This is a genomic window from Pseudomonas quercus (genome assembly GCF_012033695.1).
In the GTDB taxonomy this organism is placed as follows: domain Bacteria; phylum Pseudomonadota; class Gammaproteobacteria; order Pseudomonadales; family Pseudomonadaceae; genus Aquipseudomonas; species Aquipseudomonas quercus.
The window spans coordinates 1-112035 of the sequence record NZ_JAAVJI010000003.1 but is presented as its reverse complement, the minus strand read 5'-3'; the positions used below and the strand labels follow the sequence as shown (position 1 = coordinate 112035).

Genomic DNA, 112035 nt, shown 5'->3' with positions numbered 1-112035 from the left:
TTCCAGGTGCAGCTCGCGGGTTTCCCGGCTGGCACGGTGCTCTTCGCTTCTCTGCTTCAAGGCAGGCCAGTTTTCGTCGGCTGCCAACCGACAGTGGGCCAGCAGCACTGGGCCGTCGAACCGGCACAGGTTCAGTTCAAGCTGGTCGCGCAGCCAAGTGGCAGCGGTGGCTCGGCAACGTACCTGGCCTGCTTCTACCGCCATTTCCAGCCCCTGGGAGTAGCTATAGCCGCCAATGGGCAGTTGTGGGCTGGCCAGGCGCAGCAGCGCCCACGCTTTGGTCATCGAACGGCGCCGAACTGGTGCAGGCGCGGGGCATAGTTGAAGCCTTCCTCACCTTGATGGGAGTGGTGGTGGCCGCCCCCATAGGCGCCGTGCTCGGGCTGGAAGGGTGCTTCCAGGGGCTGCACCGTCGCACCCAACTGCTCAAGCATGCCCCGAAGTACATGGTCATCCAGTAACCGTAGCCAGCCATCGCCGATTTGCAGCGCCACATGGCGGTTGCCTAGGTGATAGGCCGCTCGGGTCAATTCCAAAGCGTTGGCACAGGTGACGTGCAACAGCGATTCAGGCCGGGCACATACCCGAACGATGCGGCCGTCTTGGGCTTCCAGGTAGTCGCCGTCACGTAAAGGAGGCTGCCCCCGCTCAAGGAATAGCCCCACGTCTTCCCCGCCCTGTGCAAAGCAGCGCAAGCGGCTCTTGCTACGAGCTTCATAGGTAAGGTGCACCTCGGCATTCCAGGTAGGCTGCGCTGATAGACGGCGATGTATCACAAGCATGGGTCAGTTTCCGGCAAGGACCGATACAAGCGTAGAGCAAGCGCCTTGCCAAACTAGGTAGACGAATGAAGCCGTAGCAAAACCGGGGAAGTGCGGGTCGGATTGGGGCAGGGCGAGGTTAAATGTGGTGCGCCAGGCTATTTTTTTGCACCGTTTCGGTGCTTGATGGGGCGGGTGGCACAGGCCTGCAGGCCAGTCTCCAAACTCGGGGCGCGTAAAAGCCGTAAAAGGCCCTAGGCGGTGGCGCAAAGGCTGCGGTCTGCGCCATCTTGGGCAATGCTGTAGGTGTGCTGAATACTCAGGGCTGCTGTTGGCTTGGCTTGAGTTGCCACGGCTTGGTCAGTAACCGGCAGGGCGAAGGCACTTACGGTAACCAGAGACAAGGCTGCAGCGAGGAAGAGGTGTTTCATGGCAGGCGATTCCAAAAAATGTGGGGCAGGTTTCAGGCTGCCTATGCTACGCCGCGCCTGCCATTGCGGAAGTCGATCCTGAGCATGGTCACCATCGACCGGAACGATGGCTTCCGGCCCTTTTTGCCAGTCTCGCTTAACCTTGCCAAAAGGCAGGTATGCGCCATGGCACGGCAAGCCAGGCACGTTCCCCCGAACCAGCGCCGCCTCGCTGTAGTCACAAGCCTGACCATTCATTAGCGCGCTCATGAGAGAACAGGGTCGCTGTAAAGGAGATACCCATGTCCCGCCCCCTTCGTATCATTGCCTGGACCGTCGCCACGCTTGTGGTGCTGGTCCTCGCCCTTGTGGTGTTTATCGCGACGTTCAACTGGAATCGGGTAAAGCCCACGCTCAATGAGAAGGTGTCTGCCGCCTTGCATCGCCCGTTCGCCATCAACGGCAACCTAGCTGTGGAATGGGGGCGAGAGCCGGACGAAGGCGGCCTGAAAGCCTGGGTCCCTTGGCCACATTTCATTGCCGAGGACATCAGCCTGGGTAACCCAGACTGGTCCAGCACGCCGCAGATGGCCGGCCTCAAGCGCATTGAGTTTCGGTTGTCGCCCTTGCCGCTGCTGGCCCAGCACATTGTTATCCCTCGTATCAACTTGACCGAGCCTACCGCTGATCTTCAGCGCTTGAAGGATGGCCGCGCCAACTGGACCTTCGACATGGGGCCGAAGGATGAGTCGACAGAGCCCTCCAGCTGGGTATTGGACATTGGCGCTATCGGCTTCGACAAAGGCAAGGTCACCCTGGACGACGCTACCTTGAACACTCAGGTGGAGGTGCTGATCGACCCATTGGGCAAGCCCATCCCCTTCAAGGCTTTGGCAGGCCAGACAGACGCTGCCAAAGCGTTAGAGAAAGAGGGCAACAGCGCCCAGGACTATGCCTTCGGTTTCAAGGCCTCTGGCAAGTACAAAGGCCTGCCTGTGAAAGGTGATGGCAAGATCGGTGGGTTGCTGGCGCTGCAGGACACCCGCCAGCCGTTCCCTGTACAAGTGGACGTCACCGCTGGCGACACCTATGCCGCTGCAGTCGGCACCCTGACCGACCCCCGCAACTTGGGAGCCTTGGACCTTCATCTGAAGCTGTCAGGCACCAGCCTGGGCAACCTGTTCCCGCTGACGGGTGTGAACCTGCCTGATTCACCCGCCTACAGCACCGATGGCCACCTGATCGCTCGCCTGCATGAGGCCAGTGGCGCCACGTTCCGCTACGAGGGCTTCAATGGGCGTATCGGTGACAGCGACATTCACGGTGACCTGGGCTTTGCGGCGACCCAGCCACGGCCGAAACTGACTGGCAAGCTGGTGTCCAACCAATTGCTGTTCGCGGACCTGGCACCCTTGATCGGTGCCGACTCCAACGCCGAGCAGAAGGCCCGAGGTGGGGCAAGCAAGCAGCCTGACGGTAAGGTGCTGCCAGTCGAAGAGTTCAAGACTGACCGGTGGCGTGCCATGGATGCCGACGTGGAGTTTTCTGGCAAGCGCATCGTGAAAAGCGAGAGCCTGCCTATTACGGACCTGTACACCCATGTAGTGCTGGACGATGGCAAGCTGAGCCTGGAGCCCTTGCGCTTTGGAGTGGCAGGCGGCCAGTTGAATGCCCAGGTGGGCCTCAATGGCCGCTCCACGCCACTGCAGGGCCAGGCAAAGCTAAGCGCTCGCGGGTTCAAGCTCAAGCAGCTGTTCCCAACCTTCGAACCCATGCGCACCAGCTTCGGTGAGCTTAACGGCGATGCACAGTTCTCAGGCACCGGGAACTCGGTCGCCGCCTTGCTAGGTACATCCAATGGTGGCGTAAAGATGTTGATCAACGATGGCGCCGTGAGCCGGGACCTGATGGAAATCGCAGGCCTGAACGTCGGCAACTATGTGATGGGCAAAATCTTTGGCGACAAGGAAGTGAAGATCAATTGTGCGGCAGCGGACGTGGGGATCAAAGACGGCTTGGCCAGCACCAACCTCTTTGTATTCGATACCGAAAATGCGGTGATTTACATCGATGGTGATGCCAACTTCAAGACTGAACGTATGGACTTCAAGGTAACGCCCGAGTCCAAAGGCTTCCGCCTGTTCTCACTGCGCTCCCCCTTGTACGTTCGTGGCACGTTCGCCAAGCCCAGTGCCGGTGTGCAAACCGTGCCCCTGCTGCTGCGCGGCGCGGGCATGGTGGCATTGGGTGCGGTTGTAGCCCCGGCGGCTGGCCTGTTGGCCCTGGTAGTGCCCAGTGGCGACAAGGCGCCCAACGAATGCCGCCCACTGCTGGAGCAGATGCAGCAGGGCAAGGTGCCAAAAACGGTGAGGTGAGGCAGATGTAATTGATTTGCTAATGCACTGCCTACTTGACTTGGTTCAGGTAGGCAGATGCCGACGCGCTGTCATATCCACGCCTACTGCTTTCATGACCGCTAATAGGGTTTTGAGCGTTGGGTTACCTTTTTCGCTAAAGGACCGATAGAGCATTTCACGGGATAACCCTGACTCTCTGGCCAATTCCGTCATACCTTTGGCCCTGGCCACTACCCCTAGTGCTTTAGCGATATGCCCTGCATCGCCTGTCTCGAAAGCATCAGCCATAAATACCGCTATGCTCTCGGGGTCCGTTAAAGCAGACGCTGGATCATATTCATAGAGCTGTCCATTCATTGCTGTTCACTCCATTTGCTTGCAAGTGCTTTAGCCATCTCGATATCACGTGCCTGGGTACGCTTATCCCCTGCGCATAACAGGACGACTAGCGTTTCACCGCGTTGCTGGAAGTAAACGCGGTATCCGGGGCCATAGTGAATACGAAGTTCACTGATGCCTTCACCTACGGGTGCAACATCTCCCATCAAGCCGTTCGCTACTCTAAAAATGCGCGCTGCTATGGCTGCTTTGGCGCGCTGGTCCTTGAGTTTTTGTTCCCATGCCCGAAATGTAGCTGTCTGCCTGATCGTTTTCACGTGCACTGTAGCTTATAAGTCACATTTAGGTGAAAAAATAAGGCGCTTGGTCAAGCTTGTAAACGGCAGTTCGTAACGTGGTTTTTCAGGCAGGGTAGCAGCGTTCATAAAAAAACCAGGCATCGCCTGGTTTATTGTCCTGGCTGCTGAAAAGAATCAGCTCAGGTCGGCCAAGATGTCGGCCATGTCGTCGGCGTGCTCTTCTTCCTGGGCCAGGATGTCTTCGAAGATGCGGCGAGTGGTGGGGTCTTTCTCACCGATGTATTGCACGATCTCACGGTAGGAATCGATGGCGATACGTTCGGCTACAAGGTCTTCGTAGACCATTTCCTTGAGGTTGTTGCCCGCTTTGTACTCGGCGTGGGACATGGCCGAAATCTTGTCGGGGTCGAACTCCGGCTCGCCACCCAATTGCACGATACGCTCGGCCAAGCGGTCGGCGTGCTCGGCTTCCTGCTGTGCATGCTCGGCAAACTCTTCAGCGGCTACGCTGGCCTTGAGGCCGGTTGCCATGAAGTAGTGACGCTTGTAGCGAAGGGTGCAGACCAGTTCGGTGGCCAGTGATTCGTTCAAAAGGCGAATGATCTCTTCGCGGTCTGCGGTATAGCCTTCGGTCACGGCGCCATTGTCGACGTTCTGGCGGGCACGTTCTCGCAGGGTGTTCTTGTCTGTCAATTGCAGGTTCAGCATGGTGGTTCTCCAGGCTAGTGTTCACGGAAACCGGCCTGCTCTGTTCAGGGCGCTCTAGGCGCGTGGCAGGCTCGGTCTAGATGTGAGTGGCCGCTGCGCTGAAGGTTTCACCCAAGCGTGAGGCGGCCGGGCCTCACTTGGCCATTTCGTTTTGCTTGCGCTGTTCGCAGGTCATGAAGCCCTTGGTGTCTACCAGGCCCGCACTGTTGAAGCTCACGTAGTAAGGCTGCTGGTGGCCTTCGCGGTTCAGGACGTAGTTGTTGCAGGTCCCGTTGCTGGAGCCTGCAGTGCCTGGTACTACCGTGGAAGCCGGGCCGCCAATGGTATTCACTTGTTGCATGGTCATGCCTTTCTCTACCTGCTTGACCAAGGGTTCATTGCGGTAGGTCACAAAGTCCACAGGGTTCTCGGGTGTGGTCTGGCAACCAGCAAGCATGGCGAGGGTGGAAGCGGCGATCAGGGTTTGCCGAAACATGGGTATCGCTCCTTGAAAAGCCGGAATGGCTATGGGATTTGGAGCTTTGCTTGTGCGCAAGAGTTCGAACTTTCCATGCAGTGGCTAGCCGTTGCACTGCCGCCCGGCTTAAGGCTGGTTAAGCGTCACGTTCACTGGCAGACTGCCCATCCTTTCCGGGTGGTTTGTTCGAGGCCGTATGCCCACGTTTTCGTCACGTCATGTACTGATCGCCAGCTGGGTGCTAGTGATTGGCGGGCTATTGTTGGTGCTGCCGCTGCGCCTGTTGCCTAGCCTGCTGGCGGGCCTTCTGGTCTTCGAACTGGTCAACATGCTTACGCCCCAGTTGCAACGGTTGACCGCTGGGCCTCGGGCACGCTGGCTGGCGGTGGCCTTGCTGGGCACGCTGGTGGTGTGTGGGCTGGCGCTGATCTTCTTCGGCGCGTTCAGCCTGGTGCTTCACGAAGTGGAAAACCCCGGGGCGTCGCTGGACAAGTTCATGAGGGTGGTAGACCGGGCAAGGGGCCAGCTGCCGCCCGCGATCGACGCGTACCTGCCCGCCAGTGCTGCCGAATTTCGTGTGGCGATCGGGGCGTGGATGGGCAAGCACCTCAGCGACCTTCAGCTGATAGGCAAGGACGCTGTGCATACCTTTGTCACCTTGCTGATTGGCATGGTGCTGGGCGCGATCATTGCACTTCAGCGGGCGCCGGAGCATGCCGAGCGCCAGCCATTGGCCGCGGCCCTGTACCACCGGCTGAGTTTGCTGGTGCAGGCGTTCCGCAACATCGTATTTGCACAACTCAAGATTTCGCTACTCAACACCGCCTTTACCGCTACTTTCCTGGCCGTGGTGCTGCCGTTGATCGGTATCAAGCTGCCGCTGACCAAAACCCTGATCGTGCTCACGTTCCTGCTGGGGTTGCTGCCAGTGATCGGTAACCTGATCTCCAATACCTTGATCACCATCGTAGGGTTGTCGATCTCGGTCTGGGTCGCAGTGGGCGCGCTGGCCTACCTGATCTTGATCCACAAGGTGGAGTATTTCCTTAACGCCCGCATTGTAGGTGGGCAAATCCGTGCCAAGTCCTGGGAGCTGCTGCTGGCGATGTTGATTTTCGAGGCAGCGTTTGGCCTGCCCGGCGTGGTGGCCGGGCCGATCTACTACGCGTACCTCAAGAGCGAGCTGCGCGAGGCGGGGTTGGTATAGGGCGACAATCTACCTGCACCTGTTTTTTCCCGGGCTATGCCCGGTCCCACAGAGGCCACGATGCGCAGACGTCAGCCGTAGCGGCGCCAGGCCTCAATGGCCAAGCCACTGCCAATGCTGCCGAAGCGGTTGCCTTCCACGTGGCGAGCGTTGGGGAGCATGGCCGCAACGCTGTTACGCAAGGCAGGGATACCGCTGGAGCCACCAGTGAAGAATACGGTGTCCACCTGCGCTTCGGTGATGCCTGCACGCGCCAAGGTTTCACGCACGCTGTTGCGCACGCGGCCTAACAGGCCTTCGATGGCGCCTTCGAACAGCGTACGGGTCAAGTCAACACTTAGCCCCGGTTCGATGCGGTCCAGTGCCAGCAGCCGGTTAGGCGCCTCGGTGAGCTGGATCTTGGTCTCTTCCACTTCCATGGCCAACCAATGCCCAGCGCGCTGTTCGATCAGCCGGAACAGGCGGTCGATGCCAAGGGTGTCCTCAATGTCGTAACGCATGTTGCCCAAGGAAATCTGGGACTTCTGCGAATACACGGCGTTGATGGTGTGCCAGGTGGCCAGGTTCAAGTGGAAACTGGTGGGCATCAGGGCTTGGCTTTTCATGCGGCTGCCATACCCGAACAGGGGCATTACACCTTGAATGCTCAGTTGCTTGTCGAAGTCCGTGCCGCCCACATGTACACCGCCCGTCGCCAGGATATCGCTTTGGCGTTCGGTCAGGGCACGGCGTTCCGGCGCCAGGCGTACCAGGGAAAAGTCCGAGGTACCACCGCCGATGTCGACGATCAGTACCAGTTCTTCACGGTCGATGCCGGACTCGTAGTCGAAGGCGGCCGCGATAGGCTCGTACTGGAAGGACACATCCTTGAAGCCCACCTTACGCGCAACGGCGGCAAGGGTGTCTTCGGCGTCCTGATCGGCGCTGGCATCGTCGTCCACAAAGAACACCGGGCGGCCCAGCACGACCTGGTCGAATGCGCGATCACCGGCCTGCTCGGCCCGTTGCTTGAGCTGGGTAATGAACAGGCCTAATAGGTCCTTGAAGGGCATGGCGCTGCCCAGCACGCTGGTGTCGTGCTTGATCAGCTTGGAACCCAGCAAGCTTTTGAGCGACCGCATCAGCCGGCCCTCGTAACCGTCCAGGTATTCCTTCAGCGCCAGGCGCCCGTAGACTGGGCGGCGTTCCTCGGCGTTGAAGAACACCACTGACGGCAGCGTGATCTTGCCGTCTTCAAGGGCAAGCAAGGTCTCTTGGCCTGGGCGATACCAGCCCACCGTGGAGTTGGAGGTGCCAAAGTCGATGCCGCAGGCGCGAGCGAAGGAATCGGAGGTCATGGGTCGGCCTTGGAAAAAAACGGCCGCGCAGTGTATGCCAGCGTTCAACGAAATCGAAGGGCAGGCGTCGGTTATTTTAACGGGCTCGTGCCTTGAAAGCTGGCTATTGGCCCCAACCTAGAAGCCATTACCCGCGCGAACCTTTGCCACAGGCAACGTCTGATTGAAGACGCCCCCGCGCTTTCCTCTTTTCAGGTGGTACCCACAAATGGATTTCAAAGACTACTACAAGGTACTTGGCGTAGAGCCCAGCGCAGACGAGAAGACCATTAAAGCCGCTTACCGCAAGCTTGCTCGCAAATACCACCCGGACGTGAGCAAGGAGCCCAATGCCGAAGCGCATTTCAAAGAGGCCAACGAAGCCTACGATGCGCTGAGCAGCCCGGAAAAACGCGCCGAATACGACGAGCTTCGCAAGTACGGTGTGCACGGCCGCCCCTTCCAGGCGCCGCCTGGGTATGGCGGTGGCAATTTCGGTGGCGAACAGGCTGAGTTTTCCGACTTCTTCAGCTCCATCTTCGGCAACCAGAGCCGGGCGGGCAACCCGTTTGGCAACGCCCGGGGGCAGTCGCGCAATGCCAGCCGGCGGGGCAAGGACGTGGAGCTGGACCTGGCGCTGTTTCTAGAGGAAACCCTGGCAGGTGAGTCCAAGCAGGTTAGCTTCCGGGTGCCACAATACAATGCAGCCGGGCACCCTACTGGCAGTGTTACCAAAACACTGAACGTCAAAATTCCAGGTGGTGTTGCCGACGGCGAGCGCGTACGCCTCAAAGGCCAAGGTGGCCCTGGCCATGCGGGCGGTGAGGCAGGTGACCTGTACATCACCATTCGCTATGCACCGCACCCACGCTTCACGGCCGAAGGCACGGACCTGGTGGTTGAAGTACCTGTCGCCCCCTGGGAGCTGGCCTTGGGGGCCAAGGTACCGGTGCCTACGTTGACGGGGCGTATCAACCTGACCGTGCGCCCGGACAGTCAGAACGGCCAACGCCTGCGCGTGAAGGACAACGGCCTGCCCATCAAGGGCGGCGGCCGTGGTGACCTGTTCGTGCAGTTGAAGGCCGTGATGCCACCTGCTAACGACAGCACCAAGGCGCTGTGGGAGCAACTGGCCAGTAAGTCAGGGTTCGATCCTCGGGGTGTTTAGCTGCGAGCCATAAGCTGCAAGCTACAAGCTACAAGCTACAAGCTATAGGGCGCTCGATCTAAGCTTGAGGCTTGAGGCTTGAGGCTTGCCGCTATCAAAACAGAAAATACCGTTGCGCCATGGGCAGCACGTCCGCGGGCTCGCACCACAGCAGCACCCCGTCAGCCTTCACTTGGTAGGTTTGCGGGTCCACGTCGATGTGGGGCTGGTAGCTGTTGTGGATCAGGTCAGCTTTAGTCACGTTACGGCAACCTTTGACCACGGCGATGGTTTTCTTCAGCCCCAGCCGCTCTGGCACGCCAGCGGCCTGCGCGGCCTGGCTGATAAAGGTCAGGCTGGTCGCGTGGCGGGCGCCGGCATAGCTGCCGAACATGGGCCGGTAATGCACGGGTTGGGGGGTGGGAATCGACGCGTTGGCATCGCCCATCAAGCTGGCAGCAATGGCGCCCCCTTTGAGGATCAGGGTCGGTTTAACGCCGAAGAACGCCGGGCGCCACAGCACCAGGTCTGCGAACTTGCCTACTTCAACCGAGCCCACTTCATGGCTAATGCCGTGGGTGATGGCCGGGTTGATGGTGTATTTGGCGATATAGCGGCGGGCCCGGAAGTTGTCATTGCGCTCGCTGTCTTCTGGTAAAGGCCCTCGCTGCCTGCGCATTTTGTCGGCGGTCTGCCAGGTGCGGGTGATCACTTCGCCCACCCGGCCCATGGCCTGGCTGTCGGAGCTGATCATCGAGAAGGCGCCCAAGTCGTGGAGGATGTCTTCGGCAGCGATGGTTTCACGGCGGATACGGCTTTCGGCGAAGGCCACATCTTCGGCGATGCTAGGGTCCAGGTGATGGCACACCATCAGCATGTCCAGGTGTTCATCAATGGTGTTGCGTGTGAACGGCCGTGTCGGGTTGGTCGAACTGGGCAACACATTAGGCAGCCCACAGGCCTTGATGATGTCCGGCGCATGGCCGCCGCCCGCGCCCTCGGTGTGGTAGGTGTGAATGGTGCGGCCCTTGAATGCGCCCAAGGTGGTTTCCACAAAGCCTGACTCGTTCAGGGTGTCCGTATGGATCGCCACCTGGATGTCGTACTGGTCGGCCACGTTCAAGCAGTTGTCGATGGCTGCCGGGGTAGTGCCCCAGTCCTCATGCAGCTTCAGGCCGATGGCCCCCGCTTCCACCTGCTCGATCAAGGGGCCGGGCAGGCTGGCATTGCCTTTGCCAGTGAAGCCGATGTTCATTGGGAAAGCGTCGGCCGCCTGGAGCATCCGCGCCATGTGCCATGGGCCGGGTGTGCAGGTAGTGGCATTGGTCCCGGTGGCCGGGCCAGTGCCGCCACCGATCATGGTGGTCACGCCGCTCATGAGCGCTTCTTCGATCTGCTGCGGGCAGATGAAATGAATGTGGGTATCGATGCCGCCCGCCGTGAGGATCATGCCTTCGCCGGCGATCACTTCGGTACTGGCCCCCAGGGCAATGGTCACATCCGGTTGGATGTCCGGGTTGCCGGCCTTGCCGATGGCAGCGATGCGGCCGTTCTTCAAGCCCACGTCAGCCTTCACGATGCCCCAGTGGTCCAGGATCAGTGCATTGGTGATGACAGTGTCCACCACCTCGGCGGCCAGTAGCTGGCCCTGGCCCATGCCGTCTCGGATGACCTTGCCGCCACCAAACTTCACCTCTTCACCGTAGTGGGTGAAGTCTTTCTCCACCTCGATCCACAGCTCAGTGTCTGCCAACCGGACACGGTCGCCCACGGTGGGGCCAAACATGTCGGCGTAGGCGTGTTTGCTTATTCGCATCCTCGTTCCTCGGAATTGAGCTTCAAGCCATAAGCTTCAAGCGGCAAGAAAGTGTGCGGCGTTGTTTGCCGCGTGAAGCCTGCTGCGCAGGGGCGTTCAAAGATCGCCCATCACGCGCCCCGCAAAGCCATACACGCGTCGTAGCCCGGCCAGCTCCACCAGTTCTACCTCCCGGGACTGGCCCGGCTCGAAGCGCACGGCGGTGCCGGCCGGGATGTTCAGGCGCATGCCGCGGGAAGCGGGGCGATCAAAGGCCAGGGCGTCGTTGGTTTCGAAAAAATGGAAGTGCGAGCCCACTTGAATAGGGCGGTCGCCCCGGTTGGCGACCGTCAGGCTCAAGGTACGGCGGCCCACATTGAGTTCGATTTCACCCGCGTCGATGCGGTATTCACCTGGAATCATGAGCGGGGTCCTTGCAAGATCTTGTAATAGAGCGAGGTAGGCCGGTACTGCCCCTCGGGCGAGCACGCGTAGTCGGGAATCTGCCCCGCACGTTCGTATCCCAGCCCCTGGTACAGGTCTTCGGCGGTAGAGCCCGTTTCCGTATCCAGGTACAGCAACCCGCGCTGTGCCTGGCGGGCAGCGGTTTCCAACTCGGCCATCAGTTGCCGGGCCAGGCCGTGACGGCGGCTGTGGGTGTGCACCAGCAATTTCTGCACTTCGGCGCGGTTACGGCCGTTGGGCTTCTGGCACAGGTCCAGTTGTACGCTGGCCACCACCTGTTCGTGCTTGACCACCACCCAAAGCAGGCGCGTGCCCCGTCGAATATCGTTGTGCACCGCCTCGAAATAATCCCGCGCCGCGGCGGCGTCGATCGTGTTCAAGAAACCGATGGAAGCACCACCGGCGACAGCGTCCAGCAGCAGCTCGATCAGCCCCTGGCGGTAATGGGCGAAGCTTTCCTCTGTCACACGGCGCAGCTGGGCAGCATTCATGGTTCACTCCAAAGGAGAGGGCGGGGCAGCGTTCTGGTCAAGGGTCAGTTGCATGAACGTCAGGTCCAGCCAGCGGCCGAATTTCACGCCCACCTGGGGCATCTGCCCGGTGATGACGAACCCGTGCCTTTCATGCAACCGAATGGAAGAGGTATTGCCGCTTTCGATGGCGGCGACCACCACGTGCTTGTTGCAGCCACGGGCGCGGCCCACCAGGTGCTCAAGCAGCCTGGCACCTAACCCTAGGCCACGCTGCCCATCCTTGACGTACACGGAGTTTTCAACGCTGTGGCGGAAGCCATCGAAGGGGCGCCAGTCGCCGAAGGAGGCATACCCTAGTACCTGGCTGCTGGCATCCACCGCCACCAGGATCGGGTAGCCCTGTTGCTGGCGCAGGTCGAACCAGGCTTGCCGGTTTGCCAGGTCTACCAGGCTGTCGTTCCAGATGGCGGTGGTGTTGGCCACGGCGTCGTTGTAGATGCTTAGAATGCCTGGCAGGTCGGCCGGCACAGCGTCGCGAATCTCGATGTTCATGGGTGCCTTCTCACACAATGGGCTGGTGTACGGTGACCAGCTTGGTGCCGTCGGGGAAGGTGGCTTCCACCTGAATTTCCGGAATCATTTCGGCGATGCCTTCCATGACCTGCTCGCGGGTGAGCAGGGTGGTGCCAAAGTGCATCAGTTCGGCCACGGTTTGCCCGTCCCGGGCACCCTCTAGCAGCGCGGCGGAAATATACGCCATGGCTTCGGGGTAATTGAGCTTTACGCCGCGGGCCAGGCGCCGCTCGGCGACGAGGCCGGCAGTGAAGATCAACAGCTTGTCTTTCTCGCGAGGGGTAAGGTCCATAAGCTTCCGTCAACCTGTGTTCAAGTGGCCCAGATGCGCGGTGCCAGCGCTTCTCGGCCTAGTAAATGGGGGCGCAACAGCCGCCATAGGCGGATCAGCCAGTCCCGTGCATGCAGGGCTTCACTGGCCAGGCAGCGGGCAATCACCAAACCAGGCAACTGCGTCAGGTCACCCTGGCCTTGGCAGGGCAGTTCGCGGCAGGCTTGCATCAGGTCATCGCTGGCCAGGCCCGTAATGATCAAGGTGGCGAACACGGGCTGGCCACGCAAGCCAATGGGTGATGTTAGCAAGCGATCGTTGCCGGTGAGCCGCTGGCGCTCATGCCAGATCAGTTTGCCATCGCGGAAGATGTCCAGGGCGGCTTGAAAATAGCCGCACGTGAAGGCCTCGCCACTGGCCGGTCGACCCAAGGCAACCACGTCCCAGTAGCACAGGCGAGCGTCGGCTTCGAGGGTAATACGGGTGTCCAGCCGAGCCTGGGCGCCGCTGAACACGAGGGTTTCCTGGGGCAGCCACTCCAACGTAGCGCCTGCGCCAACCTGCAGGTTCAGGTGCTGTGTAGCAGGGCTGTCTGCCCGGTACCATTTGGCTGCGCCGGGGCTGGTCAGCTGAGCCCAAGCGTTTTCGCCCGCGTGAGCCGCCACAGCCAGGCGATCACCCCCGGCAATGCCGGCTGGCGGGTGAATAATGATGTGCTGGCACACCTCGGGCCCTTCCGGGTACAGGTGCTTTTGCACCCTCAGCGGGCCGATATGACGTCGGCGTACCGGGCGGGTGGTGCCGTCGACACGGGCGTAGGCCAGGTCCAGTTCGGCGTTCCAGTGGGGCACGAAGGCCGCAGGGTTCATGGGCAGGTTCATAACGTCAGATGGTTACCAGGCCGCGAACACCTTCAGCTTCCATGTCGGCCCCGCGCCCTTGGCGAATGATTTCGCCACGGGCCATCACCATGTAATGGTCGGCCAGCTCGGCCGCGAAATCATAGAATTGCTCCACCAGCACTATGGCCATGTCGCCTTGTGCCGCGAGTGTTCGGATGACCGCACCGATCTCCTTGATCACCGACGGCTGAATGCCCTCGGTGGGCTCGTCAAGGATCAGCAGCCTCGGCCGGCTGGCCAGGGCGCGGCCAATAGCCAGCTGCTGTTGCTGGCCACCCGACAGGTCGCCACCACGGCGGTGCTTCATCTCCAGCAGCACTGGGAACAATTCGTAGATAAAGCCAGGCACTTCCCGGGCCTCGCGCGCGGGAAAGCGAGACAGGCCCATCAGCAGGTTTTCTTCAACGGTAAGGCGCGGGAAAATTTCCCGGCCTTGTGGCACATAGGCAATGCCGGCTTGCACCCGCTGGTGCGGCTTGAGGCTGATGATAGGCTTGCCTTCCCAGCGTACCTGCCCTTCCTTGGCAGGCAGCAGGCCCATGAGGCAGCGCAACAGTGTGGTTTTACCCACGCCATTGCGGCCCAGCAGGCACGTCACTTCACCCACCTTCGCTTCGAAGGACAGGCCGCGCAGGATATGGCTGCCGCCGTAGTACTGATGAAGCGTTTCGACTTGAAGCATGGGTATTTCCTTGTGCTTGCCCTCTGTAGGCGCGTGCGTAGCGCGCGAACGTATTCGCGCGCTACGCACGCGCCTACAGAGGAAAATCAACGGCCTAGATACACCTCAATGACACGCTCATGGGCTTGTACGCTTTCAAGCGAGCCCTCCGCCAATACGCTGCCCTGGTGCAGTACCGTCACATGGTCGGCGATCGAGCCCACAAAGCCCATGTCGTGCTCTACCACCATCAGCGAGCGCTGGCCCGCCAGGGTCTTGAACAGTTCGGCGGTGAATTCGGTTTCCGCATCGGTCATGCCGGCAACGGGTTCGTCCAGCAACAGTAGCTGGGGATCCTGCATCAGCAACATGCCGATTTCCAGAAACTGCTTCTGCCCGTGCGACAGCAGGCCGGCCGGGCGCGTGGCCGAGGCCGTCAGGCGGATAGTGCCCAGGGTGTCGTCGATATGGTCACGCTGCTCGCCCGTGAGCTTGGCACGCAGGCTGGCCCATACGGACTTGTCCGCCTTCTGTGCCAGCTCCAGGTTTTCGAACACGGTCAGTGCTTCGAATACCGTGGGTTTCTGGAATTTGCGGCCAATACCGGCCTGGGCGATCTGCACTTCGCTCATCTGGGTCAGGTCCAGGGTTTCACCAAACCAGGCCTTGCCGGCTGTGGGCCGGGTTTTGCCGGTAATCACGTCCATCAACGTGGTTTTGCCGGCCCCGTTGGGCCCAATGATGCAGCGCAGTTCGCCTACCCCGATATACAGGTTGAGGTTGTTCAATGCCTTGAAGCCATCGAAGCTCACGCTGATGTCTTCCAAGGTAAGGATGGTGCCGTGCCGTGTGTCCAGGCCGCCCTGGCTGACGCCGCCGAGCCCAATGGCCTCGCGGCTGGTGCCCGCATCCTGGTTAGGGTCCAGGGCGGGTTCGAGCATGAACTGGGGAGTAGGGGTGATTCTCATGGCTCACCTCGTTTGTTCAGCAGGCCGATCACGCCCTTAGGTAGGTAGAGCGTCACGACAATGAACAGCGCGCCCAGGAAGAACAGCCAGTACTCCGGGAAAGCCACGGTAAACCAGCTTTTCATGCCATTCACCACGCCGGCCCCTAACAAAGGGCCGATTAGCGTACCGCGCCCGCCCAGCGCCACCCACACCGCTGCTTCGATAGAGTTGGTAGGCGACATTTCGCTGGGGTTGATGATGCCCACCTGTGGCACGTACAGCGCGCCTGCCAGGCCGCACAGTACGGCGCTCAATACCCACACGAACAGCTTGAAGCCACGCGGGTCGTAGCCGCAGAACATCAGACGGTTTTCCGCATCGCGCAGCGCTGTAAGAATGCGCCCGAACTTGCTGCGGGCCAGCCGCCAGCCCAGGAACAGGCTGGCCAGCAGCAGGGCCACGGTCAACAGGAACAGCACCGCTCGAGTGCCTTGGGCGGTGACCGAAAACCCTAGCAGCGTGCGGAAGTTGGTGAAGCCGTTGTTGCCTCCAAAGCCGGTTTCGTTGCGGAAGAACAGCAGCATGCCGGCGAAGGTGAGGGCTTGGGTCATGATGGAGAAGTACACGCCCTTGATCCGCGAGCGGAAGGCGAAGAAGCCAAACACCAGTGCCAGCAGTCCGGGCGCCAGCACCACCAGGCACAGGGCCCAGAGGAAGTGTTGCGTGCCGGCCCAGTACCAGGGCAACTCGGTCCAGGACAGAAAGGTCATGAAGGCGGGCAGGCCGTCACCGGCGGCTTCTCGCATCAGGTACATGCCCATGGCGTAGCCACCCAGGGCGAAGAACAGCCCGTGCCCCAAGGACAGCAGCCCGGCATAGCCCCATACCAGGTCCAGGGCCAGCGCCACGATGGCGTAGCAGAGGATCTTGCCCACCAAGGTGAGGGTGTAGGCCGATACCTGCAGGCTGTTGTTTTCAGGCAGCAGAGACAGCAATGGCAGGGCCAGCAATACCACCATCACCACAGCGCCAACCGCCAGGGAAAAACGGGGGCCGGTCTTTTGTACGGCAGAAACCATCAGGGGTTGATTCATCAGTCGATCACCCGCCCTTTGAGTGCGAACAGCCCTTGCGGGCGTTTCTGGATAAACAGAATGATCAGCGCCAGGATCAGGATCTTGCCCAGCACAGCGCCGATCTGTGGCTCAAGAAACTTGTTGGCGATACCCAGGCCGAACGCTGCGCAAATGCTGCCTGCCAGCTGGCCCACGCCACCCAGCACCACCACCAGGAAGGAATCGATGATGTAGCTCTGGCCCAGGTCCGGGCCGACGTTGCCAACCTGGCTCAAGGCAACCCCGCCCAGCCCTGCAATGCCCGAGCCCAGGCCAAACGCCAGCATGTCCACACGCCCGGTAGGTACGCCACAGCAAGCGGCCATGTTGCGGTTCTGGGTCACGGCACGCACGTTCAGGCCCAGCCGCTTCTTGTTCAGCAGCAGCCAGGTGAGGCCTACCACGAACAGGGAGAAGGCAATAATCACTAGGCGGTTGTAAGGCAGCACCAGGTTAGGCAGCACTTGAAGGCCGCCCGACAGCCAGGCGGGGTTGGCCACTTCCACGTTCTGCGCGCCAAAGGTCACCCGGATCAGCTGGATCAGGATCAGGCTGATGCCCCAGGTAGCCAGCAAGGTCTCAAGGGGGCGGCCGTACAGGTGGCGAATCACTGTGCGTTCCAAGGCCATGCCGATCACAGCGGTCACAAAAAAGGCCACGGGCAGGGCAACCAGTGGGTACCAGGCCAGCGCACCGGGGGCATAGGTTTGAAACAGCATTTGCACGGCGTAAGTGGTGTAGGCGCCTAGCATCAGCATTTCGCCGTGGGCCATGTTGATCACGCCGAGCAAGCCGAAGGTGATGGCCAGCCCAAGGGCCGCCAGCAACAGGATCGACCCCAGCGACAGGCCACTGAAGGCCTGGCCCAGGAGTTCGCCGATCAGCAGTTGGCGGTTTACCTGTACCAGGCTGGTCTGGGCGGCGGTGCGCACGGCGGCGTCTGGCTCGGAGCCGGGCTCAAGCAGCCCTTGGAGGCGGGTGCGGGCCACCGGGTCACCCGTATCCCCCAACAGGCGGGCGGCACGCAGGCGAACGTCTGCCGAAGGGTCTGTCAGTTGCAGGTTGGCCAGTGCCAGGCCAAGGGCCGTTTTTACGCCGCTAGCCTGTTCTGCCTGCAGTTGGCGTTCCAGCAACGGTATCTGCGCGGGCAGGGCGCTGCGCTGGAGCTGCTGGGCCGCCGTCAGGCGCAAGTCGTCGTCATTGGACAGCAACTGATGGCTGGCCAGGGCGTTGTTGGTCAGACCTCGTAAGCGGTTGTTCAGCCGCAGCTTTCGCGGTTCGTCAGCCGAGGCGGGGGTGTCGACACCTACCATTGTGCCGTTGGTGTCGATAAACGCATGCTTTTCGCTGTCGGCGGCCAACCGGCCTTCCTGCAGCGCCTGTAGCAACGGCAGTCGCTCAGGCACGGGCTGTGCGGCCCAGCTTTCCAGCAGTTTCACCTGGCCTGCGGCATCCGCAGACACGAAATCGCCCGCATCGCTGGCATGGGCAACCATGGGCAGCAACAACGAGAGCAGCAACAGCAAACGGTCTATACGCATCAAGGTTACCTGGCGCCTGGGCGGCGCCTGCCCGAAGGCAGGGCCGGGGAATGAAGGCAGTGGATCAGTTGCTCTTCACGGGGTGGTCAGGCTTTTGGTCGTTGCCAGGAATGAACGGGCTCCAAGGCTGGGCGCGGATGGGCTCCTTGGTCTGCCACACTACGTTGAACTGGCCGTTGTCTTCGATCTCGCCGATCATCACGGGCTTGTGCAGGTGGTGGTTGGTCTTGTCCATGGTCAGGGTGAAACCGGAGGGGGCCTTGAACGTTTGGCCAGCCATGGCCTCGCGCACCTTGTCCACGTCCGTGGACTTGGCTTTTTCCGCAGCCTGCGCCCACATGTGGATACCCACATAGGTGGCTTCCATCGGGTCGTTGGTGACCACTGTGTCGGCATTAGGCAGGTTGTGCGCCTTGGCGTAGGCTTTCCAGGCGGCTACGAATTTCTTGTTCTCGGGGTTCTCGACTGACTCGAAGTAGTTCCAGGCCGCCAGGTTGCCCACCAGGGGTTTGGTGTCGATCCCGCGCAGTTCTTCTTCGCCCACAGAGAAGGCCACTACCGGAACGTCGGTGGCTTCCAGTCCCTGATTGGCCAGCTCTTTGTAGAACGGCACATTGGAGTCGCCGTTGACGGTGGAGATAACCGCCGTTTTACCCCCGGCAGAGAACTTCTTGATGTTGGCCACAATGGTCTGGTAGTCGCTGTGGCCGAACGGGGTGTACACCTCTTCAATGTCTTTGTCCGCCACCCCTTTGGAGTGCAGGAAGGCCCGCAGGATCTTGTTGGTGGTGCGCGGATATACATAGTCAGTGCCCAGCAGGAAGAAGCGCTTGGCGCCGCCCCCGTCTTCGCTCATCAGGTATTCCACTGCCGGGATGGCCTGCTGGTTGGGCGCCGCGCCGGTGTAGAACACGTTCGGGCTCATTTCCTCGCCTTCGTACTGCACGGGGTAGAACAGCAAGCCGTTGAGTTCTTCAAACACAGGCAATACGGATTTGCGCGATACGGAGGTCCAGCAGCCGAACACCACGGCGACCTTGTCCTGGGTCAGCAATTGCCGGCCTTTTTCCGCGAACAGCGGCCAGTTGGACGCCGGGTCTACGACCACGGGTTCAAGCTGCTTGCCGTTGACGCCGCCCGCCTTGTTGATCTCGTCGATGGTCATCAAGGCCATGTCCTTGAGCGAGGTCTCGGAAATCGCCATGGTGCCCGAGAGCGAATGCAGAATGCCGACCTTGATGGTTTCCGCGGCCTGGACGGTCCAGGTCATCCCCATGGCAGCGATCGAAGCCGAGAGGGTAAAAGCCTTTAGCAAACTGCGGCGCTTCATGTGCAATCTCCAGTGCTGTGATTTTTCTGGTGTGGGCAGACGGCATGCTCCTGAACGGACCAGTGCAAGGGGTGTGCCGAAGCGCGCAACGGCTTGGGCGTGCTGAAGTTGACGGGGCGGTCAGGGGGAGAAGTGCGCCATGGAGGGGCTTGGGACGGGAGGTGGTGCGAGGTTGTGCGCTGTTGTGGTGCTTGCTGCGCAGCAGCACTTGAGTTGAAACGCCTCGTCGGCTTCGCCAACTCCTACAAAAGCCGCGACTGGCGCTGGTTATGTAGGAGCCTGCGAAGCGGGCGAATGGATACAACAACTATTTTTGCAAGCGCTCAGCTACCTTCGGCCTGCGCACCCACCTCAACACGCCATATTCGAGCACCGCGACTGCCACCAGCGACGCCCCTACCAGTGGGAAGGCCACGCCAATACATACCATCACGGCCACGGCAGTTTTCCACAGGGGCAGGCCGTGACGCAGCGGCGGTACGCCCAGGCCCTTGGCCGGGCGGCGCTTCCACCAGATGACCAGGCCGCTGATCGACCCTAGTAGCACCATCAGGCACACCACCAGCACGATCAACTGGTTGGCCAGGCCGAACATCTTGCCCTCGTGCAGCATCACCGACAGCTCGGTGGCCCGTGCCAGCAGCCCGTACTGGGCGTAACGCACGTCAACCAGCACTTTGCCAGTGTACTGGTCGATGTGGAGGGTGGCGTCGTTGCGGGGGTCGTCGGCGAACACTGCTACGGTGTACACGCCGGTGCCTGTCTTGGGCAGTGTGATGCTGTAGCCCGGGTGCACACCAGCGCGCTCAGCGGTTTCCACCACGGCCTGCAAGCTGGCCTGGGGGGCTGCAGGCCCGCTGTTCGCACTCCCGTGGCCCATGTGTTCGGCATGATCACCGCCACTCATGGGCATGGGGGTGTTTTCCATGGCCCAGGGCAGGGTTTGCCGGGCAGCGTTGTTAAGGGTGCGAGCGCTCACATCCGACAGGGGAATTTCACTGAACATGCCCGTCGGAAAGCGATTCCACAGTTCGGCGTACTGTTTGCCCCAGATCCCGGTCCAGGTCATGCCGGTGAGCAGCATGAACAACAACCCTACTGAACCCCAGAAGCCCACTACGGCATGCAGGTCACGCCAGAATACTCGGCCGCGGCTGCGCAAGCGTGGCCAGAACACCCCGGCCGCGCCCTTGCCACGCGGCCACCACAGGTACAGGCCTGACACTACCAGCACAATCCCCCAGCCGGCGGCCAGTTCTACAACGGCATCGCCGACCTTGCCGATCATCAGTTCGCCATGAAGTGCGCGGGCGATGGCCTGGAGGTTGTACAGGCCATGCTGGGTACCCAACACTTGCCCGGTGTAAGGGTTCATAAACAGGTTGAGGGCATTACCGCCCGCCTGCACCACGAACTGGGCACTGGCGGTAGCGCTTGCCGGGGGCAGGTACTGGTTCACCTGCGCATCGGGGTAGGTCTCTCGCACGCGTGCCAGCAAGGTATCAGCCGGCAGCCTCTGGCCCATGGCCTCGACGTGTAGTAGCTCGGGGTACATGAGCGGGTCCAGCTGCGGTTTGAACAGATAGACGATACCCGTCACCGCAAGCAGGATCATGACCGGGGCGACCAGCAGGCCTGCATAGAAGTGCCAACGCCATGCCAGGTTATAAAATGAAGTGCGCATCGTCCGTCCTAGAAACTAAGGTCAAGTTGCGTCCAGAGCGTGCGCCCTGGCTCGTCGATGGCGCTCAGGGCGTCGCCTGGGTAGCCGAAGCCGGCATTGCCGGCCAGGTTGAGGTGTTCGGCATAGGTTTTAGCAAATAGGTTATCTACCCCTGCACTGACCTTGAGGTGAGGGCTTAGGCGAACTGCGCCATTCAAGGAAAACACCCCAAAGCCTGGCGTGCTGCGGTAATCCTTGCCGACCACATTGCCCCTGCCGGGATCGGTCCGGTGCTGAGCGCTCACCAGCCGCCACAAGGCGCCTGCACGCCATTGGTTCTGCTGGTAGCTAAGGCCCAGGCGTGTATCCAAGGGTGGCATTTGCGCCAGGGCAGTGCCGTCGCTGCGATTCTTCCCCCAGGCATAGGCCAGGGTAGCGTCGGCCTTCCAGTGTTCGTTGAAATGCCAGGCCCCACCCAGCTCGCCGCCAGCAATGTGCGCACTGATATTGCGCGCGGTGGACTGCCCACCGTTGTAGTCGAACAGAATGTAGTCCTTCACCTGCCCGGCATAGGCCGACACCCAGGCTTCCACATGCTCGGCCCTGTAATGCAGGCCGGTATCGAGCTGGGTGGTTTTTTCCGGGCGTATGCCCGTAAAGGCATTGGCGCTGCCTGCCGGCCCCTGGGCGGGTGAGTACAACTCCCAGTAATCCGGAAAGCGCTGGGCATGGCCAAGGCCTGCATAGGCCGTAAGCGGTACCTGTTGGAGGTCATGCTCGAAGCGGATGAACCCGCTAGGTAGCGTTTCATTACGCTCGTGGCCTGCGGTAGGGTTAGTGCGCCTAGCCATGCCTGAGCCAAGCGTGGCGCGGTAGTCGCGGGCCGTGGCATGGTCCAGCCGTGCACCGCCTAGCCACCGGCTCTGGTCTGTCACTGCCCAGGTCAGCTCGGCGAACGTACCGAAGGTGTTCATCACCGCATCCCTTTCGCGGGGGATGGCTTTGTAGGCGCCTTCGCCGGGGGCTGCGCGCTTGCGATGCTCACTGGTCTGCCCGTCCAACCCGGCCACCAGGTCCAGGGTTTGCCACGCCCAGGTGCCCTTGATCCGGCCGCCCAGGGTACGACGGTCCACGTTGCTGGCGCGGGGGCCGGGCATCATGCCGCTGGTAGGCGGCGTACGCAGGCTGTAATTGTCCATCACATGGTCGGCATAGTTGTAATAGAACTGCGCCTCCAGGCCTTCGAAGACATCGCCCAGCCCATGTCGCTCAAGGCGCAAGCCCAGGCTTTCTCGCTTGAAGCTGGCTCCGTCCATGCCGCGGCCGGCATAGCGCGCTTCACCATCACCGTGGCCTGCAGACAGTTCTACCAGGGTGTCCGGGTCGGGTGTCCAGCCCAAGGCCATATCCCCGTTCCACTTGCGCCAGCGTGATGGCACGGTATCGCCATTGCCCGCTTGGTAGTCATCGGCCTGGGCGTCGTTGGCGATGAAGCGGGCATAGCCTTCGCGCGTACCTGCTGCCGTATCCACACGGCGTTCGAAACGCCCATTGGAGCCAGCCAGCACACTGGCGTCGAGCCGCGCGCCTGGGGTCGCGAAGGCTTCCGGGTCCCGCTCGAAACGTACGGTCCCGGCAGAAGCACCTGGCCCCCATTGCACGGTTTGCGGCCCTTTGATCACCACAAGGCGGTCGTAGCTTTGCGGGGAGATGTAAGCAGTGGGTGCGTCCATGCGGCCGGGGCAGGCGCCGATGATCTGCCCACCGTTGGCCAGGATATTCAGCCGTGAGCCAAACATGCCCCGCAGTACAGGGTCCCCGTTGCTGCCGCCGTTGCGGATAGCGCTGAAGCCGGGAATGGTCTTGAGGTAATCGGCGCCATCCGTGGCGGGCAAGGGCTGCCGAGGGGCTTTGGGGTCGGCGACAATCGTTAGTGGCGAGGCAGGGGCCACTGCCGTGACCACCGTTGGGGGCAATTCGACACTCTCTTTGCGGCCGGTTCTGGGTTCTTCCGCAGCAAAGGCCGTGGGGCTGACAAGGGCGCCAATCAGCAGGGCGGCCGAGCGAGGGGCGGAGCGTGACGCTAATGAAAAGGCAGACATGGGGTTCCCACACAATGAGCGTTCAGGCACGCGCCGTGGCGATCCCTTTAAAGGGGGCGGGCAGGCTGGCGCGTGATGGAAAGGTCAGGCGTGCAGGGGGAAGGGGGGCGCGCGGGTGCGTGCGCCTGGAAAGACAGGCTGTACACCGTGCCCTTGGCGGGCCTGTACCAGCAGGCGGGCGGTGGCCGGCGGCGCAGTGTCAGCCCTGACTTGCAAGGTTTGTGGCAGTGCAGGGCAATGGAAGAACAGACTGCAGTAACCGCAGCGCTCCCAGAGAGGGTGAAGTTGATTGTTCTTACCGTGGCTGGGCTGGGGCTGACAATGTTCGCCGGGCATATCCATGGCCATGCCAGCATGCTGGGGCATCGCCTGGCCGCCGCTGTGGTTCATGGGCATGGCCTGAGCGATCAGCGGGCCGATAAACATCATCAGCACTGCAAAGAGGCTGATCCAGGCACCTGCTCGGCTACCAGGGCGAACGGTCATCAGCCGCCTTGCAGGGGCACGCCATTGCCCTCAGGTGGGTTGGCCAGTACGGGCACCTGTATTTCAAGGTCACCTGCCTTTTCAAAGTGCAGCACCAGCGGGAAGCTGGCGCCGCTGACCAGCTGGCTTCGGTCGGCCAGGCCCAGCAGCATCACATGACCACCCATGGGGGCCAGGCGAACCTGGCCTGCGGCGGGGATGATCAGGCCGTCTACCTGCTGCATTTTCATCATGCCGTCGGCGCCGATGTGTTCATGCAGTTGCGCTTCGGCTGCCACAGGGCTGTCGAGCCCCAGCAACCGGTCGTCGCCCATACCCGTGTTGCGAACAGTGAAGTAGGCCGCCACGGTGGGTGCGTTGGGGGGTAGTGCCTGGGACCAGGGGGCGATCACGTCCAGGTTGCCGATGTGGTAATCCTTGGCACTGGCCATGCTGCCCAACAAGGCAACGGCCAGTACGCAGCACCACGTAAGCGAGCGGCAGACAGACGGCATAGGCGCATTCCAGGGCAGGAAGAAAACTGGGCGGTATTTAGCCAGAAGCCGCCTGGGAAGTAAAAAGCTGGCGTGTTACCGAGGGTGAATTTGGGATGTGCTGAGGAACCTGTGTGCAGGTGATCGTCCATCAGCCTCGGTGGGCTTGCATATATTGACGCAGTAACTGATTGATCCTGGTCTGGTAGCCAGTGCCTTGCCCTTTGAACCATTCGAGTACATCAGCATCAAGCCGAATGGTCACCGCCCGCTTTACTGGAAGACGCAATTCAGCACGCCGAAAAAAATCGTCTCCGAGTTCTGGAGTATCGCTGATATCGATCTCATGATCACCAAGCTTTGTTACGCGCTCCCAATCAGTTTTCGATGCGTTCGACATAACGTTGAGCCTCCTGTTTTGTTGCTTTTCGCGCAGAGATGATACGTATGACATCCCCACTACGTTCTGTATACACAACTACACCAATCAAAATTTTGATCCAGCCAATGCTGATCCACCGCTCCTCTCCATAGTCCGCTCGGTCGTCGCGCATGGCCAGCATTGGGTGATTGAAAACCTCTGGTATATCGTTGAAATCAATCCCGTGCTTGCGAATATTGATTTGATTTTTGGCTTCATCCCACTCAAAACGCACGAGGCTATCCGTATTTACTTTTGTACATACACAATAGTGTATCTAGGCAAGCCTAGGAGAGTGCCGGGAAAGCTTTACCAAAGAATTCATCAGCCCCTCGCGGCTCATGACATCAAGCCATGTAACGCCTCAATCATCTCCTCAACCCGCTCGAATGCCCGATCAACCGCTGGCAGCACTGGCCGCGCCAGCATCACCACGGGTATGCCGCGTTCGCGGGCAACCTGCAGCTTGGGTTCGGTGGCGCCGCTGCCGCTGTTCTTGCTGATCAGCACGTCAAATCGCCCTTGGGCGAAGAGGGCGCGCTCCTGCTCAAGCTGGAACGGGCCACGTGCACCTATTACGGTGCAATGGTCATTGCCGGGGTGGTCGTCCAGGCAGCGCAGTGTCCAGTACTGATGGGCCGGAATATCGCTCAGGTGGGCCAAGGGTTCACGGCCGAGGGTGAAGAAGGGCCGCTCGAACGCGCTGATAGCCTGGCTCAGCGAGGCCCAGCCTGTCACATTGCGCCAGTCGTCACCGGGCTGGGGGTGCCAGCCGGGGCGGCGCAAGGCCCAGCAAGGAATGCCGGCATGCCCTGCGGCCTGGACAGCGTTGTGGCTCATCTGCGCCGCATAAGGGTGTGTAGCGTCCACCAGCAGCGTGACGCCTTCGGCGCGAATGTAGTCGGCCAGCCCCTCGGCGCCGCCATAGCCGCCCACTTTCACTGTGCAGCGAAGGTCTGTGGGAATGCGGCCGATGCCCGCCAGGCTATAGATATGCTCCGGCCCCAGTTCGCGGGCGATGCGCAGGCTCTCAGTGACTCCACCCAATAACAGTATCCGCATTACCAAGGGCCTCCCGCCCGGCCGACCACGCCGCCCTGACGGTCGATGGCAATCACTTCCACGTCCACGGACGCTGGCACCACGCTACGGGCGAAGGCCAAGGCGTGCCGGCACACTTCATCGCCCAAGGCCACCTGCGCGGCTGTGGCCAGGGCTAGCGCTTGCTGGCTGGTGTTGGCCCCATGAATCTCTGCCAGCAGGGCCTCCTGCGCGCCCAGCGCCGCGGCCCACCGGGCCAGTTGTGGCAGGTCGATGGACGAATGCCGGCTGTGCAGGTCCATGTGCCCGGCAGCCAGCTTGCTGATTTTGCCAAAGCCGCCACACAGGCTCAGGCGGGTCACAGGGACTTTGCGCAGGTGCTTGAGCACAGCGCCCACGAAATCGCCCATCTCGATCAGGGCGATGTCTGGCATGCCATATAACCGCCGGATAGTGTCCTCGCTGGCGTTGCCGGTGCAGGCAGCGATGTGGTCGTAACCGTTGGTATGGGCCACATCGATGCCTTGATGAATGGACGCGATATAGGCCGCGCAGGAAAACGGCCGTACGATTCCGCTGGTGCCCAGAATTGACAAGCCACCCAGGATGCCCAACCGAGGGTTCATGGTTTTCAAGGCCAGTGCTGCGCCGTCACGCACCCCCAGTGTCACTTCAAACCCGCCTCGATAGCCCTGCACAGCCGCCAGGTGCCCCAGGTGTTCGGTCATCATTTTGCGGGGCACGGGGTTGATGGCGGGTTCGCCTACCCCCAGCACCAGGCCGGGGCGGGTCACAGTGCCTACGCCTTCGCCCGCCTTGAACAGCACGCCCGGCACGTCTGTCAGCCTGACCTGGGCCTGCACAAGCGCACCGTGGGTCACGTCCGGGTCATCGCCTGCGTCCTTGAGTGTGCCGGCCTCTGCCTCGCCTGGTAGCAGGCCCCGGCAGAATTCCAGGCGCAAGGTCACTTCACGCCCTTTTGGCAACGTGACTTGCACCGCATCCATGGCGCTGCCTTCCAACAGGAGCGTAGCGGCCGCCAGGCTGGTGGCGGTGGCGCAGGTGCCGGTGGTCAAGCCACTGCGCAGCGGCGCGGGATGCTCGGCGGTTTCGTTACGCATGGTCGGGCTTTTTCAGGTCAAGCAGGGTGATGGGCAGCGCCTGGCGCCAGGTTTGGAAATTGCCCAATGGCTGTGCCTGCGCCACCTGTATCCGCACCAGCTCACCACCGTGCAAAGCCTGCCAGTTGAACAGCGCCATTTCGCTTTCCAGCGTGACCGCATTGGCTACCAACCTGCCACCGGACTTGAGCGCGGCCCAGCAGGTGGCCAGTACCCCTTCAACGGTTACGCCACCGCCAATGAAGATGGCATCTGGTGAGGGTAGCTCCTCCAGAGCCTGGGGTGCACGGCCGTTGACCACCTGCAGGTCGGGCACACCCAGGGTAGCGGCATTATGGCCAATCACCTTGTGGCGGCCTGTGTCCGCTTCTACGGCAATGGCCCTGCAGCCAGGATGGGCGCGCATCCATTCAATGCCGATGGAGCCGCAGCCAGCGCCTACGTCCCAGAGCAATTGCCCAGGGCGTGGCGCCAGGCGCCCCAGGGTAACTGCCCGTACGTCGCGCTTGGTCAGCTGGCCGTCATGCATGAAGGCCGAATCGGGGAGGCCGGGCACACACGGCAGGGGAGCGATACCTTCATCAGCGAGCAGTTCCACCCCCACAACGTTGAGGTCCCGGAAGGTCGCTTCCTGCCACGCTTGCGCTGTGGCGGCATGGCAGGCTTCCTCGGGGCCACCCAGGTGTTCCAGCACATGTACCCGGCTGTGGCGGAACCCTGCGGTACACAGCAGGTTGGCAACCAAGGCGGGCGTGCCGCCATCGCGGCTGAGCACCAGCAGCCGTTCGCCCGTGTGCAAATAGCGGTTGAGCACGGAGACAGGCCGGTTGACCAGGGAGGCCACTTGGGTATCGGCCAGTGGCCAGCCCAACCGCGCGGCGGCCAGTGATACCGACGAAGGTGAGGGGATCACGTGGCATTCGGTAACGGGCAACTGACGTGTCAGGCTGGCGCCTACCCCGTTGAACATGGGGTCGCCGCTGGCCAGTACACAGGTTGGGCGCCCACGGCGCTCCAGCACCGGTGCCAGGGAAAAGGGCAAAGGCCAGGCCAGCCGCTCGGCCCGCAGGCAGGGCGCAAGCAGGTTGAGCTGGCGGGGTGCCCCGATGATCAGGCTGGCCTCCAGCAGGGCGCGCCGGGCCTGTTTTCCAAGGCCTGGATAGCCATCTTCGCCGATCCCGACAATGGTCAGCCAAGGCAACATGAAACATCCTCATGGGTAATCCGACAGGCTGGATTTTCATGCTGTCGGTCAAAGCAGGCATAATACCGCGCACTTCTGCTCAGAAGTGCCTTTCGACGATTGCCGGGTGATCTTTTGAACAAGCCATTGCCGGCCCCCTTGCCTGCTGCACTGCCCAGAACATCGGCTTGCCCGGGGTTGCTGCGTATCGTTGCCGCACGTGATGGCGGGCTATGCCGCATCAAGCTGCCAGGCGGCGTCATCACCGCCGCTGGCGCAGAGGCCGTGGCCGATGCTGCGCGGCAGTTTGGCAACGGTTCGGTGGAGCTCACCAACCGCGCCAACGTGCAGTTGCGGGGCATTACACCGGCCAATCAAGACCGGCTGATAGCTCTGGTGATGGCGGCAGGCCTGGGCCCCGCGTCTGCCGGGGCCGATGATGTACGCAACCTGATGCTCAGCCCCATGGCCGGGCTTGACCCTTCGGCGGCACTGGACACTCGGCCCTTGGCCGCCGAGCTGCTGCAGGCCTTGGAGCAGCGGCCCCATTACCACCAGTTGTCCCCCAAGTTCGCCCTTCAGCTGGACGGGGGCGAAGCCCTGGCCGAACTGCAGCATGCCCACGACCTGTGGCTGTCGCCGCTCTGGTTGCACGAGGAACTGCACCTGGCGCTTGGGCTGGCCAGCGCGATCGGCAATTCCCTGCCTGTGGCCGCCGTACCTTTCAGACAGGGTGTGGCCCTAGGGCTGGCCGTACTGGACCGTTTTCTGGCCTTGGCCGGCCCTGCACCGGGCCGAATGCGAGAGGTGTTGGAGCACTACCCAGCCTCGGCACTGCTGGAAGGCTTGGACGTGTACCAAGGTCCGTTCGGCGCGTTGCCACCCCGTGTTGTACCTCCAGCGCTAGGGCTGCATCTTCAGAAACAGGCCGGGCAGGTGTCGGTGGGGGTATCGCCGGCACTGGGCCGCCTTCCTGCCGACGCACTGAGCGCTTTGGCACGGTTGTGCTGTGAGGTTGCCCAAGGTGAACTGCGCCTTACCCCATGGCAGGGCGTGATAATACCGGGCGTTGCCAAGGCTCAGGCCCAAGCTGTACAAGCCCAGGCGCAGGCAATGGGCCTGTTGGTGGACCACCGGCAACCTCTGGCCGGGCTAGTGGCCTGCACGGGGTCAGCCGGGTGCCAGCGCGGGTTGGCAGATACCAAGGCCGATGCCCGTCAATTGGCGACTCTGCTCGGCCGTGCTGTGCCAGTACACCTCACCGGCTGCACCCGGTCATGCGCCTACCCCTCGGTGGCACCCATGACACTGCTGGCGGTGTCGCCCGGCCGATACGACCTCTTCTCCCGCGACCCACACTTGCCTGGCTTTGGCCGGCCGCTGGGTCAGGACCTTACTGTGCAAGACGCAGCGATGCATATCGCTGCCTGCTCACGGAGCACCTTTGATGATTGATTACATTCGCGATGGCCAGGCGATCTATCGCAACTCCTTTGCCATCATTCGGGCCGAGGCGGACTTGAGCCATATCCCGGCCGACCTGGAAAAGCTTGCTGTGCGGGTGATCCATGCCTGTGGCATGGTCGATGTGGTACAGGACCTCCAGTTCTCCCCTGGTGCCGGTACGGCCGGTCGCCAGGCGATTGCGGCAGGTGCGCCGATCCTGTGCGACGCACACATGGTGGCCGAGGGCGTGACCCGTGCCCGGCTGCCGGCCAATAACCCGGTAATCTGTACGCTTAAGGACGAACGTGTACCCGGCATGGCCAAGGAGCTGGGCAATACCCGCTCGGCGGTCGCGCTGGAGCTCTGGCGCCCCCTGCTCGAAGGTAGCGTCGTCGTGATCGGCAACGCACCCACCGCATTGTTTCACTTGCTGGACATGATCGACGCGGGCGCGCCCCGCCCCGCGCTGATACTGGGCTTCCCGGTAGGCTTCGTGGGCGCGGCTGAATCCAAGGCCATGCTGGCAGCCGATAGCCGGGGCATTCCTTTTGTAGTGGTCAATGGCCGGCGTGGCGGCAGTGCCATGGCGGCAGCGGCGGTCAATGCGCTTGCCACGGAGGTGGAATGATGCCGCCGGGTCGCCTGTTCGGCCTGGGCGTCGGCCCAGGGGACCCCGAGTTGATCACTGTGAAAGCCCTGCGCCTGTTGCGTGAGGCGCCGGTGGTGGCGTACTTCGTTGCCAAGGGCAAAAAGGGCAATGCCTTCGGCATTATCGAAAGCCACCTGCAGCCCGCGCAAACCCTGTTGCCGCTGGTCTACCCGGTCACTACCGAAGCACTGCCAGCGCCTTTGTCCTACGAGCGGGTGATTTCGGACTTCTACGATCAGGCCAGTGTTGACGTAGCAGCCCACCTGGAAGCCGGGCGAGATGTGGCGGTGATCTGCGAAGGCGACCCCATGTTCTATGGGTCTTATATGTACCTGCACGATCGCCTGGCTGAACGCTATACCGCCGAAGTCATTCCAGGCGTGTGTTCCATGCTAGGTGGCGCGGCAGTGCTGGGTGCGCCGCTGGTGTACCGTAACCAGAGCCTGTCTGTGCTATCGGGCGTGTTGCCAGCTGAAGAGCTCAAGCGGCGGCTGGCGGATGCCGAGGCGGCCGTCATCATGAAGCTAGGCCGCAACCTGCCTAAGGTACGCCAGGTACTTGTGGAACTGGGGCTGGGAGACCGTGCCTTGTACGTGGAAAGGGCCACCATGGCCAACCAGAGGGTTGTGCCACTGGCGGAGGTAGACCCCACGTCGTCGCCTTATTTCTCGCTGGTGATCGTGCCTGGCGAACGGTGGCAGGGATGAGTAGCACGCAGCGCATCGCCATCATCGTGCTTGGGGCCTCGGCTCTGCCTGTGGCCCGGCGTATTCAGGCGGCCCTTCCACAAGCCCGTGTATTTGGCCTGGAAGGGCGTGCAGATGCCGCCGACGTAACCTATACGGCGTTTGGTGATACCGTGCGCGCGTTGTACCGCGAGGGGACGGGCCTCGTGGCCTTGTGCGCCGCTGGGATCGTGATTCGGGCGCTGGCTAGCGTTCTGGAAGAAAAGGGCAGCGAGCCGCCCGTGCTGGCTGTGGCCGAAGACGGCAGTGCGGTGGTGCCATTGCTGGGTGGCCTGGGTGGGGTGAACCGGCTGGCAAAGGACATAGCCCAAGCGCTGGGGGTTGCCCCGGCGATTACGACCAGTGGTGAGCTACGCTTCGGCACCTGCCTGCTCAACCCACCTGAAGGGTATGTGCTGGCTGACCTTGAGCAAGGCAAGCATTTCGTTTCGGACGTGCTGGCAGGCCAGCCCGTGCGGGTCGAAGGGGCCGCGCCTTGGCTATCAGAGGCCTCTCTTGTCGAGCAGCCAGGCGCGAGGCTCGCTATCCGCATCAGCCCTTGGCTGGCACAAAGCGCTGATGCGTTGTTGATCCATCCCAAGTGTGTTGCGGCCCTGGTGCAAACGGCCGATGGGGACATTGCCGGGCAGGTGGCCAACGCATTAAGTGAAGCAGGCCTGGCGCCTGCTGCGCTGGCGTGCCTGTTGGCCCCGCCTACCCTGATGGGCAAGGCCGCTCTTGAAAGCGGGGCCCACGTGTTGAATGCAGGCCTTCGCTTCATTCGGGCAGGGCAGTGCGCCGAGGGCGTGCTCGGTGAGCTGCCAGGCGCAAGCCAGGTAGCACACGGCAACATTACCTTGGTCATTGGTACAGAACCCTTGCAGATAGACTCGCTGGGGCAGCGTCGAGGTCGCCTGGCGGTGGTAGGGCTTGGCCCCGGCGCTCGGGCATTCATGGTGCCAGCGGTGCAGGCCGAGCTGGCGGGCGCACAGGATATTCTGGGCTATGAAACCTATGTGAACATGGCCGGGCCGTTCCGCCCTGAACAGGTATTGCACTGTACGGACAACCGCGAAGAGCTGCAGCGGGCGCGGCATGCCTTGGAACTGGCTGCCACGGGGCGTTCAGTAGTGGTGGTATCGTCTGGCGACCCTGGGGTATTTGCCATGGCGTCCGCTGTGCTCGAAGCCCTGGAGGCGGCGCCTGAACCGGCGCTGCAGGCTGTAGAGCTGGTTATTCTGCCCGGTGTGTCGGCGTCACTGGCCACGGCAGCACTGGCTGGAGCGCCCTTGGGCCATGACTTCTGCATGATTTCCCTATCAGACAACCTCAAGCCCTGGTCGGTTATCGAGGCGCGGCTCGACCTGGCCGGCCAGGCGGACCTGGCCATGGCGTTCTATAACCCGATTTCCCGTTCGCGCCCTTGGCAGCTAGGGCAGGCACTGGAGGTGGTTCGCCGGCACCGGGGGCCTGCTACGCCTGTAGTACTGGGCCGGGATGTGGCACGGCCGGCCCAGCGGTTAACCGTGGTCACCTTGGGCGAGCTGACACCGGAGATGGTCGATATGCGCACCATGGTGCTGGTGGGGTCGTCTACAACACGTGTGATACCGCGGGCAGAGGGCCCGCCCTGGGTGTATACACCACGGTGGTACCCTAAGGCGCCCTGAGCAGGAAATGGTTCTGTCCTGACCTGGTTCAATCCCGGCGCTAAGTTGCGTGCCGACACCTCACAAGCGGTGCTCACCACTTTTCAGGGATTGAACCACCATGACTACTTCGCAGGACATCACGCTCGAACAAGCCGCCGTTGTGGGTAATAGCCTTCTTGGCTTCGGTAAAGGCCTGTCGGCCGACGAGCGCCAAGCCGTGCGCAATACCTTTCAGTTGGCCACATTGGTAGCCGACAAGTCTTTCGACCAGCAAACCCAGGCCGAGGCCTGGTTCCGCAAGCTGGTGAACGTAATGGTGAATACCAACTGGGTAAACCTTACCTCCCAGTACGGCCAGCGCATGGACACGACCCATTCGTTAAAGGTGGCCAACGTGCTTATCGGCGTGGTTCAGGCCGCCGTGGCCACAGTGATTTCCGGCACACCTGTCGGCGCGGTGCTTACTGCCATGGCCGGTGACCTTGTCGAAAAGCTGCCCAAGACCGGCGAGGCGTTCAACCTGTTCAACCGCAAATCGCACACTGATAACGGCGTGCGCGCAGGTATCGCCACGTGTGCCAAGTCGCCCGAGGGCGAGATCATCCTGGCGCTGGGGGTTGTGAACTTAGCTAAAGCCAAGCATGACGTGGACGTCTTCTTCTTCGATTGGAGCAGTGATGACGCCACCATCACCAGCTCTTCTGTTGTCTTGAGCGCTACGCCTGCCGAGATGGCCAAACGTAGTGAAATGGTGGAGCTTGCCCTTGGGAAGAGAGCGCAAGAAAACATCCAGGTTTACCTGGACCTTCTAAATAGCTAATTCCTCAACGGGGCCGGCGATGGTCGGCCCCTCTTGGACGTTCCTATAATGATCAACGATATTTCAGTGGCGGGTTCCGGCCTGCTGTCTTTTGCTGCGGACATTTCCGAGCGTGAGCGATCCACGGTGATCTACGCCATTCGTCATGCCCAGCAGGCTGCCAGCGACCTCTATGAGCAACAGTCCAGTGCAGACTGGTTTGAGTTTTTCTGTAGGCAATTGCGTTTTCTGGGTTGGGATGCAGCACCACCCAGCGAGCCGTTCAAACCCAACAGAGGGCGCCAGCGTGTGCTGGAAGCGGCGGTAGAAAAGATGCGTGAGCGCGACCCTCACTTCCATTCATTGGCCGTGGCTGGTGTGCAGGCGCTGCAAGCGGATGAACCAGGGCTGCTACTGTTCGAGCGCTATGCACGGCGTCACCACTATGGGATGTTTCAGCTGCTGCCGTGTGCCCGTAGCCGGCTTGCCAGTGGAGTGGGGGTTGTTGACCTGCTGGTGTATCACGAGGAATTGGACATGCGTGATACCAGCCCATGCTGCCTTATCAAAGACACGCCGCCACCTGCGATCACTGCCCGTTTGCAACTGGTGCGCGTGGACACGCGTGCGCTGGAGGCCACTTGGCTGCCGAAGATAAAGGCGCGCTTTGCCAAACCTTGGGAGGACGGGACGTATATGCGGTTGCTGGCTGCCTCTTAGCCAACCTAGCCCCGTTCGACCTCGCTAGCATTGCTGTCGCGGTGAGCCACCCAATGGTCGATCAGCTCTCGCAATTGGGACATCTCCACCGGCTTGGCCATATGGCCGTCCATGCCTGCTACCCGAGCGCGCTCCTTGTGCTCGCTGAGAATGTGCGCCGTCAGCGCGACGACAGGCGTACGTTCGCGGCGGGTACCCAGCTCCCAGGCACGCAATTGCTGGGTGGCACTGAAGCCATCCAGGATGGGCATTTCGCAATCCATCAATACCAGGTCGTAGCGCCGGGCCTTCATGGCTTGCAAGGCTTCTTCGCCATTGCTGGCGGTATCTGGCTGGAGGTTGAGCTTGCCGAGCATGCCGCGTATCACTTTGGTTGAAATGCTGTTGTCCTCGGCCACCAGAATGCGGAAGTCTGCAGGTACGCCAGGCTCTTCGAAGGCTTGCCGGGCAGGTGCTGCCGACAGGTGCGCGTCGGCCAGGGTGCGATGGGACAGTTCGTCAGCCAAGGTGGTACGCAAGGTGTAGCCAGCCACGGGTTTGGCGAGTATGCGCTTTACACCGGCATTGCGTGCAATCACCTTGCTGGGCGCATTGCTGATCCCTGTCAGCATGATGATCAGAATGTCGTGATTCAGGCTGGGGTCTTCCTTGATTTTGGTAGCCAATTGCATACCGGTCATGCCTGGCATGTTCTGATCCAGCAGCACGACGTCGAAATAGTCCCGCAAGTGCGCTTTGGTGCGCAGCAATGCCAGGGCTTCCTTGCCAGAGGAGGCGGCGCTCACATTCAGACCCCAGGCAGTGCACTGCTGTACCAGTACCTTGCGGCACGTGTCATTGTCATCCACTACCAGAACGCGTGCGTCCTTGAGGCTGCTGTCCAGGTCAGGGTGAGGCTGCTCCATGCGCTGCGCGTCCAGCGGCAGGGTAAGCCAGAAGGTGCTGCCCTGATGAGCACCGCTTTTGATACCGAATTCTCCGTTCATCAACCCGATCAACTGCCGTGCGATAAGCAGGCCAAGGTGGCTGCTTCCCGGCTTGTTGGTAGTCAGAAGGTCCTGGCTGCGCAGTTCGGCATGAAGCAGCGCATCACGTTCCTCAGGCGGGAGGGGGTCACCACTGTCTTGTACGGCGATACGCAAGCGGGGCGCGCCTCCCCGCTGGTCCAAGGCAGCGGCTACCAGTACTTCACCGCCAGTGGTCTTTTTCAGCGCGTTATCCAGCATGGCCAGCAGCGCTTGGCGCAGGCGCATGGGATCGCCGCTGATAACGCGTGGCACTTGTGGCTGAGTGAAGCTGATGAGCTCTACATTTTGCTGCTCGGCCCGCCCGCGATAGATGCTGAGGCACTCTTCCATCAGCGCGTTGAGGTCGAATTGCACGTCGTCCAGTTCGATCTGGCCCGACTCGATCTTGGAAATGTCGAGAATGTCATTGATCAGGGTGAGCAGCTCATTGCCGGCCCCATGAATGGTCTGTACGTAATCACGTTGCTTGACCGACAGCGGCGTTCCCAGCAGCAGCTCTGTCATGCCCAGCACACCATTCATGGGTGTACGTATCTCATGGCTCAACTTGGCCAGAAACTCTGCCTTGGCATTGGTTTCGGCGGTGGAAGCCGCCAACGCCCTGCTGGCGCTGTAGCGGTCTTCATTGATACGCCGCAGGCGTGTGGTCAACGCCAGGTTCAACATGCCGCCGCTACACACGGCACACGCGAGCATGGCAAAGATCAGCCACTGTACGGGGGTGCGGGTGAGCACAAGCATGGCCGGCAATACCACCAGGAATCCGATACTGCACAAGGCCATGGCCAGTGTGAACAACCGCGCAGGTGGATAACCGCGATACCAATGGCGGGCGGCTACCACCAGCATGCACAGGCATGTGGCCGCCACCGCAGCGTATGCGGTGAAGTTGAGCGGCAAGTTGGCAAGGAACATCAAAAGCACGCCGGCCAGGGCAATCAAGCCCATAAGCCCTGTAACCAGGCGGTTGAGCCGTGGGGAGGGGCGGGCAGCGAAGAAGCGCAGGGTGTACATGAGGGCGCATTCGGCACCCAGCAACATGGCGAAATAGGCAGCCGGCGTACGCGCGGTATTCCAGGGTGCAATCCAAGGATGGCCCAGGTTGACCAGAATCAAGGCGCTGGCCAGCACCAACGCCTGGCAGGCGCCTAACCACAGGCTGCTGGCGGAACGATTGAGGGCATAGCGTGCCAGGTTATGCAGAATCAACATGGCCATGCAGCCCAGCAGCACGCCGAACAACAGCGTTTGGTTCTGGTGGGCAGCCGCCTGGATGGCAGGCTCTAGTATTATGCCTGGGCGCACCTGGTGCTCGGTCATCAGCCGCAGGTAGACGTCTACAGGTGCCTGGTTGATTGGCAAGGGCAACAGCAGGTCGCCACTCTTGGGTAGCGGTGCTTCCCCCACGGTGTCGTAACCATTGCGGCTGTGTTGCAGCAACTGATCATTGGCAAAGGTGTACAGGTCGAACCGTGAAAGGTCGGGCGCGAACAGGCGGATGATCTGCTCGTGGGAAGACGGAGGCAGGCGGTAGTGAAGCCAGAGGGCACTACGAGGGGGCGCGGCATCGATCTGGCGCAGGTCTATGGGCGCAAACTGGCTTTGATAGCGCTCTGAGCGTATGTCGCTGATCTGAAGCGCGGCCTGGTCATCGACAAAGATGGCCCAGCCAGTGCCCTGCTCGGCATAGGCGGGCGTCAGGCTGGAAACCAGCAGCCCAACGATGAAAAGCAAGGCAATCCTGAGCCGATGCACGGGCAATTCCCTGTCCTGGATAAGCGTGTACTGAGTATAACCGTGCCTGAGCCAGACCGGTTCGCGGGCTACCAGAATGCATGAAAGCGCTCCGCAAGACAGGCTGCAGAGCGCTTTTCGTGGCTATTTGGACCGGTCAGCCTTCCCCGCGTTCACGGGCAATGGCGCGATAGCCGATATCTGTGCGGTAGAAGCTGCCCTTCCAGCTGACGTTGGACGCCAAGGCATAGGCGTGTTGCTGCGCCTCGCCTACCGTGGTGCCCAGCGCCGTGGCACAGAGCACGCGACCGCCGGCGGTCACGACTTCGCCGTTTGCAAGTGCGGTGCCGGCATGGAATACCTTGCCCGGCAATTGCGAGGCGGCGGCCAGGCCCTCTATGACGTCGCCCTTGGCATAGTCCCCAGGGTAACCGCCAGCAGCCAGTACAATGCCCAGGCTAGGGCGAGGGTCCCACTGCGCTTCGATCTTGTTCAACGCCTTGGCCAACGCAGCTTCCACCAGTAACACCAGGCTTGATTGGAGGCGGAGCATGATCGGTTGCGTTTCGGGGTCACCGAAGCGGCAATTGAATTCAATGACCTTGGGGTTGCCCGCTGTGTCGATCATCAAACCGGCATACAGGAAGCCTGTATAGGTATTGCCCTCGGCCGCCATGCCTTTGACCGTGGGCCAGATAACCTGGTCCATGACCCGTTGATGCACGTCATCCGTTACTACGGGGGCAGGCGAATAGGCACCCATGCCACCGGTGTTCGGGCCAGTATCGGCATTACCTACACGCTTATGGTCCTGGCTGGTCGCCATTGGCAGCACGTTGTTGCCGTCCACCATCACGATGAAACTGGCTTCCTCGCCGTCCAGGAACTCCTCGATCACGACTCGGGCGCCTGCCTCTCCAAAGGCATTGCCGGCCAGCATGTCGCGTACGGCCGCTTCGGCTTCCTCCAGCGTCATGGCAACGATCACACCTTTGCCCGCCGCTAGGCCATCAGCCTTGATCACGATCGGGGCACCTTGCTGGCGAAGGTAGGCCAGGGCAGGTTCGACTTCGGTGAAATTCTGGTAATTGGCGGTAGGGATGTTATGCCGGGCCAGGAAATCCTTGGTGAAGGCCTTGGAGCCTTCCAGTTGCGCAGCGCCGGCAGTGGGGCCGAAGCAGTCCAGGCCACGCTGGCGGAACAGGTCTACTACACCGGCCACCAAGGGCGCTTCAGGGCCGACGATGGTCAGTTGTACATTCTTTTCAGCAAAGTCTGCCAGTTGCTCAAGGGCCAATACATCAATGGCCACGTTCTCGCACTTGGCCTCGGTCGCAGTACCGGCGTTGCCCGGTGCCACGAATACCTTCTGGATGCGGGGGTCCTGCGCTACTTTCCACGCCAGCGCGTGCTCACGCCCGCCGCTGCCGATGATCAATACGTTCATGTCATAACCTCAAGTCAAGCCTGCGCTTGCGGTGATTGTTTTGTGGGAGCTGGCGCAGCCTGCGAACCAGGTTGAAGCTGTTCGCAAGCTGCGCCAGCTCCCACAAAAAGTGGCGTCAGCGCGGCCGTTTCAATGTCTAAAATGGCGCATGCCGGTAAACACCATGGCAATCCCTGCCTCATCTGCGGCGGCAATCACTTCGGCATCGCGCATGGAACCCCCTGGCTGAATCACGGCACGGATGCCTGCCTTAGCCGCGTTGTCGATGCCGTCGCGGAACGGGAAGAAGGCGTCGGACGCCATCACTGCACCTTCCACTGGCAGGCCGGCATGTTCGGCCTTGATGGCGGCGATACGTGCGGAATTGACGCGGCTCATCTGGCCGGCACCTACCCCGATGGTCTGCCGGTTACGGGCGTACACGATAGCGTTGGACTTGACGTATTTGGCCACTTTCCACGCGAAGATCAGGTCATGGATTTCCTGTTCGGTAGGTGCGCGCTGGGTCACCACTTTCAGGTCCTCGGCCTTGATCATGCCGATATCACGGCTTTGCACCAACAGGCCGCCGGTCACCCGCTTGAAGTCCCAGGCCGCTGCCCGTGCCTCCGGCCATTGGCCACAGGCGAGCAGGCGTACATTGGCTTTGGCAGCCACCACTGCACGGGCTTCGGCGCTCACGCTCGGGGCAATGATGACTTCGACGAACTGGCGCTCAACGATGGCCTGGGCCGTCGCCGCATCCAGCTCTCGGTTGAAGGCGATGATACCGCCGAATGCCGACTCGCTATCGGTGGCATATGCCAGCTCGTACGCCTGGCGAATTCCACCTTCGGCATCCGGGCACACGGCCACGCCACAGGGGTTGGCATGCTTGACGATCACACAGGCCGGCTTTACGAAGCTTTTCACGCATTCCAGCGCAGCGTCTGTGTCAGCCACATTGTTGTAGGACAGTTCCTTGCCCTGCAGCTGCACAGCGGTTGCGATGCCGGCTTCGGCAGGTTTGGCCTCTACGTAGAAAGCCGCCTTCTGGTGCGGGTTTTCGCCGTAGCGCATGCCCTGAGCCTTGATGAACTGGCTGCTGAACGTGCGTGGGAACTCGTCACGGCCCTCGGTGGACAAGGTGCTGGCCTGTTGATCGACCGAACCGAAGTAGTTGGCGATCATGCCGTCATAGGCCGAGGTATGCTCGAACGCCTTGAGCATAAGGTCAAAACGCTGAGCGTAGGTCAGGCCGCCCGCTTTGAGGCTATCGATCACCCCTTCGTAGTCGCTGGCATTGACGACGATGGCAACGTCTTTGTGGTTCTTCGCAGCAGAACGGACCATGGTCGGGCCGCCGATGTCGATGTTTTCGACCGCTGTGGCCAAGTCGCAGCCTGGCTTGGCGACCGTGGCTTCGAAGGGGTAGAGGTTGACCGCGACCAGGTCGATGGGGCCAATGGCGTGTTCGGCCATGACGGCGTCATCCACCCCCCGACGCCCCAGGATCCCGCCATGAATCTTGGGGTGAAGGGTTTTTACCCGCCCATCCATCATTTCCGGGAAACCGGTGTAGTCGGCTACCTCTACAGCAGCCACGCCGTTGTCACGCAGCAGCTTGAAGGTGCCGCCTGTAGAAAGGATTTCCACGCCGAGCGCTTCGAGCTCACGGGCAAACGCCAGGATGCCGGTTTTGTCGGACACGCTGATCAAGGCACGGCGTATCGGCAGGCGGGTGGTCTGGTCGGTCATTTCGATTTCCATTCAGAGCGATTAGCAAAAAAGGCGAGCTGCATGCAGTCGCCTTTTCGGAATGTCGTACAGCTCAGAGCAGATCGTACTGCTTGAGCTTCTTTCGCAGGGTTCCTCGATTCAGGCCCAACATCTCGCTGGCCTTGGTCTGGTTGCCCTTGACGTAGTTCATGACGGTTTCGAGCAGAGGAGCTTCGACTTCGGAGAGCACCAGGTTGTAGACGTCGGTGACAGAAGCGCCTTCAAGGTGTGCGAAATAATTGTGCAGCGCCTTTTCCACATTTCCGCGAAGTGTCTGCCCTTCTTCGGACGGCGTGTTGAGGTGCTGCTTCAAGTTGACGTTATCGCTCACAGGCGTTGTTCCACTCACTAAAGTCTCGGTCATCATCGTCATGCGGCCACCCCTTCTCCATCCTTTGCTTCAAGGTTCATGTCGTGTTCGCGGAAAAACTCGCGAACCCTGGCGCACTGTGCTGTTGTCTCTTCCAAACCATTGAAGCCTGCACGAAATTCGCGGCCGCCTGGCAACGTTGCCAAGTACCAGCCCACATGCTTGCGGGCAATGCGCACGCCCATCACATCCCCGTAGAACGCATGCAACGCGGCCAGGTGGTCCAGCAGGATGCGTTCCACTTCTTCCAACCCAGGCGCCGGCAGGTAGTCACCGGTACGCAGGTAGTGCTCGATTTCCCGAAAGATCCACGGCCGCCCTTGAGCCGCCCTGCCGATCAGCAGGCCGTCGGCACCCGTGTATCGCAGTACCTCGGCGGCTTTAGCCGGGGAGGTGATATCGCCGTTGGCAAAGACAGGCATGGAAACGGCCTGCTTGATCAGGGCGATGGTGTCGTACTCGGCGCTGCCCTTGTACAGGTCAGCACGGGTACGGCCATGCACTGCAAGCGCGCTGATGCCCGATTGCTCGGCGATTTTGGCCACTGCCAGGCCATTACGGTTATCGTGGTCCCACCCGGTGCGTATCTTGAGCGTAACGGGCACATCCACAGCCCCCACCACGGCCTCGAGAATCTCTGCCACCAGGGCTTCATCCCGCAGCAGAGCAGAGCCAGCTGCCTTGTTGCATACCTTTTTCGCCGGGCAACCCATGTTGATGTCGATGATCTGTGCACCCGCCTCGACGTTCGCCTTTGCGGCGGCGGCCAGCATCTGTGCATCGCCACCGGCGATCTGCACGGAACGCGGTTCCGGGTCGCCCTCGTGAATCCTGCGCAAGCGGGATTTCCGGCTGTTCCACAGAGACATATCTGCAGTGATCATTTCTGATACCACAAGCCCCGCGCCTAAACGCCGGCACAACTGGCGAAAGGGTTGGTCGGTGACACCTGCCATAGGGGCGAGTATCAAGCCATTGCTGAGGGTGTAGGGGCCGATGCGTACCGCCGACATAGGTGTTTTACCCGTGGTGAGGCCGGATTCGTACGAAGCCTGGAGTTCGAAAAAGGGAACGCATGATACCCGCTCTGAATGACTGGATAAAGGTCAAACTGGATAAAATCTGAACAGTGGCAGGCTTATAGCCAACCGGTTGGACAGGTGGCTCATTCAGGTGAGTGGAAGGACAAACTGTAGTTAACCGCTCGCTTGCCGGGGTCGAGAATATCGAGCGCGATATGAATGGGGATCTGAGGTGGCATTTCGCCTTGCCCGGCCAAGTCTCCGCTCAGGTACTCCGAAGGCTTGAAACGGCGGCTGGCGATCATTTTGTTATTGATGTCAGCAAAGCGCAGTTCCAGCAGCGGGAAGGGTTGGCCGAACGGCGCCCGGTTATAAATGATCGCATCGACTACCAGCGCACCAGCGAACGTGGGGTGGCTGCGCACTACCAGGTTGCTGCTGCGAATCAGATGGATATCCACACGTGAAGGCACGGTACAGCCAAGCGTTGGGCACAGGGATACAAACCAGGGGCGGTAGCTGTCCTGCCGCGCCAACTCATCGAAATGGAAGGCCACGTACTGGCCTATAAGCGCCAGTGCAGCCACCAGGCTCAAGCCTGCCCACAGCCACCGCTTGCCTGGGGAGCGCTGTGGTGTTTCCCATTGAAGCTGCAACGGCTCCTTGTGCAGGTCTGGCAGGTATTCGTCATGAAGCTCGGGTTCGTTACGGGAATCGGATTCCGGGGTGCGATGTAGCACTACGGCAGGTTCGGCCTTGGGCGTACGGCGCCGATCGGTGGGCGTTAGCTCGTCGCCCGCGGCAGGTTCGCTGTGGTCGCCCAAGCGGGGTTCTTCGCGGGTGTTATCTGCCAGCGTTACCGCTGTATCGTCGAGGCTGGAATGCTGGTGATCACCGAAAGGCTCGTCTGGCCAGTCCTCGGCCTGGTCCCGCTGTGCGCTTAGAATCGAAGAGGGCGCCGCCTGCTTTTGCGAAGGTGCTGGCCGGCGTTCCAGCCTGGCCAGTTCATGGTCCAGGTCCAGTTGCTCCAGGTCTGCGCCCTCGGCCTGCCACTGTGCCGGAGGCCGTGGCAGGTGTGGTACCTGCTCGGTGCCCTCTGCGGGGCTGGCTGACGCAGACGCCAGCACGGGCTGGCCAGTGCTTTGTTCAAGCAGTTGCCGGGCAGCGTTGAACACCTGTTTACATGCGCCGCAGCGCACAGCACCTCGAGCCACGCTCAACTGATTGTGGCTAACCTTGAAGCTGGTACGGCAATGCGGGCATTGGGTGACGAAGCTTTCGCTCATGCGCGGGTCCGGCTCTGGCAGGAAATGTTGATGGAGGGGCCGTGGGTAACGCCCTAGGCGCGACGGCGGCCGCTGATGCGAACCCAGCCATCGCGTTCGGCAATGGGGTCCAGCTCAAAGGCTTCGGCGTAGGCGGCTGCTACCTCCGTGCCCTGTTCGGCCAGAATGCCTGACAGCGCCAGCAGCCCACCCGGCCGTACATGGGACGCCAGGGTTGGCGCCAAAGACACCAAAGGGCCCGCCAGTATGTTCGCTACCAGCACGTCGGCCTGCAGCGCCGGCATGTTCTCGGGTAAGTGCAGGTCCAGCTGGTGATCAGCGATCCCGTTGCGGCCAGCATTGTCGCGAGAGGCTTCCAGAGCCTGCACATCAATGTCTGTACCCACGGCTTTCTCGGCGCCTAGCAGCAGTGCTGCGATGGCGAGAATGCCCGAGCCGCAGCCGAAGTCCAGCACCTGAGTGCCTGTCAGGGTCTGGCCATCCAGCCACTCCAGGCACAAAGCCGTGGTGGGGTGGGTGCCCGTGCCGAAGGCTAGGCCGGGGTCTAGCCGCAGGTTTACAGCGCCAGGCTCCGGGGCGTCGTGCCAGCTTGGGACAATCCATAGCCGTTGGCCGAAACGCATGGGATGGAAGTTGTCCATCCAGCTGCGCTCCCAGTCCTGGTCTTCAATCACTTCAGCGTGGTGTTCAGGCAACTCGGCGCTGGTAAGCAGGCGCAGGTGGGCAAATACCGCGTCGGGCGATGTGTCGGCTTCGAACAATGCCAGAAGATGGGTGTGGCTCCACAGGGGCGTGGTGTTGAGGTCCGGCTCGAAAATCGGCTGGTCTTCGGCATCCATGAAGGTGACCGAGACCGCGCCAATGTCCAGTAGCGCGTCCTCATAGGTTTCGGCCTGTTCTGGACCAATGGCCAGGCGAACTTGAAGCCAGGGCATGTTGTATTCCTTTGCGCGTGCCCGCCAAAGCGGGCCAGGTAAAGGGCGGCAGTGTACTGCACACGGCTGGCTTGGGGTATGGCCGCTTGCCAGTGAAGGCTTACACGCCGCCAATAAAAACCCCGGCACGATGGCCGGGGTTCGAAGGGCGTTGACGGCTACAGAGGCGCGGTGATGCTTAACGCGCTTTTTCTTCAGCCAGCTTGTGCTCAAGGTAGTGAATATTCACACCCCCTTTGCAGAAGCCCTCGTCACGCACCAGGTCGCGATGCAGCGGAATGTTGGTCTTGATGCCGTCTACCACGATTTCGTCCAAGGCATTGCGCATGCGCGCCATGGCCTCGTCCCGGTCCTTGCCGTAGGTAATCAGCTTGCCGATCAGCGAGTCGTAGTTCGGCGGTACGGCATAGCCGCTGTACAAGTGCGAATCAACGCGTACACCGTTGCCACCCGGGGCGTGGAAGTGCTTGACCGTACCTGGGCTCGGGATGAAGGTGCGTGGGTCTTCAGCGTTGATGCGGCACTCCAGCGAATGGCCCCGGATCACGACGTCGTCCTGCGTAAAGGAAAGCTTGTTGCCAGCAGCAATGCTGAGCATCTCCTTCACGATATCGATACCGGTGACCATTTCGGAAACCGGATGCTCGACCTGAACGCGGGTGTTCATTTCGATGAAGTAGAAGCGACCGTCTTCGTAGAGGAACTCGAAGGTGCCGGCGCCTCGGTAGCCGATCTCGATGCAGGCCTTGACGCAGCGAGCCAGCACTTCCTGGCGAGCAGCTTCATCGATGCCGGGTGCTGGCGCTTCTTCCAGGACCTTCTGGTGACGGCGCTGCAGCGAGCAATCGCGATCACCCAGGTGAACAGCCTGGCCTTGCCCATCGGACAATACCTGCACTTCCACATGGCGTGGGTTGGTGAGGAATTTCTCCAGGTACACCATGGGGTTGCCAAAGGCCGTGCCCGCTTCGTTACGGGTGAGCTTGGCCGAAGCGATCAGGTCCTCTTCCTTGTGCACCACGCGCATGCCGCGACCGCCGCCGCCGCCTGCTGCCTTGATAATCACCGGGTAGCCCACTTCGCGGCCGATGCGCAGCGCTTCTTCTTCGTCTTCGGGCAGTGGGCCGTCCGAGCCCGGCACCGTAGGAACGCCTGTACGCTTCATGGCGTCCTTGGCCGACACCTTGTCGCCCATCAGGCGGATGGTATCGGCCTTGGGCCCGATGAAGGCGAAGCCAGACTTCTCTACCTGCTCGGCAAAGTCGGCGTTTTCTGCCAGAAAGCCATAGCCGGGGTGGATGGCCGTGGCGCCAGTGACCTCTGCAGCGGCGATGATGGCCGGGATATGCAGGTAGGATTTTCCGGCAGGTGCCGGGCCAATGCACACAGACTCGTCTGCCAGGCCCAAATGCATCAGCTCACGGTCGGCGGTCGAATAAACCGCGACGGTCTTGACGCCCAGTTCCTTGCAGGCACGCAAGATACGAAGGGCGATCTCGCCGCGGTTGGCGATCAGTACTTTTTCCAACATCGGAGGCACTCCGCGGTTCAAACGATGGTGAACAGCGGCTGGTCGAACTCAACCGGCTGCCCGTCTTCCACCAAAATGGACTCGATGACGCCACTGGTTTCGGCTTCGATGTGATTCATCATTTTCATGGCTTCGACGATACACAGAGTATCGCCCTTCTTCACGGTCTGGCCGACTTCTGCAAAGTTTGGAGACGCAGGGGAGGGCTTGCGATAGAACGTGCCAACCATCGGTGAGCGTGCAACGGTGCCATTGAGTTTTGGTGCGGCTGCGGTTTCTGCAGCAGCAGCCGCCACTGGAGCGGCTGCCGGGGCAGGTGCAGCGGCAGGGGCCATTTGCTGTGGTGCATAGAACTGCTGGGCAGGCGCCTTGCTGTGACGGCTGATCCGTACAGACTCTTCGCCTTCCTTGATTTCCAGCTCATCAATGCCGGACTCTTCCAGCAGCTCGATCAGTTTCTTGACTTTACGAATATCCATGAACTCAACTCCCGCATGGGTCAGGGGTTTAAGGCAAAAGGGTTCAGATGATCCTGAATGGCCTGGCAGCCCGGTCGGTCGACATCGGCACTGTTGGCCACATGCTAGTAGCCTGCACATAGCAGCCTGCCGGCGAATACGTATGTCCTAGATCGCGCATCGACAAATGGCGCGTCAGAGTGTGGGATGCCCCTTGGGGCCGCCACGTCACTTCTGAATGCAATGCCAGCGGAACCGATGCCGCACTGGGCACTGGAAAGCGGGACGGCATGACCATCATCGATTGACCCTTTTGAAGGTTCTTGTAATAGCGTGAGGGGGCGACTATGCCCAATCGATGCGCGCCTGTCCAGTTTGCCGCAGCTACAGGCACGTTTGCCGAGAATGCCGACATTTATGTGACTGGTATGCCGGCATTGGTCATTGGGGAGGGAAAGCAGCCTATTGCGGCACCTTGGCCAGGAAACCTGCAAGGTTTATTTCACCAACGATTCGCGATTCTCGAACTTCGCCGCCATTGGGGGCAAAGAACTGGATAACAGGTGGGCCGAACAGCCCATACTGGTCGAGCAGCGCACGTTGTGCGGCGGTATTGCGGGTGATGTCGAAACGTACCTTGCGATACCCCCCGAGCTTGGCAAGGGCCGCAGGCTGATTAAGCACCTCGTGTTCGATCACTTTGCAACTGATGCACCAGTCTGCGTACCAGTCTACGACGACAGGGCGGCCCTGTGCAGCAGCATCTGCCAGGGCCTGCTCAAGGGCAGGCACTTCAGTGATGGACTGCCAGGCCTGTGTGTCAGGTGCAGCCAGGGGGGGAGCGTTGCCCGCAGCCAGAGGGCGCAGGGGGTCGTTGCTTCCGCTGAGGGCACCGACCCAACAGGCGATGCCATAGCACAGGCACAACAGGCCGGCTAACTGACGTAGCCGCGGCAATATCTGCTTCAGCGGCGAAAGGTCCAGTGCGCCGAGGAAAAGCCCCGTGCCAGCCGCCAGCAGGCCCACGAGCAACAAGGTGATAGGGCCTGGTAGCACGCGGCTTAGCAATGCAATGGCCAGCCCCAGCAGCAATACCCCTATAGCGTTTTTAACCGTCACCAGCCACGGCCCGCTTTTGGGAAGCCAGGCGGCCCCGCCCGTGCCAATCACCACCAGTGGCGTGCCCATGCCAAAGCCTAAGGCCAGCAATTTCAACCCCCCACCCACGGCGTCACCGCTGGCGCTTATATAGAGTAGGGCACCGGCCAAGGGCGCAGACACGCAGGGCGATACCAATAGGCTGGACAGTACGCCCAACGCGGCGGCACCCAGCAACGAGCCTCCCTGGGTACGGCTGGCCTTGTGGTCGAGCCAGTCGTTGAGCCGGCGGGGAAGCTTGAGTTCGAATGCACCGAACATGGCCAGGGCGAACACCCCGAAGAAGCAGGCGAAGGGCACCAGCACCCAGGCCGACTGCAGCCGTGCCTGGAGGTTGAGGCTGGCCCCGAACACGCCCATCAGTGCGCCGAGCACCGCAAAGCAGGCGGCCATGGGCAGCGTGTAAGCCAGCGACAGGCTCAGGCCGCGTAGCCCACCTACTTGGCCGCGCAATACTACGCCTGAAAGAATCGGCAACATGGGCAGTACACAGGGGGTGAACGTCAGCCCTAGCCCTGCCAGGAAGAACACGGCCAGCTCGCGCCATGTCCAAGGCGCTGCAGATGGCTGGGTAGCCACTGCCGCATCGCTTGCAAGCGGAGGGGTTACGGCTGCAGCACCATCAAGCGCGGGTATGGCCAGGCGCTCGGTTTCCGGTGGATAGCACAGGCCCTTGTCGGCGCAGCCCTGATAGGTGACCACCAGCGTGAACGCTGCACCGGCTTCCGCGGGGCGGGGCACGTCTACGTCCAGGATATTGCGGTACACCTCCACGTCACCGAAATACTCGTCGTGCTTGGGCTCTCCTGCGGGCAATTGCGGTTGGCCCAAGGGAATACCGGCAGGCTCGGTGGTGATCTGCAACCGATGGCGGTACAGGTAATAACCCTCGGCGGCCACGAAACGCAGCCGCAGAGAATGGGCGGGAGCGTCTGCACGGCTGAGCTGAAACGCCTGGCGAACCGGAAGGAATGGTTCGCCGCCTACCGACGGTGCGCCGAGCACGGCACTGGGCCGGTCGCCCAGCAGGTCGGCGGTGGCGGGGAGGGCTAACAGCAGCAAGAAGGCAAACAACAACTGGCGCATGGCGGGCTCGATAGGGCGAATCGGCTGGCATGATAACCAGACCTGGTGCGCTAGCCGAACACAGTGTGTTACGAAATCAGAAAACACCAGGTTCCGGCGCTGTTGAAATTCGATTGCGCCCTTGGTGTTTGGCGCGGTACAGCGCTGCATCGGCTTGGGACGCGAGCGAATGACCGCTCATGCCTGGCCGCATCATGGCAACCCCGCCGCTAAAGGTACAACTGACCCCTTTGGGTTGGGCGGGGAACTGGAGTGCAGAGAAGCGTTGCAGGATGTCCTCCAGCACCTTGAGGGCGCAGCCCAATGTGGTGTTTGGCATCACCACGGCAAACTCTTCGCCCCCGTAGCGCCCGATAAGGTCGGTTGCGCGCAACCGGTGCTTGAGAAACAGCGACAGGCTTTTTATCACCCGGTCACCCAAGGCATGGCCATGGCTGTCATTGAGTCGCTTGAAGTGATCAATGTCGAGCATGGCGAACACCAGTGGCTGACAGTCGCGCTGCGCCCTGTCGCAGGCGTCGTCGAGTTCACGGAGAATATAAGTATGGTTGTACAGGCCTGTGAGGCTGTCACGGACCATTCTGGCATGCAGGCTGCGCGCGCGGGCTGCACGGTTGCGCACTACCGTTACCAGTTGGCGTGAGCTGATAGGTTTGGTGAGGAAGTCATCGCCTGCCTCGCTCATGGCATCCAGCTGTTTGTCCGTATCCCCTTCCGCAGACAGGTAAACGATGGGAACGCTTACATAGCGGTCATTATGACGAATAGCTTGAGCAAGCTCGGTGCCTGTGCAATCGGGCATGTACATGTCCAGAATGATCAGGTCTGGCTGAAAGTCGGCCAGTGCCGCCATGGTCTCAAGTGGGTCGTTGAGGCTGCGCGTTACCATGCCTACGTTGTTCAACAAGCGTTCGGTATGCCTGGCCTGCGCTGATGAATCATCGATTACCAAAACGCGAAAAGGCTGCCAAGGGCCTTCGTTGAGCAGGGGTTCGAGCGCTTCGAGCGTATTCCAGGCTTCCAGTGGCCCGCTGATAAAGGCACGCCCGCCGGCTTTCACAGCCTCCAGGCGAACCCGCGTGTCGGGTTCTGCAAGGCTATGGAACACCAGTGCAATGGATTCGCCCCCTAGCTGTCGCAGGCGTGCACCGAGCAGCAAGCCCTTGCCAGTGCCTGAAAAGTCAATGTCCAGCACCACTGCCACAGGCGGGTACTCGCGAACGCAGGAGAGCAGTGCAGCCGCGCTGTCCAGGGATTGTGCCTCACAGCCAAAGATGTCCAGCTGGCGAGCCAGGTGCAGGCTGGCCTCGGGGTCATTCAGCAGCAGTGCCACAGGCCGCCTGGGGGCTGGAAGGCGGGCGGTATCTACTACGCTGTCAGAGGCGCGCAAAGCGCTGGCCGCCACGCGGCGCATGAGGTCATTCACACGGTGCAGCGATGGGCTGTCCAGGCGATTCTTGCTCAAGGTAACGCCAGCAAGCGCAGCCTGGGCCTCATGGGCCAGCGCCAGGTGCGCGCGGTCTTCGTAGCGTTCGGCAAAGCGTTGCCACCGCAACACGGCATCTTCAAGTTGCAGCTGTGCATCGGGCGTCCAACGCTGGTATTGCAAACGCTGCCACAGTTGCAGAACGTCACGGGACTGGTGTGTCACGCGCTGCGCAAAATGCACCCGCATAGGATGCTCGCTGGCGTTATCGGTAGAGCTCATGGGCGAACATCGGAGAAGTGGTGGCCGTATGCTAGCACTTCCGGGGGGTGTGATGTCTTGGTTGTCAAAAAACTCCCGCCGTTGCGTTGCCAAGCCTGCGGGTGTCCACTGCCGGCCAGGTGCCTTATAGTGGACCGGCAGGGGCGATGTGCTGCTGCCTGGCCACGCGCCGCTGGCACCATAGCGAGCACGTGCGGTCGAACCGTTGACTCGAAAGCCTGAAGGACAGCCTGATGCTCGATTGGAAGAAACGCACCGATACCCCTGAATCGCCTGCCGCAGCGCAATCCGGGCATCGTACCGAACGGGCTGGGCGAGGCTACTGGAAGAGCCTGCTGCTCAGCCGCGCCTTGATCGCTGTAGTGGCGATCTACCTGCTGGTCACGATAGTGCTGGGGGTTTACTGGAGCCGTGAGCCGGACCTGTTCCCGGTCCAGCAGGATGCCCAGGCCGCTATCCAGCGCGAAGGCCGGCAAATGGTCGTAGGTTTCACCACAGTCGAAACGCTCAAGGAAGTGGCCAGTACGCTTCTGAACAAGCCGGGTGGCTACCTCTCCAATGACCGCCTGCCCCCAGGCGTATGGCTGGACAACATGCCCAGCTGGGAATATGGCGTGCTGGTACAGGTACGTGACCTGAGCCGTGCCCTGCGCAAGGACTTCGCCCGTTCACAGTCGCAATCTACCGAAGACGGGGACCTGGCCCGTGCCGAGCCACGCTTCAACTTTGATAACAAGAGCTGGGTGCTGCCTTCGAGCGAATCCGAGTTCACCGAGGGGCTCAAGTCCCTTACCAACTATCAGCGCCGCCTTACGGACCAGAACCCTAACGCTTTCTTCTATGCTCGTGCTGATAACCTCAACAACTGGTTAGGCGATGTGTCCACTCGCCTGGGCTCGCTGTCCCAGCGGCTGTCGGCCAGCGTAGGCCGTGTCAAGCTGGATACCACTGTAAAGGTGGAAAACTTTGCACCCGGCAGTGCACCGCAGCTGGAAGAGCAGTTTGTAGAAACGCCTTGGCTGCAAATCGATAACGTGTTCTACGAGGCCCGTGGCGAGGCCTGGGCGCTGTCCCACCTCTTGCGCGCCATCGAAGTGGACTTTGCCGACGTACTGGCCAAGAAAAACGCTACGGTGAGCGTGCGGCAGATCATCCGCGAACTGGAAGCTTCGCAGGCGCCTCTCTGGAGCCCGGTCATTCTCAACGGCAGTGGCTTTGGCATCTTTGCCAACCATTCGCTGGTTATGGCCAACTACATCTCGCGTGCGAACGCCGCGGTACTGGACCTGCGTCAGTTGCTGTCTCAAGGGTGAAGCAGGGTATGCCATGCACGGCAGCTGAAGCGGCTCATCGCGCCGCTTCCGACCGTGAAATCATTGCCTGGGTAGATGAGCAGGACCGCCTGCAAGGCGGGCTGCCCCGGGCAGAACTGCGCACACGCGGGCTGATCGGGCGGGGCACATTCGTTGTGCTATTCGATGGCCAAGGCAGGCTGTGTGCCCAACAACGCACCCTGAGCAAAGCGGTGTACCCAGGCTATTGGGACGCGGCGGCTGGCGGCATGGTGCAGGTGGATGAGAGCTACGCGCTGTCTGCCGAGCGAGAGCTGGCCGAGGAGTTGGGTGTTACCGGCGTGCCGCTTCAGGATCATGGCCGGTTTCTATTCGACGCGCCCGGCAACCGGTTGTGGTGCGGGGTGTTTTCTGCCGTATGGGATGGCCCGCTAACCCTGCAAGCCGAAGAAATCAGCCAGGTGTGCTTTGTTCACCCCGATGAACTGAGGCGCCGCGCCTTGGATGAGCCCTGGTGCCCGGACTCGCTTGAGGCACTGCGGCGCTATTTTCCACAATTTGCGGCGTTATGAGCCACGCAGGCCAAACCGTCATGCCACGTGGCTACGCTGGCGCATGAATTTGTGCAAATTATATGCGCCAGCCCTTAGCAGGCGGGACGTTTGCCGGTAAACTGCGCGACCTTTTCGCCGTCGCCTGGGGATTGCAATGGCCAAGAAAGCTTCCTCCTTCGCCTCGCTAGGCGGCCTCGTCTACTCCACCGATAGCGGCCGACATTGCCCAGCATGCGGCCAGCCTGTAGGCGGGTGCACCTGTAGCAGCACCGTGCTGCCCGAGGGTGATGGCATTGCGCGGGTACGCCGCGAAAGCAAGGGGCGTGGGGGCAAGACCGTTACTACCGTAACAGGTGTGCCACTGCCCCTTGAGGAACTGAAGGTATTGGCCACCAACCTCAAGCGCCGTTGCGGCACAGGCGGGGCTCTGAAGGACGGCGTTATCGAAATACAGGGCGATCACGTAGACGTGCTACTGGCCGAACTGATTCGCTTGGGCTTCAAGGCAAAGAAGTCCGGCGGCTAAAGCGCTTCTTTCTAAACTCGGCATGCTGGATGGGGTCTACCCGCCACGTACTGCTATCACCTTCTTCTCACCCTTGCGGTAGGCCAGATGCTTGCCGGAACGGACCTATTACAGGGGACCTCGATGTCCGTAAGACGCACTCGCAAAGACGATGGCAGCCAATGGACCGTTGCGGACAGCCGCAGTGTTTACGGGATCAGGCATTGGGGCGCAGGCTATTTCGCAATCAACGAAGCAGGCCGTGTTGAGGTGCGCCCTAACGGGCCTGACAGCCCGGCTATCGACCTTTTCGAACAAGTGCAGCAGTTGCGCAAAAGCGGCCTTTCGCTGCCCCTGCTGGTGCGCTTTCCAGACATCCTGCAGCACCGCGTTCGCCAGTTGACAGGAGCGTTCGACGCCAACATCGAGCGCCTTGAGTACCAGAGCCGCTACACCGCGTTGTACCCGATCAAGGTAAACCAGCAGGAGGCGGTGGTTGAAAACATCATTGCCACCAAAGACGTGTCCATTGGCCTGGAGGCAGGTTCCAAGCCGGAGCTGATGGCCGTACTGGCCTTGGCCCCCAAGGGCGGCACTATCGTATGCAACGGCTACAAGGACCGCGAGTTCATTCGCTTGGCACTGATTGGTCAGAAGCTTGGCCACAACGTGTTCATCGTGATCGAAAAAGAGTCCGAAGTGCAGTTGGTCATCGATGAAGCGGCTGACCTGAAGGTAAAGCCGCAGATCGGCCTGCGCGTTCGGCTATCTTCGCTGGCGTCCAGCAAATGGGCAGACACCGGTGGTGAGAAATCCAAGTTCGGCCTGTCGGCGGCGCAGCTCATTTCGGTGGTAGAACGGTTCCGCGAGGCCGAGCTGGAGCAGGGCATCCGCCTGCTGCACTTCCACATGGGGTCCCAGATCGCCAACCTGGCGGACTACCAGCACGGTTTCAAGGAAGCGATCCGTTACTACGGCGAACTGCGCAACCTGGGCCTGCCGGTCGATCACATTGATGTGGGCGGTGGCCTGGGGGTGGACTACGACGGCACCCACTCGCGCAATGCCAGCTCCATCAACTACGACATGGACGATTACGCTGGCGTGGTGGTGGGCATGCTCAAGGAGTTCTGCAATGCGCAGAACCTGCCTCACCCGCACATTTTCTCGGAAAGCGGCCGGTCCCTGACGGCCCACCATGCCATGCTGGTGGTGCAGGTGACGGACGTGGAACGTCACAACGATGAGATGCCCGAGCTGCCGGACTACGACAGCCTGCCCGAAACCGTGCAGTGGCTGGCGGACCTGCTAGGCCCGACCGACCCGGAAATGGTTACGGAAATCTACTGGCGTGCCACTCACTACATCGGTGATATCGCGGCCCAGTATGCCGATGGCAAGGTTACCCTGGCTCAGAAGGCTTTGGCCGAACAGTGCTACTTCGCGGTCTGCCGCAAGCTGCACAACCTGCTCAAGGCTCGGCAACGCAGCCATCGGGCCATCCTGGACGAACTCAACGACAAGCTGGCAGACAAGTACATCTGTAACTTCTCGGTATTCCAGAGCCTGCCTGACACCTGGGCCATTGGCCAGGTGCTGCCGATTCTGCCCCTGCATCGCCTGGATGAAGAGCCGGTGCGCCGCGCCGTATTGCAAGACCTGACCTGCGACTCTGACGGCAAGATCAAGCAGTACGTGGATGAGCAGAGCATCGAGACCAGCCTGCCGGTGCACCCGGTGGCCAAAGGCGAAGACTACATGCTGGGTGTATTCCTGGTAGGCGCCTATCAGGAAATCCTCGGTGACATGCACAACCTGTTTGGCGACACCGATTCGGTGAACATCTACCAGACCGCCAGTGGCGGCGTGTACCACGCCGGTATCGAGACCCACGATACCATCGAGGACATGCTGCGTTACGTGCACTTGTCTCCCGAGGAACTGATGACGCACTACCGGGATAAAGTGGCCAGCGCGAAGATCAGCCCGCGCGAGCGCACTGCCTTCCTGGATGCCTTGCGCCTGGGCCTCACGCGTTCCTCCTACCTCGCCTCCTGACCTACCCAGCGCTGCTGGCGCGCAAGGACCAGGGCAATCCCTCCCAAGGTGATTGCCCTGAGCGCCATAAATACCAGAAAGCTTAACCACAACCCTTGGTTGCCCCACCCTTGGGTCAACCAGGCGACGGGTGCGGCCAGTGCAACACTGGCCAGCATGCCGTCGCGCATTTCCCGTGCGCGCGTGGCGCCTATGAACAAGCCATCCAGCAGGTAGCTCCATACCGCGATCAGTGGCAGCACCGCCAAGTACGGCAAAAACGCAGTAGCCGCTGCGCGGACGGCCGGAATATCGGTTTGCAAACCAATGAACAGGTCGCCGTACAGGCCAAACAATGCCGCAAACACAAGGCTGGCCACCAACGACCAACCCGCCGCGACTACCAGCGCACGCCGCAGTGCCAGCCGATCGCGTGCACCAATGGCATGGCCGCATAGCGCCTCTACGGCATGGGCCAGCCCATCCAGCGCCTGGGCAGTGAGCATCAGGCCGTTGAGCAGCAATGCGTTGGCGGCCACAGTGGCGTCGCCCAACCGGGCACCTTGGAGTGTAATCAGGAAAAACACAGCCTGAAGTGCCAGGCTGCGGATGAAAATGTCTCGATTAAGGCTTAGCAGGGGGCGCCAGTGTGACCACTGTCGCAACCTTGCCCAAGGGACTGTTCCGGCGTACGCGCGCAGTGCAGGCACCGCCAGTACCAACCCCAGCCCTAATGCTGCCCACTCGGAGATTACCGAAGCCCGGGCCGACCCGATGACGCCCCAGCCCAGCCCAAGCACGAACCAAAGGTTGAGCACAATATTCAAGCCGTTCGTGATCAACAGCATGGCCAGAGGCGCGCGGGCATTCTGGGTGCCGAGAAACCAGCCTACCAAGGCAAAGCTCCCCAGGGTCGCTGGCAAGCCCAGCAAGCGGGTATGGAAGAACACAAGCACATTGCTTTCAAGTTCGGCCGAGGGAGCCATCCAGCCGAGCGCCAAGCGGCTGAAGGGGATGGCTAGCAGCCCCAGCATCAACGAGAACGCCGCCGCTAGAATCAGCCCTTGTGCCAGCACCTGGCGCAGGCCACTACCATCGCCGCGCCCGGCGGCTTGGGCGGCAAACCCTGTGGTGCTCATTCGTAGAAAGCCAAACGCCCAGGCCAAGAGGCTGAACAGGCCCGCTCCCACGGCTACGGCACCGAGCTGGTGTGCATGGGGCAGGTGGCCAATCACAGTGGTGTCCACCAGCGCGACCAGGGGCACCGACACATTGGAGAGGATCATGGGTGCCGCCAGCGCCCATACCCGACGATGGGTAGGGCGGTGCAGCCAATCGTGGAGGAGGAACGTCATGGGCGGTAAGCGCTTGAATGTCTACAAAGCGCCACCTTAGCCAAAGGCTTAATGAATAATCCAGCTCAACAGCCACAAGCCCAGAATGCCCCAGATGATACCCATCACGATCGACGCTCGCATGAAAGCACGAACGGCTGAATACAGTAGCAACAGGCCGATGATCAATGCAGCGATACTGATCAGTGACGTATCCATACCCAGTGTGCGAGACAGCCCTTCCACAAAATTGCCCCCGGCATGGGTCAAGCCGCCAAAGAGCCATTCAAGGCCGTCGACGATAAAGCGGATGACCGCACCGATCGCTTGGCCAAGCCATTCGAAAAAACCGTCTACCTGCATAGTGTGCTTCCAGTGGCCGGCGTCCGCCGGGTTCGTGGCGTTGGTCAGCGTAGCGGCCCGGTGGTTCCGTGGCCCCTGCTATTCCTCGGTGGCAGCCTGCTTCCACGGTTGCTAGGGCCAACAGCTAGCGTACCCAGGTAAGCGCGGCCAGGAACCCCATCAGCAGAAAGGGTACCAAAGGAGGCGCCAGCGAAGCGTCCGGGGCCAGGTTGGCCAGGCGTGCTCGCAGCTTGCGGTCCAGCTGCGCCCACACGCGCTTGCCCAGCATCAGCCACAGCACGGCTACGATCAGCGCAGCCACGAGCGTGCCTAGCCAGTGAACGCGATCGGTGGCCAGAGCCAAAGTGCCCAACAGTTTTACTTCGGCCTCTGTAAGCCGGCCATACCAGTAGGCCGGCAATGTGAGCAGCAGGCTGGAGGCCAATGCGAACGCACCTTCGCTGGCACTGGCGCCCAGCCAGGTGTGGCCTGTGGAAAACAGATACCACAAGGCGAAACAGCCACCGCCTAGGGTCAGGCTGTTGGAAATATGCCGCTGGCGCAGGTCCTGTTCGGCACAAAAGGTGAACCAGATCAGTAATACGAGGCCTTGCATCGTCACACGTCCTTAAAGCGCCACTGTCTTGCTGGAAGCCTTTCCAGCACCCCGGTTTGCTTATCAAGAGTGCAGCTTCGAAGTCACGCGGCGTCAAGGTGGCTTTAGCAACGGCCCAGGGAGCTACCGTGGCGGATACTGGTCCAGCAAGCGTTTTACTGCTTCACGCAGGGCCTGCGACCGCTGCTCTGGGCTGGCATTGTCGTCAGTGAGCAGGCGTTCCTGGCTGGCCCGCCACACCAGTTTGCCGTCACGCCCATCGAGCAGATCCAGCTGCAGTGTCGCGACGCGGTAGTCCACGCTACGGGTTTCATTCCAGCCTGCCCCCATCCACGGGCCACCCCAGCCCGGCCCCCAAGGGCCCCCGTAATGGGTGGTGATCTGTTCCTGACGGTTATCCACGATCAACCAGGCCTGTACCTTCACATCTGGCTTTGTACCTTGTGCGGGTCGCAGGCCACGTTGGTCCAGCTGTTCAGCCACAGCCTGGCGCAGGCGCTGCTCGGTGAGGTCGCTGCGAATGCGGGGGTCGTCCGGGCGGTATTGCAGGGCAGGCTCCTGCCACGCCCAACTGCGGTAAGCAGCAAAATCTCGGCTGGCATCGTAATCGCGGTTGGCTTGGTTGGCCTGACAGCCCACCAAGGCCAACGCCAGGGTACAGATGGACAAAAGCGGGATACGCATGTGGACCTCCAGGGATCAACGAGGGGGGTATGTCGCCAAGGCGCGGGTTATGGCGGTGCGCAAAGCATCGACGCGCTGGCCTTGGCTGCCCTGGGCCTGAGTGTCGGCGCTGGCAGACCACACTTCCTGCCCCGTACGCCCATCGAACAGGTGCAGGCGCACCACGGTGACCTGAACCTCGTAGGTGCGTACTACCGGAGGTGGAGCGTAATAGCCATACGGCCCGTAGGGCCGATAGCCCGGCCCGTAACTCGCTCCATAGCCGTAATCGTCTTGCACCTGCTGAAGCCGCCGTTCCTGGCGCACCTCAACGGTTACGCGTACATCTGGCGCGCTGGTACGCGCCGGGCGCAGGCCACGCTGATCAAGCCCGGCGCTCACCGCCTCTGCGATTTCTTCGGAGGCCGCCCAGGGGCTACCTGCCGGTAGTTGGTTGTTGGTCCATGCCCAACTCTGGTAGCGGGCGTAATCCCGTGGCGCGGCCGGGTAGGCGCTGGTATCCAGGGGCAATGCCGCTGTGGCAGGCGCGGGTGGCATGGGCAGCGAGCTGGCCACGTAAGGGTTGGGTGCCTGGCAGGCCGCCAACCCTAGACAGCAGCACAACATGGCAAGACGGCGTTGCATGGTTCTCTCCTGGGCGATGGCCGCTCTCAGCGGGGCCGGCATACCCAATGAAGGTAGCGTCCCAACCCTGCATAGGCAGGGTGGCGGCGGTATTCCAGCTCCATGGCCACCAGCGCTTCAACGCTGGCTTTGGCTTGGAAGTCCACAGGCATGTAGTCGTGAAACACCCGCACCCCACTTCGGCTTTCGACCTGCCAGGCTGGGGCGAGTTGCGCGTCGATGTGGCGTGGGTCCAAGGGGGTTTGCGGCGTAAGGCTTTGTTTTTCACCGGCCAGAAGGTCTTGCCGGAGCTTGCGGAAGTGGCCTTTGAGCAGGTTACGGTACACCAGCGCATCGCGGTTGTAGAACGCCAGCGACAGCCAGCCTTGGGGGGCAACCCACTGGGTCAGGGCCGGGAAGATGGCCTCAGGCTCGGCCAGCCATTCCAGCACGGCGTGGCACACCACCAGGTCGTAAGGCGCCTGAGCCAGGTGGGCCAATTCCTGCCAGGGGGCTTGAATGAACGTGCCTTGAAGGCCTGCTTCGGCAAAGCGTTCACGTGCCGCTTCCAACATGGGAGCTGCCGGCTCCGCGAGCGTAACGTCGTGCCCTTGCGAGGCCAGCCAAGCGCCCATGTGCCCAAGGCCAGCGCCGATGTCCAGCACGCGCAGCGGCCGCGCGGGCAAGGCTTCAGCCAGGTCTGCCTGCAAGACGGCTAGGCGGATGGCACCCTTGGCGCCGCCGTAGATCTTATTGGCAAAACGGGTGGCAAGGGCGTCGAAATGGCGGTCTTTCATTGTGCAAACCGCTGTTCGCTGTGGGCCAGCTTGGCCCGCACCACCGTGTCCATGTCCAGCCCCAGCTCACTGCACAGTAGTAATAGATAGAGCACCACATCGCCTATTTCCTGCCCCACGTGGGCCAGTTGCTCGGGTGCCAGTTCACGGGACTGTGCTTCGGTGAGCCACTGGAAGATTTCCACCAGCTCGGCCATTTCCACACTGGCGGCCATGGCCAGGTTCTTGGGGCTGTGAAAGCCTTTCCATTGGTTGTTATCGCGAATGCGGTGCAGGCGCTCGGTCAGTTCTTGCAGGTTCATGAGGCTCTCCTAGAGGCGCATAGCTTCAGCGCCCCAAGGGTGATAATCAAGCCTGTAACAGCGCAACGCCTGATGAAAGTACCAGCAGCAACGCCAGGCTGCGGTTCATCCAGCGCAGGTGCGCCGGCGTGCTCAGCCAGCGCGCTGCCCCGCGGCCAAGCAGGGCCCAGGCGCCGAGGCAGGGTAAGGCGACCAGAAAGAAGGCCATGCACAATGGGGTGAGCGGTTGCCCATCGGCCGTGAACACTCCAATTACAGCGAGCGCCATCAACCAGGACTTGGGGTTTACCCATTGCAGCAATAGCGCGCCGACCAACCCTAGCTCGCGTGGGGGCTCGCTGGCCGCAGCATCAAGGGGGGCCACCGGCGATGTAAAGAGCTTCCAGGCCAGCCAGAGCATCCAGCACAAACCCAGGGCGGTCATGGCCGTGCGCGCATAGGGCAGCGCCAGCAGGGCAGTGCCTGCGCCCGTGCCAGCGATCCATACCAGCAACGCGGCACCCGCACCGGCGCCCAGGATGATAGGAACACAAGCGCGCCAGCCTCGGCGCGCACTGGTACTCAGCACGATCAGATTAGTAGGGCCAGGGGTGATGGATGCAACGAACGCGAACAGGATGAATGCCAGCATGGGGCTTCCCTCGATAGGACAGTGAGGGCAGTGTGTGCAGGCAAGCGGGCAGCGTCTTGAAGGCTTGTGCGGCTATCGGCCGGTATGGCGTTGATAGCTGCCAGGGCTAATGCCATAGGCTCTGCGAAACCAGCGGCCAAGATGGCTTTGGTCGGCAAACCCCAGCCGGCTGGCCACCATCGCTGGCGAAAAGCCGGCCGCCAACAGCTGGCGGGCGCGGCTAAGGCGAAGCTGGATGAGCCAGGCATGAGGCGCTAAACCATAGGCCGCCTTGAATGCGCGGGTCAGGCGAAAGCGGTCTGTGCCGCAGGCCAAGGCCAGGGCCTCCAGGCTGATGTCCTGCTCATGGTAGGCCACGAGGTAGTCCCGGGCGCGGTGGGCGATGGCAGGCGCCCGTGGATCGGTAAGGCGCTGGTGCCAGTGCAGGTGCTTGGCCAGGCGCTCCAGCAGTGTATCGAGTGCGATGTCGCGTACCAGGCGAATGTCGTGTTGGTGCAGGGCATTGAAGGCTAGCAGTATGGCCTGTGCCAAGGCGGGGTCTTCGCTGAGTACCGTTCCGATTCCCGGTAGGCCGGTACCTGGTCGGTCGCCATACAGCCCATCAAAGGCCTGGTCCAGCCATGTGGGGTGCAGGTACAGCATGCGGTAGGTGAAACCGTCCGGGCTGGGCGCATCGCCATCGTGGATGTCGCCGGGCTCCAGCATAAAGACCGTGCCCGGCGTGCTGTCGTGACGGGCCTTACGGCTATTGAAACGCTGCACGCCCTGTTCAGTGAAGCCGATCAGGTAAGTATCGTGCCAATGAGGGTCGTACGCATGCGCATGCCCCTGAAAGTGGGCATGCAGCGTTTCGATACCGGTGTCCCGGTCCTGGGCGAGATTGATCCAGTTACTCATGTCAGCAGGTACAATGGCGGCCGGTGCTCAGTTATCCACACAGGGTAGCGGCTGGCTAGAAGGTTTGTGCATCGTTGGGCAGTCGCTACGCAGCAGGCTATATACGAAAAGTCCTGGCACTTGGTGATGCTGCGTTGAAAACAGCTTCGGAATGCTCATTTACAACCAGTAAACTCCGCTTCCTCAGCTGTTTTCGCCTTGCCTGACCTTCGTGTCAGAACATTTCGTACACAGCCTAACAAACGGATGAACGACATGGCTCGGCAATTCAATGTGAAAGATTTTGGCGCGCAGGGCAACGGCAGTGCCAGCGACACGGCGGCTATCCAGGCGGCTATCGATGCGGCCGCCCGCACGGGTGGTGGTGAGGTGTACCTGCCGGCAGGGACCTACAAGGTCAGTGGCGGAGCGCACCCGGCCGATGGCGCCTTGATGATCAAGAGCAATGTGTTCATCAAGGGCGACGGTATGGGCGAGACCGTGATCAAGCTGGCCAGCGGTTCCCACCAGGCGGTCACCGGCATCATTCGCTCAGCCAGTGGCGAGGCGACTCATGACTTCGGTGTGAGCAGCCTGACCATCGACGGCAACCGTGCCCATACCACCGGCAAGGTCGATGGCTGGTACAACGGTTTTCTACCCGGCGAACCCGGGCAGAACACGCGGGTGACGCTTAGCGAAGTGGAAGTTCAGAACTGCTCCGGCTATGGCTTCGACCCCCACGAACGCACGGCTAACATGCTGATCGAGAACAGCGTGGCCCACGGAAACGGCCTGGACGGCTTTGTGGCCGACTACCTGATTGACAGCGTATTTCGTAACAACCTGGCGTACGGCAATGATCGCCACGGTTTCAACGTTGTGACCTCTACCCGCGACTTGGCGCTGTTGAACAACGTAGCTCATCACAATGGGGGCGCTGGGGTGATGGTACAGCGTGGCCACGAGAACATTCCCTCGCCAAACCACATCACCGTCAGCGGGGGCGAAAGCTATGCCAATGGTGCTGAAGGTGTCATGGTCCGGCTCGCGTCCGGGGTGGATATTTCGGGCATGGACATTCACCACAACGGTGGTTCAGGCGTTCGCCTTCATGGCGGCACCAATGTGGCCGTGCGCGACAACCTGATTCATGAGAACGCCCAGCATGGGCCAGCGCCGGAAGTGCAGCTTCAGCCCTACGATGATCACCATGGCAGCTCCGGCCGGATGCACCTGGCGGACCACAATATCATCGCAGGCAATGTGATAGCTGGTGGCGGCAACAGTACCTATGGCGTGGGCGAGCGGCATGGCGCTCAGGGCCATAACTCGGTCTACGACAACACCTTCACCCACCTGGGGCTGGGCACCACGTTGTTGCAGGGCAGCGGTGATCACGTGGGCCATAATTCGCTGCTTGCCATGCTCAGTGGCAGCGCAGGCCATGATCGCCTTCAAGGCACAGGCGATGCGAACGTGTTGGATGGCAAGGCGGGTGCAGACACCCTGCTAGGGGGGGCTGGCAATGACCTGCTATGGGGCGGGCTTGGCCGCGACCACCTGGCTGGGGGCAGCCAGGACGATACCTTGATAGGTGGCCAGGGGGCAGATGTGCTGGCAGGTGGCGCGGGCAATGACGTGTTCCGCTTCACAACACTGCAAGACAGCTACAGAACGGCCACGGTAAGCCATGCCGACCGCCTTCAGGATTTCAATGCCGGCCAGGATCGCATCGACCTCTCAAGCCTGGGGTTCACTGGGCTGGGTGATGGGCATGGTACTACCCTTAAGGTCACCACCAATGCCGAACACACCCGCACCTACGTGAAACAACTGGATCAGGACCTGCTAGGCCACCGGTTCGAGCTGACCCTGGACGGAAACCTGGGTGGCCAGCTCACTGACAAAGCGTTCGTGTTCGCAGACCCTCAACCGGCCCTGGAGCTGCTTGGCACCCTCGCAGGCCACGCGGATGCGACGCTTGCCTGAAGGCTCAGGGTGCTGCCAGTGCCGCGTCCAACCGTGCCGCGCGCTGGTTGTAGGTTTCGGCCATGACCGAGCATACGATCAGCTGCAGCGGGTGATAAATCATGATGGGCAGCAGGATAAGCCCGAGCGCGGGGTGCTGGCCGAAAATCAACGCCGCCATGGGCGCGCCGGCGGCCAGGGATTTTTTGCTGGCGCAGAACACACCAGCCACCTGGTCCGCATGATTGAAGCCCGCCCAGCGTGTGACGCGTGTGGTCATCAACAGCACGGTGGCCAGCAGCAGGGCACTGCCCGCAAACGCCGCCAGGATCACGCTGCCGCTTTGTTGCTGCCACATGCCCGACAACATGGAGTTGCAAAAGGCCGAATACACCAGCAGCAAGATTACGCATTTATCCAGGATATTGGTGTAGCGCTTGTTGCGCGCAATAAAGCCGCGTATCCAGCGGCGAGCAATCTGGCCCAGCACCAGGGGCGCCAGCAGCATCAGGCTTAGGTCGAGCAGGGTAGGCCCCAGGTCGATCCCGCCTTGGCCCGTGCCTACTACCAGGCTGACCAGCCAGGGCGTGATAAAAATACCCAACACGCTGGACAGGCTGGCATTGAGAATGGCGCCTGGTACATTGCCCTTGGCGCTTCCGGTAAGGGCCACCGAGGAGGAAATGGTGGAAGGCAGGGCGCACAGGTAGAGAAAGCCCAGCATCAGCATCGGCGGCAGGCTTTGAGCGCCAAGGTGGCTGGCAGCTAGCCACAACAGTGGGAATACCACGAAGGTAAAGCCCTGCACCATCACGTGCAGTTTCCAGTTGCGCAGCCCCCGGCCAATCTGCTCACCGGACAGGTTGGCACCGTGTAGAAAGAACACCAGGAACACCCCGATGTTGATCACTTTGTCCAAATGGAGGGCACCCCCACGGCCGCCATAGCTGGGGAGTAGCCAGGCCAGCAACGTGGCCAGCACCATGCCGCACAGGAACCAGTCGGTAACGAGTTTTTTCAAGTGTTTGAGCACAGACATAAAAGACCATTGGTAAGTGACGGGGCTACCTGAGCAAGGTAACGTGAATACCTTTAGCCGTCTTGCGACAAAAAGCCAGCCGATGACGCCAAATGGACACCTTCAGCCTGCCCGTGCCATTCCCGCCCTTGAGCAATTGCCCAGGCCGCTATTTGCCAGGGCCGAGCGATTAGGCGCCGGGGCCTGGACACCTCGCCATTGCCACCCGTGGGTGCAGTTTTCCTATGCCATCAGCGGCGTGCTGGCCGTGCATACCGAGCATGGCAGCTATTTTGCGCCGCCGCAGTGGGGGGTTTGGATACCGGCAGGGGTAGAGCATTGGGTCAATAATGCCGACCAGGCAGAAATGCGCAGCTTGTATGTGGATGAGTCGGTGGCAGGCCCACCCGCAGCCCGTTGCCGGGTGGTAGAGGTCACGCCTTTGACACGGGAGCTGATCAAGTCCTTTTCGAGCCTGGCTGCTGACTATCCCCTAGGTAACACGCCGGAAGCCCGGCTCAGCGCCGTGCTGGTCGATCAATTGCAAGGGTTGAGCGAGGTGGCCTTTTCGGTGCCCTTGCCCCGCCATGCCAGTTTGCTGAAGTTGTGCGAGGCGTTTATTGCCCAGCCCGATGCCGCTGACGCCATGGCTACATGGGCACTTGCGCTGAGGGTGTCTGAGAAAACCCTGGCCCGTTTGTTCCAGCGCGAAACAGGCCTTACGTTCCGTAGCTGGCGCCAGCGTGTGCGGCTGTTGGCGTCGCTGGGTGCACTTGAGGCCGGTAGCAGTGTCACACAAGCAGCACTGGCCTGCGGCTATGAGTCCACTTCTGCCTTTATCGCAGCCTTCAAAGCCTTGTTCGGCGCCACGCCAGGCGAGGTGTTCCGAGGGAATTCGCTGACGGCGGGTTGGTCTTCGGTTCAATAGTTGCCAAACTGGCGAGGCGTTTGCATTCGTAACGCCGCTGGGAGAGCATCCTGCGCCTGGATGCATATTTTGCCTCACACCCTTTGCTGTTCGGTTAAAAAGGACCCATGAGCAACCGATGAAGACGCCAAAACGCCTTGAACCCTTGATCGAAGACGGCCTTGTCGATGAGGTATTGCGCCCACTGATGAGCGGCAAGGAAGCAGCGGTGTACGTTGTGCGCTGCGGTACGGCCCTGCGCTGTGCCAAGGTCTACAAGGAAGCAAACAAGCGTAGCTTCCGCCAGGCAGCCGAGTACCAGGAGGGCCGGAAAACCCGTAACAGCCGCCAGGCCCGCGCCATGGCAAAAGGCAGCCGCTATGGGCGCAAGGAAACTGAAGAAGCGTGGCAGAACGCTGAAGTGGCTGCGTTGTTTCGCTTGGCAGGTGCCGGCGTGCGGGTACCCAAGCCCTACGACTTCCTGGATGGCGTGCTACTGATGGAAATGGTGGCCGACGAATACGGTGAAGCCGCGCCGCGGCTCAATGACGTGGAGCTGGATGCCGATCAGGCGCGTGAGTACCATGCCTTCCTCATCAAACAGATTGTGCTGATGCTGTGCACCGGGCTGGTTCACGGTGACCTGTCCGAGTTCAACGTGCTGCTCGGCCCTCAAGGCCCAGTGATCATCGACCTGCCTCAGGCGGTGGACGCGGCGGCCAACAACCATGCGTTCAACATGCTTGAACGGGACGTGAACAACATGGCCCAGTATTTTGGCCGCTTCGCGCCGGAACTGAAGGCCACTCGCTACGCCAAGGAAATGTGGGCCCTGTACAAGGCGGGGACGCTGCTGCCTGAAACGCCCTTGACCGGCACGTTTGCAGAAGAGGAAGTGAGCGCAGACGTGAATGCTGTGATGCGCGAAATCGAGACGGCCAAGCGTGATGAAGCACGTCGCCAGGCTGCCCGCGCTGAGGTGGATGCACCCGCCAGCGATGTGAAAGAAGAACCCACGCCGCCTTGGATGCGATAGGTGCTCATTCAACCCTGTGGCGTGGTCAACTGGTCGATGATCGCGCATTCGGGTGAACCATTGCCTTGGCATTGGCTGACCAGCGCTTGAAGGTTTTCACGTAGGCCAAGCAATGCCTGAATGCGTGCTTCAAGGGCGAGAATATGGCGCTTGGCAACGGCCTGCACATCAGCGCTGGCGCGGGCAGGGTCATGCTTGAGTGCAAGCAGTTGGCCTACCTCTTCAAGGCTGAAACCCAGGTCCCGGGCGTGCTTGATGAACGCCAGGCTTTCCAGTGCCTCGGGCCCATACAGGCGGTACCCACTGTGTGTTCTTACCGCCGCAGGCAGCAAACCGATGCTTTCGTAATGGCGAATCATCTTGGCGCTCAGCCCGCTGCGAGCAGCGGCTTGGCCAATGTTCAACGGTTGCATGTCAGGCCTCCTTACAGGTCGAGGGTGACCAAGTGGTTAGCAACAGGGCATTGGCCATTACGCTTACACTGGACAGCGCCATGGCTGCACCGGCAAACATGGGGTTGAGCAGGCCAAACGCCGCAAGGGGAATGCCTACCAGGTTGTAGGCAAATGCCCAGAACAGGTTCTGGTGGATCTTGCGCTGTATTCTGGCGGCGATATCCAGAGTGGCGGGCACCAGCGAGAGGTCTGGCCGAACCAGCACGACCGCTCCAGCCTGGGCCGCCACATCGGTTTCGCCACCGATTGCAATGCCGATGGCCGCAGCGGCCAGTGCAGGCGCATCGTTGATACCATCGCCTACCATCACCACAGGCCCTTCGGCGCTTAATTTAGCGATGTGCTGGGCTTTATCAGCAGGTAACAGCTCGGCCTGGACCTGGGAAATCCCAACGGCCTGGGCTATATGCGCCGCGCTGCCGGCATTGTCCCCAGTGAGCATATGGCAATTGATACCCTGAGCACTCAACATGCGAATCACGCCGCTGGCATTGGCACGGGGTTTATCTACAAAGCCAAGTACGCCAAGCACGCGCAGGTGAGGCGCTTGCTCGAGTAGCCAGGAAACGCTCATGCCGCTGGTTTTCCACTGCGCGGCCATGTGCTGAAGGTCGGGTGCGCTGAGGCCGGCGTCCTCAATAACGCGTTGGCTTCCCAGTACGTAGCGACAGTTGTCGACCACACCCGAAATGCCGCGCCCTGGCAGGACGGTGATTGAGGCGGCCTGCAGCCGTTCGACACGCTGCTCGGTACAGGCGCGTTGCACCGCTTGTGACAGGGGATGTGAACTGCCTTGAGCCAAAGCACCGGCCAGGGCTAGCAGAGGCTGCACCGTAGGGGCCACTGCGTGGGTAGTGGCCAGTTCAACCCTGCCTTGGGTGAGGGTCCCGGTTTTATCGAACACCACGTGACGAACCTTGCTAGCGGCTTCGATGATACCGATGTCTTTGATCAGCACGCCCTGCCGGGCGGCTGCTCCTGTCCCGGCCAGGATGGCAGCAGGTGTGGCTAGCCCTAAGGCACAGGGGCAAGCGATCACCAGCACGCTGACAGCAGTGACTAGAGCGTGCTCTAGCGAGCTCCCTGCCAAGTACCAGCCCAGGCCTGTGATCAGAGCCAGCAAGAGAATCACCGGTACAAACACTTGGCTGACACGGTCCACAACCCGTTGCACTGGGGCTTTGGCCCCCTGTGCCGTGTCTACCAGGCGAATGATGCCTTCGAGGAGCGTTTCAGCACCCAGGGCTGTCACTTCAACGACCAACAGCCCTTCACCATTCAGAGCGCCGCCGTTGATGCTGTCGCCCACACATTTGGCGACCGGGAACGCTTCGCCCGTGAGCAGGGATTCGTCCACATGGCTAGCGCCCTCTACTACGCGGCCGTCTGTGGCAATACGTGCGCCAGGCAATACCTGTACCCGATCACCCAGGCGCACGCTGGCCAGTGGCACCTCTACTGGCACACCGTGTTCGAGCCGCATAACGGTGGAGGGCCGTAACGCTTCCAAGGCACGGATAGCCCCTGCGGCAGTGTGCTTGGCTCGCGCTTCCAGGCTTTTGCCCAGCAGTACCAAGGTAATCACCATGGCGGACGTTTCGAAGTACAGGTGGGGAAGCTCGCCTGGGGCAGAACGGACCCACAGAAACAGGCTCAAACCGTAAGCGGCCGTGGTGCCCAAGGCTACCAGCAAGTCCATGTTGGCCGAGTGAGCGCGTACCGCACCCCAGGCAGCCCGGTAGAAGCGCGCTCCTGCAAGCACCTGTACGGGCGTTGCCAAGGCCCATTGTGCCCAGGCGGGCAAGGCCATATGTATGCCAAGCGGCATCAAGGCCATGGGCAGCAACAGGGGCATGGATAACACAAAGGCAAAGGCCAACCACGCCTTTTGCCGCCTGCGTTCGTGCTGTCGAATGCGTTCGTCTGTAGCTGAATCCCGGGCCAGACGGGCCTGATACCCCGCACGTTGGACAGCACCGACCAGCGTGGCCGCTGCCAGGGTGGGCTGGGCGCTGACTGTTGCGCGCTCGTTGGCCAGGTTAACGTGTGCAGTGAGCACGCCAGGCACATTGGCAAGCGCACGCTCTACGCGGCCAACGCAACTGGCACAGCTCATGCCGTCTATAACGAATTCAAAGGTTGAGGGTTGGCCCATCGATCATGCCTCCTTCGAGAAGCATGAAGCCTCAACCTTGACCCGCTGGCAAGGTCAAGGGGCGTATTCGAGCGGCGCTGCCTTGAGGTACAGACCATTCGGGCCAGCGGCGATACGGTATTTGCGTATGTCGCCAGCCTGTAGCGTAAGTGTGGTGGACCGCTGTTCGCCCACAATACCTGGGCTGCACCCCGGTGCCTGCCCCGGCAATACCTGCAGGCGCACCACCAGCGGCCCGGGCGGCAGGTTATAGGACAGGGTTTGCTCAGGGAACAGCCGGCCTACCAGCTGGTCCTGCATATACAAGCCTATTTCACAGGAAGTGCCGACTTCGAGGCGTTCGCGTGAAACAATCAAGACGCCGTAGCCTTGGGGGTTATCTGCCATCGCAGGTGCCAGCGGCACGCCTCCAAGCAGGGCAAGCAAAACGGTGAGCATCCGGCGCATGGCAGCGGCTCCTGGGCAAGAACGACAGTTCAAGCTTGGCCGAGCCAACGGCGGATTACCAGCCCGGCAGGAAGGGCAAAAACTTGACCTTGCCCATGCAGGAAGGTTAAGCCTGCGATTTTCAATGACAGGAGGCACCAATGCATCACTTCAACGTACAAGGTATGACGTGCCAACACTGCATAAACGCCGTCAATGACGCCGTTCACGAGTGGGATGCCAATGCCCAGGTGCAGGTAGACCTGGCAGCAGGGCAGGTCAGCATCGCCAGCGACTTGCCTGTGGAGTGGCTGCTGAGGGCTATTCAGAACAGCGGGTATGCGGCACAGCCGGCGGGCGAGACAGGCTAGCCTCTCCAGTTTTTAGGAATATCGCGCCAGGGGCGCGTTACACTAGCGCGCTACCCTGGCAGCCGACCCTCCCATGAACCTTCGAATCATTCTGATCCTTGGTGCGCTCAGCGCATTCGGCCCTTTGGCCATTGACTTCTATCTCCCCGGCTTTCCAGCCATGGCAACGGCGTTTGGAACGGATGAAACCCGTATCCAGAGCACCTTGGCCGCCTATTTCCTGGGCTTATCATTTGGTCAGCTGCTTTATGGCCCCGTGGCAGACAGGTTCGGGCGGCGTATTCCCTTGTTGTTTGGTGTGGTGGTGTTCACGCTGGCTTCGTTAGGGTGTGCCTTTGCGCCCACACTGGAAGCCTTGATTGGGCTACGGTTCGCTCAGGCGCTGGGCGGGTGTGCGGGCATGGTGCTTTCACGGGCGATCGTCACGGACAAGTGCGACACTGTTGGCGCGGCAAAAGTATTCTCCCAGTTGATGCTTGTAATGGGGCTAGCGCCCATTTTGGCCCCTGTACTGGGTGGCTTTCTGGTCAATACGGCAGGTTGGCAGTCGATTTTCCTGGTATTGACGGTGTTCAGTGGCTGCTGCGCAGTGGCGGTGTACCTGGGGCTGCCCGAGAGCATTCCAGTGGATCGGCCTCGTTTACCCCTAAGCGGCGCCTTGGGCCAATATGCCCGCCTGCTCGCCGATCGCCCGTTCGTAGGTTATGCGTTGACGGGCGGCATCGCCATGGCCGGAATGTTTGCCTATATCGCAGGGTCACCGTTTGTGGTGATCAAGCTCTATGGCGTACCTGCAGAGCATTTTGGCTGGGTTTTCGGTACGAACGCGGCCGGTTTTATCTTGGTCGCCCAAGTGAATGCCCGCTTGCTAGGCCGCCTTGGCCCGCAGGCGCTCTTGCGCCGTGGCGTGTGGGTGTACCTGGCCGCTGGCCTCACGTTGTTAGCCATTACTGCCACACGGCCTGATCATTTATGGCCGCTGCTCATCCCGCTGTTCGTATGCATTGCCAGCCTCGGCACCATTATTCCAAATGCGTCAGCCTGCGCCATGTCGGGGCAAGGCCCGCGTGCAGGTAGTGCTTCAGCCATGCTCGGCTTCCTTCAGTTCGTTATTGCGGCCATCTCTTCCAGCCTGGTAGGCGCGCTGGCCAACGGCACTGCTTTGCCCATGGCGCTTGTGATTGCAGGCTGCGGAGCGCTGGCCCTGGCGGCCAGCGCGGTAACGGCCAAGTATGTGGCTAAGCGTGCCGCACTTTCCAGCTAATCCTGACAAGATTGTTTACTGCCGTTATCGCGACTGGCGGTGTAGGCTTTTTTACTGCAGTGCGTCAGCCGTTTCCAAAGCCGAAACACTCACGCCTGTTCTGCCCCCTGCTAATGCTTGGCGGTTCCACTGGCGCGGCACGTGAGCGCCAATCTACGCCAACGCTGTGTGGCACAAGCGCTGCGGATGTGACCTGCTGGCGCTTCCCATGGCCAATTTTCCCCCGGAAGCCCGTGCTTATAATGCGCTGGATCCGCTGGTGCTTGTACGGCTGCCAGCCTTCATACAGGGAGTGAATGAACATGGACTACATACCTCGCATCAGCCGAATCGCCACCTTGCTGGCAGACCCGAAGCGAAGCGCGATGCTATGGGCCCTGATAGACGGCGCTACCCGGGGGGCTGACGAATTGGCTAATCTCGCAGGGCTTACGCCGTCTTCAGCCAGCGCGCACCTGTCTCAGTTGTCTGCTGCAGGTTTGCTCAAGCGAGAGGCACGGGGGCGAAAACGGTTTTTCCGGCTAGCCGCACCTGAAGTGGGTATGGCAGTGGAGGCGTTGGCCTCGGTACCTGCAGTGCGAAGTGAGCCTGAGCCCCCGTCTGGGCCTCTGCTTGCAAGAAACGCCGGTGCAGTGCGCAAAGCGTGTATCTGCAAAGACCACTTAGGCGGGGAGCTGGCCAATGAACTGTATGAGCAGTTCACTGAACTGGGTTGGGTGGATACCCACCCGGGCGGCGCCAGCCTCAGCTCCCAGGGCGTGCTTGCCCTGGCGGCTCAAGGGATTTACGTACAGGCGTTCGCCCAACGCGGGTGCCTGTCCGTTGTCACGTGCTGTGATTGGTGTACTGGGCGGCCCCATTTGAGTGGCGTGCTGGGCGCCAGCCTGCTGCAGTTGTTTCTGCAAAAAGGCTGGGTACGACGGCTGGATAACAGCCATGCCTTACGTGTTACTCGCCCAGGGCACCTGGCATTGGCCCAGTGGTGCCAGCCCAGTGCCAGCGCTCGGCAAGCACCGGCTGCCCCGGAATAGGTTATTTGACCAGGCGTGCATCCAGGCTGTTTTGGGCCAGGCGGCGAGCCTGATCCTGGGTCATGCCCAAGTGCGTGTACAGGGCATGGAAGTTTTCCGTGACATAGCCACCGAAGTAGGCGGGGTCGTCCGAGTTGACCGTGACTTTTACGCCACGCTCAAGCATGTCAAGGATCGTGTGCTGGGCCATGTCGCCAAATACGCATAACTTGGTATTGGACAGCGGGCACACAGTGAGCGGGATCTGCTCATCGATGATGCGCTGCATCAGGCGTTCATCTTCAATGGCACGCACGCCATGGTCGATGCGCTGAATGTGCAGCAGGTCCAGTGCTTCCCAGATGTACTCGGGCGGGCCTTCTTCTCCGGCGTGGGCCACAGTCAGGAAGCCTTCGGCCCGAGCACGGTCAAAAACACGCTTGAACTTGCTGGGCGGGTGACCTTTTTCGGAGCTGTCCAGCCCTACGGCTACGAACGTGTCACGGAAGGGCAGGGCTTGGTCCAGCGTGCGTTCGGCTTCTTCTTCGCTCAGGTGGCGAAGGAAGCTGAGGATCAACCCGCTGCTCACACCCAGTTTGGCCTGGCCGTCCTTGAGTGCTGCATTGATGCCATTGAGCACCACGTCAAATGGAATGCCGCGGTCAGTGTGGGTTTGCGGGTCGAAAAAGGGCTCGGTATGTATCACGTTCTGCGCCTTGCAACGCTCCAAGTACGCCCATGTAAGGTCGTAGAAATCCTGTTCGGTGCGCAGTACATCGGCACCCCGGTAATACAGGTCCAGGAACTCTTGAAGGTTGTTGAACGCGTAGGCTGAGCGTAAGGCGTCCACATCCGCCCAAGGCAACGCGATGCGGTTGCGTTCGGCCAGTGAGAACAGCAGCTCAGGCTCTAGCGAGCCCTCCAGGTGCATGTGCAGTTCAGCCTTTGGCAGGGCGTTGAGCCAATCGTACATAGGGGTATCTCTGAAAGTCATTGCCCGGCATTTTACGCACGTATGGCGCTGTACGCACGGGCGTGAATGTCGCGGCGAAACCATCGCGACCTGTAGGGGGTCAGTACTACAACTTTTACTTACCGTTGTTCAAAGGACTGCCATGTTCAAGCAGATCGCTGAAGAGAAATTTTTGTTGCTTGCGCTAGTGGCAGCAATTATCGCGTACCCCCTGGAACCTGCCATGGTGCACAACGGCCAGGTTACTGCCCTGGTCAGCGCTGGGCTGCTGGTGGCGGCAATCATTTGTGCTTCTTTACGTGTAGCACACCACGCTGAAATGCTGGCGGAAAAAGTGGGGGACCCCTACGGGACCATGATCCTTACCCTGGCAGCAGTGCTGGTAGAGGTCGTGATTCTGGCCATCATGATGAGTAACAACCCTTCTCCCACGTTGGTGCGCGATACCATCTATTCCGCCGTGATTTTCTAGACATACAGGCTTTTGGTGTCAAAGCCCATAAGGCTTTGACTGCCCTTGCCCTTGCCCTTGCCCTTGCCCTTGCTTAGCTGTTGCTTTTGATTCCAAAGCCCACAAGGCTTTGGTGCTCCTGCTCCTGCTCCTGCTCCTGCTCCTGCTCCTGCTCCTGCTGGGAAAGCTTAAGTATTTCTCTTGACTGGGAGTGCTTCTGGCTCGATCTTGCTGATTCACCCAATCTAAGCCATACCCCGGACGCCCGAAGGATTTGAAGTGATCAATGGCGGTCGACTCCGTAGATCACCTTCTGGGGCTAGCTTCAATCCTCGGTATCAGTTGGCCGGGCCAGCAAAGCTTTGGCGAACTTTTTCATCCGCGCCTTGAAGCCTGTTTTGTTCGAAAGGTCTGCATGAACGTTGGGTAACCTGTCTTTAAGCTTTGTTACATAGGAGGCGTAGGTATCCTTGTGATCCTGGGAAGTCGACCAATCCGCGAGCTGCTCCCACCGACGATCCAAGAAGTCTGAGACTCGGGATGTAGACTCTGGGTTGCGATGGATGAACAAAAGTATTTGAAGTAAGCGGTCTTCTTCAACTGCGTTTCGAGGGGTGATACTTGGAAGGAGAAAGTTGAGTTCAGACAAAATGAAAATGCAGGACTCAACAGGAGCTGCAGCATCATAAACGCAGGCCCGGAGCTCAGTTCCGATGACAAAAAGAGTATCCTTGTCGAAAAGCTCTAGCACGTTCTTGATGTTATCCAATACCGGAGCGGGCGGGGCTATAAAAGGTGATTTTTTTGTCAAGGTAGATATGTAAGTGGAAAATGCAGGGTGAGCATTTTTTTCACCTTTGAAATCCAGCTTGCCTTCCACCATGCGATCCAGTGCATTTGCTACCCTAGGGTTCGGGCTGTTAAAAATATCGAGCCAGCCGCTTGCATCAACATCGGAGCCAAAGTCTCTATCCAGGATTCGAGCTCTGAGCGGTAGCAGTTTGTCATCTGATCCGGTAAAGATTACGTCTAAGAAGTCTGGGTCTATCTTGTCTAGCGTCGGTAGATGTTCAGCGATTTGAGTGAATGAGAGAATCCATATTAGAAATTCGCTTTCCGCTAGGTCTGCTTCCTCTAAAGTTTCGCGCAGCTCCGTGTATTGTTGGAATAGGTGATGTACAAATATCGTGGCTACATGCCGCTCTTTAATTACATGGGCAAGGAGCGGAGTTACGATCGCTTTTGACTCAGGTTGGAGGGCCAGAGAGAAAAGATTACCACTAGTAAGCAAAGGCCCAACTAGAGAATTTAGAAACTCGGACTCTTGACTAAACACAGATTCGATTTCTGGTATTTCAGCAAGCTCTGTACCCATTTCTTGCCGCATATATGCGACTGCCATCGCGATTTTTATGCGGTTCGATTTTGTAGTGGGTAGATGGCTTTTGATAAGCGCGGGCACGGTACTTGCGTATTTTTCAAAAAATGCCAGACCTAGCCAAGATCTCTCTTCTGTAGGATTTGTGTTTATTGCAGTTGTGATTGCGGTCGCTAGCTCATCGCCCAGATGATACTCACGCTTCGCGTTGGACATCCTAATACTTCCGAAGTATTGGTATAGGCAGTGCACCCACTCCTCTTGCGGTAGCGGGGTCATGTCGAATGCAACCGTATCATTCGAGACAAGCTGTCTCACAGCATCTATGCGTCCTTTCTGGCTAAGCGTGATGCGGTTCACGTCGACTACGAAGAGATCAGGATCCGGAACTAAGGTATGAAAGAGAATCTCTGAGCTATCCATCGCGATCTCTGGGAATGGCTCATCCAATGCGTGGAGATAGCTGTCATACATGTTCACCGTTTTTAGATAGGTGTCCGTGGCGTCTGGCTCATATGCTTGCCTATTCATCTGCAAAAATGCTTCTCGCGCAGCTTTAAGCTCTCCTTCGAATATGGTTTTACTAAGCCCTAAGCTAATCAGCTCTTTTATCGCTTCAAAAAAACCGGTTTCTGGAACGTGACTCGTCAGTAATTGATTTTCTGTAAATTTCTTATTGATATGAGGGATTAATATAGCAATGTCGCAATTCTCCGAGGTTGCGGCCTCGTGAAGTGTTAGGAAAAGATTGTTAGGTGATACTTCTCCTTCGAGCTCTCTCAGGAACGAATCAGTGAATCCAAAATACCCTGCTAGTGAAGCTAGTTTTTTTCCGTCTTGGGATTCAATGGCAGTAGCCAAGGGTTGATCTATCAACTCTGCTATGGCGATATCTGGAGATGTTTGGAAGTGTATCTGAAGGACTTGAATGGGCCAGCCCTGATTCATGTCCTCGCCCAACAATGTTTGAAGAGTACGTTTTGTCCTTGCTAAGTCTGCGCTGTTCTTTTCACTCTGTATTTTCTGGTCGGGGTTCTTACTAGGAGCGGTATCTTCGGCTGAAGGGGCAGTGGGGTCTTTTAGCAGAGATTCAATAGAGTTATTATTGTATTTGCAAATTGCGATGTAAGCTGCGATGCAGACCACGCTAGGTTTTCCGGCAGTAACTAACATTGTCGTCGCGATGTCATTGATAAATCTTTTTTGTAGTCGAGGGGTAACCAAGCCTGCTGCCATGGGGCTGTGGCGTTGCAAGATAACGCTACAGGTATCTGCGTCGCTCTGGCTTCCAAGGCCGAAAGTTTCTGCCCAAAGTGCCCTGAATGCGTCTTTCCACCCAGAGGTGATGATTGGTGGGGTACGAAATACCACGGGAAACTTCTTCGCGATAAAGTCCTTTGAGTCGTAGCTTTGCTCAGAGTCTCCGTTAAGATACTGTGAAACCTTTGTTGAGCAGAAAGGAACAATTACGCTTAAATTCTCGGTTCCCGTTACTGATGTGAAAATTTCAAGATCACTCCAGACCGAACGTAGGACGTCCCGAGGTAACCGGTCGAGGTTGTCGATGACAATTATGAAGTGATGATCTTTGACAGCGTGAAGGTGGTTCCTCAGTGCCCTTTTCAAGTCTAAAGGGCTGACTTCTTTGCTGATCTCGATCGTTTCAGTGATCTGATCATCCGAGCTGCCCTTCAAAAGGCTGCTGATATTCCACCGTTTCTTACCGACTTGCTCCTTTCCATTGAAAAAGTAAGCAAGCGTCAGGATGATTAGCGGTGCAAGACTTGTACCTAGATAAAATAGATGTTGCCACCAAGGTAATTCCAAGCTCCCCCGAAGCTGAGGCAGGTAGTCCCGAATAAAGGTAGGGCTCAGCACGCCACTTGCGATAAGCAATACAGCCCATACACTTATGTGACTTCTCGTGTCCTTCGTATAGCTGAAGTGTCGCCCTAGGGCAATGTCTCGGGTTTTGAGGGCCTCGGGGATCGCAGCTTTGTCTCCAGTCTTTGTGAGAAGAGAGGTAATCTGATCGGTAAATAGCTCGATAAAATTGCTCTTTATAGAGCCCTGGTAATTTTGCTCGCAATCAAATATCCACAGCACGGACTTCGAACCTTTGTCCTTGATCTTTCGTTCGAGCATCTGAAGTATGGAACTTTTTCCCGAGCCAAACTCACCATCAAGACCAATTACACGGTGGTTTTTTCCGCTACTAATGTAGTCATGGATGGCTTGTGCGACTCTATCGTGGCTCTCGCCCTTGAAGGCATCACGTTCAGACGGGTTTTCGCTTTGAAAATTTAAGATGTTCATCAGTCCTTTGCACCTTCCCAGGCCTTACGACGTGGCCGATAGGTGAGAGAATACTGGTTTTGATGGCCAAGTGCCTGATTGCTTTCTGAGAAATTGAGTCCAGCGTTTCAGTGGCTGATTTTTCGAAGGAATGCCTGAGACCGACGGTGTCCATCGAGTGACAAGTCCCCGAACGGTGCCTCTCTTTGGTGGTCTAGAGTGCAGCTGTGCTGCACGCTGACCAGGCCATCGTTGGAGAGGGGGATTCGCCGCGATGGGCAACCAGCTCTCTAATTCTCGAACGACGCTAAGGAACTTTGTAATGGCCGGTAGTAGCTTTTTTGCACTCTTGGACGACATCGCTACGTTGCTGGATGACATTTCGCTCATGAGCAAAGTGGCGGCCAAGAAGTCGGCAAGCGTTCTCAGTGATGACTTGGCGGTGAACGCGGAGCAAGTCACTGGGATGAAAGCTGACCGTGAGCTTCCCGTGGTGTGGGCAGTATTCAAAGGTTCGCTTAAAAACAAAGCGATCCTCGTGCCATGCGCGTTGATACTCAACGCCCTATTGCCTGCCGCTGTTGGGTGGCTACTGATGGCGGGGGGAGCGTACCTATGCTACGAAGGGTTTGAGGCTATCAAGGACAAGCTGAGCCGCACTGATGTTGCGGACAAAGGAGCTCCCAAGAAGGTTAAGCCCAAATCGCCTGACGAGCTCGCGGCCTATGAGAAACGGAAAATTTCTGGCGCTGTCCGCACCGATTTTATCTTGAGCGCAGAGATTATCGTGATAACACTAAATATTGTGGCTGAGGCTCCAATGTTCCAACAGATCGCCACGCTTGTACTCATCGCCGTGATCATGACCGTTGGCGTGTATGGGTTGGTCGCAGGCATCGTGCGAATGGATGATGCGGGTTTAATTCTTGTTGATTCTTCCTCCACAGGCACGTGGGGCACCTTCGTTCGTGCACTAGGCCGAGGACTCCTCGCAGCAGCACCGCTACTGATGAAAACCTTGTCATGGGTGGGCACGATAGCCATGTTCTTGGTAGGAGGTGCTTTTGTCGCAGACGGGGTCGAGCCTCTAAAACATTATGTCGAGGCGCTAGTCAGTGGCAGTGGGTTTTGGGAGTCCGCTGCCACTTTGGGGCTTCACTGTGCGATAGGGGTCGTTGTCGGAATGGCTGCCGCTTTGGTAGTAAATGGTGTGACCACACTCCGAGGTAAGCTGGCCAAGTAAGGGATGCGACTTACACCTTACATAATGCCGCCGGCCTCTGGAGCCTAGAGAGCCTGCTCTTCTTCTACCTCAGCCTGGAAAACCTCAATCAGCTTCTGATTGTAATCGTCGAGATAGCTCTGCAGTCCTTCCCGATCAACGAGCCTCACACCTGCTGAGGTGGCGAGCTCTTTGGCCGACTTGGTGTAGTACGAATTGGTGACCACCATCGCTTCGTCGCAACCATAGAAGGCCTTTGCCGAGATCGCCTGCTGCACTGCAGCGTTCCCCACAGATCCCGTGTAGTTCTTCGCCTGGATGACCATGTTTTTACCGAACCGACTCACAAACAGATCAGCACCTTGGTCGGCGGTCTTCTTGGTTTCTTTTACGTCGAAACCAATGGTTTGGAAGATCTCGACCAGGAACGCCTCGAACTGAAAACCGTCCATCGCGTCCACGAGGTACATGGTGATAAACCGATTCGGATTGAAGTGCTCAAGCTGGCTACCGAGACGTTCAACCAATATGTCGAAGTAGATGGCCTCGCACAGGCTGAGCCCGCTGCGAAATGCTGGCAGGGTCATCAGTGCAGCGCCTGCCGACGCGTTCGCCTGGGGATTGAATTGCATGCCTGGATAGGAAATATCGTTCTCCCACAGGTAGTAGTAGAAGAGGGCCAGGTCTGAGCGAAATGTCGTTCCTGCCTCGTCGATCCACGACCGGAGGGTTTCATTGAGGTCGGCCCTGATGTGTCGGCTGAGCTCTCTTGAGAAGCCTGCATAAGTCGAGTTGAATGCGGTTGTCAGCAGCAGCTTATCCAGCAGCGATGGCAAGCCCTCAAGCTCATCAAAGCCTTTACGGATCAGCACTTCTCGAAACAGCTCACGCTCTGTGTACGCACCATCCATCCTCGGGCCAGGCACGCCGACATCTGTAGCTCCAGACGTGGCTTCTCGGGTCGTATGGATAAAGTTTGTGAAGTACGGTTGCTTGAGCTGCGCGTATTTCCTCAGCACGTTGTTGAGCAGGTCATTCAGCTGAGCCTGCTCCTTTTTCTTGCCCAAAAAGTCCTTGATGAGTCCTTTGGACTGGTACTGGAAGTCGGGGTAGAAGGATGGGTCAAGAGGCGTCAGATGCTGAGCTCGCAGTTCTGACGAGGGGGACAACTGGGAGCTGTTGCACCACGGGCAGGCGGTTTCAAATGTGGTTCTGTTGCATCCGTTGCATTGATAAATCATGGGAGTCCGTTCTGAGCAGAGTGCGATATGAAAACGAAGGGAAGGGCAGTCCTGATGAGCTATCGCCAGCCCGTGAACAGCCCGATGCCTAGATCGTGCGATGCTGAAAGATAGCTCAGTGCTATGCCGGCGTCCACGCTGCCTTTTCGCGATGCTCACTCATCGAGAAACCCCTTCTCGACGAATCTTTGATGGTGCATCTCGCAAATCGCGATGGCCGATTTGTATGATTCCAGTTGATCAGCCCCATTGTCGTGCGGGTAGTCTTCAGGACGCATTTCCCTGAGCTGCAGAAGCTCATCCCGGTTGGCTTCGGCCTGGCGAACCCATCTAGCTTGGATGGTCTCAGCAAGCTCTTCAAAGCCATCGGACGTTCGACCATGTTCCCAGAACCACTGCTTCATATCCTGGTACATCTGAAAGTGTCGGCTGTCGAATCCCCCTCGATGGTTATCAATTTCGAACGAGTACCTAGAAGCATCGTATTGATGGAGGATGAACTGTTGGAGCAGATAGGCGGTGCCGTACTTGCCTTCGAGTAGGGTCTCGCGATGGGTAACGTACGGTGACTCGGTCATTTCGTCGTCCTGTCTGAAGTCAAAGAACTCAGTCTAGCTAGCCTCCGGCCAAACACATCAACAAGCGATTCACTCGGTCACGAAGTAGCATCGCGCGGCATTTTGACGTGTCGCATCAAGCAAGGCCTAGGCGCACGCTCCTACCGGGACAGTCAAAAAACTTGCCGTACGGTTCATGATTTCAAGCGGCTTCTGCAACTGCGCGCCGGCTTGGGCGCCAAAGTTGTTACGGGTATCGCGGGCCGCCCCGGCGAAGGCACAGCCGAGAGGGCACGATCCTCGGTCTACCGCTTGAGGACGGAATTGCGGCTCCACATCAGATTGCTATTAGCATAACTTCGGGTGCGAGTCGGTGAGATAGGTGCTCGATCCTTCCACGCGCGGATTGCGCCCGGTGCCCTGATTGTCCGAGCCCGCAGAGTGAGGTATTCAGGAGGGCTCAAGAGCGCTCTCAACCTTCAGTTGCAGTGTTAAAACTGCCCCAGTGCGGAAGCGCGGCTTGGCTTCCATTGTCCTAGGGGACGGATCAAAACTGCAAAGGCAACCTCCCTTGGGTGTGCCAGACGCCCCGAAGCTCATCAACGCTGATGTATAGCCTTGTCAACGACAACCCAGCATTTAGCACCGTTATAGTCATCGCCGCCTTCTGCGATAAATACGTTACCCGCTTCGTCAATCGCGTGCACGCCTGGTCGCTCATGTCCTGCGTCCCGCAGGGAGTCCTTCCAAGCGTACGCCTCGCCATCCCAAAACAGTACAACGCCGCCCAGGCATTCTTTGTGACGCTCTTTCCATTGGGTGGCGATCGTAAGTAGCTCCTCAAACGATGGATTCATAAGCTGCATTTTCTCCGTTGCTGACTCCGGCTGCACAACTCTAGTAGCTAAAGTCCTCCAGCGGCCTGGCATATCAGAGTCTGCCGATGGAGGTCGATTCCTCCAGATGTAGAGTAGCTATCTGACGGAGCTTGGCATCGCTTGTAAATTCCAGGCACATCCAGCAGTGCTTTTGCAGGAAGGTTCAGAGCGCTATCTCCTCCAGCTGTGGTGCGACATGGGTTCTCCAATGTGCGAGTAGTGGCAGGCAAGCAAGGTAGTACATCAACCAGCATGCGTAGATACTCGAATGATGGTAGCAGTTGCCAGAGGCCAACTTTCCATGCGCCAGTTCGTGGCGCAGGCATGGCCCGCCCTTGAAATTGAAGAGGAGATCAATGGTGTAGATCAGATCCACACCAAAAACCGACTCCAGCTCATCGCGTCGATTCTTCAACAGCCCACTGATCGACCTGTCTTCTTGCAGCATCTCTTCATCGAGTTTCGACGTATCGAAACCTGAGTCGCTAAGCACGTGGCGCAGAGAGTTTTCCAGCTGAGGGAATAGCAGGTGACACGCAGACATCATGTCGCCTTGGAGAAAGCGCGCGAGCCCCAAGGCATAGATGTGTTCAAAACCTGGGCAAACAAAATGGCTGGCCGTGGTGATCACCATCAGATGGCGATCGTCGACAGCGAAATTTGTCAGCAATGTCTGAGCAGCAGGTTTAATTCGGCTTTCGACTGCCATTTGGTAGTGGATATCCAGAGGGATCAGGCTTTCATGCGCATACCACTCGGGCGGAGGCGTCTCGTTTAGGTTAACGACAGGCGCTTGGTTGACCACGCGACCTAAGACATCCGTGTATATACGCCCACTGAACAGGTCGGACAGGAACGAATCGCTGCGATCTTTGATGATGTCTGTATGCAACGCCATTTTCTGCGGCACACTGCAAACATGGGCAAGCCTGTAAAAGAAGTTTGGAAGCGTCAGGTTGCGGAAGATATCGATGGTTCCCTGGCGCTCTTCGCTCAGATCCATGGGTGTTAGAAATGATGAAAACTCATGAGCGGCCTGTGCTTGCTGCTCCAGCAGATCGGCCTTCAGGGTTTCCAGCTCTTTTTGCATTCCCGGGATTGACCGAAGCTCCCGGATGGCATCCCGCGTCCAGCTCGCTTTGGCCAGGAAGCTGTTCACTCCTTCTCCCATTTTAAGGGTCTGTCCTATCGACTTGAGCTTGCAGCGTTTGAAGCCCTCTTGATCTTTGGACAGCTGGTGGGCCTGCGCGGCTAGATCCCATAGCACTTTGACCGCCATCGCATAGTCATTTGCTTCTGAGTTGTTTGCCGACCTCTCCGCGTCCTGTGCCACCCGCGTCCATTCAATAAGGCTGAAGGCCTGCCCTAGGCGAGCAAGTCGATCGAACGACGAGTAGCATTGCAGCTCATCCGCTTGGGCGTACAAGCGCTTCCATAAGGCCACAGCAATTTCAGGTGGAGTTCTCCGCTTTCCGGTGCTGGAGATAATATGAAAAACGCGGTGGAGCAGATCTACGATTTTGGAAGACAAGCCGGAGGGCGGCTCGTAGCTGAACGAGAGCTTATCGTCGAGATAAAACTCGATTGCCTGGCAATACGCCTCGATGGATAAGCTGGCGCATTTGTGGAGGCTCTTGTGGTTGTACCACGCTATATCAGCAACCCGCGCTCGTATGAGTGGATGATCGATATTCTCCGCAATAGCGGCGAGCACGTGGCTTTGCTCACCGGCGATGTCTGCGGGAACAGGAGTGCGCATTCCGTCCCTGGTCAACCTCGGCCCGAAAGCATCCTGGCGATCAACGGAAAAATGGTATGAGCACACCACCATCAGCACTCGATAAGCCCGATACGCTCCACGCTGATCTTCGGCAAGGGCCTGCTTGGATAGAACACTGAACTGGGTGTCGAGCGAGTAAAATTCGAGCGTATCGATGGTTTCCAGCAGGTGGGTGATTTTCGTTTGCTGAAAGTCCTCGATCGACGCCCGTTCCAATTCAAAGCGATTAGGCGCGCTGTCGCCAGCTGCGTCAGGCTCTGCAGCTGTCTCTTGCAATTGTGGGTCGTTGATTCCGGGGTCAGCTTGATGAGTCGTACTTGGTTGGTCTGTGGCCTTCACTCTTATTTACTCCTACCTTATGTGCCTCAGACACACGGCTCTGCTATGACGAAAGGCGGGGCAGGTTTGAGCAATCCCTGACCGAACTGAGGATTGGTAATATACGGATTACCTAGGTGGGGATAGGTGATACAGGCACAGCGGATCATTCATTGACGCGCGTCCAGAGCTTATTGACGGTCTGCTTGCTGATCCCCAAAGTTTCAGCGGTCATTTTCTGAGACATCCCTTGGGCTTTGCACTTGAGGACGTTCTCCAGCCTTTGCGAGTCCATCTGCCTACCGGGGAGCCGCGCGACCAGCTCACCGTCTTTGACCTGATTGGCGATCTCGTCCAGCCCACCGTCGGCCTCGAATTTTTCCAGTTCGGTGCGCGCTTGGCGCAGAAGGCTGTCGGTCGTTGCTCCCTTACTAGTCGCCACGGCGAGAGTCAAAAATGTAAGGGGACTGATCCCGAAGGTCTCGCTTATGAGCTCAAGCTTCTCGACGGTAATACCTGATTTTCCGTGTTCCAATCTTGCAAGGTAGGTGTGGCTGCTGGCCTCGGCGAGGCTCTCCCGGGTTCGCTTTTCTTTACTGCGAAGCGTGCGAAGTACTGCGCCGATCGCGAGCCTAAGGTTCATGGAGCTTCCCCAAAGCCAACGATAAAGCCATGTTGCCTAGTCCCCTTCCACTGTATATAGTTGCTTCTAGGGGACTGGCATTGTGGATCGGCCTGCCATGGCACAGGCGCGCGTTCCTTTCCAATAGGTGGAGCAAACGCGAAAACCTTGTGTGGGTAGTGTGCGGAGCGTCTTTGCGGTCAGTTCAATATACCGATAAACCGATCATTGGTGGCTGTCCCTGCTCTGATCACCAAGCGTTGCTCAGCGCCACAAAAAGCTATGCAGCACACCCGTGAGTTGTCATGAAAATTCTGGTTTTATCTGATTTGCACAATGAGTTCGCACCGTTTCCGAAACCCAACGACGTGGTCGACCTGGTTGTGCTCGCTGGAGACATTGATCTGCAGGCCCGAGGTGTGCTCTGGGCGAATGAGACGTTCACTTGTCCGGTCATCTATTGCTGCGGTAATCACGAGCTTTACCGAGGCCACCTTGATCGCACCTTGAGCAAGATGAAGGCTGCAGCAGCGCCTCATGTTCATGTGTTGGAGAACGAATCGTGGGTTCATGGCAATGTCAGGTTTTTGGTCGGTACGGCGTGGACGGATTTCACGTCTACGGGCGATGTGGTCGCAGCATCGATGACGTGCGCGAGTGTAATGAACGACTTCAAAATGATCAGGGCGGATAGCAATTATCGCCGCCTTCGCCCTGCTGACGTCATCGCAAAAAATCGGGCGACTCGTGAGTTTTTTTACCGTGAGCTCAGCATTCCTTTCGAGGGGACAACGATCGTAGTGAGTCATCACTGCCCGATACCAGAAGCCGCCGGCGATGAGCATGATGGTCATGTCAGCGCGGCCTATTTCAATCGCTGGCATTCCTTGGTGGAAAAAGCCAACGTGTGGATTTTCGGCCATACGCATCGATCCATCGATGCCATGTTTGGCGAATGTCGGGTGATTTCAAATCAAAGGGGGTATCCCGACGAAGAAACGGGTTTCGACCCGCACAAGATTGTGGAGATCACTTCATGACCAATAAGCAGATTATCCGCTTGGCTCAGCCTCCGGCGGTTCCTCCGTTGGTGTTAGTGGCCAGTAACATTGACTGGGGTGTCAGCGTAGACGCATACCTTTGTAGCGCAGCGCGAATAGGCAATCGGTACGCTGCCGAGGCGTTCCTAGACCGCTCAGGCGTCATCAACGATGGCATGACGGTTGCCACCCCGCCTGTTACCGTTTTGATGCATAAGAACGGATTCATGCTGGTGCGCAGTCAATGCCTCAAGGATCACTACGTGATAGTCACAGAGCATTCCTAGAGGCTGATTCAATGGCATCAAATGAGCGTGTGCCGATTGAGGTATCAGACGCCTCCCTGATCAATTTTGGCCGTGCGATTACGGCTTTTCTGCACCAGCCTGAAATTGAGGGATTTAGCCTGGTCGGCAGAGTTTATTTTGACAATAAGGATAGGTTTCGAAATGGTCGCTTGATACGAACGTCCGATGTCTTGGAGTTTGTCGAGATAGCCGATCACCTTGTGGCAATAACTCTCACAGGCAGTGCGTACGTACTGATTGCGCCGGCGTGCAACCTACTGACGCTGCCTGGAGAATGACCATGGAGCTATTACCGTTCTTTGAAATGATCTCTCTAGAAGGTCACTCCATGGCAGGCGCTTCTTCATTAGCCGCCTCGACGATCGAGAAAAAGCTCCAGGTTTCAGGTAAGCCTTGGTGCGCGGTTTCAGGCTGGATACTGTTTGATGTAGTCAGCGCAGATGGAGTTGTGCCGCTTCCAAAGCCGATGCTTCCAATGATCATGTATGCCCATCACGTCAAGATAGATAGCAGCCATCGGCTTCGCAGTGGGGACAGCGTCATGTCTGGGTTCGCAGTGTCCTACAACCAGGATGGAGTATTCGAAACCGCCGGTACCATTTACATACTCATGGGCCGAGGTTTCAGGAAGGCGGCGGACGCTACCGTGGTGAGCGCGGCCCAGTTGCGCTTTGGTGGTCTCACGCAAACTTCCTGAGGTCTGGTTTCTGAGTGGCCCGATCTCCTGCCTCGAAACAAGGTGACGGATGATGAGATACAAGGCCGTGCTTCTGGATGCTTTCGGGACGATTTTGCAAATCAATCCTGGCAAACATCCGTACAGACAGCTTTTGAAAGAGGGGCTTAAGAACGGACGTCGTTCGAGCCCCGACGATGTAAAAAACTTGATGAGGTTTAACGGTGGGTTGTCCGAAGCGGCTGATCACTTGGGCATCAGCGTTCATCCTTCTCGGTTGGCTGAAATCGAGAAAATTCTTGAGGATGAAGTCAGCTCCATCGAGGCATTCCCTGATGCCCTAGAGGCCGTCGCATTGCTGCAGGAGCGCAGTCGCCTGGTTGCAGTCTGCAGCAACCTTGCGTACCCATACGGTCGCGCTGTCAAAACGTTATTTCCGACCATGGATGCATTCGGGTTTAGCTATGAAATTGGCCTGGTTAAACCAGACCCACGGATGTATCAGGCAACCTGCGAAATGATCGGCGTCGAATCCGACAATGGATTTGGTGAGAACAGAGTCATCATGGTGGGTGATTCGCTGCGCTGCGATTGTCACGGCCCGCGCGAGGTAGGTATCACCGGAATACATCTCGACAGATCGAAGGATGAGGGCATCAATGATTTGATGGTTTTTGCCGGGCATGTGCTTTGCGAATCGTAGCAGCGTTGGACACATTCAGGTTTAGGAGCCACTTGGCGCTCTGACTTATCCGGAATGCCGCCACTGAAGAGGTCAGAGACCGTGACTAGTGAAAGCGTGTACTGCGATATTCAGATGACTATCGAAGAAGCTGTCGAGATGCTCGAAGTCCTTCGAGCCTTGCGCGAGGCTGGTGGCTATCCGGCGCTTGAAGACAAATTTCGCGACATGCAGACCCAGCTCACCGACTCCATCAGCTACGCAGCGTCAGACAGAATCGGATTGCTACAATCCAAGCCCAAACATTAGCACCATGGAATCGCGGAGCTACTTGCGGGAGCAGACTAGCAAGGTGAGTTGCGGGGACGCTTACTGCCTGCCTGCAAATCCGCGTGGTAGGAAGATCGAACCGACGGGCCGGATGCCACATTCTGAAATCCCATCTTTCTACCGATTAGGGCAAACCTGGAGAACTGATCCGGATGCACAAAACGCTGAGCAGGGAGGTGGTTTCGTGACGGTCGAAGGTATTGGCCTAACGTTAGCATATCGACGTTATGCTCTCTTGGGCGGTGCATAACTTCGATGACCTCATCATCCGTCTCACCTAATCCCAACATTAGCCCTGATTTGGTGGGGACGTGAGGGACACGCATTTTGAATCCCTCCAGGTCTAGAGACCACTCGAAGTCAGAGCCTGGTGCTTACGCCATTCAATCGCCCGATGCGACGGAATAAGGGCTATTACCTGGTCAGGCCTAGAAGCCTCTCAAGCCATCGTTACGCGCAACAGTTTAGGGAATGGATTTTGAAAGCTGAGGTAGAGCAGCGAAGTCGAGTGAAAGGAGCAAGTTACTGCCCAGTCGACTGCCCCTGGCTTCACGCTGCTGAAAGGTAAGATGCAGAGGTAAGGGCGGAGTCTGGAAACGTTGTTTGCTCTCAGCGTTTTGGCACCCACGGTGTCGTTGCCATCACTCAACGAATTGGATGTATTTTTGCTTCAAACGCAATGGTGGCAGCGGGCATGTCCGCAGTTTTTTTCAACCGGAGTTGATTCAGCATCCACTCTTCGGCCTCGTGGCACCCCTGCTGTGTAATTGCATTCACTTGACCACCCGTTTGCATTCGACTTGACCAGTCGTTTGCATCCGACTTGACCAGTGCACATGATGCGTACGTGAACCTTGGACAGGGTGCGTAGGTGTATTAGCTTCATGTCCCCAATCCAGGACAGGATTATGATTGGTTAACTACCTTTTTTACGTTTTCGGCAGAAACCGTTGTCCTAATCCAGAAAGGCAGGCTGTTCTGGGTGCTCGGCTCAGTTTCACTACACGTCGTGGGTTCGCTGGCAATGACGGCTGCCGGGCTTCTGTCCTATCAAATATTCGACACGCGCTGAGGAGATGAACATGAAAGGTTTCCTGGTGACTTTCTTTACCCAACAGAATCGTCGCTATCAGGGAAAGATGCTCGGCGACTGGATCGTTGATTTGGCGAAAGAAATGGGACTGCGAGGTGCGACCCTATCCACAGATATTGAAGGCTTTGGGCATACCGGTCGGCTGCATTCCTCGCATTTTTTTGAAATGGCGGATCAGCCTACCGAAATTCGTATGGCCATCACCGAGGACGAATCGGAAAAGTTGTTCAAGCGATTGGAGCTTGAGGATATCTCGTTGTTTTACATAAAGACCCCAATTGAGATGGGCTTCGTCGGAAAAGATGCCACCTAGTTTGGCCTGCTTTCATAAGCTGTGACTTGACGACGCCTTCCCGTAACACGATTTTACATTTTGGACAGGGCTAGCTAAGATCGGCGCATTGGAGATGGCATTCCTCCATTAACCAACCGCTGCGCCCGTAGCAGCTGATGATGCCTACAGAAACCTGATCAAACCAGGTCTGTAGGCGTTCGCGCTCAGAATCCCTTTTTGGTCAGGCCTACTTACTTTTTGTGGCTGGCCAAATGTCTAAATTTCGACGACCTGAACAACTCGACTTACTGCCCTATATTGCGAAATGGCTTGCGCTTGCTGGTCTTGTAGCTCTTTTGGCAGGCTCTGCCTCTGCGTTATTCCTTCTTTCTTTGGATCATGCCACCCAATGGCGAGAAGCCCATCCCTGGGTGCTCTGGCTCCTGCCAGTTGCTGGCTTCGCCGTGGGACTTGCGTATCACTTGATAGGCAAACCCGTTGATGCCGGAAACAACCTGATCATCGATGAGATCCATGATCCTAAGAAGATCGTGCCTGTGCGCATTGTGCCGATGGTGCTAATCGGAACCGTGGTTTCCCACCTCTTCGGTGCATCTGTGGGACGTGAGGGAACGGCGGTGCAGATGGGCGGGGCTCTTGCTGATCAACTGACGCATGTCTTTCGGCTACGCCGCGAAGATCGCCGGGTGATTCTCATGGCCGGTATCAGTGCTGGCTTTGCGTCCGTCTTCGGCACCCCTCTTGCCGGGGCTTTGTTCGGACTTGAAGTGTTGGCCATCGGACGAATGCGTTACGACGCTCTTTTCCCTTGCGTGGTTGCGGCAATCGTTGCTGACCAAGTGGGGCAAGCCTGGGGAGTGGTTCATACGCATTACGTCATTGGCGAAGTGGTTCCCGTGCAGCTCTGGAGCGTCATGGCTGTGGTAGCTGCAGGGATTATCTTCGGCCTCACTGGCCTTCTATTCGCGACGGCCACCCATAAGCTCGGGGCTTTCGTTAAACGACTTATCTCCTATTCGCCATTACGCCCCTTCGCCGGAGGCCTGCTGATCGCAGTCGCCGTGTGGGCGCTCAGTGGTAACCATTATATCGACGTCGATAAATACATCGGACTGGGCATTCCGAGCATCGTCCAATCCTTTCACATGCCAATGGATCCTTGGGACTGGCTTGGAAAGATGTTGTTCACCGTTGTCTCCCTGGGGACTGGATTCAAGGGCGGCGAAGTCACTCCGCTGTTTTACATTGGAGCCACCTTGGGGAACGCGCTAGCGCCCCTATTACATCTCCCCTTCGGCATGCTGGCTGGTATCGGTTTTGTCGCCGTCTTCGCTGGCGCAGCTAATACGCCACTGGCAACCATTGTCATGGCCATGGAGCTCTTCGGCCCTGAAATTGCTCCGCTTGCAGCCATTGCCTGTATCTCAAGTTACCTCGTATCCGGGCATACCGGGATCTATCACGCCCAGCGCGTGGGTCACAGCAAACATCACCGTCCTCTGCCGGAGGAAATCCGGCTCTCAGATATCAAGCAATTTCATGCTCAAAGTGAATCTGCCAGCGAGCGGAAAGTGGCTCCTATCAGGGAAGAGAAATGACCGGACATCGCCAAGATCGCCTGACAGTTTTGCAGCTCTATGTCACTGGCGCTAGCCGGGCTCGAGTTACAAATTTCTGGCACCACCTGAGTGTGCCCGGGCTTGCCCAACACCTTCTTAAAGTCGCCCAAAAAGATAAGATTGAGCAGATGATGCTCAAGCTGATTCTGCAGGCTATTTACCGGGCCAAGCATTTCCCATCATTACCCGGAGCTCGGTGATATGCGTCATCACGATGAAACGCTGCGCACCTTTGCGCAACCACGCTGACGAGTTGCGCAAGGTGCGAGCTCCCGCGCTATGACTCGCTCAGATTCAGCATTTTTTGAAAACTGCAAGGGATTGGAGCGAGGTAAATGGTTGAAGATGGGGCGTTGGGGGAACGCAGATGAGGTGCGGGAAGAGATTCGTAAATCGGTAGCGGCGTACAACCTGCAGAGGGAGGCTTCCAAGTAGTGTTACTCAATCAGAAGAGCGCAGATCAGGAAATTTCTCTGAAGGAAAGAAAAGACTTTTTGCTGCTGCCGAAAATTGCTGAATTGACGCGCTGGGTAACGGCCCAGTCAACGGGCGAAAGAACATTACCGTATTTCGATCCGCTGGATGGCGGCGTCTTCGCAAGGGTATTGATTTTGTTGGAATCGCCCGCTCGAACGATCAGTCTTCCACGGTACGTCTCAAGAGACAATGCGGGGCCTGCACAACGCAACCTCAAAGGTTTCATTGAGCAGGTTGGACTGGCACGTCACGAAACCGTCCTTTGGAATTTGTACCCTTGGCTACCAGATCTCGAAAAGCCCAAGGGTGCGCTCCGCAGAGCGCAAATCGACGAAGGTATCGAGATGCTGATCACGCTACTGACGCTTTTTCCTGATCTCGTCACTATCGTATTTGCCGGACGTGTTGCCCAGAAAGCCATACCGCGTGTTCGGCTCGCCTTCCCTGACTTTTCATTGCTGAAAATGCCACACCCCAGTCCCCTTTCTGTTTGCACTCACCCGAATGTTAGGCAGCGCATTTTGTCCACATTGCATCACGCCAAACAGTCGATCGAGTAGCCAAAGGCTCAGGTTTTGCCCGCCTTGTTCAGTGAGGCAATACACGGCGAGACGAACAAGTTGCCGCGATAGGCACCCGCCAGGGTTTTGGCCGCGACGATCATCCACATGACGGTGAGCATCAACACCAGTGCCACGCCAAAGAAGCTAAAGAACGTGAGGTGCAGCATAGAGCCCAATTTGAGGGTTGTTACGGCGTACACTCCCAGCGGAAAGGTGAAGCCCCACCAGCCGAGGTTGAAGGGGATGCCCTCCCTGAAGTAGCGCCCGGTAATTAGCAGCGCCAATACCATCCACCACAATCCCAGCCCCCAGAACAGCACACCACCGATCAAGCCAATGCCCTCGGCTACGACGCCGATGCTTGCCATTCCATGAGCAGCAAAGATCGCTGGAGCATCGTTGCCCAGCACCAACATCCCCAAAGCTCCGGTACCGATCGGCCCTAAAGACAGCCAGCTCGATGCTGCCATGCTTTCATGAGGTAGTTTGTGCAGCGCCATGCGCAGTAACAGGATCACCAGGATGCTCAAGGCGACGGGCACCGAGTAGGCCCACAGCACGTAGCTGGTGATGAGCATGGTGAACTGTGCGCTAGCGTCAGCGAGGTGCGGAGCCAATAGACCGCCACTCGCGGCAGCCACCTCAGCCGCAACTACTGGCAGCAACCATACCGCTGTCATCTGATCGATGCTGTGCTGCTGACGGGTAAACATCATGTAAGGGATCAGCACCCCGCAGGCCAATGCCATGGCGACATCGATCCACCACAACACTTCCGCTAAAGCGACTACCCCATCCCCCCAGCGTGGCAAACCATAAAGGAGAAAACCGTTGATGATGGTCGCCAATCCCATGGGGATGGTTCCAAAAAACATCGATACAGTGGAGTGGCCGAAGATCTGTTTGGCCTCATCGAAGAACAACACCCATCGGCTCGCGTACATCAGCGTAAACAGGCAAAACAGCACGATATTAAAAAACCACAAAGCTTCCCCTAACGCTTTGGGCCACTGCGCAGCAAAAGGCAGTTGGCCCAGAGCCAGAGCCAGAATCCCGGTGCCCATCGTGGCGGCGAACCAGTTGGGTGTGAACTGCCGGATCGCTTCTCGTGGATTGGACAAGGCCGCCAGGGGATGGCTGCCGCCCATGATAGCTGCGAGTCGTGTATCACTCATTTTCGCGCTCCCGCTTCAGTGTGCCTTCAATATGACATGGTTGAAGTATAGCTTGATGGGGATAGCGGTAAAAACGGATAGTATAGGTTTACATTACCTATTAAGAAGGTAGATTTCTTGAAGCTAAGCCTACGTCAGCTACAAATTTTCTGCGCCGTCGCGCAGCACGGTAGCACCACCAGCGCAGCCATTTCGGTGTCACTGTCCCAATCTGCAACCAGCGCCGCACTGAACGAGTTGGAAAGTGCCTTGGATACCAGGCTGTTCGACCGTGTCGGCAAGCGTTTAGTGCTGAACGATAACGGCTATGCCTTACTGCCTCAAGCCAGAAGGATGCTTGAGAATGCACAACAGATAGAGGCCAGTTTCTTACCAGGCCATGCCGGGCTGAAAACACGCTTGCGGGTAGGATGCAGTACCACGATAGGCAATTATGTTCTGCCATTGATTCTCGGTGAGCTGCGTCGATCAGCATCACATTTGAGGGTCGATGTCGACATGGCCAATAGCATGGCGGTCGCAAGACGAGTCGCCGATTTCGAGATTGATATGGGCCTGATCGAGGGGCCTTGCCACCTCCCCGAACTCAGTGCCGAGCCTTGGCTTGTTGATGAGCTGCTTATTGTCGCAGGCCAACGGCACCCCTTGGCAATAAAGCAGCAGGTCACACTTGACGACCTTCGTACTGCTGAATGGCTACTGCGCGAGCCAGGTTCTGGTACCCGCGAAGAAGTCGAACAACTGCTGCTGCGTCATCTGCACGATCTCGCCGAAACGCGCCAGATCGGCAGTTCAGAGGCCATCAAGCATACCCTCGCACAAGGCATCGGCATCAGTTGCCTGTCCCGCTGGGTCGTTCGGGATCTACTGGCCTCTGAAGCCCTGGTTCAACTGCCGCACTCCCTGCCTGCACTGACACGACGGTTTTTTCTGATCCGCCACCGGGACAAATACATCTCGCCTGGGCTTGAGCGATTCTGGGAACATTGCAGTCAATTCGTGAGCCAGAGGTAGCCAGACCTATTTATAAAACAGGTAAGAGCTACCAAAACAAGTTGTTTCCGGAATTTATCAAAGACGCATAAGGTCAACTCATTGCCCTGCAGCGATGAACGAGTTGTCTTTGCCAAGGCGCGACTGGATGCCTTGCTTACCCTTATGAGGAAACTCTGATGAATGTGATAAAGAAAACCGTCACAGCCCTGACGTTGGGTGTTGCGTTGGCCACAACGATGAGCGCGTGGGCCGCGGAAGATCGCTGGACGTTTGACGGCGATATTCACAACAACTCGCTGGCCGTCAGCCCTGATGAAACGACGGCGGTGGTCTCTTACAGTCAGCGTCCAGATGTAGTGGTTTATGATTTGAAAACCGGTAAGGTTCGCCAGGTTCTCACCGGCTACGTCACGCCGCGAAATATTGTGTTTTCGCCAACTGGCGATGTGTTCTACCTCTCCGACAGCAGTTTGGGGGTCGTGCGCAAGATTGACACCAAGACTTTGAAAGTGATCGCAGATATTCCGTTGGGCGCAGGTGCTTTTGGTACCACACTTAGCAAGGACGGAAGCCTGCTCTACGTCAACAATGAAGCGGCCAGCACGCTGTCGGTCATTGACCTTGATCACCAGCGGCCAGTAGCTGTGGTACCTGGCTTCTCCCAACCGCGCCAAGGTATCCGGGTAAGCCCTGACGGCAAAACCGTCTATGTCACCAACTTTCTTGGGGACAAGATTACCTTGGTCGACAGCAAGACCAATACCATCGAAGGTGAGATCACTGGCTTCAACAAGCTGCGCGCCATCTCCCTATCGGCGGACGGCAATACGCTGTACGCGGCTAACAGCGGCAGTAACAGCATCGCCGTTGTCGACACTCAAAAACGCGCCATCACAACCACCGTCATGGTGGGCAAAGACCCCTACGGCGCAGCCCTGACTCCAGACGGGCTGCACGTCTACTCGGGTAACCTCGGTGACAACAGCCTTTCAGTGATCGACACCAAAACCCTGAAAGTGACGACCACTGTGACCGGTTTGAAGGCACCCCGCCAGGCCATTGTCTTCACCAAAGACAAGTCGAAGGCTTATGTCCTCAACGAGGACTTGAGTATCTCCACAGTCGATCTCGCCAGCAACAAGGTGGTGTCGACGCTCAAGGCCGACTGATTGAACAGCGCAGGCCTTCATGGGGGCCTGCTGATACTCCACGACCAAGTGAATAATAATGAGTGAAAGTGATGAGTTCTGGATGATGAATCGCCGTCGCTCATTGAGCTGAGCTAGTGATGCTTGACCGTGAGCGTCGCTTTGCTCAATTGAGGAAGGCACAGGGTCGGGGGGGGGGAGCCCAGTATTCCAGCAAAAAAATGATATCGGGACGTTTTTTCTATGGAATCGAATTAACCTGTTTGTGGCTCGTCTACTGTCTGATCGCCTGCTGTTTCAAATAGCAGGTGGGTCTTCTAAAAATTAAAAATGACCAAAGGAAATACATATGTTCAAAAAAATGATTCTCACCGTCGCTGTTGCCGCCTGCTGCATGTCGGGTTTGGCGGTCGCCGATGCGCCAGTCAAGCTGGCTGAAACGGACAAGGGAAAAGTACTCGTAGACGCGAAAGGAATGACTCTTTATACCTTCGGCAAGGACACCTCGGGCAAGTCGGTCTGCAATGGGCCATGCGCTGCAAACTGGCCACCTTTACCGGTATCCGCAGACGCGAAAGCGGGTCATGATTACTCTGTCGTCACTCGAGACGATGGCACAAAACAATGGGCATACAAAGGCATGCCACTTTACAGCTGGGTCAAAGATACCAAGCCAGGGGATACAACCGGTGACGGCGTCAATCAGGTCTGGCACGTTGCCAAGCCGTAACATCACATAATTAACTGGCTGGCTTGCGCCACTGGCTTTGTCAGTGGCGCAAGCCAGAAAAGTACACACCTGATATTTTCGCCAACATACAGCCGCCGCGCCTCATAAAGCTTTGATGGATCATGTCAAAGAAAAATGGGGCCGAGGCACCGTACACCCTGGACGTATTCCCGTAACGCCACACTGGGGTATGAAGCATCCAGATACTAAGCCCCATCTACACAGCCCATCTGGATCACCTCTGGACTGTTAAACTTCAATAGGGGCTAGCAGCGGGACTGGGATTTATTACGGTTTCAACCCACAGATCTGATTAGGGTAGGATGATACAAGGAACATAGCAAAAAGTTTAATTCCGCTAGGGACAAATTACTTAAAAAAGCTGATTGCGTTGTATTTTCCCATCTGTTTGCATTCAACTTGACCACTTGCATTCGTATTGCCCACCTGGGCAAGCGTCAGATGCTCTTACGACCGTTTTCGATTTTTGATCCTTCGCATTGATTCGCCTTTCAGTTCGATGATGTGGGACTTGTGAACGATACGGTCAAGAATTGCATCGGCAATCGTGGAGTCAGAGAACAGGTCTTACCATTTTTCTTTAACAAAGACGAGCGTAACTACGAAAATCGATGCTGCGATGAGCATGGGTATGTTCCAGGTCAGGAGGTCAGCAGCAGGAGGCTTGGCGCACGGGTCTGTCTTCCATGGAGGCCAGCCGTCCTTGATGATCGTTAACCCAGCACTGGTGTGCCTGCATAGTGACGTTCAGAACATCCAGTGCCCACTGTTCAAGCTCGGGGTGCAGGCGGTAGTAAACCCACTGACCTTGCCTTCGATCCGCGAGTAACCCGCAGGCACGCAGTTGGGCCAAGTGCCGCGAAACCTTCGACTGGTTATCGTCCAGTGCCCAGATCAACTCGCACACGCAAAGCTCACCTTCAGCCGAAAGCATGAGCATGATCCGGGCGCGGGTTTCGTCTCCAAGGCATTTGAAGAATGTGTGTGGTGCGAGGCTCATAAGCAATTGCCCTTTATATGTGGATAACCGAATATACAAATGTAAACACAATCAGTCTGCTTGTACAAACGCCTCGTGACAGAAATTTACGATCCGGGGATCAATGCTCACAGGTAGTCCACGGGGCAACGACACGGAGGGATTAGCCTCAGCACGCAAGCGGAGGTTTGATGTTCGAATGAATGCTCGCTGAACGCGATTTTGGATTCAGTACGCCAAGCGTAATGACAGGCTAGCTGGTCAGGTCGAATGCAATTGAGTGGTCAGTGCGAATGCAATCAACTGGTCAGCAGCTATGGAATTGGGTGGTCAGATACTAGGTAATTTTCCACCTGCATCATTGCATCGAATTCCGCATGCGTAAGAGGGAGTGGCACGTTCGCGCAAGTCTTCGAATCAGCTTTGGCGTTCGAGGATGTCCCCCTGAATTTTACGGTCATTTAGCTGCCCTGTATTCGCTCAATGTTTGGCCACCTTCGGTTGCCAATACCGAGGCTATGCGTCTAGCCGCCAGTATCCTTTGTCCACCGCCGCATTGGATCTCAGCGGCCACTCACGACGGCATTCACGATTTGAGACCGCTTGCACCAGTCCGTGACCTTGGAAACGTAAGACCTGCTTAGTCCTTAACAACGCGTCACAAACGGCTATGCACCCTAAGTATCGATGCACTGATACTATCTGGCCACTAAAGGCGGTATCCATCCATCTCCATAGGGTTAGCGCAATGACCGAAGCGGCAGGGAAGTACACCGAGGTCTACCAAAGCTGGCATCAGCATCTCTTCAATTTCAATCAGGCTGTCCGAGAAACCAATACCTTGGGCCTGCGCAAACCACAGCTCGCGGCGCTATACGCCTCGCTGGGGCATCTTGTGATGTCACCTAATACGACCGCTACAGTGGTAATGCCAACGGGTACTGGAAAAACGGACACCATGCTTGCGCTGCTGATCGCGGGCAGGTTGCCCAGGACGTTGGTGCTAGTCCCGTCTGATGCTTTACGTTCGCAGCTCGTGAAGAAATGCGATCTCAAAAAGCTTCGTGAAATCGGCGCCGTTTCTGAGACAGCGCTCAACCCTGTCGTCATGGCCGTCAGTTCAGGAATGTCGGTCGAAGAGGTACAGCAGCTCGCAGGCGCGAATGTCATTGTGGCGACGCCGCAAGCGCTGCAGCGCTTCGTCCCAGATGCGCTTCAGGCCCTCGCCGATCTCTGCAGCCACCTGATGATTGACGAAGCCCACCACGTAGCCGCCATGACATGGGGAAGGGTCAAGACGGCGTTTAAACAGAAACCCCGCCTGCAATTCACCGCCACGCCGTTCCGAGAAGACAACCAGGCGCTGGAAGGGACGATCATCTACAACTACCCGTTGAAGGATGCGCAGACGGACGGGTACTTCAAGGCCATCGAATTTCACCCTGTGCGAGAGTACAACCTGGAAATTGCTGACCAAGCGGTTGCGGACAAGGCGGTAGAATTACTGAGAAGCGATCAGGCTCAGGGTTTCAAGCACCTTTTGATGGTACGGGCGCGATCCCAAAAGCGCGCTGAAATGCTGTTCGAGCTGTACAAAAAGCATGACGATCTATCGCCTGTCCTCATCCACAGCAAGGTGAAGAATCGGGCAAATCTGATGGGCGATATTGTCGCAAAGAAACATCAGATTATTGTCTGCGTGGATATGCTGGGTGAAGGTTTTGACCTCCCGGAATTGAAGATTGCGGCCATTCATGACCAGCATCGAAGTCCAGCTGTTACGCTTCAGTTCATCGGTCGGCTTACCCGCGTCGACCCGACTCTGGGGGATGCGAAATTCGTTTCGAACATTGCGAATCAGAAGACGGATTATCAAATGGCCGCGCTGTACAAGGAGAGCGCTGACTGGAGTGCAGTGATTCGAGATGTCAGTAATGACAAGATCAGCCGCGAGATCGAAAAGGAGGAGTTCAGCGATCAGTTTTCAAACGATCCCGATTCCGAAGAAATCTTGGGCCTTAATCCAAACCCAAAAATCAGTGCGGTCGCCTACCATGTTGACCGTGATAAATGGCGGCCTGATGCCGCCGAGCATTTCTCTCAGAAGAGGGAGCAGCTGCAGTATCTCTCGATCAACGATGAGCAAGACACCGTCATCATGGTCACCCGCCGTGAGACGCCAGTGGGATGGGCGAACACTTCTGCTATTTCAGATACCAACTGGCTTCTTTATCTTGCTTACTACCACGCGCGGGACAAAACCCTGTTCATCCACTCATCGGGGGACGAGACGCAGACAGCACGGTTTCTCGGACTGATTGCCAAAGACTCCCGGCGAATCAGCGGCGAGCCGACATTCCGGACTTTGCACGACATCAAGCTGATGAAGCTTCAGAACGTGGGGCTGTCCAGGGCTCGTAAGGATCTGAGATTCACCATGCACGTCGGTCGAGACATCAATGCTGTCATCAACGAGATTCAGAACGGCACGGCGAAGAAGTCCAACATTTTTGCCACGGGATTCGAAGGTGGGCAGCGCACCACCGTAGGCTGCTCTCACAAGGGAAAGATATGGGAGATGAATTCGGAGTCCATTACGTACTGGATCGAGTGGTGCAAGCGCGCGTCCCTCAAGCTGAACGACGCCACGATCAAGTCCTCTGATGTGCTTAAAGATGTCATGCGTTCGGATAAGATTGAAGATGCCTGGCCGATGGGGCTTTTCTACGCCGATTGGCCAGAATCTATTGCGATCGAAAATGAGCAAAAAATTTCGCTGGTTTCCAATGGTGAGGTTTTCAATCTACTCGACGTTCGCCTGGATAAGCCGCAGCGCACCGATGACCTCACGTTGAGCGTGTCTGTCTTTGCCGCAGTCCCAGACGGTGAGCGGCAGCTTCCGGACATTACCATTCGGCTACTGCACGATGGCTACAAGGTCAGTTGCCCTGGCGTGAAAATCACCTTCGCCGATGAGCGCTTGTTAGAGGACTATCTCGATGCTAACCCTCTCGTGCTGCTCGCCGTAGATGGTTCGATGGTGGAGGGTAACTATCGCGCGTATAGCCCCAACAGCTTGGATCTCAAGCTGCCTGGGGATTTGATCGAACCTTGGAACTGGGGAGCGACTCCGCTCCACATCGAGTCCATGAGGGCGGCGCGTGACCTCGACACGGTGCAGGGTTTTACCTTCAGTCAAATTCAGAACGACTATTCCTTCATTTTTAACGATGACGGCAATGGTGAAATCGCAGACCTGGTGGCCATCCGGGAAACCAAAGACGCTATCCTGGTCGACCTCTATCACTGCAAGTACTGCCCGGCTAAGAAGGGGCAGGCGGCAAAACCTCGTGCCCAGGTGGAGGATGTTTATGAGGTGTGCGGTCAGGCGTCACGATCAGTCAAATGGCTATACACCCACGAAAAATTCTTTGATCGGTTGATGTACCGATATCAACAATCGTTACCCAAAGGGTTCGATAGAATTTTGAAGGGTGACCCCAAGGACTTGGAGCTGCTGCGCAACAAGTGCCATGACCACGAGATGGTCTTCAAATTCGTGATCGTACAGCCTGCTATCTCGGCAGCGAAAATTTCGGCTGATCAGCTAGCGGTGCTTGGCACCAGCTACTCATACATCAAGAGCGTATCGGCGGCAGATGTGAAGGTTGTCACCAGCCCGTAATCTGCACACAAAATGCTTGGGATCGGCCTGGTCGCTAGGCCGTACCTAACAGTGCAATTACGATTCAGGAGGGGAGGCGCTCTCAAGTGAGCCCCCCGCTGAGATTTGGATATTTGGAACCATTGATCCAGCGGCTCGCGTCTGCCGGTCGGAGCTTTGGCAAGCATGGCGCGACGCGAACACCTGTATGTCCTATTCGAGGCATCTCGGCTTTAAGTGTTTGTAAACTGTAAGGCGCAGTACGGTGGTGATGAAGTCGAGGCTTGGGTTACACATTGATTGGCTGAGCTGTCGTGTAAAGCCGCTAAAATGCAGCTTTTTGTTGAGGGAGGGGGAAGGCGTGCCAGCGCTCAGCAATTTCCTGGAGGCAGTCGCCGGGCCTTTTCGTTGGGAAGCCGAGTGACCCTCCAAGCCCGACCTCTTGAGCCTGCCAGCGGACTCTCTCCTTAGCTTCTTGAATCGCTTTTCGCCAAATCGATGACCGTCTTACCGAAGTCATTACGCCTGCGGCTTTACCCGAAAATCTTTGCATATAGTCGGTCGATGTTAGATTGAATCTTGCTAATCTCGTCTGCCATGGAGTTTGAAGGAGTTAATTGGTTTTGAAATTTAAGATCTATCAGGGCATCTTGAGATTCGTCTAGTATCTCAACGTTTTTTCGCATCAGCACTTCTTCTGGATCCTTGGTTAGGAGACGATATTCTTCATGAAAATAGACATGAAGAGATGCAGGATGTTTGTGGCCAGTTTTCTGAGCTACGATGAAGCAGATATCATCCCGTAATGCAGCAGTCCAGGCGATTTGAAGATCAGGATGCTTCTCGAAACGCTCTATCAGCAAAATGTGAATTTCTCTAGTGACAAAACGATGGCGAAACATTGACAAGCATGCCCTGACGTCTCCGAGTCCAGCAGATATGCAGAGTCGGTCAAAGTCCTTTGTCATGCTAGACTTCTTGAGAGGTGAACCCTGCACGGTTAAGAGTAAGGAATCTGGTATCGACTTGATACTCCCTCGTTCAACGAGCGCCCTGAGAAAATCTTTACGCTGCGTGATATATCGATCAAAGTCCATTGCTGCTCGACTATTGACTCGAAATTTTCTGATGGGAGCCGGATACTCTCGCTTTTTCGTCGGTATGGAGATATATAGTTTAGTTAGGACTTCAAGGTTCAATGAAAGTGGAATATCTATGAGCTCCTCAGGCCGTAGTCCTGTGAGCTTCATCATCCGGATCATGAACATTCGACGTTCATATATATATGTATTTAGTATATGAAAAAAACTTGGATCGTGCTTGAGTTTTGTGAGTGCGCGGGCCGGAAGTTCTTGAATGTTGTGATGGCGGAAAATGGCGTCTTGAACTGATTGAATGGCTTTCTCTGTGATTACTCCTTTATCGTCAATTGGAGGGGCTGGTGAAACTAGGTCGCTATGATATATCTCTAAATGTCCAGTGTGAGGGTTTCTCTTGAAAGTAATAGTGATTTGAGGGCTGCAGCCTGACTCACCTATCAGCGGTTGAACACTCAGGAAGGAAAAGTTTTCCGAGATCCATAGCAAGAAATAGAGGCATCGCAATTGTATGGTTCGGATGTGAGTTCGGCCCCGCTTGGGCTCGCGTACGCCATCCACGAGTATTTGCTCTTGCAGCAGCGCATTAGTGAAGTCATAAAAAAGATCGTCAGTAAAATCCCATAACTCAACATTTATCAGGCTGCAATAACGTAAGAGATGTGAGATTAGGCTCGCGTACACCCTCGGCGTTTCTTTGGCGGTCGTCTTGGAACAGACCGAGTGGAGCCAGTGATTCGCAAGGTGGCACGGTCGCCCGTCCGGCCAGGTCGCAAGAACGAAATTGCTGTACTTTCGCGACCGTACTCTGTATTTGTTAAAATCGATCGGAGCCACACTTGCAGGCACCAAGGCATTTTCTATTTCGACATACAGCTGACTGCACATATTAAATTACCTATCGACAAGCTTTAAAATTGAACCAGTTTTGCTCTGTGCTCCACTGTAGGATGCAATCGTTTTGAATTTTTCTCTGCTGATAATCAGTTGATTCTTTATTGACGTAGTGGCAAGTGTAGACATTTCCTCAGGCTGAGAGACAAGCCTTTCGAGGAACTGATAGATTTCTAGGTAAGCCATGGAACAAATGTGAGCGTATAATAGAGCCTGGGAATCTTTATCCTTCGATGCGACCTTTGATTCTTTATGTTCCAATTCAACTACTTTGAACGTCTCGAAGCATCTTTGACGCAATTCAACTAGATAGGCCCAATTTTGATATCCCTGCGCGGGCTCGTTGAGATTCATCGTAGCATTTCTGAGTGTATTATAAGCGATTGATGAGAACCTGCCTGCAATAGCAAGGGCACAGAACGACCTCATAGTCTTGAGCGAAAGAGTAACGCGCTCGTTGATGGTGATCTTCTTATTCAGAACGGCTTCCAGCCATTCCAGCCGGTTTCGGACATTTTCACTGCTTGAATTTCTCATCTTTAATTTCTCCGAATTTAATCGCGACTCCCAGTGATATCACTTCACTACTATAACCTTTCAGCTTTACTATATATGTCGATATTTCATATCGGCCAGTCAGGCGCATCTGACTCAGAAGTCCGATGAGTTGGTCATATTTCATCCCCGAAATGCTTGATACTCCAAAGTGCTCGCATGCATAATGATAGAGCGCAAAAAGTCCCTGATTGCTCTCCTTGTTGACCTGGTGTTTACTCAGTGCAACCAAGCGGTCTTCAACGCATTCGGATGTGAAACGAACCACGTCGTAGTCTACATCTTCTTCCGCGATGTAACTGTAAATATGCTTTCTATCTGAATGTCCAGCCGCCCGCCTCAATATCTCTGTGATTTTATCTCCTTCGTGTCTATGCATGACGAAAAGGAAGAACTTTCTCATCTCATGAACACGTATATACCACCGTCGCCCAAATTCATCTTTGGGGGTTTCGATTATGTCGCAGAATTTGTCTAAGCACATGTTTACTTTGTACGACATTGACTTGTTCGAGGGTACTCCATATCCTTTGCTTGGATAGTAGAACAAAAGCGTCGAGCCCTCTGAATTGTCGTCAAATATTTCTGCCAACTGTCCGCCCATAAGCTGGAGTAATTGGATGGCTCTGGCGGTGATGCTGGGGATCGCCTGTGAAATTTGGGGATTTATACCCAGGGCGCCTGCTTTTAATTGCTCATGCTGTAGTAACACACCTCCACTTGTATCCTCTTTGTCCAGGCAGTCTCGGCGCAAGTTATGGAGCTCGGTGTCTCGGATTGGCTTTAGTATTGATATGACAAGAGCACAAGCCCCCACAAACGCCTCGATAATACTTTTGAAGTCATTAGCGGATACGTCATTTTTTCGGCCCGAATGATAAGGTAATTTTTTCATGTCAATTGCATCTTTCAAACTGGCTGTTTGTTGCGTCTTGGGGTCTACGCAAAAAATTGATTTGTTGAGTGATAAAAAGTGTCTGGTGAGTTTGGCTCCTCGGTGTTTGGGCGAAGAGTTTTTTTTGAGCTCAGTACTTTTTTTAGCGAGCTCTACAGTCATCTGGATAATCGCAGGGCCGAAGTGCAATATCCATTTGACTGCTTGATTGAGAGCATCAAGGCCTATGCTCAATGGGATTAGATTGGTGTGTCCAGAGAGCTGGATGTTGTCGGAAAACTCAGAATACAATTCGCGTTCAGATATCTCAATCTGAGGAAATAACTCTGGTAAAACCTTGTGCCCTTGAAGCACGCATTTAAGCATGGTGGTGGTGGCATTAAAGTGTTTTGCTCCAATACTTTCGTGCTTCAGTTCGTGTGTAAGCGGCTGGTTCTGGGAAGGGTGCTGCCTATGCTTATTAGCAGGGGTGGTTTTAGACCGGGGAGTTGGTTCGAATTGATTGATAAAGGCCGCAAGGCTATCGGATACCCCAGTTTGCGGAATGTTAAAAGTAGAGTTCAAGAAAACCCGAGAGATCGTATGGCTTGTTTTACCTTTTAACGTTGTCGTAATAATAAGGCCGTTTCGCTGAAACCAATCCTTAGCGTCATCGACGAACGACTGATCCAGATTGTGAGGGTCGTTGAGCAATATATTAAGAGGGAGAGTGCACTTGAGTTTCGAATGTAAGTAAGATATGAGACGTTCCTTATGCTCCAAAGCGGACGTCCATCCACCCTCGCTGAAATCTTTCATGAATTCGATACAGTCATTTTTGGTCAGGAGCATGAATCCATTATCTTTGGTCTGGAAATGACTTTCATTGAGCAAAAGCCTGTTCAGTAAGCTCACGGAAAAATTGATGTAGTGTTGCCATCTTTTTGGAGCGATTGGGCGAGTTGTAAGTTTTCCCATTCTAATATGGTAAGCCAGCTTTTGTATGCTTACTAAGCTCAAAAAGTTTTCAGGGTCGCCGAGCTTGCTTCCGTCAATGAGTGAGACGTCGAAATTGATTGTTCGCTTCTTTGAATTCCCAGGGTCTGTAGTCTCCCACACCTTGCTGCCAATCCCACCAGATGTTAACCAGCTGCACTTATATGATTCATCTGATTTGAGGGTGATAGAGCGCTGTGCTTGCGCTAAAAGCAAACTGATATGCTGTTCATCGTTGAGCGTAGCTTTGGAATATGGCATTTTAATAAGCTCTCAGATGTCAGTAAGTGATAAGCCATGCTTATTGCTTAATAAATCCTTTTGTTGGGCAGCTACGATTAGGGCCTTCTTATGCACGTGCCTGAACTCGGCAATCGAATCACCAGTGAGCTTGTCAATAATTGCAGATTCCACCATGGACAGTTCACTATTGATAAGCTCGGCTGCAGAAGTTAGCAAGCACGTAATCTGTCGAATTTTAGAATCACTCATGATTAAAACTTCATCATGCGTATCTGCTAGGTTTTCTTGAGGTGGATTTGGATAGAGATTTATATAAGTATACATTGCGGCAATAGATCGCTCATCTATCCCTATTACGAGCTCTGTTTCAGGGTGAGGGGTTTCGTGATTAGAATCTTTGGGTAGGTACTTCCCTAATCGTTTGTTGACCATTTCACTAAAGGCGTCGCCATTTTTTATGTCTCTAAGCATTTTTGAAATGAAAGATCGGAGGGCGGTTGCAGTTAGAAAGTCTGATGCTTCGAGCTGCCATGGCTCTCCCTCTGTTGCAACGATGATAAGCTTCTGCTGCATGATGCGGATAGCTCTCGTTGCCCATCTTATTATCAGCCAGTCCGGGATATATCGGGCTCTTACAACCTGTACCGAATTATTTAACGTGTCTGCAACTTTCCGAAGGCTACCATACTCTAAGAAAGTGAGTATTCCCTGCGTGGTTCGCAGTGTGCTCAAGTTAAATTCTCGGTCTTTTATTCCGGCTGAAATTAACTCCGGCTTTAAGACGGAATATAATGTGATACCTGTGTTGAAAGCCATAACCTTCGCTATGGCGCGTCCCGTGCATCCAATCTGTGATTCATTCGCGACTAAAAAAAGCTTACGCCAATTCGTTTTTTTTCTGCCCTTCAAATTAGCTCTGGGAATCTCAGTGCATTCAATCAGGTCAGTAATGATTTCAGCGCTTAGTTTTGGGAGCAGTGAAGTTTTTCGCTTACCTGCCCGTGGCTTATCTACACTGAAGATGAGACTCTTTCCTCCGCTTCTGGCCCTCAGGTAGAATTTTCCCGCCTGAGTGTAGAGGCTGGATGTGATTAGCGAGTAAGGTGGGAATGACGGATTTTCTGAGATGAGTATGCAGCAAGCGGCTGCACAATCCCTACTCGATAGAAGGCCCAGTAGGCGACATAAAGTTTCTGTGATTGTGCATTTGGGAATGTCATTGTTACCTGCAATCTCTCTTATTTTTTTTAGCCATAGTTTTCGAGTCCTGTTGTTATAAATAATTGGCCGAAAAAAAGGTATTTCCATAAGCTGCACTGAGCTGATAGCGGACAATATAGTCGTGTTTTTGATATAGTATTTTAAAACTGCAAGAAACCAGTTGATTCCCAGGGGTTGGGATGGATGAGCAAGATGCACGCCGTTTACGATATATGCTTTGTTTCTAAGCATTGTTGTTATTTCTGGTTCGGATATTTTATTAGTTAGCTCTTTTCCGATTTGGTGGCACTGTCGCATCTTTTTCCAGTAAGCTGCGCAAGCGGCTACAACCGCATCTGCACCGGTTTTTAGCTTGTTTTTCAGACCCTCAATGTAAGTGTCGTCGTCAAGCTCCAGCCCTGATTCCACTAGCTCCCATTTGGGTAATAGTTCATTCAGGGATGACGGTACGGTTAGATGGATTGTTTCATGCCCAAGCGGTTGCTCTGCGCTATCGTGACACCCCCCATGTATCGAAGCACTAGGTATAAGTGAAGTTGTCGGGATAAAACCGCGTCTCTGAACCTCGACATATATGTCCTTTATTTTATGCCATTCGGCAATGCGTACAGAGTATTGAGTGCTGGGGTCTTCAAGATGGGATGAAAAATGCTCGTAAAGGTAAGCGTCCCAGTCATGAGGTGGGTATTGATCTTCGCTACGATCAATATTCTTGAGGATTCTATTCAGTGCTTGGACATATCCAGCAGCTGACTGCTCAGATAGCCTTGAAGCGCGCCTGACTACTGCGTCCGACAGTGTTTTTAGATCGCGGTCTTGTAGCCCTTCAGGGATCTCGAAGTTCCGAGTAGTGAAACCTTTTCGCGTATGAGCGTCGGGCCAACTGAACGTTAGCTTTTTTGTCCCGGTGATTTGGTACGCGAGCATACGCTAGCCCATGAATTTGATTATCAATTCAACCTAGCTCCAATTAGCTAGGTGTCAAATAGCATTTTCATTAAATCTCCTAAGATACTGATATTTATGATTAAAACCATGACATTAGATTTGCTTGTCTAGAAAACGGTCATGCTCGACATCAATGGCATTCTAGGCCTTGCTGCATTGATGGGTGGCCTTAAACATGGCGAACAGAGTTATAACGACGACTCGGCCCGCACCTACAGTGTGATGATCCTGACCGCCATGGGTGTGTCCATGGTAGTGCCGGAGTTCATTCCTGAAGGCCGCTGGGCCATGTACTCAGGCTTTACCATCGGTGCCATGCTGGTGCTGTACAGTTTGTTCCTGAGGATGCAGGTAGGGCCGCACAGTTACTTCTTCAGCTACAACTACCCTGAAAAGAAGCGCAAGAAACCTTCTACCGAAACCGTGGAAGAAAAACCGGTCAGCACGGCCTATTCCATCACAGTGCTTGTAATAGGCGTGGTAGTGATCGGTGCCTTGGCCGAAGTGATGTCCAAGGCTATGGATGTAGGGTTGGAAGGCAGTGGTGCACCGCCTGTTCTGTCGGCCATTCTGGTGGCTGCCATTTCCGCAGCACCTGAGATTCTTACCGCGTTGCGTGCGGCTTTGGCCAACCGGATGCAGTCTGTGGTGAACATTGCTTTGGGTGCTTCACTGTCTACCGTGATTCTGACGGTGCCCGTCATGGAAGCCGTGGCCTTGTATACCGGCCAGCCTTTCCAGATGGCGATGACACCTGTGCAAACGGTCATGGCTGTGATCACGCTGCTGGTTTGCGCCATCAACTTGAATGATGGCGAAACCAATGCAATCGAGGGCATGACGCACTTTGTACTGTTCGGTACTTTTGTCATGCTTTCGCTGCTGGGCCTGTAGGTGTTACCAGGGCAAGGGTTCGCCTTTGTAGTTGATAAAATGAAGGCCACCTTTGCCCGCATAAGCGTTTAACTGCGCGACCATCCCTTGGGTGCTGGTTTGAACATCGATATCGGCGTGCGGGCCGCCCATGTCGGTTTTCACCCAGCCTGGGTGCATGCACAGCAGGGTAGGGCGCGGCTCTTGCAGCGTATTGAACAAAGAGTTGACCATGGAGTTGAGGGCTGCCTTGCTGGCCTTGTACAGCGGTATTTCCAAGGCATCAGGCGAAGCCACAGTGCCTAGTGTTGAGCTCATGAAGGCCAGAACACCTGTGTCCGGGCGTAGGTTCCCCGCCAGGCGTGTGGCCAATCGAATGGGGGAAAGCACATTGGTGGTGAAAAGGTTGGCCATGTCGTGGGCGCTTACCGCTTCCAGCGCCCCGGCTGGCCCCATGACGCCAGCGTTGATGAACACGACATCGAAAGTTTGCCCATTCAGCTCATGAACCAAGGCGTCAATGCTGCCCAGTTCGTTCATTTCGAGGGTATGGACAGTGGCGTCGGCTTGCGTGAGTTCGGCTGGGGCTTGGCTACGAACCGTAGCCGCGACTGCCCAGCCTTCGTTCTGCAGCACTTGCACAAGCCCCAGGCCCAAGCCACGAGAGGCGCCGATAATCAAAGCACGTTTTGTTTCAGCCATTTAACTAAGCTCCGTGTGAAAGGCTCAAGCATACGCCTGCAGCCATCGAGTGCCAGCCGGCATGCTGTTCAAAAAGTGACCAAGCTTGCGCAGCCCTTGGCTGCATTGGCCTGCCGCGTTTCATTCAGGGCTTATCCACAGGCAGGCCCACACAAACTGTGGGAAGTTGCCGGGCCTTTACCCGCATGCCACCAGTTGCATGCGGCCCCGGCTCAACTGCGCTAACTGTTCGGCAAGGCTGGGGGCTGCGTGTGCAGGCAATGCCAACGTCAGGTTCACGCCATCGGCTTCAAAGGCTTCGCTCAAGACCTCCCCGCTGGCTTCACTGACACGCAACCGTACCAGCGCCAGCTCGTTGAAGAAGCAACGGCAGGCAAACATCGAGCGCTCTACCAAAGGATGTTTGTCTGCCAGTTGAAGGCATTTGTTGGCGCAGCCGCCATAAGCCCTGGCCAACCCACCGGTACCTAATTGAATGCCGCCGTACCAGCGCGTGACGACTACCATCACCTGGTCAACGCCTTGGGCCTCGATGGCTGCCAGAATGGGCCGGCCTGCGGTGCCTCCTGGCTCTCCGTCGTCACTGCTTCGGTATTGGCCGCCGATCTTCCAGGCCCAGCAATTGTGCGTGGCCTGGGCATCGCCCTGACTGTGGAGAAATGCCTGTGCCTCGTCAGGGCTACCAATGGGGCCAGCGATGGCCAGAAAACGGCTTTTTCGAATCTCTTCGCGGTACTGCGCAACCGTGGGCAGAACGAACTTCATTCGGTGACCTGCACCGGCGGGGTGACCCCGCAACCGGTAAGAATGATGCGGATCAGGTTGTCGGCCGCTTGGTCGAAGTCTTGCCGGGTAAGGCGGGGTTTGCCTGTCACTCGACAAATCTGGTTGGAAAAGTCTGCGTAATGCTGGGTGCTGCTCCACAGCAGAAAGATCAGATGGACCGGGTCCACCGGGTGCATCTTGCCTTCGCCTATCCATTGTTCGAATACCGCCGCGCGGCCCCTGAACCAGCGTTGATAGTCCTGGCTGAAATACTCGCTCAGGCACTGGCCGCCGCTGATGATTTCCATGGCGAAAATTCTGGAAGCCTGCGGGTGGCGACGGGAGAACTCCATTTTTGCGCGGATATACCCCGCCAGTGCTTTAGCAGGGTCATCAGCGGCGCTCAGTGTATTGAAGGTGCTGTCCCACAATTCAATGATGTTGCTCAGCACGGCGATGTACAGGCCAAGCTTATTGGTGAAGTAATAGTGCAGGTTGGCCTTGGGCAGGTTCGCCTTGAGGGCAATGGTATTCATGCTGGTGCCCTTGAAACCATGGCGCGCAAACTCGTCTTCTGCCGCCTTGATGATGGCTTCTTCGTTCTTCTGGCGAATGCGGCTGGCAGGCTTTGCGTTCGGTTGAGCACTGTGGGCTGGAACATGAAGAGGCATAGACTTTCCAGAAACCGTGAGGCGGTGCATACGTTCATAACGCAAGCGCCAGGTACAAGACAAGCGGCAGCGGCGCTTTTTAAGGCTGCCAGGGCCTTGGGCCGGATTAACGTGTTGCCGCCAACGCCTTCAGGAAACTTTCCAGTACCAGGTGCGGCCGGCGGCCCTTGCGAGTCACCCAGGACAGGCTGAGGTCGTAGAACCGTTGGCGTGCCTTGAGGGCTCTGAGCCTGCCTTGCTGAATCCAGGCTTGGGCGTAGTGGTCTGGCAAGTAACCAATGTAACGGCCGGTGAGAATCAGGAAGGCCATACCTTCTCGGTCTGAAGCGCTCGCGCTGCAGTTGAGTACCTGGTAATGGGCCTGGATGTCACCCGGCAATCGGAACGTGGGGGCTATAGCGTCCTGTTCATTAAGGCGGGTGTCGTCAATCGCGTCATCGTCTGCGTAGAACAGGGCATGGCCAGCGGCACAGTAAAGCGAGGAGCGTTCGCTGTACAACGATTGGTACTCCAGGCCCGGCAATGCATGGGCCTGCGGCACAACGCCGACATGCAAGCTGCCGTCCAGCACCCCTTGCTCGACTTGGCTGGGTGCGATCATGCGGATATTGATCTGCACCTCGGGCCCCAGGTCTTTGAGCTGTGCCAGTGCATTGGTAATACGCATGTGGGGGAGGGTGACCAGGTTGTCGGTAAGGCCAATGTTCAACTCCCCTCGCAGGTGCTGATGCAGGCCATTGACCCCGGTACGGAAGTCTTCGAGCGCGCCTAACAGTTGCAGGGCCGATTGATACACCTCTCGCCCTTCTTCGGTCAGCGAAAACCCGGCACGGCCTCGCTGGCACAGGCGCAACCCAAGGCGCTGCTCAAGGTCGCTCATTTGCTGGCTGATGGCAGAGCGGCCAATGCCCAGCACGTTTTCAGCCGCTGAAAACCCGCCGCACTCCACCACGCTTCGGAAGATACGCAGCAGGCGTATATCGAAATCACTGACCTGTGCCAGGGGGTCACGTCGGCTCATTGTTTAGTCGCGCTGGAAGTGAGGATTGAAAAACCGTGCTTTTACCAACTTTATCCCCATGCCACTGTGGTCGCAATCCGCAGCCTTGCTTCGACCCCCATGAGGTTTCACATGAACATGCCAGAGAACGCGCACGCCGGGTTGGCGAGCCAGTTGAAACTTGACGCGCATTGGATGCCCTACACGGCCAACCGCAACTTCCAGCGCGACCCTCGCTTGATCGTTGCCGCCCAAGGGCGCTACCTGACGGATGATCGCGGCCGTGAAATCTATGACAGCCTCTCTGGCCTGTGGACCTGCGGTGCCGGCCATACCCGTAAGGAAATTCAGGAAGCGGTGTCTCGTCAGTTGGGCATACTGGACTACTCTCCGGCCTTTCAATATGGCCATCCGCTGTCCTTCCAGCTTGCTGAAAAGATCACCGAACTCACGCCCGGTGACCTCAATCATGTGTTCTTCACCAACTCTGGGTCCGAATGTGCTGATACGGCGGTCAAGATGGTGCGCGCGTACTGGCGCCTGAAAGGGCAAGCCACCAAGGCCAAGTTCATTGGCAGAGCGCGGGGCTATCACGGTGTCAACATCGCCGGCACAAGCCTGGGGGGCGTAAACGGTAACCGCAAGATGTTCGGCCAACTGATGGACGTTGACCATTTACCACATACCCTGCTGCCGGCCAATGCCTATTCCCGCGGGTTGCCGGAGGAGGGTGGCGTTGCGTTGGCCGATGACTTGCTACGCCTGATTGAGCTGCACGATGCGTCCAACATTGGGGCCGTGATTGTAGAACCGATGGCTGGGTCGGCCGGTGTACTGCCCCCGCCCAAGGGCTACCTCAAGCGGCTGCGGGAAATCTGCGATCAGCACAACATTCTGTTGATCTTCGATGAAGTGATTACAGGGTTCGGCCGCACGGGTAGCCTGTTTGGCGCAACGTCCTTCGACGTGATACCGGACTTGATGTGCATCGCCAAGCAGATTACCAATGGCGCTATTCCCATGGGGGCGGTGATTGCCCGCAGTGAGATCTATCACACCTTCATGGCCCAGCCCACGCCGGACTACGCCGTGGAGTTCCCCCATGGCTATACCTATTCCGCACACCCAGTGGCCTGCGCAGCAGGCATCGCCGCGTTGGACCTTCTGCTCAAAGAAAACCTGGTGCAGAGTGCGGCAGCCTTGGCGCCCCATTTCGAAGCAGCTATCCATGGCGTAAAGGGTGCACAGCACATTGTGGATATCCGTAACTTTGGCTTGGCCGGTGCAATTCAACTTGCACCCCGGGACGGCGATGCCATCGTGCGGCCGTTCGAAACGGCCATGAAGCTATGGCAGAAAGGCTTCTATGTGCGATATGGCGGAGACACCCTCCAGTTCGGCCCGACCTTCAACGCCACGGCCCAGGAAATGGACCGTTTGTTCGACGCTGTGGGCGATGCCCTTAATCAGATTCACTAAGACTGGAGCCTGCAATGAGCACCATCCCACATTTGATCAATGGCGACCTCGTTACTGATGGCGACCGTACTGCCGATGTCTTCAACCCGTCGACTGGAGAGGTCAGCGGCCGCGTCCAATTGGCAGACACGGCAACCGTTCAACGGGCTATCGAGGCGGCCAAGGCCGCATTCCCCGCATGGCGCCGCACGCCTGCGGCGAAACGTGCGCAAGTAATGTTCCGCTTCAAGCAGCTGCTGGAACAGAACGAAAGCAAGATTGCTCAGCTGATCAGCCAAGAGCATGGCAAGACCTTGGAGGACGCAGCAGGCGAACTCAAGCGCGGCATTGAAAACGTAGAATTTGCCTGTGCTGCTCCTGAGTTGCTCAAGGGTGAGTACAGCCGCAACGTGGGGCCAAACATTGATGGCTGGTCAGATTTCCAGCCGCTGGGTGTGGTGGCGGGTATCACGCCCTTCAACTTCCCGGCCATGGTTCCCCTGTGGATGTACCCATTGGCCATCGTCTGCGGTAACTGTTTCATTCTTAAACCTTCCGAGCGCGACCCGACCTCCACCCTCTATATCGCACAGCTGCTGCAGGAAGCAGGGCTTCCGGCAGGCGTGATGAACGTGGTTCAGGGAGACAAGGTGGCGGTGGATGCGTTGATCCAGGCGCCGGAGGTAAAAGCACTCAGCTTTGTGGGCTCTACGCCTATTGCCGAATACATCTATAAAGAAGGCGCCGCGCGTGGCAAGCGTGTTCAGGCATTGGGTGGCGCTAAGAACCACGCCGTACTGATGCCCGACGCGGACCTGGACAATGCGGTAAGCGCTTTGATGGGCGCTGCGTACGGTTCATGCGGTGAGCGCTGTATGGCGATCTCGGTTGCGGTGTGTGTGGGCGACCAGGTGGCTGATGCACTCGTCGCGCGGCTGACGCCCCAGATAAAGGCATTGAAGATAGGCGCGGGCACCACGTGCGGCCTCGACATGGGGCCTCTGGTCACTGGCCAGCACCGGGACAAAGTGCGTGGTTACGTAGATGACGGCGTGGCCGCTGGGGCCGAACTGGTAGTGGACGGCAGAGGGCTGAGTGTTACAGGTAACGAAAACGGCTTTTTCCTCGGGGGCTGCCTGTTCGATCGCGTGACCCCGGACATGCGTATCTATAAGGAAGAGATTTTCGGGCCGGTACTGTGCATCGTGAGAGTAAACAGCCTGGAAGAGGCCATGCAGTTGATCAACGATCATGAATACGGCAACGGGACCTGTATCTTCACCCGTGACGGTGAGGCCGCCAGGTTGTTCTGCGACGAGATCGAAGTGGGCATGGTGGGTGTAAACGTGCCGCTCCCTGTACCGGTGTCCTACCATAGCTTCGGCGGATGGAAGCGTTCGCTGTTTGGAGACTTGCACGCCTATGGGCCAGACGGCGTGCGGTTCTATACACGCCGCAAGTCAATTACTCAGCGCTGGCCGCAGCGCGCCACCCATGAAGCCTCCCAGTTTGCGTTCCCTAGCCTGTAAATAGGGCTTCTGGAGAGGGGGTCATACAAATGTAATAAAAACTGTTGACGCCCTCTCGAATCCCCTTATAGTGCGCCCCACTTCCAGCGACAACGGAACGGCAAACTTCTTGAGAATCAAGGGTTTACAGTTTCAACGGTGCTGGAAGTGCTTCGGTCTCCGGATCAGATGCGGTGAAAAAGGAAGTTGACAGCAGGTTGTAACGCTGTAGAATTCGCCTCCCGCTTCGAGAGGTTGGTGAAGCGGTCAAGTGTTTGAAGTTGAACGAGAAATTCTGAAAACTTCGCAAAATAAACGCTTGACAGGATGTACAGGCAGCGTAGAATGCGCGCCTCGGTTGAAGCGAAACACTTCAGCCACCGCTCTTTAACAAATGAATCAAGCAATTCGTGTGGGTGCTTGTGAGTTGGACTGATTGTCACAATGATTATCA

The 112035-nt window shown here is 57.9% G+C and carries 104 protein-coding genes, 7 pseudogenes and 1 riboswitch (1 of these 112 only partly in view); of the genes and pseudogenes, 39 read left to right on the top strand and 72 right to left on the bottom strand.

All coding sequences use genetic code 11. The features are described from left to right. From HBH25_RS06910 to HBH25_RS06900, 3 genes are all read right to left on the bottom strand, one after another. On the bottom strand, window positions 1–285 hold the 5' portion of the coding sequence (locus HBH25_RS06910) for an urease accessory protein UreF (RefSeq protein WP_168082861.1). Its footprint begins 390 nt before the window's first position; 285 of the gene's 675 nt are visible here — the first part of the coding sequence; it begins with the start codon at window positions 283–285; the stop codon falls past the left edge of the window. Continuing rightward, a complete protein-coding gene (gene ureE, locus HBH25_RS06905) occupies window positions 282–782 on the bottom strand; it encodes an urease accessory protein UreE (RefSeq protein ID WP_168082859.1) in 501 nt (166 codons plus the stop codon). Before ureE ends, HBH25_RS06910 begins: the two co-directional genes overlap by 4 nt. 233 nt (window positions 783–1015) lie before the next feature. Continuing rightward, window positions 1016–1192: a hypothetical protein gene (locus HBH25_RS06900; protein ID WP_168082857.1), complete on the bottom strand. Its 177-nt coding sequence runs from the start codon at window positions 1190–1192 to the stop codon at window positions 1016–1018. A 281-nt stretch (window positions 1193–1473) separates the two neighbouring features. Here HBH25_RS06900 and HBH25_RS06895 point away from each other — a divergent pair, with 281 nt between their 5' ends. Beyond that, entirely contained in the window at window positions 1474–3546 is a 2073-nt protein-coding gene (locus HBH25_RS06895) for an AsmA family protein (protein WP_168082855.1), read from the top strand. A gap of 45 nt (window positions 3547–3591) precedes the next feature. Here HBH25_RS06895 and HBH25_RS06890 read toward each other — a convergent pair whose 3' ends face one another. From HBH25_RS06890 to osmE, 4 genes are all read right to left on the bottom strand, one after another. Next, complete coding sequence (locus tag HBH25_RS06890; RefSeq protein WP_168082853.1) at window positions 3592–3885, bottom strand: addiction module antidote protein; 294 nt, start codon at window positions 3883–3885, stop codon at window positions 3592–3594. After that, window positions 3882–4184 (bottom strand): type II toxin-antitoxin system RelE/ParE family toxin, encoded by a 303-nt coding sequence (locus HBH25_RS06885; protein ID WP_168083504.1) that lies wholly within the window; start codon window positions 4182–4184, stop codon window positions 3882–3884. Before HBH25_RS06885 ends, HBH25_RS06890 begins: the two co-directional genes overlap by 4 nt. Window positions 4185–4340: 156 nt before the next feature. Then, entirely contained in the window at window positions 4341–4874 is a 534-nt protein-coding gene (locus HBH25_RS06880) for a ferritin-like domain-containing protein (RefSeq protein WP_168082851.1), read from the bottom strand. A gap of 133 nt (window positions 4875–5007) precedes the next feature. Then, complete coding sequence (gene osmE / locus HBH25_RS06875; RefSeq protein WP_168082849.1) at window positions 5008–5349, bottom strand: osmotically-inducible lipoprotein OsmE; 342 nt, start codon at window positions 5347–5349, stop codon at window positions 5008–5010. Between the two features lie 178 nt (window positions 5350–5527). Here osmE and HBH25_RS06870 point away from each other — a divergent pair, with 178 nt between their 5' ends. Continuing rightward, window positions 5528–6538, top strand: coding sequence for an AI-2E family transporter (locus HBH25_RS06870; protein ID WP_168082847.1), 1011 nt, complete (start codon window positions 5528–5530; stop codon window positions 6536–6538). 71 nt (window positions 6539–6609) lie between these two features. Here the strand turns inward: HBH25_RS06870 and HBH25_RS06865 are convergent, their stop codons facing one another. After that, complete coding sequence (locus tag HBH25_RS06865; protein WP_168082845.1) at window positions 6610–7875, bottom strand: Hsp70 family protein; 1266 nt, start codon at window positions 7873–7875, stop codon at window positions 6610–6612. 208 nt (window positions 7876–8083) lie between these two features. Between HBH25_RS06865 and HBH25_RS06860 the strand changes: the two genes are divergently transcribed. Beyond that, entirely contained in the window at window positions 8084–9022 is a 939-nt protein-coding gene (locus HBH25_RS06860; protein WP_168082843.1) for a DnaJ C-terminal domain-containing protein, read from the top strand. Window positions 9023–9116: 94 nt separating this feature from the next. Here the strand turns inward: HBH25_RS06860 and ureC are convergent, their stop codons facing one another. From ureC to cbiE, 20 genes are all read right to left on the bottom strand, one after another. Further along, window positions 9117–10817 (bottom strand): urease subunit alpha, encoded by a 1701-nt coding sequence (ureC, locus tag HBH25_RS06855; protein ID WP_168082841.1) that lies wholly within the window; start codon window positions 10815–10817, stop codon window positions 9117–9119. A 96-nt stretch (window positions 10818–10913) separates the two neighbouring features. Next, on the bottom strand, window positions 10914–11219 hold the full coding sequence (locus HBH25_RS06850) for an urease subunit beta (RefSeq protein ID WP_168082839.1): 306 nt from the start codon (window positions 11217–11219) through the stop codon (window positions 10914–10916). Then, window positions 11216–11752 (bottom strand): GNAT family N-acetyltransferase, encoded by a 537-nt coding sequence (locus tag HBH25_RS06845; RefSeq protein WP_168082837.1) that lies wholly within the window; start codon window positions 11750–11752, stop codon window positions 11216–11218. The genes HBH25_RS06850 and HBH25_RS06845 overlap by 4 nt, the downstream gene beginning before the upstream one ends. A gap of 3 nt (window positions 11753–11755) precedes the next feature. Next, the gene (locus HBH25_RS06840; RefSeq protein ID WP_168082835.1) at window positions 11756–12286 is read right to left on the bottom strand and encodes a GNAT family N-acetyltransferase; all 531 of its coding nucleotides are present in this window, start codon (window positions 12284–12286) and stop codon (window positions 11756–11758) included. A gap of 10 nt (window positions 12287–12296) precedes the next feature. Next, window positions 12297–12599 (bottom strand): urease subunit gamma, encoded by a 303-nt coding sequence (gene ureA / locus HBH25_RS06835; protein WP_168082833.1) that lies wholly within the window; start codon window positions 12597–12599, stop codon window positions 12297–12299. Window positions 12600–12619: 20 nt separating this feature from the next. Next, window positions 12620–13459, bottom strand: coding sequence for an urease accessory protein UreD (locus tag HBH25_RS06830; protein WP_168082831.1), 840 nt, complete (start codon window positions 13457–13459; stop codon window positions 12620–12622). A 4-nt stretch (window positions 13460–13463) separates the two neighbouring features. Next, entirely contained in the window at window positions 13464–14162 is a 699-nt protein-coding gene (gene urtE, locus HBH25_RS06825) for an urea ABC transporter ATP-binding subunit UrtE (protein ID WP_168082829.1), read from the bottom strand. 86 nt (window positions 14163–14248) lie between these two features. Then, window positions 14249–15109 carry an urea ABC transporter ATP-binding protein UrtD gene (gene urtD, locus HBH25_RS06820; protein WP_168082827.1) on the bottom strand — a complete coding sequence of 287 codons (861 nt, stop codon included), beginning with the start codon at window positions 15107–15109 and terminating at the stop codon, window positions 14249–14251. Then, window positions 15106–16185 (bottom strand): urea ABC transporter permease subunit UrtC, encoded by a 1080-nt coding sequence (urtC, locus tag HBH25_RS06815; protein ID WP_168082825.1) that lies wholly within the window; start codon window positions 16183–16185, stop codon window positions 15106–15108. Before urtC ends, urtD begins: the two co-directional genes overlap by 4 nt. Then, window positions 16185–17747: an urea ABC transporter permease subunit UrtB gene (gene urtB / locus HBH25_RS06810; protein ID WP_168082823.1), complete on the bottom strand. Its 1563-nt coding sequence runs from the start codon at window positions 17745–17747 to the stop codon at window positions 16185–16187. The genes urtC and urtB overlap by 1 nt, the downstream gene beginning before the upstream one ends. Window positions 17748–17811: 64 nt before the next feature. Further along, entirely contained in the window at window positions 17812–19077 is a 1266-nt protein-coding gene (gene urtA, locus HBH25_RS06805; protein WP_168082821.1) for an urea ABC transporter substrate-binding protein, read from the bottom strand. A 307-nt stretch (window positions 19078–19384) separates the two neighbouring features. Beyond that, complete coding sequence (locus HBH25_RS06800) at window positions 19385–20761, bottom strand: PepSY-associated TM helix domain-containing protein (RefSeq protein WP_168082819.1); 1377 nt, start codon at window positions 20759–20761, stop codon at window positions 19385–19387. Between the two features lie 8 nt (window positions 20762–20769). Continuing rightward, window positions 20770–22842, bottom strand: coding sequence for a TonB-dependent copper receptor (locus tag HBH25_RS06795; protein WP_168082817.1), 2073 nt, complete (start codon window positions 22840–22842; stop codon window positions 20770–20772). A gap of 84 nt (window positions 22843–22926) precedes the next feature. After that, the gene (locus HBH25_RS06790) at window positions 22927–23328 is read right to left on the bottom strand and encodes a DUF2946 domain-containing protein (RefSeq protein ID WP_168082815.1); all 402 of its coding nucleotides are present in this window, start codon (window positions 23326–23328) and stop codon (window positions 22927–22929) included. Next, on the bottom strand, window positions 23328–23822 hold the full coding sequence (locus tag HBH25_RS06785) for a copper chaperone PCu(A)C (protein ID WP_420708442.1): 495 nt from the start codon (window positions 23820–23822) through the stop codon (window positions 23328–23330). The genes HBH25_RS06790 and HBH25_RS06785 overlap by 1 nt, the downstream gene beginning before the upstream one ends. 130 nt (window positions 23823–23952) lie before the next feature. Next, window positions 23953–24201, bottom strand: coding sequence for a BrnA antitoxin family protein (locus HBH25_RS06780; protein WP_168082813.1), 249 nt, complete (start codon window positions 24199–24201; stop codon window positions 23953–23955). Next, window positions 24179–24457, bottom strand: a complete 279-nt coding sequence (locus tag HBH25_RS06775) for a BrnT family toxin (RefSeq protein ID WP_168082811.1) — start codon at window positions 24455–24457, stop codon at window positions 24179–24181. Before HBH25_RS06775 ends, HBH25_RS06780 begins: the two co-directional genes overlap by 23 nt. A 104-nt stretch (window positions 24458–24561) precedes the next feature. Next, window positions 24562–25284, bottom strand: a complete 723-nt coding sequence (locus tag HBH25_RS06770; RefSeq protein WP_168082809.1) for a cobalt-precorrin-6A reductase — start codon at window positions 25282–25284, stop codon at window positions 24562–24564. Further along, window positions 25284–26384: a cobalt-precorrin-5B (C(1))-methyltransferase gene (locus tag HBH25_RS06765; RefSeq protein WP_168082807.1), complete on the bottom strand. Its 1101-nt coding sequence runs from the start codon at window positions 26382–26384 to the stop codon at window positions 25284–25286. Before HBH25_RS06765 ends, HBH25_RS06770 begins: the two co-directional genes overlap by 1 nt. Next, window positions 26377–27588 carry a precorrin-6y C5,15-methyltransferase (decarboxylating) subunit CbiE gene (gene cbiE, locus HBH25_RS06760; RefSeq protein ID WP_168082805.1) on the bottom strand — a complete coding sequence of 404 codons (1212 nt, stop codon included), beginning with the start codon at window positions 27586–27588 and terminating at the stop codon, window positions 26377–26379. Before cbiE ends, HBH25_RS06765 begins: the two co-directional genes overlap by 8 nt. Before the next feature lie 114 nt (window positions 27589–27702). Here cbiE and cobG point away from each other — a divergent pair, with 114 nt between their 5' ends. The 6 genes from cobG (at window position 27703) to HBH25_RS06730 (ending at window position 33558) form a co-directional block, all read left to right on the top strand. Further along, window positions 27703–29022 (top strand): precorrin-3B synthase, encoded by a 1320-nt coding sequence (cobG, locus tag HBH25_RS06755; RefSeq protein WP_168082803.1) that lies wholly within the window; start codon window positions 27703–27705, stop codon window positions 29020–29022. Further along, entirely contained in the window at window positions 29015–29641 is a 627-nt protein-coding gene (locus HBH25_RS06750; protein WP_168082801.1) for a precorrin-8X methylmutase, read from the top strand. The genes cobG and HBH25_RS06750 overlap by 8 nt, the downstream gene beginning before the upstream one ends. Next, window positions 29638–30369 carry a precorrin-2 C(20)-methyltransferase gene (locus tag HBH25_RS06745; RefSeq protein ID WP_168082799.1) on the top strand — a complete coding sequence of 244 codons (732 nt, stop codon included), beginning with the start codon at window positions 29638–29640 and terminating at the stop codon, window positions 30367–30369. The genes HBH25_RS06750 and HBH25_RS06745 overlap by 4 nt, the downstream gene beginning before the upstream one ends. Beyond that, window positions 30366–32057 (top strand): precorrin-3B C(17)-methyltransferase, encoded by a 1692-nt coding sequence (gene cobJ / locus HBH25_RS06740; protein WP_168082797.1) that lies wholly within the window; start codon window positions 30366–30368, stop codon window positions 32055–32057. Before HBH25_RS06745 ends, cobJ begins: the two co-directional genes overlap by 4 nt. 100 nt (window positions 32058–32157) lie before the next feature. Further along, on the top strand, window positions 32158–32859 hold the full coding sequence (locus HBH25_RS06735) for a hypothetical protein (RefSeq protein ID WP_168082795.1): 702 nt from the start codon (window positions 32158–32160) through the stop codon (window positions 32857–32859). Between the two features lie 48 nt (window positions 32860–32907). Further along, entirely contained in the window at window positions 32908–33558 is a 651-nt protein-coding gene (locus HBH25_RS06730) for a hypothetical protein (protein WP_168082793.1), read from the top strand. A 5-nt stretch (window positions 33559–33563) separates the two neighbouring features. Here HBH25_RS06730 and HBH25_RS06725 read toward each other — a convergent pair whose 3' ends face one another. The 11 genes from HBH25_RS06725 to HBH25_RS06675 all read right to left on the bottom strand — a co-directional run bounded on the left by HBH25_RS06725 (window position 33564) and on the right by HBH25_RS06675 (window position 49079). Continuing rightward, a complete protein-coding gene (locus tag HBH25_RS06725) occupies window positions 33564–36341 on the bottom strand; it encodes a response regulator (RefSeq protein ID WP_168083502.1) in 2778 nt (925 codons plus the stop codon). A gap of 136 nt (window positions 36342–36477) precedes the next feature. Continuing rightward, complete coding sequence (gene purD, locus HBH25_RS06720) at window positions 36478–37767, bottom strand: phosphoribosylamine--glycine ligase (protein WP_168082791.1); 1290 nt, start codon at window positions 37765–37767, stop codon at window positions 36478–36480. 129 nt (window positions 37768–37896) lie between these two features. Next, window positions 37897–39504 carry a bifunctional phosphoribosylaminoimidazolecarboxamide formyltransferase/IMP cyclohydrolase gene (gene purH, locus HBH25_RS06715; RefSeq protein WP_168082789.1) on the bottom strand — a complete coding sequence of 536 codons (1608 nt, stop codon included), beginning with the start codon at window positions 39502–39504 and terminating at the stop codon, window positions 37897–37899. Between the two features lie 73 nt (window positions 39505–39577). Then, window positions 39578–39898: a DNA-binding transcriptional regulator Fis gene (gene fis / locus HBH25_RS06710; protein ID WP_168082787.1), complete on the bottom strand. Its 321-nt coding sequence runs from the start codon at window positions 39896–39898 to the stop codon at window positions 39578–39580. Then, window positions 39895–40908 (bottom strand): tRNA dihydrouridine synthase DusB, encoded by a 1014-nt coding sequence (gene dusB / locus HBH25_RS06705; RefSeq protein ID WP_168082785.1) that lies wholly within the window; start codon window positions 40906–40908, stop codon window positions 39895–39897. Before dusB ends, fis begins: the two co-directional genes overlap by 4 nt. A 152-nt stretch (window positions 40909–41060) precedes the next feature. Continuing rightward, a complete protein-coding gene (locus tag HBH25_RS06700; RefSeq protein WP_168082783.1) occupies window positions 41061–42203 on the bottom strand; it encodes a DUF3426 domain-containing protein in 1143 nt (380 codons plus the stop codon). A 53-nt stretch (window positions 42204–42256) separates the two neighbouring features. Beyond that, window positions 42257–43138, bottom strand: coding sequence for a 50S ribosomal protein L11 methyltransferase (prmA, locus tag HBH25_RS06695; protein WP_168082781.1), 882 nt, complete (start codon window positions 43136–43138; stop codon window positions 42257–42259). A 178-nt stretch (window positions 43139–43316) separates the two neighbouring features. Next, window positions 43317–44669: an acetyl-CoA carboxylase biotin carboxylase subunit gene (gene accC / locus HBH25_RS06690; RefSeq protein ID WP_168082779.1), complete on the bottom strand. Its 1353-nt coding sequence runs from the start codon at window positions 44667–44669 to the stop codon at window positions 43317–43319. A 17-nt stretch (window positions 44670–44686) separates the two neighbouring features. Then, window positions 44687–45148 carry an acetyl-CoA carboxylase biotin carboxyl carrier protein gene (accB, locus tag HBH25_RS06685; protein ID WP_168082777.1) on the bottom strand — a complete coding sequence of 154 codons (462 nt, stop codon included), beginning with the start codon at window positions 45146–45148 and terminating at the stop codon, window positions 44687–44689. Between the two features lie 441 nt (window positions 45149–45589). Next, window positions 45590–47371, bottom strand: coding sequence for a protein-disulfide reductase DsbD (gene dsbD, locus HBH25_RS06680; RefSeq protein ID WP_168082775.1), 1782 nt, complete (start codon window positions 47369–47371; stop codon window positions 45590–45592). A gap of 76 nt (window positions 47372–47447) precedes the next feature. After that, window positions 47448–49079, bottom strand: a complete 1632-nt coding sequence (locus tag HBH25_RS06675) for a diguanylate cyclase (RefSeq protein WP_168082773.1) — start codon at window positions 49077–49079, stop codon at window positions 47448–47450. 233 nt (window positions 49080–49312) lie between these two features. Here HBH25_RS06675 and HBH25_RS06670 point away from each other — a divergent pair, with 233 nt between their 5' ends. The 4 genes from HBH25_RS06670 to speA all read left to right on the top strand — a co-directional run bounded on the left by HBH25_RS06670 (window position 49313) and on the right by speA (window position 53488). Continuing rightward, on the top strand, window positions 49313–50392 hold the full coding sequence (locus tag HBH25_RS06670) for a DUF2333 family protein (protein ID WP_168082771.1): 1080 nt from the start codon (window positions 49313–49315) through the stop codon (window positions 50390–50392). Between the two features lie 8 nt (window positions 50393–50400). Further along, window positions 50401–50943 carry an NUDIX hydrolase gene (locus HBH25_RS06665; protein WP_168082769.1) on the top strand — a complete coding sequence of 181 codons (543 nt, stop codon included), beginning with the start codon at window positions 50401–50403 and terminating at the stop codon, window positions 50941–50943. Between the two features lie 136 nt (window positions 50944–51079). Continuing rightward, window positions 51080–51451, top strand: coding sequence for a translation initiation factor Sui1 (locus HBH25_RS06660; RefSeq protein ID WP_168082767.1), 372 nt, complete (start codon window positions 51080–51082; stop codon window positions 51449–51451). Window positions 51452–51574: 123 nt separating this feature from the next. Beyond that, window positions 51575–53488: an arginine decarboxylase gene (gene speA / locus HBH25_RS06655; protein ID WP_168082765.1), complete on the top strand. Its 1914-nt coding sequence runs from the start codon at window positions 51575–51577 to the stop codon at window positions 53486–53488. On the opposite strand, the gene HBH25_RS06650 is transcribed toward speA, so the two are convergent. From HBH25_RS06650 to HBH25_RS06610, 9 genes are all read right to left on the bottom strand, one after another. Next, a complete protein-coding gene (locus HBH25_RS06650; RefSeq protein WP_168082763.1) occupies window positions 53473–54822 on the bottom strand; it encodes an MATE family efflux transporter in 1350 nt (449 codons plus the stop codon). The two genes, speA and HBH25_RS06650, sit on opposite strands and share 16 nt — an antisense overlap. 48 nt (window positions 54823–54870) lie before the next feature. Then, a complete protein-coding gene (locus tag HBH25_RS06645; RefSeq protein ID WP_168082761.1) occupies window positions 54871–55164 on the bottom strand; it encodes a hypothetical protein in 294 nt (97 codons plus the stop codon). Between the two features lie 124 nt (window positions 55165–55288). Further along, window positions 55289–55759, bottom strand: a complete 471-nt coding sequence (locus HBH25_RS06640) for a prepilin peptidase (RefSeq protein WP_168082759.1) — start codon at window positions 55757–55759, stop codon at window positions 55289–55291. 123 nt (window positions 55760–55882) lie between these two features. Continuing rightward, on the bottom strand, window positions 55883–56443 hold the full coding sequence (locus tag HBH25_RS06635; RefSeq protein ID WP_168082757.1) for a DUF4136 domain-containing protein: 561 nt from the start codon (window positions 56441–56443) through the stop codon (window positions 55883–55885). Window positions 56444–56458: 15 nt separating this feature from the next. Further along, complete coding sequence (locus tag HBH25_RS06630; RefSeq protein ID WP_168082755.1) at window positions 56459–57067, bottom strand: DUF4136 domain-containing protein; 609 nt, start codon at window positions 57065–57067, stop codon at window positions 56459–56461. Window positions 57068–57093: 26 nt separating this feature from the next. After that, window positions 57094–57843, bottom strand: coding sequence for a methyltransferase domain-containing protein (locus tag HBH25_RS06625; protein WP_168082753.1), 750 nt, complete (start codon window positions 57841–57843; stop codon window positions 57094–57096). Further along, window positions 57840–58145, bottom strand: a complete 306-nt coding sequence (locus HBH25_RS06620; RefSeq protein WP_168082751.1) for a MazG-like family protein — start codon at window positions 58143–58145, stop codon at window positions 57840–57842. Before HBH25_RS06620 ends, HBH25_RS06625 begins: the two co-directional genes overlap by 4 nt. A 46-nt stretch (window positions 58146–58191) precedes the next feature. Further along, the gene (locus tag HBH25_RS06615) at window positions 58192–58776 is read right to left on the bottom strand and encodes a LysE family translocator (RefSeq protein WP_168082749.1); all 585 of its coding nucleotides are present in this window, start codon (window positions 58774–58776) and stop codon (window positions 58192–58194) included. A 72-nt stretch (window positions 58777–58848) separates the two neighbouring features. After that, window positions 58849–59673 (bottom strand): AraC family transcriptional regulator, encoded by an 825-nt coding sequence (locus HBH25_RS06610; RefSeq protein WP_168082747.1) that lies wholly within the window; start codon window positions 59671–59673, stop codon window positions 58849–58851. Between the two features lie 255 nt (window positions 59674–59928). On the opposite strand from HBH25_RS06610, the gene HBH25_RS23505 reads away from it, so the two are divergent. Continuing rightward, on the top strand, window positions 59929–61644 hold the full coding sequence (locus HBH25_RS23505) for a glycosyl hydrolase family 28-related protein (RefSeq protein ID WP_168082745.1): 1716 nt from the start codon (window positions 59929–59931) through the stop codon (window positions 61642–61644). 4 nt (window positions 61645–61648) lie between these two features. On the opposite strand, the gene HBH25_RS06600 is transcribed toward HBH25_RS23505, so the two are convergent. Next, the gene (locus HBH25_RS06600) at window positions 61649–62662 is read right to left on the bottom strand and encodes a bile acid:sodium symporter family protein (RefSeq protein ID WP_168082743.1); all 1014 of its coding nucleotides are present in this window, start codon (window positions 62660–62662) and stop codon (window positions 61649–61651) included. Between the two features lie 82 nt (window positions 62663–62744). Here HBH25_RS06600 and HBH25_RS06595 point away from each other — a divergent pair, with 82 nt between their 5' ends. Both HBH25_RS06595 and HBH25_RS06590 read left to right on the top strand, forming a co-directional pair. Further along, window positions 62745–63569, top strand: coding sequence for an AraC family transcriptional regulator (locus HBH25_RS06595; protein WP_168082741.1), 825 nt, complete (start codon window positions 62745–62747; stop codon window positions 63567–63569). A gap of 118 nt (window positions 63570–63687) precedes the next feature. Continuing rightward, entirely contained in the window at window positions 63688–64584 is an 897-nt protein-coding gene (locus HBH25_RS06590; RefSeq protein ID WP_168082739.1) for a PA4780 family RIO1-like protein kinase, read from the top strand. Between the two features lie 8 nt (window positions 64585–64592). Here the strand turns inward: HBH25_RS06590 and cueR are convergent, their stop codons facing one another. From cueR to HBH25_RS06575, 3 genes are read right to left on the bottom strand one after another with little or no spacing between them, the layout of a single operon-like run. Further along, the gene (gene cueR, locus HBH25_RS06585; protein WP_168083501.1) at window positions 64593–64988 is read right to left on the bottom strand and encodes a Cu(I)-responsive transcriptional regulator; all 396 of its coding nucleotides are present in this window, start codon (window positions 64986–64988) and stop codon (window positions 64593–64595) included. A gap of 10 nt (window positions 64989–64998) precedes the next feature. Further along, the gene (locus HBH25_RS06580; RefSeq protein ID WP_168082737.1) at window positions 64999–67194 is read right to left on the bottom strand and encodes a heavy metal translocating P-type ATPase; all 2196 of its coding nucleotides are present in this window, start codon (window positions 67192–67194) and stop codon (window positions 64999–65001) included. Window positions 67195–67248: 54 nt separating this feature from the next. Then, window positions 67249–67641, bottom strand: a complete 393-nt coding sequence (locus HBH25_RS06575) for a hypothetical protein (RefSeq protein ID WP_168082735.1) — start codon at window positions 67639–67641, stop codon at window positions 67249–67251. Between the two features lie 140 nt (window positions 67642–67781). Between HBH25_RS06575 and HBH25_RS06570 the strand changes: the two genes are divergently transcribed. From HBH25_RS06570 to HBH25_RS06560, 3 genes are all read left to right on the top strand, one after another. Further along, window positions 67782–67991, top strand: a complete 210-nt coding sequence (locus HBH25_RS06570) for a heavy-metal-associated domain-containing protein (protein WP_168082733.1) — start codon at window positions 67782–67784, stop codon at window positions 67989–67991. Window positions 67992–68064: 73 nt separating this feature from the next. Further along, entirely contained in the window at window positions 68065–69255 is a 1191-nt protein-coding gene (locus tag HBH25_RS06565; RefSeq protein ID WP_168082731.1) for a multidrug effflux MFS transporter, read from the top strand. A gap of 302 nt (window positions 69256–69557) precedes the next feature. Beyond that, complete coding sequence (locus HBH25_RS06560; protein ID WP_168082729.1) at window positions 69558–70286, top strand: ArsR/SmtB family transcription factor; 729 nt, start codon at window positions 69558–69560, stop codon at window positions 70284–70286. A gap of 1 nt (window position 70287) precedes the next feature. Here the strand turns inward: HBH25_RS06560 and HBH25_RS06555 are convergent, their stop codons facing one another. Further along, the gene (locus HBH25_RS06555) at window positions 70288–71238 is read right to left on the bottom strand and encodes an adenosine deaminase (RefSeq protein WP_168083500.1); all 951 of its coding nucleotides are present in this window, start codon (window positions 71236–71238) and stop codon (window positions 70288–70290) included. Between the two features lie 142 nt (window positions 71239–71380). On the opposite strand from HBH25_RS06555, the pseudogene HBH25_RS06550 reads away from it, so the two are divergent. Beyond that, window positions 71381–71704: pseudogene (locus tag HBH25_RS06550) on the top strand (calcium:proton antiporter); the annotation flags it as partial. Window positions 71705–72014: 310 nt separating this feature from the next. Here the strand turns inward: HBH25_RS06550 and HBH25_RS06545 are convergent. Beyond that, on the bottom strand, window positions 72015–75383 hold the full coding sequence (locus HBH25_RS06545; protein ID WP_080480011.1) for a P-loop NTPase fold protein: 3369 nt from the start codon (window positions 75381–75383) through the stop codon (window positions 72015–72017). A 301-nt stretch (window positions 75384–75684) separates the two neighbouring features. Here HBH25_RS06545 and HBH25_RS06540 point away from each other — a divergent pair, with 301 nt between their 5' ends. Beyond that, window positions 75685–76605 carry a DUF808 domain-containing protein gene (locus tag HBH25_RS06540; protein ID WP_080480012.1) on the top strand — a complete coding sequence of 307 codons (921 nt, stop codon included), beginning with the start codon at window positions 75685–75687 and terminating at the stop codon, window positions 76603–76605. 44 nt (window positions 76606–76649) lie between these two features. Here HBH25_RS06540 and HBH25_RS06535 read toward each other — a convergent pair whose 3' ends face one another. From HBH25_RS06535 to HBH25_RS06515, 5 genes are all read right to left on the bottom strand, one after another. Beyond that, window positions 76650–77825, bottom strand: coding sequence for a restriction endonuclease (locus HBH25_RS06535; protein ID WP_080480013.1), 1176 nt, complete (start codon window positions 77823–77825; stop codon window positions 76650–76652). Between the two features lie 155 nt (window positions 77826–77980). Beyond that, window positions 77981–78403 (bottom strand): hypothetical protein, encoded by a 423-nt coding sequence (locus HBH25_RS06530; protein ID WP_080480014.1) that lies wholly within the window; start codon window positions 78401–78403, stop codon window positions 77981–77983. Window positions 78404–78981: 578 nt separating this feature from the next. Continuing rightward, on the bottom strand, window positions 78982–79248 hold the full coding sequence (locus tag HBH25_RS06525; RefSeq protein ID WP_003366500.1) for a hypothetical protein: 267 nt from the start codon (window positions 79246–79248) through the stop codon (window positions 78982–78984). Window positions 79249–79423: 175 nt separating this feature from the next. After that, window positions 79424–81379 carry a DUF7380 domain-containing protein gene (locus HBH25_RS06520; protein ID WP_080480015.1) on the bottom strand — a complete coding sequence of 652 codons (1956 nt, stop codon included), beginning with the start codon at window positions 81377–81379 and terminating at the stop codon, window positions 79424–79426. Between the two features lie 145 nt (window positions 81380–81524). Continuing rightward, window positions 81525–82001 (bottom strand): helix-turn-helix domain-containing protein, encoded by a 477-nt coding sequence (locus tag HBH25_RS06515; RefSeq protein WP_003366505.1) that lies wholly within the window; start codon window positions 81999–82001, stop codon window positions 81525–81527. Window positions 82002–82285: 284 nt separating this feature from the next. Between HBH25_RS06515 and HBH25_RS06510 the strand changes: the two genes are divergently transcribed. The 5 genes from HBH25_RS06510 to HBH25_RS06490 all read left to right on the top strand — a co-directional run bounded on the left by HBH25_RS06510 (window position 82286) and on the right by HBH25_RS06490 (window position 84995). After that, window positions 82286–83020 carry a metallophosphoesterase gene (locus HBH25_RS06510; RefSeq protein WP_168082727.1) on the top strand — a complete coding sequence of 245 codons (735 nt, stop codon included), beginning with the start codon at window positions 82286–82288 and terminating at the stop codon, window positions 83018–83020. Then, entirely contained in the window at window positions 83017–83307 is a 291-nt protein-coding gene (locus tag HBH25_RS06505; protein WP_003366508.1) for a hypothetical protein, read from the top strand. Before HBH25_RS06510 ends, HBH25_RS06505 begins: the two co-directional genes overlap by 4 nt. A 301-nt stretch (window positions 83308–83608) precedes the next feature. After that, complete coding sequence (locus HBH25_RS06500; RefSeq protein WP_229631848.1) at window positions 83609–84025, top strand: DUF6957 family protein; 417 nt, start codon at window positions 83609–83611, stop codon at window positions 84023–84025. Between the two features lie 52 nt (window positions 84026–84077). Next, window positions 84078–84707 (top strand): HAD family hydrolase, encoded by a 630-nt coding sequence (locus HBH25_RS06495; RefSeq protein WP_042930435.1) that lies wholly within the window; start codon window positions 84078–84080, stop codon window positions 84705–84707. Between the two features lie 114 nt (window positions 84708–84821). Further along, on the top strand, window positions 84822–84995 hold the full coding sequence (locus HBH25_RS06490) for a hypothetical protein (RefSeq protein ID WP_229631847.1): 174 nt from the start codon (window positions 84822–84824) through the stop codon (window positions 84993–84995). 35 nt (window positions 84996–85030) lie between these two features. Here HBH25_RS06490 and HBH25_RS06485 read toward each other — a convergent pair. Then, window positions 85031–85387 (bottom strand): annotated as a pseudogene (locus tag HBH25_RS06485) (lipoyl synthase); the annotation flags it as partial. Between the two features lie 545 nt (window positions 85388–85932). On the opposite strand from HBH25_RS06485, the pseudogene HBH25_RS23250 reads away from it, so the two are divergent. From HBH25_RS23250 to HBH25_RS06460, 6 genes and pseudogenes are all read left to right on the top strand, one after another. Then, a pseudogene (locus HBH25_RS23250) lies at window positions 85933–86088 on the top strand (CrcB family protein); the annotation flags it as partial. Between the two features lie 10 nt (window positions 86089–86098). Further along, window positions 86099–86422: a DUF190 domain-containing protein gene (locus HBH25_RS06475; protein WP_003366518.1), complete on the top strand. Its 324-nt coding sequence runs from the start codon at window positions 86099–86101 to the stop codon at window positions 86420–86422. Window positions 86423–86503: 81 nt separating this feature from the next. Then, window positions 86504–86576: riboswitch (Fluoride riboswitch) on the top strand. A 79-nt stretch (window positions 86577–86655) separates the two neighbouring features. After that, on the top strand, window positions 86656–88002 hold the full coding sequence (locus HBH25_RS06470) for a voltage-gated chloride channel family protein (protein WP_042930421.1): 1347 nt from the start codon (window positions 86656–86658) through the stop codon (window positions 88000–88002). Next, window positions 87999–88223: a hypothetical protein gene (locus tag HBH25_RS06465; RefSeq protein ID WP_003366524.1), complete on the top strand. Its 225-nt coding sequence runs from the start codon at window positions 87999–88001 to the stop codon at window positions 88221–88223. The genes HBH25_RS06470 and HBH25_RS06465 overlap by 4 nt, the downstream gene beginning before the upstream one ends. Window positions 88224–88306: 83 nt before the next feature. Then, a pseudogene (locus tag HBH25_RS23245) lies at window positions 88307–88458 on the top strand (inorganic diphosphatase); the annotation flags it as partial. After that, window positions 88458–89060 carry a uracil-DNA glycosylase gene (locus HBH25_RS06460; protein ID WP_003366527.1) on the top strand — a complete coding sequence of 201 codons (603 nt, stop codon included), beginning with the start codon at window positions 88458–88460 and terminating at the stop codon, window positions 89058–89060. The pseudogene HBH25_RS23245 and the gene HBH25_RS06460, both read left to right, overlap by 1 nt. An 8-nt stretch (window positions 89061–89068) precedes the next feature. On the opposite strand, the gene HBH25_RS06455 is transcribed toward HBH25_RS06460, so the two are convergent. Further along, window positions 89069–90238, bottom strand: coding sequence for a TDT family transporter (locus HBH25_RS06455; protein WP_080480016.1), 1170 nt, complete (start codon window positions 90236–90238; stop codon window positions 89069–89071). A gap of 117 nt (window positions 90239–90355) precedes the next feature. On the opposite strand from HBH25_RS06455, the gene HBH25_RS06450 reads away from it, so the two are divergent. The 3 genes from HBH25_RS06450 to HBH25_RS06440 all read left to right on the top strand — a co-directional run bounded on the left by HBH25_RS06450 (window position 90356) and on the right by HBH25_RS06440 (window position 93112). Continuing rightward, the gene (locus HBH25_RS06450; RefSeq protein WP_168082725.1) at window positions 90356–91252 is read left to right on the top strand and encodes a LysR family transcriptional regulator; all 897 of its coding nucleotides are present in this window, start codon (window positions 90356–90358) and stop codon (window positions 91250–91252) included. 158 nt (window positions 91253–91410) lie between these two features. After that, entirely contained in the window at window positions 91411–92403 is a 993-nt protein-coding gene (locus HBH25_RS06445) for a beta-propeller fold lactonase family protein (RefSeq protein ID WP_080480017.1), read from the top strand. Between the two features lie 328 nt (window positions 92404–92731). Further along, window positions 92732–93112, top strand: coding sequence for a COG4315 family predicted lipoprotein (locus HBH25_RS06440; RefSeq protein WP_003366538.1), 381 nt, complete (start codon window positions 92732–92734; stop codon window positions 93110–93112). A 468-nt stretch (window positions 93113–93580) separates the two neighbouring features. Here HBH25_RS06440 and HBH25_RS23240 read toward each other — a convergent pair. Together HBH25_RS23240 and HBH25_RS06435 are read right to left on the bottom strand one after the other, a co-directional pair. Further along, window positions 93581–93721: pseudogene (locus HBH25_RS23240) on the bottom strand (ATP-binding protein); the annotation flags it as partial. A gap of 61 nt (window positions 93722–93782) precedes the next feature. Beyond that, window positions 93783–94133, bottom strand: coding sequence for a metalloregulator ArsR/SmtB family transcription factor (locus HBH25_RS06435; RefSeq protein ID WP_003366540.1), 351 nt, complete (start codon window positions 94131–94133; stop codon window positions 93783–93785). Window positions 94134–94860: 727 nt separating this feature from the next. Between HBH25_RS06435 and HBH25_RS06430 the strand changes: the two genes are divergently transcribed. After that, the gene (locus HBH25_RS06430) at window positions 94861–97797 is read left to right on the top strand and encodes a DEAD/DEAH box helicase (protein ID WP_080480018.1); all 2937 of its coding nucleotides are present in this window, start codon (window positions 94861–94863) and stop codon (window positions 97795–97797) included. A gap of 512 nt (window positions 97798–98309) precedes the next feature. Here HBH25_RS06430 and HBH25_RS23065 read toward each other — a convergent pair. The 4 genes from HBH25_RS23065 to HBH25_RS06410 form a co-directional block, all read right to left on the bottom strand. Next, entirely contained in the window at window positions 98310–99434 is a 1125-nt protein-coding gene (locus tag HBH25_RS23065) for a site-specific integrase (protein ID WP_141249913.1), read from the bottom strand. Window positions 99435–99767: 333 nt separating this feature from the next. After that, window positions 99768–100304, bottom strand: a complete 537-nt coding sequence (locus tag HBH25_RS06420) for a hypothetical protein (RefSeq protein ID WP_003366544.1) — start codon at window positions 100302–100304, stop codon at window positions 99768–99770. Continuing rightward, entirely contained in the window at window positions 100285–102453 is a 2169-nt protein-coding gene (locus HBH25_RS06415; protein WP_080480019.1) for a hypothetical protein, read from the bottom strand. The genes HBH25_RS06420 and HBH25_RS06415 overlap by 20 nt, the downstream gene beginning before the upstream one ends. A 12-nt stretch (window positions 102454–102465) precedes the next feature. Then, window positions 102466–104583, bottom strand: a complete 2118-nt coding sequence (locus HBH25_RS06410; RefSeq protein WP_080480020.1) for a hypothetical protein — start codon at window positions 104581–104583, stop codon at window positions 102466–102468. Between the two features lie 138 nt (window positions 104584–104721). On the opposite strand from HBH25_RS06410, the pseudogene HBH25_RS06405 reads away from it, so the two are divergent. Next, a pseudogene (locus tag HBH25_RS06405) lies at window positions 104722–105498 on the top strand (calcium:cation antiporter); the annotation flags it as partial. 3 nt (window positions 105499–105501) lie between these two features. Here HBH25_RS06405 and HBH25_RS06400 read toward each other — a convergent pair. The 4 genes from HBH25_RS06400 to HBH25_RS06385 all read right to left on the bottom strand — a co-directional run bounded on the left by HBH25_RS06400 (window position 105502) and on the right by HBH25_RS06385 (window position 108636). Beyond that, window positions 105502–106179 (bottom strand): SDR family oxidoreductase, encoded by a 678-nt coding sequence (locus HBH25_RS06400; protein ID WP_168082721.1) that lies wholly within the window; start codon window positions 106177–106179, stop codon window positions 105502–105504. A 177-nt stretch (window positions 106180–106356) separates the two neighbouring features. Next, window positions 106357–106944: an IMPACT family protein gene (locus HBH25_RS06395; protein WP_168082719.1), complete on the bottom strand. Its 588-nt coding sequence runs from the start codon at window positions 106942–106944 to the stop codon at window positions 106357–106359. Next, window positions 106941–107615: a TetR/AcrR family transcriptional regulator gene (locus HBH25_RS06390; protein WP_168082717.1), complete on the bottom strand. Its 675-nt coding sequence runs from the start codon at window positions 107613–107615 to the stop codon at window positions 106941–106943. The genes HBH25_RS06395 and HBH25_RS06390 overlap by 4 nt, the downstream gene beginning before the upstream one ends. Before the next feature lie 106 nt (window positions 107616–107721). Next, a complete protein-coding gene (locus tag HBH25_RS06385) occupies window positions 107722–108636 on the bottom strand; it encodes a LysR family transcriptional regulator (RefSeq protein WP_168082715.1) in 915 nt (304 codons plus the stop codon). Between the two features lie 111 nt (window positions 108637–108747). Between HBH25_RS06385 and aptA the strand changes: the two genes are divergently transcribed. After that, complete coding sequence (gene aptA, locus HBH25_RS06380; RefSeq protein WP_168082713.1) at window positions 108748–110094, top strand: omega-aminotransferase AptA; 1347 nt, start codon at window positions 108748–108750, stop codon at window positions 110092–110094. Window positions 110095–110108: 14 nt separating this feature from the next. Continuing rightward, a complete protein-coding gene (locus HBH25_RS06375; RefSeq protein ID WP_168082711.1) occupies window positions 110109–111602 on the top strand; it encodes a CoA-acylating methylmalonate-semialdehyde dehydrogenase in 1494 nt (497 codons plus the stop codon). Window positions 111603–111766: 164 nt separating this feature from the next. Here HBH25_RS06375 and HBH25_RS23060 read toward each other — a convergent pair. Then, window positions 111767–112035 (bottom strand): annotated as a pseudogene (locus tag HBH25_RS23060) (hypothetical protein); the annotation flags it as partial.

What these genes read in the sequence shown, in the direction of transcription:
- ureE (WP_168082859.1), bottom strand. Translation starts at nt 782, where the DNA reads ATGCTTGTGATACATCGCCGTCTATCAGCGCAGCCTACCTGGAATGCC.
- HBH25_RS06900 (WP_168082857.1), bottom strand. Translation starts at nt 1,192, where the DNA reads ATGAAACACCTCTTCCTCGCTGCAGCCTTGTCTCTGGTTACCGTAAGT.
- HBH25_RS06895 (WP_168082855.1), top strand. Translation starts at nt 1,474, where the DNA reads ATGTCCCGCCCCCTTCGTATCATTGCCTGGACCGTCGCCACGCTTGTG.
- HBH25_RS06890 (WP_168082853.1), bottom strand. Translation starts at nt 3,885, where the DNA reads ATGAATGGACAGCTCTATGAATATGATCCAGCGTCTGCTTTAACGGAC.
- HBH25_RS06880 (WP_168082851.1), bottom strand. Translation starts at nt 4,874, where the DNA reads ATGCTGAACCTGCAATTGACAGACAAGAACACCCTGCGAGAACGTGCC.
- osmE (WP_168082849.1), bottom strand. Translation starts at nt 5,349, where the DNA reads ATGTTTCGGCAAACCCTGATCGCCGCTTCCACCCTCGCCATGCTTGCT.
- HBH25_RS06870 (WP_168082847.1), top strand. Translation starts at nt 5,528, where the DNA reads ATGCCCACGTTTTCGTCACGTCATGTACTGATCGCCAGCTGGGTGCTA.
- HBH25_RS06865 (WP_168082845.1), bottom strand. Translation starts at nt 7,875, where the DNA reads ATGACCTCCGATTCCTTCGCTCGCGCCTGCGGCATCGACTTTGGCACC.
- HBH25_RS06860 (WP_168082843.1), top strand. Translation starts at nt 8,084, where the DNA reads ATGGATTTCAAAGACTACTACAAGGTACTTGGCGTAGAGCCCAGCGCA.
- ureC (WP_168082841.1), bottom strand. Translation starts at nt 10,817, where the DNA reads ATGCGAATAAGCAAACACGCCTACGCCGACATGTTTGGCCCCACCGTG.
- HBH25_RS06850 (WP_168082839.1), bottom strand. Translation starts at nt 11,219, where the DNA reads ATGATTCCAGGTGAATACCGCATCGACGCGGGTGAAATCGAACTCAAT.
- HBH25_RS06845 (WP_168082837.1), bottom strand. Translation starts at nt 11,752, where the DNA reads ATGAATGCTGCCCAGCTGCGCCGTGTGACAGAGGAAAGCTTCGCCCAT.
- HBH25_RS06840 (WP_168082835.1), bottom strand. Translation starts at nt 12,286, where the DNA reads ATGAACATCGAGATTCGCGACGCTGTGCCGGCCGACCTGCCAGGCATT.
- ureA (WP_168082833.1), bottom strand. Translation starts at nt 12,599, where the DNA reads ATGGACCTTACCCCTCGCGAGAAAGACAAGCTGTTGATCTTCACTGCC.
- HBH25_RS06830 (WP_168082831.1), bottom strand. Translation starts at nt 13,459, where the DNA reads ATGAACCTGCCCATGAACCCTGCGGCCTTCGTGCCCCACTGGAACGCC.
- urtE (WP_168082829.1), bottom strand. Translation starts at nt 14,162, where the DNA reads ATGCTTCAAGTCGAAACGCTTCATCAGTACTACGGCGGCAGCCATATC.
- urtD (WP_168082827.1), bottom strand. Translation starts at nt 15,109, where the DNA reads ATGAGAATCACCCCTACTCCCCAGTTCATGCTCGAACCCGCCCTGGAC.
- urtC (WP_168082825.1), bottom strand. Translation starts at nt 16,185, where the DNA reads ATGAATCAACCCCTGATGGTTTCTGCCGTACAAAAGACCGGCCCCCGT.
- urtB (WP_168082823.1), bottom strand. Translation starts at nt 17,747, where the DNA reads ATGCGTATAGACCGTTTGCTGTTGCTGCTCTCGTTGTTGCTGCCCATG.
- urtA (WP_168082821.1), bottom strand. Translation starts at nt 19,077, where the DNA reads ATGAAGCGCCGCAGTTTGCTAAAGGCTTTTACCCTCTCGGCTTCGATC.
- HBH25_RS06800 (WP_168082819.1), bottom strand. Translation starts at nt 20,761, where the DNA reads ATGCGCACTTCATTTTATAACCTGGCATGGCGTTGGCACTTCTATGCA.
- HBH25_RS06795 (WP_168082817.1), bottom strand. Translation starts at nt 22,842, where the DNA reads ATGTCTGCCTTTTCATTAGCGTCACGCTCCGCCCCTCGCTCGGCCGCC.
- HBH25_RS06790 (WP_168082815.1), bottom strand. Translation starts at nt 23,328, where the DNA reads ATGACCGTTCGCCCTGGTAGCCGAGCAGGTGCCTGGATCAGCCTCTTT.
- HBH25_RS06785 (WP_420708442.1), bottom strand. Translation starts at nt 23,822, where the DNA reads ATGCCGTCTGTCTGCCGCTCGCTTACGTGGTGCTGCGTACTGGCCGTT.
- HBH25_RS06780 (WP_168082813.1), bottom strand. Translation starts at nt 24,201, where the DNA reads ATGTCGAACGCATCGAAAACTGATTGGGAGCGCGTAACAAAGCTTGGT.
- HBH25_RS06770 (WP_168082809.1), bottom strand. Translation starts at nt 25,284, where the DNA reads ATGCGGATACTGTTATTGGGTGGAGTCACTGAGAGCCTGCGCATCGCC.
- HBH25_RS06765 (WP_168082807.1), bottom strand. Translation starts at nt 26,384, where the DNA reads ATGCGTAACGAAACCGCCGAGCATCCCGCGCCGCTGCGCAGTGGCTTG.
- cbiE (WP_168082805.1), bottom strand. Translation starts at nt 27,588, where the DNA reads ATGTTGCCTTGGCTGACCATTGTCGGGATCGGCGAAGATGGCTATCCA.
- HBH25_RS06750 (WP_168082801.1), top strand. Translation starts at nt 29,015, where the DNA reads ATGATTGATTACATTCGCGATGGCCAGGCGATCTATCGCAACTCCTTT.
- HBH25_RS06745 (WP_168082799.1), top strand. Translation starts at nt 29,638, where the DNA reads ATGATGCCGCCGGGTCGCCTGTTCGGCCTGGGCGTCGGCCCAGGGGAC.
- cobJ (WP_168082797.1), top strand. Translation starts at nt 30,366, where the DNA reads ATGAGTAGCACGCAGCGCATCGCCATCATCGTGCTTGGGGCCTCGGCT.
- HBH25_RS06735 (WP_168082795.1), top strand. Translation starts at nt 32,158, where the DNA reads ATGACTACTTCGCAGGACATCACGCTCGAACAAGCCGCCGTTGTGGGT.
- HBH25_RS06730 (WP_168082793.1), top strand. Translation starts at nt 32,908, where the DNA reads ATGATCAACGATATTTCAGTGGCGGGTTCCGGCCTGCTGTCTTTTGCT.
- purD (WP_168082791.1), bottom strand. Translation starts at nt 37,767, where the DNA reads ATGAACGTATTGATCATCGGCAGCGGCGGGCGTGAGCACGCGCTGGCG.
- purH (WP_168082789.1), bottom strand. Translation starts at nt 39,504, where the DNA reads ATGACCGACCAGACCACCCGCCTGCCGATACGCCGTGCCTTGATCAGC.
- fis (WP_168082787.1), bottom strand. Translation starts at nt 39,898, where the DNA reads ATGACGATGATGACCGAGACTTTAGTGAGTGGAACAACGCCTGTGAGC.
- dusB (WP_168082785.1), bottom strand. Translation starts at nt 40,908, where the DNA reads ATGTCGGCGGTACGCATCGGCCCCTACACCCTCAGCAATGGCTTGATA.
- HBH25_RS06700 (WP_168082783.1), bottom strand. Translation starts at nt 42,203, where the DNA reads ATGAGCGAAAGCTTCGTCACCCAATGCCCGCATTGCCGTACCAGCTTC.
- prmA (WP_168082781.1), bottom strand. Translation starts at nt 43,138, where the DNA reads ATGCCCTGGCTTCAAGTTCGCCTGGCCATTGGTCCAGAACAGGCCGAA.
- accC (WP_168082779.1), bottom strand. Translation starts at nt 44,669, where the DNA reads ATGTTGGAAAAAGTACTGATCGCCAACCGCGGCGAGATCGCCCTTCGT.
- accB (WP_168082777.1), bottom strand. Translation starts at nt 45,148, where the DNA reads ATGGATATTCGTAAAGTCAAGAAACTGATCGAGCTGCTGGAAGAGTCC.
- dsbD (WP_168082775.1), bottom strand. Translation starts at nt 47,371, where the DNA reads ATGCGCCAGTTGTTGTTTGCCTTCTTGCTGCTGTTAGCCCTCCCCGCC.
- HBH25_RS06675 (WP_168082773.1), bottom strand. Translation starts at nt 49,079, where the DNA reads ATGAGCTCTACCGATAACGCCAGCGAGCATCCTATGCGGGTGCATTTT.
- HBH25_RS06670 (WP_168082771.1), top strand. Translation starts at nt 49,313, where the DNA reads ATGCTCGATTGGAAGAAACGCACCGATACCCCTGAATCGCCTGCCGCA.
- HBH25_RS06665 (WP_168082769.1), top strand. Translation starts at nt 50,401, where the DNA reads ATGCCATGCACGGCAGCTGAAGCGGCTCATCGCGCCGCTTCCGACCGT.
- HBH25_RS06660 (WP_168082767.1), top strand. Translation starts at nt 51,080, where the DNA reads ATGGCCAAGAAAGCTTCCTCCTTCGCCTCGCTAGGCGGCCTCGTCTAC.
- speA (WP_168082765.1), top strand. Translation starts at nt 51,575, where the DNA reads ATGTCCGTAAGACGCACTCGCAAAGACGATGGCAGCCAATGGACCGTT.
- HBH25_RS06650 (WP_168082763.1), bottom strand. Translation starts at nt 54,822, where the DNA reads ATGACGTTCCTCCTCCACGATTGGCTGCACCGCCCTACCCATCGTCGG.
- HBH25_RS06645 (WP_168082761.1), bottom strand. Translation starts at nt 55,164, where the DNA reads ATGCAGGTAGACGGTTTTTTCGAATGGCTTGGCCAAGCGATCGGTGCG.
- HBH25_RS06640 (WP_168082759.1), bottom strand. Translation starts at nt 55,759, where the DNA reads ATGCAAGGCCTCGTATTACTGATCTGGTTCACCTTTTGTGCCGAACAG.
- HBH25_RS06635 (WP_168082757.1), bottom strand. Translation starts at nt 56,443, where the DNA reads ATGCGTATCCCGCTTTTGTCCATCTGTACCCTGGCGTTGGCCTTGGTG.
- HBH25_RS06630 (WP_168082755.1), bottom strand. Translation starts at nt 57,067, where the DNA reads ATGCAACGCCGTCTTGCCATGTTGTGCTGCTGTCTAGGGTTGGCGGCC.
- HBH25_RS06625 (WP_168082753.1), bottom strand. Translation starts at nt 57,843, where the DNA reads ATGAAAGACCGCCATTTCGACGCCCTTGCCACCCGTTTTGCCAATAAG.
- HBH25_RS06620 (WP_168082751.1), bottom strand. Translation starts at nt 58,145, where the DNA reads ATGAACCTGCAAGAACTGACCGAGCGCCTGCACCGCATTCGCGATAAC.
- HBH25_RS06615 (WP_168082749.1), bottom strand. Translation starts at nt 58,776, where the DNA reads ATGCTGGCATTCATCCTGTTCGCGTTCGTTGCATCCATCACCCCTGGC.
- HBH25_RS06610 (WP_168082747.1), bottom strand. Translation starts at nt 59,673, where the DNA reads ATGAGTAACTGGATCAATCTCGCCCAGGACCGGGACACCGGTATCGAA.
- HBH25_RS23505 (WP_168082745.1), top strand. Translation starts at nt 59,929, where the DNA reads ATGGCTCGGCAATTCAATGTGAAAGATTTTGGCGCGCAGGGCAACGGC.
- HBH25_RS06600 (WP_168082743.1), bottom strand. Translation starts at nt 62,662, where the DNA reads ATGTCTGTGCTCAAACACTTGAAAAAACTCGTTACCGACTGGTTCCTG.
- HBH25_RS06595 (WP_168082741.1), top strand. Translation starts at nt 62,745, where the DNA reads ATGACGCCAAATGGACACCTTCAGCCTGCCCGTGCCATTCCCGCCCTT.
- HBH25_RS06590 (WP_168082739.1), top strand. Translation starts at nt 63,688, where the DNA reads ATGAAGACGCCAAAACGCCTTGAACCCTTGATCGAAGACGGCCTTGTC.
- HBH25_RS06580 (WP_168082737.1), bottom strand. Translation starts at nt 67,194, where the DNA reads ATGGGCCAACCCTCAACCTTTGAATTCGTTATAGACGGCATGAGCTGT.
- HBH25_RS06575 (WP_168082735.1), bottom strand. Translation starts at nt 67,641, where the DNA reads ATGCGCCGGATGCTCACCGTTTTGCTTGCCCTGCTTGGAGGCGTGCCG.
- HBH25_RS06570 (WP_168082733.1), top strand. Translation starts at nt 67,782, where the DNA reads ATGCATCACTTCAACGTACAAGGTATGACGTGCCAACACTGCATAAAC.
- HBH25_RS06565 (WP_168082731.1), top strand. Translation starts at nt 68,065, where the DNA reads ATGAACCTTCGAATCATTCTGATCCTTGGTGCGCTCAGCGCATTCGGC.
- HBH25_RS06560 (WP_168082729.1), top strand. Translation starts at nt 69,558, where the DNA reads ATGGACTACATACCTCGCATCAGCCGAATCGCCACCTTGCTGGCAGAC.
- HBH25_RS06555 (WP_168083500.1), bottom strand. Translation starts at nt 71,238, where the DNA reads ATGTACGATTGGCTCAACGCCCTGCCAAAGGCTGAACTGCACATGCAC.
- HBH25_RS06545 (WP_080480011.1), bottom strand. Translation starts at nt 75,383, where the DNA reads ATGAACATCTTAAATTTTCAAAGCGAAAACCCGTCTGAACGTGATGCC.
- HBH25_RS06540 (WP_080480012.1), top strand. Translation starts at nt 75,685, where the DNA reads ATGGCCGGTAGTAGCTTTTTTGCACTCTTGGACGACATCGCTACGTTG.
- HBH25_RS06535 (WP_080480013.1), bottom strand. Translation starts at nt 77,825, where the DNA reads ATGATTTATCAATGCAACGGATGCAACAGAACCACATTTGAAACCGCC.
- HBH25_RS06530 (WP_080480014.1), bottom strand. Translation starts at nt 78,403, where the DNA reads ATGACCGAGTCACCGTACGTTACCCATCGCGAGACCCTACTCGAAGGC.
- HBH25_RS06525 (WP_003366500.1), bottom strand. Translation starts at nt 79,248, where the DNA reads ATGCAGCTTATGAATCCATCGTTTGAGGAGCTACTTACGATCGCCACC.
- HBH25_RS06515 (WP_003366505.1), bottom strand. Translation starts at nt 82,001, where the DNA reads ATGAACCTTAGGCTCGCGATCGGCGCAGTACTTCGCACGCTTCGCAGT.
- HBH25_RS06510 (WP_168082727.1), top strand. Translation starts at nt 82,286, where the DNA reads ATGAAAATTCTGGTTTTATCTGATTTGCACAATGAGTTCGCACCGTTT.
- HBH25_RS06505 (WP_003366508.1), top strand. Translation starts at nt 83,017, where the DNA reads ATGACCAATAAGCAGATTATCCGCTTGGCTCAGCCTCCGGCGGTTCCT.
- HBH25_RS06500 (WP_229631848.1), top strand. Translation starts at nt 83,609, where the DNA reads ATGGAGCTATTACCGTTCTTTGAAATGATCTCTCTAGAAGGTCACTCC.
- HBH25_RS06495 (WP_042930435.1), top strand. Translation starts at nt 84,078, where the DNA reads ATGAGATACAAGGCCGTGCTTCTGGATGCTTTCGGGACGATTTTGCAA.
- HBH25_RS06490 (WP_229631847.1), top strand. Translation starts at nt 84,822, where the DNA reads ATGACTATCGAAGAAGCTGTCGAGATGCTCGAAGTCCTTCGAGCCTTG.
- HBH25_RS06475 (WP_003366518.1), top strand. Translation starts at nt 86,099, where the DNA reads ATGAAAGGTTTCCTGGTGACTTTCTTTACCCAACAGAATCGTCGCTAT.
- HBH25_RS06470 (WP_042930421.1), top strand. Translation starts at nt 86,656, where the DNA reads ATGTCTAAATTTCGACGACCTGAACAACTCGACTTACTGCCCTATATT.
- HBH25_RS06465 (WP_003366524.1), top strand. Translation starts at nt 87,999, where the DNA reads ATGACCGGACATCGCCAAGATCGCCTGACAGTTTTGCAGCTCTATGTC.
- HBH25_RS06455 (WP_080480016.1), bottom strand. Translation starts at nt 90,238, where the DNA reads ATGAGTGATACACGACTCGCAGCTATCATGGGCGGCAGCCATCCCCTG.
- HBH25_RS06445 (WP_080480017.1), top strand. Translation starts at nt 91,411, where the DNA reads ATGAATGTGATAAAGAAAACCGTCACAGCCCTGACGTTGGGTGTTGCG.
- HBH25_RS06440 (WP_003366538.1), top strand. Translation starts at nt 92,732, where the DNA reads ATGTTCAAAAAAATGATTCTCACCGTCGCTGTTGCCGCCTGCTGCATG.
- HBH25_RS06435 (WP_003366540.1), bottom strand. Translation starts at nt 94,133, where the DNA reads ATGAGCCTCGCACCACACACATTCTTCAAATGCCTTGGAGACGAAACC.
- HBH25_RS06430 (WP_080480018.1), top strand. Translation starts at nt 94,861, where the DNA reads ATGACCGAAGCGGCAGGGAAGTACACCGAGGTCTACCAAAGCTGGCAT.
- HBH25_RS06420 (WP_003366544.1), bottom strand. Translation starts at nt 100,304, where the DNA reads ATGAGAAATTCAAGCAGTGAAAATGTCCGAAACCGGCTGGAATGGCTG.
- HBH25_RS06415 (WP_080480019.1), bottom strand. Translation starts at nt 102,453, where the DNA reads ATGCCATATTCCAAAGCTACGCTCAACGATGAACAGCATATCAGTTTG.
- HBH25_RS06410 (WP_080480020.1), bottom strand. Translation starts at nt 104,583, where the DNA reads ATGCTCGCGTACCAAATCACCGGGACAAAAAAGCTAACGTTCAGTTGG.
- HBH25_RS06400 (WP_168082721.1), bottom strand. Translation starts at nt 106,179, where the DNA reads ATGGCTGAAACAAAACGTGCTTTGATTATCGGCGCCTCTCGTGGCTTG.
- HBH25_RS06395 (WP_168082719.1), bottom strand. Translation starts at nt 106,944, where the DNA reads ATGAAGTTCGTTCTGCCCACGGTTGCGCAGTACCGCGAAGAGATTCGA.
- HBH25_RS06390 (WP_168082717.1), bottom strand. Translation starts at nt 107,615, where the DNA reads ATGCCTCTTCATGTTCCAGCCCACAGTGCTCAACCGAACGCAAAGCCT.
- HBH25_RS06385 (WP_168082715.1), bottom strand. Translation starts at nt 108,636, where the DNA reads ATGAGCCGACGTGACCCCCTGGCACAGGTCAGTGATTTCGATATACGC.
- aptA (WP_168082713.1), top strand. Translation starts at nt 108,748, where the DNA reads ATGAACATGCCAGAGAACGCGCACGCCGGGTTGGCGAGCCAGTTGAAA.
- HBH25_RS06375 (WP_168082711.1), top strand. Translation starts at nt 110,109, where the DNA reads ATGAGCACCATCCCACATTTGATCAATGGCGACCTCGTTACTGATGGC.